Source organism: Burkholderia sp. BCC0322 (assembly GCF_902833045.1).
Classification (GTDB): domain Bacteria; phylum Pseudomonadota; class Gammaproteobacteria; order Burkholderiales; family Burkholderiaceae; genus Burkholderia.
On record NZ_CADFDU010000005.1, the window covers coordinates 401047 to 516389 of the forward strand.

Below are 115343 nucleotides of genomic sequence, written 5' to 3' on the forward strand. Positions count from 1 at the left end.
CGGATCAAGGTGCGCCAGCAGAAGATCTTCGAGGATTTCCCGGACGCCCTCGACCTGCTTACCGTGTGCGTCGAAGCGGGGTTGGGGCTCGACGCCGCGCTGATGAAGGTGAGCGAGGAACTGCGTTTCAGCAGCGAGGTGGTCTCGAGCGAATTCGACCTGATGCTGCTCGAGATGCGCTCCGGCTTCGCGAAGGAGGCGGCGCTGCGCAATCTCGCGCTGCGTACCGGCACGGAAGACATCGAGTCGTTCTGCACGATGCTGATCCAGGCCGACCGGTTCGGCACGAGCATCAGCGAATCGCTGCGCGTGCTGTCGGACTTGCTGCGCACGCGGCGCCGTATGCGCGCGGAGGAGCGGGCCGCGAAGATCGCGCTGAAGCTGCTGTTCCCGCTGATCTTCTGCATCTTCCCGTCGCTGATGCTGGTGCTGCTCGGGCCGGCGATGATTCACGTCTATCGCGTGCTGCTGCCGACCTTCGTCGGGATGTCGCCGTGAGCGGCGAGCCGGCGTCATGCCGGGATCGGCGGGATCGTCTGAATCGTCGATAAAGGTTCTGCGTGCCGGACGGCCGCTCCCGCCGGCCGGCACGGTAACGGGCTTCATGGAAGCGCCCTCGCCAGGCGGCGCCGCGAGACAGGTCGACCATAGCGGCGTCAAGGCATCCTGGACCCATGGTCGGCCATGGAACTAGCCGTAGTCCACCGCCTGATCGGCTGCCCCCTACTGCTAACCTGAATGCCGGCGACGTTTGCCGGCATCGCGTTGTGCGCGATGACCCGGCAGTCACGGGTCGCAATCGGCGCTCCAGCGCCTCCCGAACGCAAGCGTTGCGACGACGGGATCGGCGCCGCGCGATAACCTGAACGCTGCCGGCAACGGTCCCGACGCGCCGCGTCGGCGCTTCGGGATCGACAAGGCCGCCTCTGACCCGTTGTGCAACGGCGAGCGTATCCGCATCGCGTTCGTGCCGATCTCCGGCCGCGTGCTGGAGATCGGGCCGGCTACGTAACGGCATCTGATCTGAATCCGGGAGGATTCGCGGCGCGGGCGGTGGAAGGACGCATGGCCCGCCATGCGCCGGAAAAATCCGATCCGCACGATTGTTTCGCCGGTCACGTCAATTGCATCGATACCTTGAGTTTCATCATCCAGCGCGCTACATTGCCGCTCGCAGATTTCCGCATGGACTCCTGCTCATCTTGTAATGCGTACGTAAGGAACCCCGATGGGGCAACAGGCGGAAGGCAACGACGACATTCCCGGCAACCCGACCGGCCGCGACGCGCTCGCGCCGGTCGCAGGGGCCGCCGCATTGCTGGTCGTCGCGCTCGGCACGCTGGGCGCCGTCGACGTTCTGCCCGCGGATCTGCGCTGGTGCGCGCCGCTCGCCAGCGCATGGTGCAACGTGCTCGTCGTCGCGATCGGCGTGCTGCTCGCCCACCGTGCGCGCCGCCCTCTCCCGGAAGGGACGGCCATCACGCTGATCGGCGACTGGCTGCGTAGCGCGTTCAGCCGCAAGCAGGAGCCGGAGCACGACGACAACCCGTGGCCGGCGATCGTCGCCGCGATCGACTGGCGGCCATGGGCCGTCGCCGCCGGCGGCGTGCTCTCCGTCGCGCTGGCCGCGCTCGCGTGGCAGCCGCCGTCGCCCGCGATGCTGGTGCGCGCGATGGCGGCGCCCGAACCCACGCTCGCGGCCGGCGCGGCCTGCATCGTCCTCGCCTTTCTGACGCTCGTCGCCGAGCGCCATCATGCGGCGGCGGCCAGCGGTTCGGCGGTGTCCGCGTCACTCAAGCGGGTGCTGCGCGTCGCGCTCGCCACCGCGCTCGCGGGTGCGCTCGCCGCCGCCTGGTTCGCGTTCCGGCACCGCACCGCAGACTGGCTCGTGCATGCGGTCGCGCTGCTCAATGCAGCCGTCGCCGCGGAACTGGCGCTGCGCGGCGTGCTGACGTGGTTTGCGGTGCCGCGCGGCGCCGTCGTGCCGACCAGCGCGATCGCCGGGCTGCTGAGCCGGCGCCCGTCGCCGTTCGCGTCGCTCGGCGCGGAGCTGCGCCATCGTTATGGCATCGATCTGCGGCAGAGCTGGGGCTGGCGCAGCTTCGTGCGGCTGCTGCCTGCCGCGCTCGCCGCCACCGCCGCGTGTGCATGGCTGCTCACCGCCGTCGTCGTGCTGAACCCGGAGCAGCGCGCCGTCTATGAACGGTTCGGCGCGCCGGTCGCGGTCTGGCAGCCGGGCCTGCACGTCGGTCTGCCCTGGCCGTTCGGGCGCGCGCGCATCGTCGACAACGGCGCGGTGCACCAGGTCGCGATCGCGGGCAGCGCGAATGACGGCAGCGCCGATACGTCGCCCGTGCCGGCCGACGGCCCGACCCCCGAACGCCTCGACCGTCTGTGGGATGTGCCGCACCCGTGGGAAACCACGCAGGTGATCGCCGGCGCGAACGGCGACCGCCAGAACTTCCAGATCGTCAACGCCGACGTGCGGGTCGACTACCGTCTCGGCCTGACCGATGCCGATGCGCGCGCGGCGCTCTATCGGACGATCGACCCGGAAAGCACGGTGCGCACGAGCGCCAATCGCGAACTCGTGCACTACCTCGCATCGCATACGCTCGAATCGCTGCTGGAAACGAACCAGGCCGCGATGGCCGACCAGCTGAAGCGCGCGATCCAGCAGCAGCTCGACCGGCTGCAAAGCGGGGTCGACGTGATCGCGGTCGTGATCGAGAGCGTGCATCCGCCGACCGGTGCGGCCGCCGCCTTCCACGACGTGCAGGCCGCGCAGATCCGCGCGCAGGGCAGCGTCGCGCAGGCGCGCGGCTTCGCGGCCGGCCTGCTCGGCAACGCGCAGCAGCAGGCGCTCGAACGGGTCGCGCACGCCGAGGCGCAGGCCGGCGACACGGTGTCGTCGGCGCGCGTGCAGCAGATCGATTTCGACGCCGACCTGGTCGCGTACCGGCTCGGTGGCCCCGCGTTTCCGTTCGAGTACTACCTCGACCGGCTGCAGCGTGGGTTGAGTAACGCGCGCATGACGATCATCGACGACCGGCTTGCCGACGGCACGCGGGCGACCGTCGATCTTCGCAACACCCCTGCCGGCGATCTGGCCGGCATCCATTGACATGTCTCGGCGTTATCCGCGCGGGCGGCGCAGCACGGCGGCAGGCCGTGCCGCCGCCCCGCACGCGGGCGACGCCGCACCCGGGGCGACATCGTGAGTCTGTTTCATTCGCACGCGCATGATCATGCGCACCACGGCCATGGCCATGACCACCATCATCACGCGCATCACGGTGCACCGCAGCCGCCCGGCGCGTTTCGCCTGCGCGTCGCGATCGCGCTGCTGTGCGTGCTCGTCGCGCTCGCGGTCGCAAGCTTCGTGCAGGTACGCGCCGGCGAGGCCTCGGTCGTCACGCGGTTCGGGCGGCCCGTGCGCGTGCTGCTCGAACCCGGGCTCGCGTGGCGGCTGCCTGCGCCGATCGATGCGGTGACGCCCGTCGACCTGCGCCTGCACACCACGTCGAGCGGCCTGCAGGACGTCGGCACCCGCGACGGGCTGCGCATCATCGTCGAGGCTTACGTCGCGTGGCGCGTGCCGGCCGATGCGCGCGACATCGGGCGTTTCATGCGGGCGGTCGGCAACGAGCCGGACGAAGCGGCGCGGCAGATCCGCTCGCTCGTCGGCTCCGCCTTGCAGACGACGTCGGCCGGGTACGATCTCGCGTCGCTCGTGAACACCGATCCGGCCCAGGTGAAGATCGGCGAATTCGAGGACGCGCTGCGCCGGCAGATCGACGCGCAGCTCTATGCGGCATACGGCGTGCGGGTCGCCCAGGTCGGGCTCGAGCGGCTCACGCTGCCGGCCGTCACGCTTGCCGCGACGGTCGACCGGATGAGCGCCGAACGCGAGACCGTAGCCGCGCAGCGTACCGCGGACGGCAATCGCGAGGCCGCGCAGATCCGCTCGGACGCCGAGCGCGACGCGCGCATCGCACTGGCCGACGCGAACGTGAAAGCGGCCGGCATCGAAGCGCAATCGCGCAAGGACGCGGCCGACATCTACGGCAAGAGCTATGCGGGTAACCCGCACCTGTACACGATGCTGCGTTCGCTCGACACGCTGAACGCGGTGGTCGGCACCAATACGAACCTGATCCTGCGCACCGACGCCGCGCCGTTCCGCGTGCTCGTGCAGGGCCCGGGCGACGCGTCGGGGCAGGCAGCACCCGCGCCCAACGCGCACAAGGCCAGGCGATGAGCGAACCGTCCGCACCGCCGCTCGGGCCGGGCGCGCAGGCCGTGCGCCTGTCGTTCTGGTTCGTCGCCGCGCTCGCGGTGCTCGCCGCGTGCGCGTGGGCCGGCTCGAACATCCGGCGGATTCCGGCGGACAGCCGCGCGGTCGTGATGCGCTTCGGCGCGCTCGTGCGCACCCAGGACGCCGGGCTCGTGCTCGCCTGGCCGCAGCCGTTCGAATCGGTCCTGCTCGTGCCGGGCGCCGCGCGCGTGCTCGAACAGCGGATCCGCTCGCTCGATCGCGATCCGCGGGCGCTCGCGCCGTCCGCGCAGGGTGTCGCGCGGCTGCCCGACGCGCTGGCCGGTTCCGGCTACGTGCTGACCGGCGACGGCGGCGCGGTCGCGTTGAGCGCGGTGCTCTATTACCGGGTCAGCGATCCGTACGCGTACGTGCTGCAGCGGGACCGTCTCGACGCGGCGCTCGAGCGGATCGTCTCCGCGTCGGCCGTCGAGGTCGCGGCGAGCCGCGATCTCGACGCGATCCTGGTCGCGCGCCCCGAGCAACTGGCCGCCGACCGGCAGATGGCCGCGCGTCGCGAACGCTTGCGCGGCGATCTCGCCGATGCGATCGCGCGGCACCTGCGCGCACTCGACGCGGCGCACGCGGGGCTCGGCGTCGAAGTCGCGCGCGTCGACGTGCAGCCCGCGTTTCCCGGTGCGGCCGCCGATGCGTTCAACGCGGTGCTGACGTCACTGCAGGTCGCCGAGCGGACCATCGCCGAAGCGCGCACCGCCGCCGAACAGCGGCGGCAGGACGCCCAGCAGGATGCCGACCGGATCGTCCAGGACGCGCAGGCTCACGCGGCCGAACGCGTCGCCACCGCGCAGACCGACACGCTGGAAATCCGGCAACTCGATGCGACGCTGCGCGAGAACGGCGATCCGGGGCTGCTGGCGCGGCTGTATCGCGATCGCGTGCAGCGCGTGCTGTCGAAAGCCGGGCGCGTGACGACGATCGATCCGCACGACACCTCGAACCTGATCCTGCCCGGAACCGCCCGATGAATTCGTTCGCCGAACCGGCCGTGCAGCCGGACGCCGCTCCCGCCGGCAACGCGGTCTATGCGCTGTCCTCCGACGAGCGCCGCACGATCACGCGGCAGATTGCGCTGGCGCTGCTCGCGGGCGGCCTGCTCGTGCTGTCGTTCGCGTGGCGCATGCTGTCCGACGGCGGCGACACGCTTGCGCAACTGCTCGCCGCGCTCGCGTCGCTGATCGTCGCGGGGCCGGTGTTCGCGAGCGCGTGGCACAGCCTGCGCGCGCCGAGCCTGCACGGCGTGACCGATCGCCTGATCGCGCTCGCGATGCTGGCCGCGTGGGCGATCGGCGACATGACGACGGCCGCGCTGCTGCCGATCGTGATGACGTTCGGCCATGCGCTCGAAGAGCGCAGCGTGCTCGGTTCGCAGGAAGCGATCCGCGCGCTCGGCCAGTTGACGGCCGGCCGCGTGCGCCGCATCGACGCCGACGGCAGCGTCGCCGAAGTCGCGTATGACGCGCTGCGTGCGGGCGACCGCATCGAAGTGGTGGCCGGCGCGCGCATTCCGGTCGACGGCACCGTGGTGGCGGGCACGTCGAGCGTCGACAACGGGCCGATCACCGGAGAATCGGTGCCGCACGACGTTGATTCCGGTAGCACGGTGTATGGCGGCGCGCTGAATCTCGACGGCGTGCTGCGTATCGAGGTCACCCACACCGGCAAGGATTCGACGCTCGGCAAGATCATCGCGCTGATGCAGCACGCGGAGCAGGCGAAACCGCCCGTCACGCAGGTGCTCGAGCGGCACATGGGCGCGTATCTCGCGCTCGTCCTGCTGATCGCGGCGATCGTCTGGTTCACGTCCGCGAATGCGTCGGCGATGCTCGCGGTCATCGTGGCCGCGTGCCCGTGCGCGCTGGTGCTCGCCGCGCCGTCCACGGCCATTGCCGGGATCGCGGTCGGCGCGCGGCACGGCATCCTGTTTCGCAATGCCGCGTTCCTCGACAAGATCGCCGAGGTCGATTCGCTCGTGATCGACAAGACGGGCACGCTCACCCGCGGGGAATTGCAGGTCCGGCAGGTGTGGCTGCAGCCCGGTGTCGACGGCGCGCAGGCGCGTGCGCTGGCCGCGCGGCTGGGCGAAAGCAGCGCGCACCCGGCGAGCCGGGCGCTCGTTCGCGATGCCGCCGCGTTCGGTCTCACCGGCGGCGCCGTCGCGCCGTTCGAACGCACGCGGGAATTGCGCGGGCTCGGCGTCGTCGCCGACACGCCGGACGGCACGGCCGTGCTGGGTCGTCCGGCGCTGCTGGCCGACCACGTCGGAGGTTTGCCTGCCGCCCCGGAAGGATTCGACGGGCCGCTCGTCGGCCTCGCGCTCGGCGGGCGGCTGCTCGCATGGTTCGGGTTCGCCGACACGATGAGGCCCGACGCGCGCGAAGCGCTCGCCGAGTTGCGGACACTGGGCCTGGCGCGGCAGACGCTGCTGACGGGCGACCTCGAACGCGTCGCCGGCAAAGTCGCGGCCGAGACGGGCATCGATACGGTAGTCGCGCAGGCGCTGCCGCACGACAAGCTCGACTACGTGATGCGCGAGATCGGTGCGGGCCTGCATCCGCTCGTCGTCGGCGACGGGCTGAACGACGTGCTGGCGATCAAGGCCGGCTCGACGAGCATCGCGATGGGCGAGCGCGGCGTCGACATCGCGATTGCGTCGGCCGATGTCGTGCTGCTGGGCGACGACCTGAAGCGGATTCCGACCTGCATCCGCCTTGGCCGCCAATGCCGGCGCACCGCGACCACCAACGCGGCGATCGGCCTCGCGTGGACGCTCGCGGTGATCGCGCTCGCCGCGACCGGGATGCTCGGCGCGGTGTGGGCGGCGATCCTGCACAACGTCGGCACGTTCATCGTGATCGCGAATGCAGGGCGGCTGTTGCGGATCGACGAGGACGTTCGCGGCGCGTGAGCGGACGCCAGGGTCGAACGGCCGTCACTGAAAGTGATGCACATACCGCAGCACCAGCCGCGTGCCCTGCGGCCGGTTCCGCGCATAGGTCTCGAAATAGGCGTTGAACATCAGGTGATCGTGCGGCGAGACGCTGTACATGGCCCCCGGGCCGATCGCGAACACGGCCTCCCGCGTGCCCGGCACGTCCTGCCCGTTTTCCTTCATGTCGGTGGTCTGGCGCAGCCAGTAGCCGTTGAGCCCCAGCCGCAGGCCGGGGCGCACTTCATACTCGGTCGCGAAGTTCGCGTGGATAGCCTGGCCGGCCTGCGTCGACGTCACGTCCGGGCCGAGCGACGTGGCCGGCTGGTGGTTGGTCGCGTTCCACAAGTAATGCAGCCGCCACGACACGGTCCACTTGGGCGTGAGCCACAGCGTCGCCGCCCAGTACGGATCGAACGACCAGAAATGGCTGCCGGGATTGATCGCGCGCGACGGGTCGTACGCGCCGGTCGGCGCGATGAACTGGAATTCGACGCGCTGCGCGAAGCGCGGGCCTTGCGCGCCCATCACCGGGTCGAACTGGATGAACGGGCCGATCAGCAGGTCGCCGAAGCCCGCACGCGCATTCAGCGCGACATGGCCGATGCCGTCGTCGGTTCGCGCGGACGCGATCCACGGCAGGATCACGTCGAGTCCGGGATGCATGCCCGCGAATGTCAGCGGCGACTGATAGACGAGCTGGCTGAGCCCCGCGAACAGGTCGATGTCCTGCTTCGGCAGCCCGACCTTGTTGCCCGCGTTGTCGTTGACGCGGCTGGCCGTGTGGGCCTGCAGGTACTGCGTGCCGTACCAGCCGGAGCCGGCCGGCGGCATCCCGTCGAGGAAGCTGGTCATGCCGAGGTTGACCGCCGGCAGGTCGGCTGCGCCGGCAGGCGCGCCGGCGGACATGCCGGCGATCGTGAGGCCTGCGACGACGAGTACGCGAGAGCCGAATTTCATGTTCACCACCTCCTGGGTATTTATTTGTATAACTAATCAAACGGCGCGAAAAAGATCGGGGTGGTCGGCGATCGCGCGATACTGGCCCGCATGGAACACCAGCGGCGCACGGCCGAACGCGTCGAACTGCTCGATCTGGCCGATGAAGAGCAGGTGATCGCCGCCTTCGTAATGACCGACGTTGCGGCACACGAAGCGCGCGCTTGCGCCGTCGAGGCAGGGCACGCCGCCGGTTTCCGAATCCACGTGAAGCACGCCGTCGAACTTGTCGGCGCAGGGCGTCGCGAAACGGCGTGACAGGGCTATCTGGTCGTGCGCGAGGATGTTGATCGCGAAATGGGTGGCCGCGACGAAATCCGGGCGGCTCGGCGCGACCTTGCGCAGGCTCCACAGCACGAGCGGCGGATCGAGCGACAGCGACGAGAACGAATTGGCGGTGAGGCCCACCTTGCGTCCGTCGGCCGCGCACGTGGTGATCACGGTCACGCCGGTCGGGAATTGCCCGAACGCGGCGCGCAACTGCATCGGGTCGAGGGCCGGGCGATCGGTAGCGGTCGTTTCCATGCCGGTTACTCCACGCGTGCGCCGTGTTCGCGGATCATCGCCGCGCAGGCCGACGGCTCGAACCACCACGGCGAGAACCGGCGCGGATCGTCGAAGCCGTCGACGATCGCCGCAGCGAGCGAAGGAAGCTGGCCGGCCGCGCCGAGCAGTTCGAGGATGTGCGGCGGCGGCGGCGTGAGCAGCGAGTTGGTCCAGCGCACGACGTGCTGCGCATAGGCCCAGTAGCCTTCGAACGTCTGCTGCATCCAGTCTTCGCCGAACGGTGCGGCATCGCGCGCGACGATCGCGTCGAAATAGGCCTTCGCGCATTTCGCGGCGTTGTTCGATCCCTGGCCGGTGATCGGATCGTTGACGACCACCGCATCGGCCATCCCGAACACCGTCCGGCCCGACGGCAGACGGAAGAACGGCTTGCGCACCGTCGGCGCGAAGCGCCCGGCCAGCGTGCCGTTCGGATCGGTGAGCTCGACGTCGCGGCAGCGTTCGAATTCCCACGGCACGTACTGCTGCAGGAACGACAGGCTCCGGTCGAGATGCTGCTCGGGCGTCTTGACGTCGGCCCAGCAGTCGAGCGGGCCGCCCGGAATGCCTTCGAACACCATGATTTCGCACGGGCCCGTCGTGGTCAGCGCGGGGAACACGAAGTACTCGCCGATGCCGGGCAGCAGGTTGAAGCGCACGCGCGAATACGGCTGGCTCGGCGTCATCCCTTTCACGTAGGTGAGGGCCAGCGCGCGTTGCGGGCGGTCGAACGCGCTGCGCACGTCGTCGCGGCCGAGCAGGTTGACGATCTCGCCCTTGCCGGCCGCGAGCAGCACGAGGTCGTGGCTGCGCGCCAGTGCCTCGAGTTCGGGTACGCCGATGTCGTCAATGCGCACGTCCGCGCCGCGGCGCCGCACGCCGTCGAGCCAGTCGGCCATTTTCACGCGCTGGTCGACCGACTGCGCGTAGCGGGTCAGCCGCGATGACCAGTCGATCACCTTGCGGCCGTTGCCGTCCGGATGCGGCACCGCGACGCCGATCCCTTCGATGGACGGGCACGATTCCTCCCACGTGTTCAGGCCGAGGTCGCGCTCGATCTGCAATGACGTGTGGAACATGCACTGGCTCGACATGACCTTGCCGGTGCGGATCTGTTCGGCATCGCGGTTGGTCGCGAGCGTGACGTGGTAGCCCTGCTCGAGCAGGGCGAAGGCGAGTTGCAGGCCGGACTGGCCGGCGCCGACGATGGCGATGCGTCTCATGGATCTGTCCTCGGTTGGCCGGATGCCGGCCGGAATCGTGTTGATGAAGGGAAGCGGCGGTGAGGCGCGCTCACTCCGCCAGGCGCGGAATGGCCGGTACCGCCTGTTCGGGGCCCATCGCGGCATAGCCGCCGTCCACCGCGTAGTCGGCGCCCGTCACGAAGCTCGCTGCGTCACTGCACAGGAACGTCACGACCTGCGCGACCTCGGACGGATCGCCGACGCGGCCGAGCAGGTGGAACGGCGCGGCGACGCGATCGGTCTTTGCACGGTCGCCGTGCGTCAACTCGTCCATCACGCGCGACCACGTCCAGCCCGGCGACACGGAGTTGACGCGAATGCGGTCGGGTGCAAGATCCATCGCCATGCTGCGCGTGAGCTGGCGGATCGCCGCCTTGGACGTCGGGTACAGCCAGCGGCCGGTTTGCGCGCACTGGGCCGAGATCGAGCTGAAGTTCACGATCGCGCCGCCGCCGCGCCGGACCATGTGCGGATGCACGGCCTTGGCGAGCATCGCGGCCGATACGACGTTGACGTCCATCGCGGCGAGCCAGTCGTTGCGGGTCGCCTGGATGCCATTGTCGACGTAGCTGCACGCGAGGTTGACGAGCACGTCGATCGCACCGAACCGGTCGGCGATGGCCGATATCGCACGCTCGATCGCGCGATCGTCGGTGATGTCGAGCGCGACGAACATCGCCCGTTCGCCGAGCGAGGCGGCCGCGCGCGCGCCGTTCTCGGCATCGAGATCGAGGATCGCGACGCACGCACCGGCGCGGCTCAGGTCCTGCGCGACCGCGGCGCCGATCAGCGTGGCGCCGCCGGTGACGATCGCGACTTTGCCAGCAAGGGCAGTCATGGGGTGTCTCCGGAAATCGTTGAGTGAGGGAGGGGCCGCGTCAATGCGCGCCCGTCGACGGCCCGCTGTCCTGCCAGCGGCGCATCAGGCCGTTCGACGGCACGGTTTCGTCGAGCAGCTTGCGGGCCGTCTCGACGCCCGCGACCGGCAGGCCCGCCGGATCGAGCAGGCCGATCTGCACGAGCACGCTTGCCTGGTCCCAGTAGATATGCTCGTGATAAAGCTTGTCGCCGCGGAATTTGACGATCGCGACGAGCGGAATCTCGACGCGCTTGCCGGTCGGCGCGACGCCCGGCAACATCCAGTCGATCTCGGTGGTGTGCGTGAAGCAGAACAGCAGCTCGTCGACGATCTGGCTCGCGCCGATCGTGCGCGAGATCGGCGTGATCGTCGTGTCCGGCGGATTGGCATGCACGAAATGATGCGTGTAGAAGCGCTTGAGCTCGTCGTGGCCGACGCCGCCCGTCAGCGTGGGAATATGGTTGACGTACGGCTCGGCAACCATCGTCGCCATCGTTGCATCGACGTTGCGCGTGTCGAATTCGTGTTTGAGGTGCGCTTCCCACAGTGTGGACAGGTCGTAGCGCGGGCCGAGCGCGGCGCGGAACGCGGTGATCGCGCGCTGGTGGGCCATGACTGCGGCGGCCTTGTCGAAATGATCGCCGCCGACGCGCGCGAACGCGTGATCGACGCCCGGATACGCATGCACTTCGACGCCGTCGCGCCCGGCGAGCGCGTCGGCAATGCGCTGCTGCGCGTCGGGCGGGCAGAAGCGGTCCTGCCCGGCGATCTGCAGCACGAGCCGGCCGTGCAGGTGCGACGCCTCGTCGAGCGCCTGCTCGATGCCCACGCCGTAGTAGCTGACCGCCGCGGCCACGCCCGGCAGCCGGCACGCGGCGAGATACGCGAGCTTGCCGCCGAGGCAGTAGCCGAGCACGCCGGTTTCGCCCGTGCATTCCGGCAACTGCCTGAGCACCCCGAGCGCGGCGCCGACGTCCTCGACGCCCTTGTTCTCGTCGTATTCGCGGTACAGGGCCATCGCGCGTTCGACATCGGCCGCGGCATAACCGAGTTCGGTTCCCGGCGCCTGACGCCAGAACAGGTCGGGCACGAGCACCGTATAGCCTTCCTCCGCGTAGTAGTCGGCGGCTTCCCGCATCGTCGCGTTCGCGCCGAAGATCTCGTGGCACAGCACGATGCCGGGCCCCTTGCCGGCGGCCGGCGTGCTCAGGTACGCGCGAAACGTGCCGCCGTCCGGCGACGGAATCTCGATGTGACGTCCTTGCATGTGTCCCTCCATAGGGTTCATCTCGGTGACAAGCCCAGTATTGGCGGACGAAATGGGCGTTTCTATCCGCTTTCTTCGGCCGGTATCCGCGAATTCCGGAAACCTGTGGCACCGGCCGCCGCGCGTGGGCCGGCGCGCGGCTGACTGCGGGTATGTGCGGATGCGGAAGCCCCGCACAGTTTTCTACGATGCGCGAACGGTCCGCTTCTTGCGTTGTTTGCGCGGGACTTGCGTGCTTTGGCGACCGGACTGTCCGGATACTCCGGGCGCTATCCGGATCGTGCGGCGGATGCCCCCATATCGGGAACGCATGCACGACGCGAGTGCAATCGAGCATGACGGGAGAACATCGATGGCGCAATTTTCCGGAACAGGCTGGCTGGCCGACACCGCCTGTTTCAATCACGACAACCTGATGCTGCAGTCGAACGACGTGGACGAGGTTCGCACCCGCGTCGCCGACGTATTCAAGCCGCACCGGCTCACGCCGACCGGCGAATCGCGTGCGCTGCACAGCTGCATGCATCACGCGCGCTGGGGCAACCTGTCGTTGAACCTGCTCGATTATGGCGGTGGCGTGAGCATCGAGCCGGGGCCGCTCGAGCACTTCTTCCTGTTGCAGATCCCGCTGCGCGGCGACGCGGAAATCGAGTGCGGCTCGGCGCGTTTCGTGTCGTCGCCGGGCACCGCATCGCTGATCTCGCCGACGCTGTCGCTGAAGATGCGCTGGGGCGACGCGTGCCCGCAAGTGATCCTGCGCATCGAGCGCGAAGTGATGGAGCGCCACGCCCGGCGGCATTTCGGCGACGACCGCCACGCGCCGGTCGAATTCGAGCCGGAATTCAGCCTGTCATCGTCGCAGGGGACGTGTCTGACGCAGATGCTGCCGATCCTCGCGGGCGCGATCGCGACGGATGCGCATCCGCTGCGGCACCCGCTCGCCTTCGAGCAGCTCGAATCGACGCTGCTCAACCTGCTGCTGCACGGCCACCCGAACAGCGCGCGCAACGGCACGCGACACCTGCCGGTGGCGCTGGCACCGTTCTACGTGCGGCGCGTCGAGGACTACATCCGCGCCCATCTCGACGAGCCGCTGACGATCGAGCGGCTCGCCGAACTGGCCGGCGTCAGCCCGAGCACGCTGTTCGCCGGCTTTCGCCAACGCCACGGCATCACGCCGATGGGCTTCGTGCGGCAGATGCGGCTGCAACGTGTGCGCGAGGCGTTGCTGGCCGACGAGTCGCCGGGGCTCGCATCGGTGACGGACATCGCGCTGAAATGGGGCTTCGCGCACCTCGGGCGGTTCGCGATCGAGTACAAGCGCGCGTTCGGCGAGTCGCCGTCGGCGACGCTCAGGATGCGGCGCGTGCGCGCCTAGCGGCGCGCGCGGCAACCCACTCGCGGATCGTCTACGGCAGCGGCACGCCCCAGGCTGCCGTCACGTTTCCGCCGAGCCGCCATTCGGTGAACGGGCGGCGCGACGCGATGATCGCCGGCAGCCGCGCGTCGTGAAAACGCGCGTAGTACGGCTCGACCCAGCTCAGTTCATCGCGGAACGTCCACGGAAACAGGTCCTGTTTGACCGGCGTGATGGCCGTGAAGCTGGCGGGATCATCGACCGCATGGATGACGAGGTTCGCCAGGCGCCCGATCGCGCCGTCGTTTTCCCGATAGAGATCGATATGGCGCCGCTGCACGAGTTCCGCAGCGAACACGAGCGGGAGCAGCGCGAACGTGTGATAGTGCAGCGCGCGGTTGCCGCGTTTGACTTCGCGCGCGAGCGCCCCGTCGGGGCCGATGTCGCGGATGCCCTCGCGTACCCGCAGCAGCCCCGAGTCGACGAGGCTCGAGTTGCCGGTCACGGTGCCGATGGCGATCAGGTCGAGCCCGGCCCAGTACACGAGGTTGTTGTGCAAATGATTGATCGCCTCCGCATCGCGGGTGGCGATCGCGATGCGTTCGAGCCACGGATCGATCGCGTCGAACCGCGCGCGGTTCGCGTCGTGCACGTCGCGCGGCATGCGCAGGATCACCATCGCGAAGTCGGTGCCGGCCCACGAACGCTCGTAGTAGCCCTGATAACCGGTGATTCGGCCCATCAGGGCATCAGCGCGCGCCCAGCTTTCCAGCAGGCTGGCTGCGCACGACCAGTCCCCCTTGTCAGCCGACGCATTGAGCCGGGCAATGAAATCGCGCATCGGCTTCACGGCGCGCGCATAGCCGGCGGCGTCGTCATAGTAGCCGGGCGGATCGATCGTCGTGACGGCTGCCGGGATGTCGCAGGCGCGGGCCGGCGACACGGCGGCGAAGAGCAAGCCCACGACGAGCAACGCAGCGGACAGCGGTCGGGTCGGCATGCGGCGCATAGCGTCCTCGGTGATGACGGTGGTGTGACAAACAGGGAAGCCGCCCCTCGGCCTGACGACCCCGCGACGTCGGACGCGTGCGGCCGGCAAGATGCGGCGAAGCCCGGTGACGCGCGCAGGGCCGTGCAACCTGCAGTCACTCCGGCGGCGCACGTAGTCTAGCGTCCGCGTCTTTCATCCGGCTTGCCTGGCGAAAGCCGTACGGAACGATGCCGAACCGGCTCCGTTTTCCACGCACCGAACCCCGACGCACTTTTTTAAAGACTGCGTTATGTTCGCCCGGTATCATCGCTGCGCTCGCGACCGACGCCATGGGCCAGTGCATGCCGACTCGCGCGCAACCAGCATCGCAAAGAAGACAACACAGGGCGGACGCCGACGGTGCGTCGCGCCGCGATCAGGCCGAATCGGCCGCCAGCACGACGGAGCACGGAACGATGGTAACGGGGACGGGTGCGGCGCGACGCGCGAGAGCGATCGCTGCCGGGAGCGCGTTGTATGTGGCGGCAGCGGGCGGCGCACACGCGCAGGCATCGGGGGCGGCAGCCACGCCGCCGGCCGGCGCGGCTGCGGCCATGCTGCCGACAATCGACGTGACGGGAAAGGCTGGCGGCGCGTCGAGCGGGCTCGTCGGGCTGCGCACCACGACCGGCACGAAGACCGACACGCCGGTGGCCGAGATCCCGCAGACGATCAATCTCGTGACCGCGCAGCAGATCGAGATGACCGGCGCGACCGACCTGAACCAGGCGCTGCGCTACGTGCCGGGATTCGCGACCTTCGGCGCCGACAGCCGCACCGACTGGTATGCGGCGCTGCGCGGCTTCACGCCGACGCTGTATGTCGACGGCGTGGCCGCGCCGAATACGGCCATCATCGCGAACTGGCGTGTCGACCCCGACACGATCGATTCGATCGCCGTGCTGCGCGGGCCGACGTCGGTGCTGTACGGCGCAGGCGAGCCCGGCGCGATCGTCGACGTACACACGAAGCTCGCCGACGGCGAACGCGTCCGCGAAGCCGGCGTGCAGATCGGCAACGACGCGCGCAAGCAATTCGCGCTCGATGTCGGCGATGCGCTCGACCCGGACGGCCGCTATGCGTACCGCTTCGTCGGGGTGGCGCGCGACGGCAATGCGGTAACCGGCCCGAACGGCAACCGGCGCGTCGCGCTGGCGCCGTCGTTCCGCTGGCGGCCGAGCGCCGATACGTCGCTGACGCTCTCGGCGACGTTCCTGCAGGACAGCGGCGATATTTCGTCGAATTTCCTGCCCGCGTCGGGCACGGTGTTGCCGAACCCGAACGGCCGTCTGTCGCAGGACATCTACATGGGCGCCCCCGGGTTCAACGACTACCGGAAGAAGCAGGGGTCGCTCGGCTATGCGCTGGAGCACCGCGTGAATGCCATCTGGTCGCTGCATCAGGACGTGCGCTGGTTGCACCTGTCGCTCGACGACGCGACGGTGTTCGGCAACGGCTTCGTGCCCCGCAGCACTACCGACATGATGCGTTTCGCGGGGCTGTTCCAGCTCAACTACAGCCGGCTCGATCTCGACAACCACGCGCAGGCGCGCTTCGGCACGGGGCCGTTCGAACATACGCTGCTGCTCGGCGCGCAATATGACCGGCAGACGACGACCAACAGCGTGTGGCTCGCGCTCGCGCCGTCGCTCAACCTGTACCACCCCGTCTACCGGCCCGTCACGGACGCGATTTTCTCCGGCCCGACGTCGCTTGGCCACGTCGACCAGTACACGGCGATGAACGCGTTCGGTGTGTACGCGCAGGACCAGATCCGCTGGAAGCGCTGGACGTTGACGCTCGGCGGCCGCGAGGATTTCGTCAATGAGCGGTTCGACGACCGGACGACCGGCACTCAGGCGCAGCAGGACGTCAGTGCGTTCTCCGGGCGCGTCGGGCTCACCTATCAGGGTGACGCGGGGCTGTCGCCGTACGTGAGCTATTCGACGTCGTTCGATCCCGTCATCGGCGTGAGGATGTTTGGCGGCGGCTTGCCTAAGCCGACCCGCGGCAAGCAGACGGAAGCGGGGCTGCGCTGGCAGCCACCCGGCAGGAACCTGATGCTGAGCGCGGCCGTCTACCGGATCGACCAGACCAGCGTCGTGACGCCGACGCCGGCGAGTCTCGACCCGACCGGCACGACGTCGGTGCAGACCGGCAAGGTGCGCTCGCGCGGGATCGAGCTGAGCGCGCTCGGCAAGGTCACCCGCGAGTTGTCGGTGGTCGCGTCGTATGTGTATCAGGACGTCAAGAACGTGCAGGCGAACGACGCATCGCTGAACCACTGGCCGGTGGCCGTGCCGCTGCCGCGGCAGATGGCGTCGATGTGGGCCGACTGGACCTGGCGTACGGGTGCCCTGGCGGGCCTCGGGATCGGCGGCGGCGTGCGCTACCAGAGCGCATCGGCCGGCGCGCCCGACAATTCGTTGACCGTGCCGAGCGTGACGCTGGTGGACCTGGCCCTGCACTACGAGATGCCGCGCTGGCGGTTCGCGCTGAACGTCGCGAACCTGTTCGACCGGCGCTATGTCAGCGGCTGCCAGTCGTACGCCGTCTGCGTGTTCGGCAACGAGCGGACCGTGCTGGCCACCGCGAAAACCACCTGGTAATCGCGAACGCGCGGAACGGTCCTACGCGTCGCGTTGGGGCTCCCGACGCGCGGTGCGCTCGCCGGCATGACGCTGGCGTCGCCACTCGGTCGGCGTGAGGCCGAACCGTTCGCGGAATGCGGTCGCGAAATTCGCCGGCGTGGAAAAACCGATTTCCTTCGCGATGCTGGCAATGCTGAGCGACGTCGAGTCCAGCAGATCCTGCGCGATCCGCAGCCGCTCGTGCCGCAGATACTCGAACACCGTCTGGCCGAGATTGTCGCGAAACGCACGTGACAGCCGCTTTTCGTGGGTGCCGACCGCGCGTGCCAGTTGCTCCACCGTCGGCGGATCGTTCAGCGTCCGTGCCAGGTGGCGGATGGCCGCGCGCACGATGATGTCGTCGTCCTTGCCGGCCACGAACGGGCTTGCCGTGTCGACCGGCCGCTCGCGCTTCTCCCGTGCGAGCTGCACGCGAATCCGCGCGAGCACTTCGGCGGGCTCGAACGGCTTGACCACATAGTCGACGCAGCCGATTTCGAACCCTTCGAGGCGTTCGTGCAACGCGCCGGCCACGGTCAGGAAGATCACCGGAATCGCACACGTCAGCGGATCGGCGGCAAGCAGCCGGCAAGCGGTGAAACCGTCCATCCGCGGCATGCGGACATCCATCAGGATCAGGTCGGGCATGAGCGCCTGCGCACGCTGGCACGCTTGCAGCCCGTCGGATGCAATGCTGATCCGGCACCCCGTGCCGCGCAGGATGTCGATCAGCAAGCGAAGCTGGTCGGGCTGATCGTCGACGATCAGGAGATGGGCGTCGCCCAATGCGGAGATCGATGGATGCATCGTGCACCTGTTCTGGAATGGCTGCTGGCTGCGTTCCTGCGGGTGGCCGGCCCGGTTCGGATAGTCGTCGGAAGCCGCTCTATGGCGACGCACAAACGCATCGATATTCGGATTTCGCCCAGCTACGCGACAGACATCCGGTCGGCGTAATGCCCGGCATGGCTTGTTTTGATCACGGATCCGGGAAAGGCGCGGAGCGTTGCCGTCGTCGCGTGACGAATAGGGCGCGGCTGCCGGTACCGATGCGAGGCGAATTGTAGGGGCATATTTAGATTCCTGCCAGAAGCATTGACTCTATTCGCTTCATTCCGATTTTGGGAATCTTCAGCGTGTATTGTGGTTTGCATTCGCGGTTTGGCATGCGGAAGCCTGTCCATTTCCGCCATTTTCATTCCCGTCGTCGTGACCAGTCGCGCCGTGCGGTGGCTTTTCGGCGGAAATTTGCTGCCGGAAATTATCGTTAATCCGCTTCAGCAAAGTATTTATGCGCCAGAAAAAACATCCTGATTAATTTTGGCGGAGAGAAATCGTTTGCGAGATGAGCGTTTTTAACGTAACGCATTGAATATATTGAATTTTACAATCTATAAAGAATGTCACCTTCAATAATTTTAGATCGTGTCTCATAATTCGTCCGAACTTTGAAAGCAGGGTTGCACCGAGCAGCACGAGGCACGGTGGGTTGTGACGGATGTTGTGCGATTCGGGTCCGAGGCATCAATCGATGTGTATCCGGACGCAAGTCCGTCGCGCACAAGTGAAAATCCGGTTGCCGTAGATGAAATAAAAGAAGCGGGGTTGGTCGCGGTCGACGCGACATCAAATCAGGGGTGTTCATAACGACGGGTTGAATCTCCGGATTCAGTCGATGGACGAATTCGTCCATATAAAACGATATGCATTCCTAATGCATTGCCTGGATTAACGGAACGGGCCGTAACACGAACGGCGTGCCCGGGCTTTCGAACGTCCCGTCGCGACGGGCGGACGAGGCGTGTCGCCTTCGGCACGCCCGGGCCGGGCATGGGAGCCGGGTTCCGCACTGAAGTCGCAATCGTAACGCAGCTGAAGTCTTCAACAAAAAGTAAGTAGTCCGTATTCAAACCAAACGCTACAAAACGGAGCAGAAGACCATGAAGAGGAAGCAGATTTCGGCGCTGGCCGCCGCCATGTTCACGGGTGCAGGTGTCATGATCGCCGGCGCCGCGCACGCGGACAATTTCGTCGACCGCGGCAACCCGGACAACGCGCTGAGCGGCCAGTGCATCGACGGCACGAACCCGCTGTGCGTGTCGACCAAGAGCGGGACTTACGTGGCGGTGAGCACGGCAAACGTCACGATGGGAACGAATGCCAAGGCCGGCGCCAGCGGCATCGCGATCGGCGACCAGTCGAATGCGAGCAGCAAGGGCGGCACCAGCAGCGGCGGCGCGATTGCCGTCGGCGTCGGCGCGCAGGCGCTGGCGAACTCGGCCACGGCGATCGGCACGGTAGCCGTCGCGCAAGGCAACACGGCGCTCGCCATCGGTCGCCAGTCGGCCGCGGTCGGCGATTTCTCGATGGCGCTCGGCAACGTCGCGGATGCGCACGGTACGAGCTCGATCGCGCTTGGCCACTCGGCGCTCGCCAGCGGCGATCGCTCGGTTGCGATCGGCGGCGCCAACCCGACGTCGAGCGACGGCGTGTCCAGCGGCGCGGCGTACGACGCGGCGACGCAGACGCGCGCCGGCGGCACGCAATCCGTGGCGATCGGCGCAGGCGCGCAGACGAACGACAACAACCAGGTGGCGATCGGCTCGGGCAGCGTTGGCGCGAACAATGGCGGTACGCCGGTGTTCGGCGGCACGGCCGCGCCGGTTGGCGGCGCGGTGTCGTTCGGCGCGCTCGGCAAGGAGCGCCAGCTCAAGAACGTCGCGGCGGGCGCGGCCGATACGGACGCCGTCAATGTCCAGCAGCTGAAGAACGTGAACGGCGCGCTCAGCACGAGCATCGCCAACGTCGACGCACGCGTGACGTCGGTCGGCAATTCGCTGTCGACCACGATCTCGAACGTCGACCAGCGCGTGACCAGCGTGGGCAACAGCCTCAGCACCAGCATCGTGACGGCAACGAAGAACGTCGTGAAATACACCGACGATTCGCATGCGGCGATCGCACTCGACGGCAGCAACGGCACGACGATCAACGGCGTCGCGGCCGGCGTCGCCGATACCGATGCGGTCAACGTCGGCCAGCTGAAGGGCAGCGTCGCACCGCTGCAGACGTCGATCTCGACGGCGGCATCGAACATCACGAACCTACAGACCAGCGTCGCCGGCATCAACACGTCGCTGAGCACGGCGACCACCAATATCGGCAACCTGCAGGCAGCCGACGCACGCAACGTGAAGTACGACGGCCAGAGCGGATTCGACTCGGTGACGTTCGCCGGCACGAACGGCACGACGCTGCACAACGTCGCGGCCGGTGTCGCGAACACCGATGCGGTGAACGTCGGGCAATTGAACGGCGGCCTGTCGTCGCTCAGCACAAGCGTGACGAACAACATCAACACGACGCTCGGCAATCTGAGCACGTCGATCAACAATCAGATCGGCAACGCGACGAAGAATGCCGTGCAGTACGACGACGATGCGCACAGCGGCGTGACGCTCGGCGGCAAGGGGGCGCAGTCGCCGGTCGCGCTGCACAACGTGGCGGACGGCATTGCCGCGAGCGACGCGGTGAACGTCGGCCAGCTCGGCAAGGCCACCGACACGCTCAACCAGTCGATCACGAACGTCGGCAACAGCGTGACGACGCTCGGCAACCAGGTGACGACGAATACGGGCAACATCGCCGCGCTCCAGCAGGACGCGCTGCTGTGGAACGCGAACCTCGGTGCGTACGATGCGAGCCACGGCGGCAACGGCCCGCAACGCATCGGTAATGTCGCAGCCGGTGTCGCGAACACCGATGCGGTGAACGTCGGGCAATTGAACGGCGGCCTGTCGTCGCTCAGCACGAGCGTGACGAACAACATCAACACGACGCTCGGCAATCTGAGCACGTCGATCAACAACCAGATCGGTAACGCGACGAAGAACGCGGTGCAGTACGACGACGATGCGCACAGCGGCGTGACGCTCGGCGGCAAGGGGGCGCAGTCGCCGGTCGCGCTGCACAACGTGGCGGACGGCATTGCCGCGAGCGACGCGGTGAACGTCGGCCAGCTCGGCAAGGCCACCGACACGCTCAACCAGTCGATCACGAACGTCGGCAACAGCGTGACGACGCTCGGCAACCAGGTGACGACGAATACGGGCAACATCGCCGCGCTCCAGCAGGACGCGCTCCAGTGGAACGCGAACCTCGGCACCTACGACGCGAGCCACGGCGGCAACGGCCCGCAACGCATCGGCAATGTCGCGGCCGGCAAGAACGGAACGGACGCGGTCAACGTCGACCAGTTGAACGCGGCGGTTCAGAACGGCACGAGCCAGCTCGATGCGCTCGCCGTGAAGTACGACGACGCGAGCAAGAAGCAGGTTTCGCTCGGCGCAGGTAACGGCGGGAGCCCGGTGCGCCTGACCAACGTCGCGGAAGGCAACGTTGCAGCCGGCAGCACGGACGCGGTGAACGGCGCGCAACTGCGCCGCGCGACCGACGGCACGGCAGCCGCGCTGGGCGGCGGTGCGACGGCGAATCCGGATGGCTCGATCAGCGCGCCGGCCTATAAAGTCGGCGGCGGTTCGTTCAACAACGTCGGCGACGCGCTCACGAACCTCGACGGCCGCGTCGGCAGCAACACGACGACGCTCGAGAATCACGAAACGCGCATCGGCAACGCCGAAACGAACATCGCCGGCAACACGGCGGCGATCGCCGGACTGCAGCAGGACGCGCTCCAGTTCGACCCGAAGGCCGGCGCATACAATGCGGCGCGCGGCGGGGCGCCGACGAAGCTGACGAACGTGGCCGACGGCACCATCGCCGCGGGCAGCACGGACGCGGTGAACGGTGGCCAGTTGTCGGGCGTGAAGTCGTCGCTCGAACAGCAGATCACGCAAGTGTCCAACCAGGCGGGCGAGGCCGTGAAGAATGTCGTCAAGTACGATGTCGACACGAGCGGCAACCGGCTGAATTCGGTATCGCTCATCGGCGGCGACGCGAATGCGGCCGTCGTGCTGAAGAACGTCGCCGCAGGCACCGACGATACGGACGCGGTGAACGTGAAGCAGCTGAAGGGCGTCCAGTCGAGTCTCAACCAGCTCGGCGCGCTCGCGGTGCAGTACGACGACAGCTCAAAGAGCTCGATCACGCTCGGCGGCGCCGGCGGCACGCGCATCACCAACGTGCAGGCCGGGACGCTCAGCGCCACCAGCACGGACGCGGTGAACGGTTCGCAGCTCTACGCGACCAACCAGCAGGTCGCGAAGAACACGACCGATATCACGAACCTGCAGGGGAACGTGACCAATATCGCGAACGGCAAGGCCGGCCTCGTGCAGCAGCAGGATCCGAACGGCGCGGTCACGGTCGGGAAGGACACCGGCGGCACCAGCGTGAATTTCTCCGGTACCGCGGGCGACCGCGTGCTGACCGGTGTCGCGGCGGGCGTGAAGGACAACGACGCGGTCAACATGGGCCAGTTCAACACGGCGCTGAAGAACGTGGCGGCCAACGACCAGATCCGCGCAGCGGTGACCGATGCGAACACCACGTGGATCGCGCGTGCCGATGCGGGCGCCATCGGGTCGACGGCAACCGCAACCGGCAAGAACGCGGTGGCGGTCGGCCAGGGCTCCGTCGCCGATCGCGACAATTCGTTCTCGGTCGGCTCGAAGGGCGGCGAGCGCCAGGTCACGAACGTCGCGGCCGGCACGGCGCCGACCGATGCGGTGAACGTGCAGCAACTGAACGACAACCTGTCGGCCGCGTCGAATCAGGCGAAGGGCTACACCGACCAGCGCATCGGCCAGGTGTACAACTCGTTCAACGACCTGAAGAAGGACATGTACGGCGGCGTGGCATCGGCAATGGCCGTGGCCGGCCTGCCGCAACCGACGGGCGCGGGCCGCTCGATGGTCTCGGCGGCGACGTCGAACTATCACGGCCAGCAGGGTTTCGCCGCCGGGTATTCGTACGTGACGGAAAGTAACCGCTGGGTCGTCAAGGCTTCGGTGACGGGCAACACGCGTTCGGATTTCGGCGCGGTGGTGGGCGCGGGTTACCAGTTCTGACGTCGTTCTACGCCAGTGCCGGGCAGTGTTTGTGATGCCCGGCACCGGCGGGAAATCCGTGGCCCGGGGTGGACTTGTCTGCCTCGGGCCATCGGCGTCTGATGCGCCGCGACGATCGACAGGGTTGCGCCGAGCGCGTCCGGCAGGCCACGCCGCTTGCCCTGCGCGCGAGTCTCACACGGCACACACCGGAAAAATGGCGTCGGCAGGAGGCGTCGATCGAGGGTGTTCCGGCCAATCCCGACTGAATGCGAGTAGCACGATCCGCCGCGGTCGCAACGTCGCCTCAACCCTCGATTTCACGCGGGTTCGCGCGCGGTCGAAACATGCGTGCAATGCGAGTTGTCGAATGTGAGCGTCGGCCCGTATTCTGAATTCGTCGGGCGGAACGGCATGGGGCCTCCGCCGATCCACGCATGACAGGGACTCGCAATGACCGCCATGACGCAAACCATGAAGCTCAATCACCTGAGCTTCCCCTCGGTCGACACACGGGCCACGGCCCGATTCTTCGAGCGGCACCTCGGCTTCACGATCGCGGGAAGCTGGGAGAAATCCTGGATCCTCAAGCGCCCGGGCTTCGACGTGGTGATCGATCACGTCAGCGACGACGTCCCGGCATGGCCGACGAATTTCCACGTCGGGTTCGAACTGCCGAGCCTCGATGCCGTTCACACGTTGTTCGAACGCTTCAGGGATGAGGGCGTCGAGATGGTGACGGACATCTTCGACAACGGGCGCGGCTCGCGCTTCTTCTGTCGCGCACCGGGCGGCGTGATGTTCGAGCTGAACACGCGCGCGGATGCCGCGCCGGAATATCGCGGCACGTTCGACGACTGATGCAGGCAAGCGCCGCGCTCGACCGCTGGCGCGGATCAGCGTGTCGATGACTGCGCGGGTGCGAGAGCACCCGGTGATTTCTGTCCACGACCGATCGCGGCAGTACGCGACACGACCGATCCGCACCGTCCGCAACCCGACGGAGGGGCGCCGTTGCGCAGGACTTCAAAAGCAAGAAACGGAGTGTCTGCCGGCGTACAGTCATCTACATTGCCGTGACCAACTTCACTCACGGGATGTAAAAACCATGCTCTTGCTCGAAGGGAAAGTCGCCATCGTGACCGGAGCCTCGACCGGCATCGGCCGTGCGATCGCGCTGCTGTTCGCGGCGCACGGCGCGTCAATCGTATTGAGTGCGCGAAGCGAGACCTCGCTGAATCAGGTTGCCGACGAAATCCGTCGTCAGGGCGGGCAGGCGTGCGCATGCGCCGGCGACGTCGGTCACGTCGATACGCATCGAGGGCTCGTCGCGACGGCCCTTCGCGAGTTCGGTGGCCTCGACATCGCGATCAACAACGCGGGAACGGTCGGGCCGCTCAAGCCGCTCGCCGACATCTCGCTCGACGATTGGCAGCAAACGGTGTCGACCAACCTGACGGCGGCTTTCCTGGGGGCAAGCAACCAGATTCCAGCGATGCTCGAGCGCGGCGGCGGGACGATCGTCTTCACGTCCAGCTTTGTCGGAACCAGCGTCGGGCTTCCCGGCATGGCCGCGTATGGCGCTTCCAAGGCCGGCTTGATGGGATTGGTGAAGGGCATCACCGCGGACTATGCGGCACGCGGGATTCGCGCAAACGCACTGTTGCCGGGCGGTGTGGATACCGCGATGGGGGGAGACCGTGAGCAGAAGGCGTGGGCGGCCGGGCTCCACGCGATGAAGCGTATCGCCCGCCCCGACGAGATCGCATCGGCGGCGTTGTTCCTTGCGAGCCCGATGGCCAGTTTCGTGACCGGCTCGGCGCTGTTCGCCGACGGAGGCAATGCGGCCGTGAAGTGATGTCCCGTCGGTGCAACAGCGCATGCGCCGCGCTCAGCGGCTGGCGCGGATCAGCATGTCGATGACTGCGCGGGTGCGCGAAGGCTGGGTGATTTCCGTCCAGTGCAGATGCGCGTACTTCGGGTCGTCACGCAGGCCCGCGAACTTGACGCGATTCCTTGCGAACGTGGTGTAAGACCACAGCAGCACCGACTCCCGGGAGAATGCCATCCGCAGCGACTCACGGTTTCCGTGCGAAAGCTCGGTGCGCATCAGCCCGCGGCTCAACGTGCGCCAGAGCACCCGGGAGAATACCGTGCGCCGCCCGAAGTTCAGCCAGATCACGTGGGTGGCGCTCGACCAGAGCACGTCGCGCACGGCACTGTAGTTCCCGTCGGCGACCCATCGGTCGCCGGCCGTCGCGGCCCGCACGGCGTTCTCGAACTGCTCCGGCGGCACGGCTGTCCAGTCGGGGCCCCAGTAAAGTCGATCCAGCTCGATGTACGGGCAGCCTGCTGCTGCCGCCAGTGCGCTGGAAAACGTGGATTTTCCCGCTCCGCTGGTTCCAACGACGACGAAGCGCATGGTTTTGACCGTGGTGGAATTTGGAAACCCGCAATTGTGCCCGATGCACGCAGCGGCCGCTCGGCTGCAGCGGTTCGTCAATGAACATCGGCCATGACCCGGCTCGCCTCGCCAACCCGTCTGCAGTAGTGGGGCGAGCCCGTCGTTCGTCGCCGCGCAGGTCATCTCGAATCCAGCCCCTCTACGCCGGCAAACCGGATCAAAGACAATACCCCCCCGTTTGCGCGGACATGCCGATGCGAGAGGACACGAGGTGTACGCGTGCTATCGGCTGTACCACTCAAACCGAAGATTCGTAGAAAGCGCTTTCTCTTGCGTCGTCCGTCAGGTTTTCACTACGAATTCAAAGGCGCCATCAAAAGCCGGAATCGAATAGGCATTGAAGAGTCGCATCGCCAAACCCGAAAAGGCAACAATCAAAATCAGTATTTAATAGTGCAAATAGCAGCTCCGGCCATACTCCGGCCTCACATCGTCCGCCCCGCCCGACCCACGCCACACTCGGCCTAGCCCCGCCACACCAGGCTTGCCGGGCACATCCCGGCGACGCAACGGCGCCGATACCGCCATCGTGGCCGACGAGATCATTTCAAATTCCTCACCAAACCATGACTCGATTAACACCAGCGACAGAAACAATTAATCTGTCAGAAAATATCTTGTAATTATAAAAATGACCTTCTAGCATCCCTCTGCGGTTCGTGACATGTCTTACATCAAAGTTTGTCCTTGATGCATTCCTCGAACATCACCCATACATAACCGGGGGATTACATGAAGAAACTGTCTCGTCTGCTGTCCATCACCGCGATTACCGTCGCGAGTCTCAGTGCCTTTGCCCAGGCCGGCGACCAGTCGGCCACGGTCGACAAGGCGCTGCTACTGATCCAGCAGAACCCGTCCGCCTTTGGTCTCGCAGTCGGCGGCACACCACGCGCGCTGAAGTTCGCAGGGTCGCAAGCGAGCGCGCCGACGGATGGCGATCAGTTCCAGGTACGCGACGTGATCGTCGATCCCGATGGCACCGAGCACGTGCGCTTCGACCGCTTCTACGCGGGCCTGCCCGTGATCGGTGGTGACGTTGTCGTCCATTCGAGCAAGGGGCAGTTGAAGCAGGCGAGCGTGACCCAGCTCGCGCCGATCAGTCTCACCGGCACGATCGGCAAGATCGGAGACCGCTCCGTGATCCGCAACGCACCCGACATCGGCGCCGCCCGGGTCAAGCGCATCGCTGCCGCGCACTTCAACTCGGACGTGCGCCGCGTCAATGATGCGGAACTCGTCGTGTTCGCACGCGACGTGACGCCGACGCTGGCCTATGCGGTGCGCGTGTACGGCAAGGCGACCGATGCGCATGGCGAAGCCGTGCTGTACTACGTCGATGCGCGCACGGGCGCCGTGCTCGACGCACAGGACCTGATCAAGACCGCCGCCGCGACCGGCACCGGCCGCTCGTTGTACTACGGCAACCTGACGCTTACCACCGACCAGACGGGCACGAACGCGTACCGAATGCTCGATCCGAGCCGCGGCTCCGGCTCGGTCTACGACGGCCGCGGCCTGACCTCGGACGACGTCGAACAGGCGACCGACCTGCCGATCTTCACGAGCAGCACGAACGTGTGGGGCAACAACACGACCACCGACCGGCAGACCGTCGCCGCAGACATCGATTATGGTCTCGCACTCACTTGGGACTACTACAAGACTGCGCACAACCGCAATGGCATCTTCAACGACGGCCGCGGCGTGAAGAGCTATGCGCACGTCGTATTCGATACCGGCAGCGGCACGACCGGCGCGAATGCGGCATGGCTGTCCTCGCACGTGATGGTGTACGGTGACGGCCAGCCCGGCAGCAGTCTGCCGAAACCGGTCGTTTCGGTGGACGTCGCCGGTCACGAGATGAGCCACGGCGTGACCGAGGCCACGGCCAACCTGAACTATTCCGGCGACCCGGGCGGGCTGAACGAGTCGACGTCCGACATTTTCGGCACGCTCGTGAAGTACTACGCGAACAACCCGAACGATCCCGGCAACTACGTGATCGGTGCGCGCGTGGTGAGCGGCGGCCTGCGCAAGATGTACAAGCAGGATCTCGACGGACGGTCGTTCAGCTGCTACCCGTCCGGTGGATTCTCGTGGTCGAATCCGCGCCACAATCCGCATTACACGTCGGGTGTCGGCAATCGCCTGTTCTACCTGCTGGCCGAAGGCCCGACGGTGCCGTCGACCGATACCGGCCTGACGAAGGCGCAACTGGTGTGCAACGGCGACACGACCTTCAGCGGCCTGGGCCGCGAGAAGGCCGGCAAGATCTGGTACCGGACGCTGACCGTGTACCTGAACGCCAACTCCAGCTACCCGAACGCGCGACGTGCATCGATCCAGGCGGCGAACGACCTGTATGGCGTGAATTCGGCCGAAAGCGCAACGGTCGCTCGCGCGTGGAGTGCCGTCGGGGTGAATTGATCGAGCTTGCGTGAGTGCGCTGAAGCCCGGAGATCGCGTGGCGACATTGCGTGTCGCAGGAGGTGGCGCCGATCGATGCCACGCGATACTCGGGCGCATGACGGACCGTTGTTGATCGACCGCCTGCGACGGCAGGCGGTCGATCGTCGGAACCGGCCCGATACACAGACAGATGCCGCCTGTTTCGTTGATTTGCCGTCACGCCGCGTAGAAGGTCAGGCATCAAGCAGCAAGGCGCTGGTGCTGCGACGACGAATACTTCTTCCTCCCTCGAGATCCGCACCGCGTTCCCCGGCAGTTCTCGACATACCTTAAAAAAACCTGACGATGAACCGCGGCGGAACCCCGCTGCTTGACCATCGCTCACACCATCCGGTTGATCGGCAAACCATCGGCCGATCCTCCGCTTCCCCATCCCGCGTCGTTCCGGCAAGTTCCCCGGAAAAATATCTGCCGGGCAATCGTTTGCGCACAGCAGCGTGGCGTTCAGTTTATTCATCGCAAGCCGATATCTTGAAGGCGCGCCTGATCGAAGCGGCATTGCCCCCGCCGCGTCGATCAGGATCGGCATCAGCCCATGCGACGGATAGGGGAAGAAAGGTTTTGGTGACAGTTTTCGGGTGCATCGTTCATCGGCACAATCATTGGCTGGTGTTGCTTGCCGCACTGTTGTGCGGGAGCGGCTCATGGGTCACCGCGCGGCTGTTCCAGCGCGCGGTGAACACCTCCGGCACGCAGCGGCTCGGCTGGCACGTGCTGACCGCCATTTCGGCCGGCGTGGCGATCTGGTGCACGCACTTCATCGCGATGCTCGGCTTCGACGCCGGCGCGCCCGTGTACTTCAACATGCCGCTCACGCTCGTGTCACTGCTCATCGCGGTCGGCGGCAGCACGATCGGTTTCGCGCTGACGACCTGTCGCGTCGTCAAGGTTGCGCCCGCGCTCGGCGGCGCGGTCGTCGGCGTGGCGATCGTGCTGATGCACTACACCGGCATGCTCGCGTGGCGGGTCGAAGGTATCGTGTCGTGGGACGTCGGCTACCTGATCGCGTCGGTGCTGCTGGCCATGACCCTCGCCGCGCTTGCGCTGCACCTCGCGATGCGGCCGTCGCCGCATGCAGTCAACCAGATGGCCGGCGTGCTGTCGCTCGCGATCCTCGCCTTGCATTTCACCGGGATGTCCGCGCTGCGCATCACGCCGCTGATGCTCGACGGCGCATGGACCGAGGTGAGCGAGCTGCGTCCGCTGGCGCTGGCGGTCGCGGGCACGTCGCTCGTGATCGTCTGCACGGGGCTCGTGAGCTATGTGATCGACAGCAACGTGCGGGCCGAATCGCTCGAACACCTGCGCCAGCTGGCGTTGAGCGACATGCTGACCGGCCTGCCCAACCGGGCCGGCTTCAACGAGCGGCTGGACCTCGAAATCGCGCTTGCGCAAGAGCGCGGCACGAAGCTCGCGCTGATCGGCATCGACCTGAACCGTTTCAAGGAAATCAACGACCTGCGCGGTCACCACGCCGGCGACGAGGTGCTGCGCATCCTTGCGCGCCGCATGGCGAACCTGCTGCGCGAAGGCGAATTCGTCGCCCGCATCGGCGGCGACGAATTCGCGGCGCTCTGCCGGATGGACGGCGACACGTGCCCGACGAGCCTGCTCGAGCGGCTCGAGCAGGCGCTCTACAAGCCGGTCAGGCTGGACGACTACGAGGTCGTGCCGGGTGCGAGCTTCGGTGTCGCCATCTACCCGGACGACGCCACCACCAAGGCGATCCTCATCAACAACGCGGACCTCGCGATGTACCGCGCCAAGGGCAGCATCGCGCAATCGATCTGCTTCTACGAGCCGGCGATGGACCTGATCGTCCGCGCGCGCCGCAGCCTCGCGGCCGACCTGCGCCGCGCGGTGGCCGACAACCAGCTGAGCGTCCACTACCAGGTGCAGACTTCGCTCGCGACCGGCGAGATCCGCGGCTACGAGGCGCTTCTGCGCTGGCAGCATGCGACGCTCGGCACGATTCCGCCCGCCGAGTTCATTCCGCTCGCTGAGGAAAACGGCGTGATCCTGGACATCGGCGCGTGGGTGCTGCGCGAGGCATGCTCACGGGCCGCCACGTGGGAGCCGCCCTATGCGATCGCGGTGAACGTATCGGCCGTGCAGTTCATGCACGCGGACCTGACGGCGCTCGTGACGGACGTGCTCGAAGAAACCTGCCTGCCGGCGTCGCGCCTGCAGCTGGAGTTGACCGAATCGACGATCTTCGCCGGCCGCGAGCGCGCGCTGGACACGCTTCGGCAGATCAAGGCGCTGGGCGTGAGCATCGCGCTCGACGATTTCGGTACCGGCTATTCGTCGCTCGATACGCTGCGCTCGTTCCCGTTCGACCGCATCAAGCTCGACCAGTCGTTCGTCGAGGACGCGGAAGCGAAACCGCAGGATCGCGCGATCATCCGCGCCGTGCTCGCGCTCGGCAAGAGCCTGGGCATTCCGATCCTGGCCGAAGGCATCGAGACGCGCGACCAGCTTGCGCTGCTGGCCGACGAAGGCTGCGACGAAGCACAGGGCTTCCTGCTCGGCAGGCCGGCACCACTCAACGAAATCGTCGGCAGCGGGCAGATTGCGCTGACCGGCGGCAACCGCGTCCGCACGCCGGTTCCCGCGTCCGAATCGGCCGTCAGGGCCGATATCGACCCGGGCCCGCTCGGGTAACCCTCGACGCCGGACACGGCAACCCGACGCCGGGTTGCAGCCGGCAGGCTCACATGAAAATCCTCTACGCACGGATGGCAAGACTGGCAAGCATCGCGGCGCCGGCCCGGAACCCGGACCTGCTCGCGGCGCAGTACCGGGTATTCGCCGGCCAGATCCCGGTGTCGTACCTGATCCTCATCTCGAGCACCTGGAGTCTCGCCGTCACGCACCTGGGCAGCGCGCCGTGGTGGCTGTCGGTCGCGATGCCGGCCGCGATGACGCTCGCGGTGCTCGCGCGGCTGCTGCACTGGCGCCGCACCCGGCTGCTGGAGCCGACGCCGGACAACGTGATGCGCGCGCTCACGGTCACGAACTGGCTGGTGATCCCGGTCGTGGTGACGTTCACCACCTGGGCGCTGCTGCTGTTCCCGTACGGTGATGCGTGGCAAAAGGCCCAGGTCGCGTTCTACATGGCGATCACGGTGATCGGCTACATCTTGAGCCTGATGTACCTGCGCACGGCCGCGCTGATCGTGGCCGTGATCGCCAACGTCGCGTTCGTCGCGTTCTTTCTGTCGACGCGCCAGCCGACACTCATCGCCACCGCGGTCAACATGGTCTTCGTGTCGGCGGCGCTGATCGCCGTGATCTCGGTCAACTACCGGGGCTTCCTGCGCACCGTCGATGCGCAGGCCGAATCCCGCCTGCGCGAGCAGGCGCAGACGCGGCTGATGCGGATGATCGACGACATGCCGGTGGCCGTGATGACGGCCGACCTGGAGACGTTCCGCATCAACTACCTGAACGCGACATCGCGCAACCTGCTGCGCTCGATCGAGCACTTGCTGCCGATCCGCGCGGACGATGCGCTTGGCGCGTCGATCGACTTCTTCCACCCGCACCCGCAGCACCAGCGTCGCCTGCTCGCCGATCCGGCGAACCTGCCGCATCGCGCCCGCATTCCGCTCGGGCCGGAAGTGCTCGACATCCAGGTCTCGGCCGTGCGCGACGCCCAGGGGCGCTACATCGGCCCGATGCTGTCATGGTCGATCGTCACGCAGCAGGCCGAGGCGGAGGCGCGTATACACCAGCTCGCGCATCACGATTCGCTCACGGGTCTGCCGAACCGCGCAACCTTCCTGGCCGAATTCGACGCGAGCCTGCGCCGCTCGGACAAGGTGCTGTCGCTGCTCTTCATCGATCTCGACGGCTTCAAGCTGATCAACGACGCGTGCGGGCATTCGGCGGGCGACGAGGTGCTGCGCCAGGTCGCGGAACGCCTGCGCGGGCAGTGCCCCGAGCCGGGGATGATGCTCGGGCGCATCGGCGGCGACGAATTCGCGGTGCTGCTGCGCGACACCGATGCGAACGGTGCGATGGGCGCGGCCGCGCGGCTCGTCGACACGCTCGTCGCCCCCTATGCGCCGTCGCCCGACCGGCCGTTCCGCATCGGCGCGTCGATCGGCTGTGTGCTGGCGCCGCATCACGGCGACGACGCCGGCGTGCTGCTGTCGCGCGCGGACATGGCGCTCTATGCGGCCAAGAAAGCCGGGAAGGGCACATACCGAATGTTCTCGCCGGACATGGAAACGAGCGCGCAGGAGCGGGTCGCGCTCGAATCGAAGCTGCGCGTCGCGCTGGACGAGAACCAGGGGTTGTACGTGTTCTACCAGCCGATCGTCGATGTCCAGACCCGTCAGATCACGACGCGCGAGGCGCTGCTGCGCTGGCACCACCCGCGCTCCGGCTGGATTTCGCCCGGCCTCTTCATTCCGGTGGCCGAGCGCGGCGGCCTGATCGACCGGCTCGGCCGCTTCGTGCTCGTGCAGGCGTGCCGGGAGGCGGCGCGCTGGCCCGACGGCGCGCGCGTTGCCGTCAACGTGTCGGCGGGGCAGCTCGGCCACGGCACGATCGTGCCGACCTTCGCGGCGGCGCTGTCCGGCGCGGGCCTCGCGCCCGACCGGCTGGAAATCGAGGTAACGGAAACCGCGTTGCTGCACGACGAGGGCAAGGCCATCGCGGACCTGCGCGCCCTGCGTTCGATGGGCGTGCGCGTCGCCCTCGATGACTTCGGCACGGGCTTCTCGTCGCTCGCGCATCTGCGCGCGTTTCCGTTCGACAAGATCAAGATCGACGGCAGTTTCGTGCGCGATGCGGTCACGCGCCCGGACTGCGCGGCCGTCGTGCGCACGGTGGCCGATCTCGGCAAACGTCTCGGCGTGACGACCGTCGCGGAAGGCGTCGAGACGGAGGAGCAACTGGCGTGCATCACGGATGCCGGTTGCCGCGAGGTGCAGGGCTTTCTGATCGGCAGACCCGCGCCGGGCGAGCAGGATGCGCCGGCCGTTCGCTGGATCGAGCGGGCCGCGCTGGCGGCACAGGCCACGGCCAGGCAGGCGTGAGCACGAACGAATCGATCGGGTTCCTGAACGAGTGCGAGCGGGCGCGCCGTTTTATGCTGGGCCCGTGTCAATCACGCACGCTTGCGCGGCGGTGCGAGCACCGCATCGAGTCCGCCAGCGTCCCGCAGGGGCGTGGCCGGTTCGCTCGCACTCGGCCTCGGCACGCCGACGCGTGTGGCGTCGACTATCTGCGCCAGAACGACGTGAACACGCCCGATACCGGCGAGTCGTTGTTGCAGCATACCGGGGCGTATCACAACCTGTTGAGGATGTGGACGGATATTTGATGGGGGATTGAGCGATGAAATCGTGGAATGAACGGCACCAGGATGGATGAGACGGAAATCCACCGGGAACGGTAAAAGGTCGGAGGGGCAGAGAGCGATGACGCGTGGCCTTCGACGGTCGCCGAGCGCACTGAACTCGAAGCGTTGCTTCTTGTCCATCATGAGTTGCCTGCTGCCAGGCCGGTCCATCCGGATCTTGAGGCGCCGCGGCGGGTGGGAAGGGAGGGGGCTGATCGCTGACGCAGCGATGCAATGGCGGGGTGTCGCGCGCCGCGTCATCGCAGCGACATCTTTCTCGCGTAAATCTATGGTACTTCGCTAGTCGGCGAGGTACCGTTTTCTCAAGGAATACCGACCATGGCGGCAAAACGTCTTCGCATCAACATGATTACCCGTCGCCAATCGACGTTCGACGGCCGGAATCTCGACACCGAGGCGGCACGTCGCGTCGGCGCGCACGCACAGGACGCGATTCCCGCTCATCTGAAAGGCACGCAAGGCGCCGAGGCCGAATGGCTGCCGCGCATGAAGGTCAGCGAGCGGTAACCCGGTTCCGCCGGACGAGCCGTTGCGCGACAGCGCCGATCTCGCCGTCCGGCCGGCTCCCCGTTTCGATCCATGCGAAATGCGCCCGCCGGACGGCGAGCGCATGGCGCGCGTGGCGAACACGTCTCTTTGCCGGCAAATTACTTGCTGGCGGCCAGTTCCGCTGGGTCAACCTTCACGACGGGCCGCAAACCGGTCGCGAGCGGGCGCGCGGCGTCGGACAATGCGTTCACGTTGCCGCGATTGGCCCGCACGATCAGGCCCGCCACGGCATTCGGCGCACTCATGAACGCGCGTTCGAGCCAGCGGCCAAGATGACCGTAGCGGTCGCTGGCGATGAAGAAGCGGTTGTCGAGCGATGCGGCGAGCGCATGCGTGTGATACCCGAAGCACTGGTTGCTCCGGTTTCAGAATCACCGCGATCTTGGCCGGATCACGATTCCCGATCGGATAGGTCGCGACATCCTGGCCTTGCGGGTTGCCCGCCAGTCCGCCGGCAACGACGCCCGGCACCTTCAACGAAACGCCGGCAGCACGATGTGACGGGAATATCGCGGAACATTCGTCAACCGAACCTGACGCCGTTCCGGCTCGCGCCGTGCGACCGTCAGCGCGCGATGTCCATCCGGCCGATCTGCACGCGCAACACGCGCGCGAGGGGGTGGCCACCGACATTCAGACAATGGTCGATAGCGTGCGCGAGGCCATCGCAGTGCTGGAAAATCCAGTCGGCAAGCGAGGGCAAGCGGTTATGCGATACGAGGTGAGCGGCGGTGGGCCAACCAAGACGGCTTACCCTTTATGCGTCTTTCAGCCAGGGCATTTCCACGGGTGACACGACCAGTTGCCGGAATTCGCGTTTCAGATCGAAGATGAACCCGACCAGGATCATGGAGTCGGCGTAAGGAATCGGAAAGACATGCGGATTTTCCGGCGTACGCAGGGGGCGCTCGGGGCTGTCCGCCGTGGCCGCGGCGTTCTCGCGAACGCTTTCCAGTTCGTCGGCCATCGCCGGGCCACTGAGTTTCAGCACACGGCTACGCAGGTCGCTGAAGGGCTCGATGCGCGCAGCGTCTTCGTGGTATTCGGGCACTTCGTAAACGAACCAGGACATTTTCGTCTCCTATGAGAAGGGGCGCTATTCTAGCGCTACGCGAGGATCCACCGAGAATCGGCCATGTCGGGCGATGGCCGCAGTCGCCGCGAGGCAGTCCGGCAGGGGCGATTTCTGACGAGACGGGCCGCCGCCGCGGAGCCGGAAGCGCTACTTGCAGACGGTTGAGGATGGCCCACGATGCGCTCCAATCGTGCAAACGGCCGCCAACATGCCAGCAGTCAAAAACACGACATCTGTAGATAGGGCTGCTGCGTCAAAAAGGTGAGACCGCCAGCGGTATACGAATATTAATTCGCAATCCGATGCATGCGCCACAACGTTATTCAAGGCGATGGAAAAGTACGACCTGGTCGAAGAGGGTTTCGAGCGCGTCGCGTGCGATGCCGATGCCACGATCGGTCACGCGGATCGCGATACCGGCGATCATGCGCAGCGCCAGCACCGCATGGAACGCGGGGGCACGGAGCACCGGCTACCGGGGTAGCCGGACGCGGCGAACGGTCGTGCGAAGCCGGACGGGGAGGTTACACGGCGCTTGTAAAAAAAGGCCGCGGGGGTGTCGTGGCGCGGGCGTCAACTGCCGGTGCGCGCGGCGGCGCGTCGGGCTGACTTGCCCGCGACGACGGCCAGCCCGCCGGCGAGCGCAAGGAGCGCCGCGCTCATCGCGAAGGTCGCGCGGTAGCCGTGCAGGTCGAACAGCATGCCGCCGATCGTCGCGCCAAGCCCGATCGCGAGTTGCACGACCGCCACCATCAACCCGCCGCCGGCTTCCGCATCGTGCGGCAGCGTCCGTGCGAGCCACGTCCACCAGCCGACCGGCGCCGCGGTGCCGAGCAGGCCCCATGTGCCGAGCAGGCATGCGATTGCCGTCGTGGATCCGCCGAAGAACATCAGCGCCACCGCGATCGCGGCCATCAGCGCCGGCGTGACCACGAGTGTCCGGTAGAGCCCCCGTTCCAGCACGCCGCCGATCAGGACCGTTCCCGCGAAACCGGCGACGCCGATCACGAGCAGGATCAGCGACAGCGTGACGGTGCCCGCATGCGTGACGGTTTCGAGAAACGGACGCAGGTAGGTGAACAGCGTGAACTGGCCCATGAAGAACACGCTGACCGCTGCCATGCCGAGCGCGACCGGCGGCCGGGCCAGCAGCCTGAGCGCATGGGCGGACTTGGCGCGCGGCGCGGACTGCATCGATGGCAGGCTGATGAGCTTCCAGCCCAATGCGATCGCGGCGACCGGCACGACGCAGAAGAAGGCCCAGCGCCATCCGACGATTCCCCCCAGAAAGCTGCCGAGCGGGGCCGCGACGACAGTCGCCAGCGCATTGCCGCCATTCACGATCGCCAGCGCGCGCGACACGTGCCGCGCCGGCACGAGGCGCATCGCGGTGGCGGCCGACATCGACCAGAAGCCGCCGATCGCGACGCCGATCAGCGCGCGGCCGGCGATGAACGACGCGTAGTTCGGCGCGAACGCGACGAGCGTGCCCGACACGATAGTCAGCAGTGTCAGCAACAGCAGCAATGGCTTGCGATCGCGCCGGCCGGCGAGCGATGCGATGAACAGGCTCGTCACCAGCGCGAACGCGCCCGATACGGAGATGGCCTGGCCGGCCTGGCCTTCGCTGACGTGCAGGTCGGCGGCGATCGGCGTGAGCAGGCTGACCGGCATGAACTCGGACGCGACCAGCGCGAATGCGCCGAGCGACATCGCGAGGACGGCGCCCCACGCGGCCGCGCCGTCAGGTGCCGCGCCGCGATCGGGTGTGGAGAGGGTTTGCATGTCGGGAACGGGAACGGGATCGGAAAGGAGTGGCCGTCGCGCGCTCAATCGCAACGCGTCGCGATGCCGTGCCCGGCCAGTTGCGTGCGCGCGTCGTCATCGCGCCCGGCCTGCACCCTGGCCGCTGCGGCCTGCGCGTCTTCGACCCAGGTGCGCGGGTTAAGGCGCGCCGGATTGAAGCCGGCGGCCTCGTAACGCAGCATGTCCTGGCGGACCTGTTCGCGCGTCAGGCCCGGTGCGGATTGCGCGAATAGCGGAGCGGACGCGACAAGCGCGGCGAGGGTCGTGAGAAAGCGGGTAGGCATGAGGTTCGGCTCCGAAAGCGGGTAGCCGGTGCGTCCGGGCTCTGCCGCGACGCATCGGGTCGATGGCTTCGCAGTCTAGCGAGCCGCTCCGGATCGATTAAGTAGCGCGGCGCGCTTGGACTTATGAGCCAATCTGATCAATCGCCGCGGGCGGTGCTACGATTGGCGTCCGTCCCGACCGGAGCTTTTCGACATGGCGCGCGAAAATTTGAACGACCTGATCGTCTTTCTCGCGGTGGCCCGCGATCGCAGCTTCACGCGCGCAGCCACGCGGCTCGGCGTGTCGCAATCGGCGCTGAGCCATACGATTCGCGATCTCGAAGCGCGGGTCGGCGTGCGGCTGCTGACGCGTACGACGCGCAGCGTGTCGATGACCGACGCGGGCGAAGCGCTGTTCCAGGCGGTGGCCCCGCGCATCGACGAGATCACGGCGCAACTGGCCGCGCTGTCGGATTTCAGGGACAAGCCGGCCGGCGTGGTGCGCATTACGGCCACCGAGCATCCGATCGATACGATCATCTGGCCGAAACTCAGGCAGGTCCTGCCCGACTACCCGGATATTCGCGTCGAACTGTCGGTCGATTACGGGCTGTCGAACATCGTCGAGGAACGCTACGACATCGGCGTGCGCTACGGCGACCAGGTGGCGAAGGACATGATCGCCGTGCGGATCAGCCCCGATGTCCGGATGGCGATGGTCGCGGCGCCCGTGTATCTCGACGGCCGCAAGCCGCCGAAGAAGCCGCAGGATCTGCTCGATCACGATTGCGTCACGTTGCGGCTCGCCACGGCGAAGGGCATCTATGCGTGGGAGTTGAAGAAGGGCAAGAACGCCGTCCTGGCGCGCGTGAACGGCCGGATCACCTGTAACACCCAGCCGCACATGGTCCAGGCAGCGCTCGACGGCTTCGGCATTGCGTTCGTCACCGAGGACGTCGTGCTGGAGCATGTCCGCAACGGCAACCTGCGGATCGTGATGCCGGACTGGTGCCCGGTCTTTCCCGGCTACCACGCGTACTACCCGAGCCGTCGCCCGGCGTCGCGCGCGTTCACCGTCGTGATCGACGCGTTGCGGCATCGCGCATAGCGCGTCGTGCGTCGCGACCGACATCGCCGCGGCTTGCAGAATAATGCCCCGCGCGAGCGGGGCGTTCGAAGCGGCGGCGCCGGCGAACCGGCGCCGCGTCATCGCGATCAGTGACGGTCGCGTGCGCGCGGATCGTTCAGTTCCTCGGTCGGATCGGTCAGCCCGAGCTCGTCGCCGGCACGCCAGTACGGCGCGCTGCCGTAGAACGCGTGCAGCGGCCCGGCCCATTGCGGATCGGCCATCGCCGGCCAGTGGTCCTTGTCGAAGCCCGGCGCGTTGCGGATTTGCTCGGACGACACCGACAACAGGAAGCATTTGCGCTCGGTGTCGAGCGTGAGCGCGCTCCACGGGATCGCGTGCAACGTGTCGCCGATGCCGAGGATGCCGCCGCTCGACAGTACCGCATAGGCGACGCGGCCGGAGCGCACGTCGAGCATGATGTCCTTGATCTTGCCGACATCGTCGCCGTCGGTCGTATAGACCTTGTTGCCTTTCAGCGTATCGGCCGCCATCACGTCGGGGCCGGGGCCGGCCGCCGTTGCGGCGCCCTTGCCGATGATGCGGGTCTGACCTTGATCGGAAGTCTGCATGGTTTCCTCCAGGCTGCATGGGGCGCGACGGTGCCCGGGGAGGGCCCTGCGGGTCGCGCGGGGTTGTCGCGACGGGGCGAGGGGCGCTCCGTCACGTCTGCTTCGGTTGCGACATGCCTTCGAGCGTGTTCGCGATAGCGTCCTGCTCGGGGCCGGCCATGCGCGTCGCGATGCTCGCGAGCGACAGCAAGCCGATCGGCCCCTCGTGTTGATCGACGACCGGCAGGCGACGCAACTGTTCAGTCATGCGATGGATCGACACGTGCACCACGGGTGCAGCAAGCCGCGTGCCGTGGGCCGTCATGTGTCGCGGCGTTCGCGCTCGTCCTGCCGCGGCCTTTCGTCGTGCGTGCCGGGTGGCGTGCCCGGCTCGATGCGGGTGACGCCGCCGATCGCGGGTGGGTCGCTCGCGGGAAACGTGTCCTCGAGCTGCTTGTCGATATGACGTTCCGAATGGCGCGTATGCGCGCGGTCGCGATGCCTGAGCGGCGGCGACGGATCGGGTTGCCGCTCGTGTGCCGGCGCGTCGTGGCCTGACCGGGTCGAATCCTTCATCGCGAACCTCCGTGTCGATGGCGATGGCGTGTCCCGTTCGCAACGGCCGTGCCCGGTATGCGACGGGTTCGCGCCGGACATGAGCGGCACGCGATTTGCCACGAGGACGATGACAGCGGTGGGTGGTGCGGAAGGTGCCAGCCCCGCGTACTTCGAGCGGGAGGCACGATGAAGATTCCGAAACGACAACCGGGCGTGCGCTACGAGGTCAACGTAAGCGGCGGCGGATTCGATTCGCTGAAGCGCCGTTTCAACGAATGGAAGCATGAACCGCTGATTTACCGGCCCGAGCGCCGGATGTTCGAAGGCAAGGCCGACGTGCGGCCGCTCGGCGGCGACACGTTCGGCTCGACCGAACCCGCGCGGTTCGCGCTGCAACGTGCGTGCGAGCCCGCCGATCCGTATGCGCTCGCCGCGCATGTACGCGATGACGGCCGCGAGCTGTGGCTCGTGATGGCCGCGTACGACGCGTAGCGGCGCGCTTGCAAGATTTGCAGCGAACGGTGTAGCGAAGATACGGCACGTCGTGCAGTGCCGCCCGCATGGACGTGACAGCGGACATGCGGGCGGCGTGGATGTTCGACACGTTGACGCGTGATCCGTGGGAAGGCTTTGCGCAGGCGCGGCAGCGCATCACCGCGTCGATGCGCGCCCGGCGGGACAATGAAACGTGAATGCGTCATCGCCGATGCTGCGGACGGTGGTACCCGTTTATCGGCGGCGCCGCGGAATCTCCGCGTGCGCTCGCCGATGTCGACACGACAGCCGGCACGCACCGCGAGCGAGCGCACCGCGCCGGCCGGCCCGTGTTCGAGCGCGTCCCGTTAGCCGGACCGGCACGCCGCTTGCTGCGAGACCGGCGCGGCACGACCCGTGCCGCATCACGGACGGAGGGGTTTCATGAGCGGAAGGCTGGTTCATTGCAAGGTGGCAATCCTCGCGGTCGACGGCTTCGAGGAAGCCGAACTCGTCGAGCCGCAGCGCGCACTCGCAGCCGAAGGCGCGCAGGTCGACGTGATTTCGCAGAAGCGCGGCGAGATCCAGGGTTTCAGGCACGTCGACAAGGGCAAGCGCGTGAAGGTCGACCGCACGTTCGACGATGCGCGCGTGGGCGACTACGACGCGGTCGTGCTGCCCGGCGGCGTCGTGAACGGCGACGCGATCCGGATGGTGCCGGCCGCGCGCGAGTTCGTGACGGCGGCCGTCGGTGCCGGCAAGCCGGTCGCGGCGATCTGCCACGGCGGCTGGCTGCTCGTGTCCTCCGGTCTCGTGGAAGGCCGCACGATGACGAGCTGGCCGAGCCTTCAGGACGACATCCGTCATGCAGGCGGCAAGTGGGTCGACCGGGAAGTCGTCCGTGACGGCCCGTTCATCACCAGCCGCAAGCCCGACGACCTGCCTGCCTTCAACGGCGCGCTGATCGACTCCCTGGCGCCGCAGGGTGCGTGAACGCGTATCGCGCCGACGCCATCCGTCCGGTGGAATGCGACACGACTGCTTCCTTCGACCGGATGAAGGGGCATCAGTCGCGCGCGTCCAGCACAGGCTGAAGTGCGGGCTCGCCTGACGATGCCGCTTCATGGCCGCCGTGGCGGGCGGCGGCGGAATCGCCGGGCCGGATCCTGAACCAGATCGCATACATCGCCGGCAGGAACATCAGCGTGAGGATCGTCCCGGCGAACGTGCCGCCGATCAGCGTGTACGCGAGCGTTCCCCAGAACACCGAATGCGTGAGCGGAATGAACGCGAGCACGGCGGCCATGGCGGTCAGGATCACCGGGCGCGCCCGCTGCACGGTCGCTTCGACGACCGCGTTGAACGGATCCAGTCCCGCCTGTTCGTTCTGGTGAATCTGGCCGATCAGGATCAGCGTGTTGCGCATCAGGATCCCCGACAGCGCGATGAGGCCGACCAGCGCATTGATGCCGAACGGCTGCCGGAACAGGATCAGCGTGGGCACCACGCCGATCAGGCCGAGCGGGCTCGTCATGAACACCATCACCATCGCGGAGATCGAGCGCACCTGGAAGATGATGATGACGAGCGTGACCGCCAGCATGATCGGGAAGAGCGGCAACATCGCCTTCGTGGCCTTGCCGGATTCCTCGATGGAGCCGGCTTCCTCGATTCGATAGCCGCTCGGCAGCGCGGCGACGATCGGCTGAAGCCGTTTCGTGATCGCGGCCGACACGTCCGGCGGCTGCAAGCCTTCGGCGATGTCGCCGCGCACCGTGAGCGTCGGCACGCGATCGCGCCAGCGCATGATCGGCTCTTCCATCCGCACGTCGACCTTGCCGACCTGCGACAGCGGGATGCGCTGCCCGTTCGCGCCGGCGAGTGTGAAGTCGCCGAGCCGCGCCGGGTCGAGCCGCGCATCGCCGCCCGACCGCGCGATCACCTGTACGGTCCGGATATCCTCGCGCACCGCAGTGACGGGCACCCCGGTCAGCAGGAACTGCAGCTGCTGCGCGACCGCACTGGACGTCAACCCGACCGCCTGCAGGCGATCCTGCTGCAACGTGAAATGCAGCGTCGGCGCGCGCGTCCCCCAGTCTGCATTGACCGTGCGCATCATCGGGCTGCCGGTCATCACGCGTTCGACGTCGGCGGCGATGCCGCGCAGCTTGTCCGGATCGGGGCCCGTGACCCGATACGCGACCGGGAACGGCGAATACGGGCCGAACACGAGCTGCGTCACGCGCACGCGCGCTTCGGGCGCGAGGCCGTCGGCGACGGCCCGCCGCAGGCGCGCCTTCAACGCGTCGCGCTCGTCCTGGCTGTCGGTGCGCACCACGATCTTCGCGAACGACGGATCGGGCAGCTCCGGCCCCATCGCCAGATAAAAGCGCGGCGCGCCCTGGCCGACGTACGCGGTGACGATCCGCGCTTCCTTCTGCTTCGCGAGCCACGCTTCGATCTTCGACGTGGCGGTGCTCGTTTGCGAAATCGACGTGCCGTACGGCATCTGCACCTCGATCAGCACCTCGGGGCGATCGGAGATGGGGAAAAACTGTTTCTTGACGACCGCCATGCCGAGTATCGCGAGCACGAACAGCGCGACGACCGAACCGGCGACGAGCCATTTGCGGGCGATCACGCGCGTCAGCCATTGCCGGAAGCGGTTGTAGCGGGGCGTGTCGTAGATCGCATCGTGACCGCCTTCGAATTTCCTGAGGTTCGGCAGCATCTTCACGCCGAGGTAAGGCGTGAAGGCCACTGCAACGATCCACGATGCGATCAGCGCGATCCCGACGATCCAGAACATGTTGCTGGTGTATTCGCCCGCGGTGGAGCGCGCGAAGCCGTTCGGCATGAAGCCGACCGCGGTGACCAGCGTGCCGGCCAGCATCGGCGCGGCCGTATGGCTCCACGCATACGCCGACGCGGCCACGCGGTCGTAGCCTTCCTCCATCTTCACGACCATCATTTCGATCGCGATGATCGCGTCGTCGACCAGCAGCCCGAGCGCGAGGATCAGCGAGCCGAGCGTGATGCGGTCGAAGTTCTTGCCGGTGGCGGCCATGACGACGAACACCACGGCCAGCGTCAGCGGCACGGCCGCGGCGACGACGAGGCCCACGCGCCAGCCCATGCTGACGAAGCTCACCAGCATCACGACGAGCAGCGCGGCGAAGAACTTGACCATGAACTCGTCGACGGCGGAGCTGATGTTCACGGACTGGTCGGTGACCTTGGTCAGGCTCATGCCGAGCGGCATTTCCGCGTTGATGGCGCCGACTTCCCGGTCCAGCGCACGGCCGAGGTCGAGCCCGTTCCAGCCGTCGCGCATCACGACGCCGAGCAGCAGCGCGGGTTCGCCGTTGTTGCGGATCATGAACGTCGACGGGTCTTCGTAACCGCGCTCGACGGTCGCGATGTCCGACAGTTTCAGCGTGCGGCCCTGCGCGACGATCGGCGTGTCGCGAATCTTCTGCAACTGGTCGAATGCACCGTCCACGCGAATGAAGATCTCCGGCCCGCGCGTCTCGACGGAGCCGGCCGGCGTCAGCGCGTTCTGGCCGTTGAGCGCGGCGAACACCTCCTGCGGGCTCACGCCGAGCGTCGCGAGCCGGTCATGCGACAACTGCACGTAGATGCGCTCCGCCTGCTCGCCGATGATGTCGACCTTCTTCACGCCCGGCACATGGAGCAGCCGCTGGCGCTGTATCTCCGCATCGCGCACCAGCAGGCGCTGCGGTTCGCCCTTGGCCTTCAGCGCGAACAGCGCAAACGTGACGTCCGCGTATTCGTCGTTGACCATCGGGCCGATCACGCCGGCCGGCAGATCGTTCGCCACATCGCCGATCTTCTTGCGCGCCTGATAGAACTGCTCCTGCACCTCGGACGGCGGCGTGCTGTCGAGCAACGTCAGCGTCGTGAACGCGAGGCCGGGGCGCGTGTAGGTTTCGGTGCGGTCGTACCAGCGCAGTTCCTGCATGCGCTTTTCGATCTTCTCGGCCACCTGGTCGTGCATTTCCTGCGCGGTGGCGCCCGGCCACGCGGTGACGATGGTCATCACCTTGACGGTGAATGCCGGATCCTCCGCGCGGCCCAGCTTGAAGAACGACACGAGCCCGGCGATTGAAATCAGGCAGATCAGGAACAGCGTGATCGCGCGCTCGCGCACCGCGAGCGCCGACAGATTGAAGCGGCGCTCACTCACGGCCGTGCTCCTTCGCTTGCGACCGCGAACGCCTGCGGCGACACGCGGACCGTTTCGCCTTCGCGCAGCAAGTGGGCGCCGAGTGCGACGACGCGCTCACCCTGGTTCAGCGCGCCGGACACGCGGGCGCTGTCGTCGTCCAGATGCTCGAGCTTCACCGGCCGCCACGCCACCTTGGCCGGATCGCCGGCGACGACCCACACGCCGGGCCCTTTGCCCGTGTCCAGCAGCGCGCCGATCGGCACCTGCAGGCCGGCTTGCGGCGCCGCGCGGGCGTCGTCCGGTATCCGGATCGTGACGGTCGCGCCCAGCGGGGCGGCGGCCAGCGTGCCTTGCAGCACGTAGCGCGCTTCGAACGTGCGGGTTCGCGCATCCGCCGTATCGGAGAGCTGGCGCAGCGTCGCGGGGACACGCAAGCCCGGCTTGCCGAACAGCTCGGCCTGCGCGACCGAGCCGACCGCGGGGCGCAGCGTTTCCGGCAACTGGATCACGGCTTCACGGCTGCCGGCGTGCGCGAGCCGCACGACCGGCTGGCCGGCGTTGACGACCTGACCGGGCTCCGCGAGCGTGTCCATCACGACGCCGTCGCCGTCCGCCACGAGTTCCGCATAGCCGGTGGCATTGCGCGCGACGTCGGCGTCGGCTTCGGCGGCGCTCAGCTGGGCTTTCGCGGCATCGGCCGCCGCCTTGACCTGGTCATAGGCCGATGCCGATATCGCGCCGGTGCCGCGCAGGTCGCGGTAGCGCGCTTCGTCCTCGGCGGTCTGCCGCGCGCGCGCCCGTGCCGCGGCCACTGCTTCGTCGCGTGCGCGCGCCGCGAGCTTCAGGTCGACGGGATCGATCCGCATCAATGGCTGGCCGCGCCGGACGGTTTGTCCGGCATCGACGAGCCGCTCCAGCACCTTGCCGGACACCCGGAACCCGAGGTCGCTCTGCACGCGTGCAGCGACGGTTCCGGTAAACGAGCGGGACGCGGGCGCGGCGGCCTGCACGATGGCGGTACGCACCAGCGGCGCGTCCGTTCGCGGATCGGAAGGCGCTTTTCCGCTGCAGGCGGCTAGCGCGACGGGCAGTGCCGAGGCGACTGTGAGAAGAGCGAGGCGACGCCGGACCATGGAAGACCCACTGACGAAGTAATCGGGGCTTCCATTGTGTATCTAGTGACCAATTCAGTCAATGGTCACGATTGATGTCGATTCAGGGGGCGAGGCTGCGGAGCACCAGGCTCGACAACTGCGCCGGCGCGGCGTCGGTCGTGTCGAGGTTGTACTGCAGCAGCAGCGGATTCAGGTAGGGCCGCATCACGAGGTAGATCGCCGCCGCGGTTTCGTCCAGCGGCGTCTTGCGCTCGAACTCGCCGCTTTGCCGGCCCGCCTGCAGCACCTCCTGCAGCAGCTTCTGCACGCGTGCCTCGTAGGCCTGCACCGACGGCCAGTTGCCGGTGGCGGCCGACGCGGCGATGTCGTACAGCTTGCGGTCGCGGAAGAACAGCCGCAGGCTCGCTTCGGTAAAGACCCTGAACATGCGCCGCAGTTTCTCGGTGGGTCGTTCCGCATCCGCGACGGCGGCGCGCACGTCGGTTTCGATTTCGTGCAGGCAGTTCGCGCAGATCATCTCGCCGATCGCCTGTTTCGACTCGAAGAACTTGTAGATATAGGCCTTCGAGAAACCGATGGCCTTCGCGAGGTCGGATACCGTCGTCTTTTCATAGCCGTACCGGCTGAAGTGCTCGGTGGCGGCGGCCACGATCTGATCCCGCACGTCGTGGTCGGCCGGGCCGCGCGCGGGAGCCGGGGAAGGGGTGTTTTCTGTCATGGATTGCGGCTGGCTGGGATGGACAACGAGTGACTATTTGGTATTATAGTCACTACCTGATCTTTGCTGGAACCGTCATGCTACCGAAACCCATCGTTGCCGCGGTGCTTGCCGCGCTCCTGTCGGCGGGATGCGCCGTCGGTCCCGACTATGTGCGGCCGGACGTCGCCATGCCGCAGCGCTTCCCGGGCCAGAGCGCGGTGGAGCAGCGGCGCGCGGCGGCCGAAGCCGAGCTCGCGACATGGTGGACGGGTTTCGGCGATCCGAAGTTGACCCGGTTCGTCACGCTCGCGCTCGCGCAGAACCTCGATCTCGCGCAGGCCGCGGCGCGCGTCGCGCAAGCGCGCGCGGGGCTCGGTGCGGCCAATGCGGCGCTGTTGCCGTCGGGCAACGTGACCGGCCAAGCCGCGCGCGCCTATCAGTCGGTGGAGACGCCGTTGGGGCGTGTGCTGAATTCGACGCCCGGTTTCGACCGTCACGGCAACGACTACGAGACCGATTTCAACGCAAGCTGGGAACTGGATGTGTTCGGCGGGCTGCGCCGCGGGCGGGAGGCCGCGCTCGCCGACTATCAGGCCTCCGAAGCGGCGGCGGTCGCCACGCGCCTTGCCGTGGCCGCGCAGACGGCGGACGTCTACATCACGATTCGCGGGTTGCAGGGCCGGCTGAAGGTCGCGCGGCATCAGGTGCAGACCGAGCAGGATCTGTTGTCGACCATCAATCTGCTGTATGGAAAGGGGCTTGCCGCGGAGCTTCAGGTCAGGCAGGCCGAAGGCGCGCTCGCCCAGGTTCGCGCAACGGTGCCGGTGCTCGAAGCGGCGCTGGACGCGGCGATGAATGCGCTCGACGTGATGCTCGGCTCGCAACCCGGTACGTATCGAGCGGAATGGCTCGACGGCGGCGACGTGCCGGTTGCACCGCGGATCGCGGTGACGGGAACGCCTGGCGAACTCCTCAGGCGGCGGCCCGACCTGATCGTCGCCGAGCGGCGCCTGGCCGCGTCGAACGCGCGCATCGGCGTGGCCATTGCCGAGTATTACCCGAAGTTCTCGCTGAGCGGGCTGATCGGTAGCGCGACGACGATGGGCGCGGGCAACCTGTTCGCCGGCGGCGCGAACCAGGCTGCCGGCGTGCTCGGCCTGCGCTGGCGCTTGTTCGACTTCGGCCGCATCAATGCGCAGATCGCGCAGGCCAAAGGGCAGGATGCCGAAATGCTTGCTGCGTATCGGCTCGCGGCGCTGCACGCCACCGAGGACGTCGAGAATGCGTTCTCGGCACTCGTCAAACGCGACGAACAGGCGGCCGTTCTCGCCGACGGCGTGGATTCGCTCGGCCGCGCGAGGGCCGCGTCGTTCGCGGCGTACCAGAAAGGCGTGGTCAGCCTGATCGAAGTGTTGCAGGCCGACGAAAGCCTGCTGCGCGCGTCCGACGATCGCGTGCAGGCGCAGACCGAATCCGCACGCGCGGCGGTCGCCGCTTTCAAGGCATTAGGTGGCGGCTGGCAATCCGGCATGCCCGATGCGGTCGCCAGTCGATAGCGGCCGCCCGTACCGGGAGTTTGATCGTTGGCAAGCCCATTGATGGGTATGCGTTCTTGACGATGTCGTCGGTGTTCGAAGTTTCTGCTAATCGTGATCGCCGCACTGCTGACGCGGAAGCCCTCGGAAGCCCCGCCGGCAAAAGCCGAGCGGGATGTGTTCGCCGAATCCGCTGCGATGCTTGGGCGCAACCACAGAACGCCATTGGCAGAATCTCCGAACATCGACATCAGTCGAAGGGCACGGCAAGCCGGTCGATCACCGCGCTGGTCTTCGGGCGTACGCCGCGCCACCAGGCGAACGCTTCGGCCGCCTGCTCGACCAGCATCCCGACGCCGTCTGCGATCCCGTGAACACCGGCATTTTTCGCGAGCCGGAGAAACGGCGTGAGACGCTTGCCGTAGGCGAGTTCATAGGCGGTACCCTTCGGACTGAACACGCTCGGCGGGACAGGCGGCAGGTCGCCGGTCAGGCTGGCCGACGTCGCATTGACGACCAGGTCGAAACACCCCATCCGAGCGAGGTCCGCGTAGGAGCAGGCGACGGGCGAACCGCGTGCCGCGACCTGCGCGACCAGCGCGCGCGCCTTGTCGACGTCGCGATTGGCGATGACGAGTTCGGCCGGTCCGGCCTCGAGGAACGGCAACAGAGCACCGCGCGCGGCGCCGCCCGCACCGAGCACCAATACCCGCTTGCCGGCCATCGGAAGGTTGAGGTTCGCTTCGATATCGCGAACCAGCCCGATGCCGTCGAAGTTGTCCGCCAGGATGCGGCCGCCGTCGAACTTGAGCGCGTTGGCCGCGCCCGCGAGCCGCGCACGCTCGCTGCGTTCGTCCGACATCCCGAACGCATCGAGCTTGAACGGCGCGGTGACGTTGAGGCCCTTGCCGCCGCCGTCGAAAAACGCGCGTACCGCTGCAGCAAAGGCGCCTGCCGGCTCGACGGGCCCCTCGATCGCCGTATAGCGGATGTCCTGATGCGTTTCTTGTGCGAAGAGGCCGTGAATCAGCGGGGATTTCGTGTGACCGATCGGATTGCCGATCACCGCGTATTGGTCGGTCATCATTGGCTCACTTTTGAATAGAGAACGCCATCGGCCTGCATCGCGTCGATTTCGGCCGAATCGAATCCGAGGGAGCGCGCGACTTCGGCGTTGTGCTGCCCGAGATCGGGCGCGACCTCGCGTATGGTCGTATCGCAATCGGAAAACCGGAACGGCAGGTTGGGCAGGCGCAGCGTCCCGTAGCGCGGATGGTGCTGCTCGACGACCATGCCTCTCGCCTGGATCTGTGGATCGTCCAATACCTCGTCGATGCGTTGCACCTTCGCGCAGGGCACGTCGATGCCGTCCAGCAACTCCAGTACCGACGCGACGGAGCGCGCGGCGACCCACGGCTCGACGACCGACAGAATCTCCGCGCGATGCGCGTTGCGTCCGGTGCTGTCGTGAAACCGCGTGTCGGCGCCGAAGTCCGCCGGGCCGCCGTGCGCCGCGATCAGTTGGGCGAAGCGCTTCCACGCGTCGTCGACTTGCGCGGCGATCACGAGATCGCCATCCGCGGCTCGGAACACGCCATAGAGTGTCGAGGTGGGCATATCGTGCCCGGTCTGCTCGGGCAGCACGCCTTTCAGCGTATAGCACTGCACCGCGTACTCGTGCATCGACACGAGCGTGTCGTACAGCGCCATGTCGACATGCTGGCCGCGGCCGCTCTTCACTCGCCCCAGCAGCGCGGCGTTGATGGCCGCGACCGCATGAATGCCGGTGTACATGTCGCCGAGCGAAATGCGCAGCAGCGGCGGCCGGTCGCCGGGCGTGCCGACCATCTGCATGATCCCGCTCTTGGCTTCGGCGATCAGCCCGAAGCCTGCGCGATGCGCATCGGGACCGGTGTGACCGTACGCCGAAATCGAACAGTAGACGAGCCCGGGATTGCGCGCCGACAATTCGGCATAGCCGAGCCCGAGCTTGTCCAGCGCGCCCGGCCGGTAGTTCTCGATGAAGACGTCGGCGGAGTCGCACAGCCGCTGCATGAACGCCTTGCCGCGCGCGTCTTTCATGTTGACGCTCACGCCGCGCTTGCCCATGTTGAGCTGTAGAAAGTAGCCGCTTTGCTGGTCGTCGAGCACGGTAGCGTGCTGGCGTCCGGCGTCGCCCGTCCCGGGGCGCTCGACCTTGATGACTTCGGCGCCGAGCGCCGCGAGACAGCGCCCGACGTACGGGCCGGCAAGGAAGTGGCTGTAGTCGACGACGCGAATGCCTTCGAGTGGACGAGCCTGCATTACAGCACCTCCGGGCGGCGCGGCACCATCAGGCGATGCTCGCCGCGTTGAACCACCTGGCCGTCCTGGTTGATCAACTCCGACGGCAGCACGACGATGCCCCAGTCCGGGCGACTCTTGCTCGCCCGCATCGAACCGACGCGAAACGTCACGTGCAGCACGTCGCCGACCTTGATCGGCAGCAGGAAATCCCAGCTCCAGCCGAGCGACATGCCCGGCAGGAAGCGATAGTCGCTCTGTGTTTTCAGCCCGTCGGCGATGGACAAGCCGAACAGCCCGTGCGCGACGAGGCACCCGAAATGGCTCGCGTTTGCGTATTCCTCGTCCACGTGGACGGGCGTATGGTCGCCAGTGAGATCGGCGTACGCGAGAATGCGCTCACGCGTCACCGTGTAACTCGGGCTCGTGCACGCGTCACCCTCGCGGGCGTCGTCCCAGTATTTCTCGACGATCGTCATCATCACTCCCCCGCGCGCGGGTTGATGGCCAGCGCCTGCGCAACGCAGGAAGCCGGTCTGGCCTGGATCAGTTCGACGGCAAGCCCGTCGGGAAGGCGAAGCCAGTTCCGCCCTTGGGGCATCTCCGTCACGCCGAATCGTTGTGCGGCGGCCAGCGCGGCCTCCAGGTCTTCGCACATCACGCCGAGATGGGCGAGCCGGCCTTCAGGGCCTTCGTGTTCCGGCGCGTGGATGAACTGCAGGCCGCCGAGCGTCCAGTATTGGCGCGGTGCGTCGAGCGTGCCGTCCACTTCGCGCAGGGTCATGCCGAGCACTTCCTCGAAGAAACGGATGTGCCAGCGGATATCCTTCACCCAGATCGCAACGTGTTCGAGATAGGCTTTCGGGGCATTCATGCGGCAGCCTCCTTGCGTTGGCGATCGGCCATCGCGCGTTCGAGCCCCTTGATGCAGGCGACCAGCGTTGCATTGATCGGCGTCGGCACGCCGTAGCGCTGTCCCCAGCGCACGACCGAACCGTTAATGAAGTCGATTTCGGTGATCGAACCCTTCTCCAGGCTTTGCAGCATCGACGTCTTGAAGGTCGCCGGCAGCCCTTCGGCGGCGAGCGTCCAAGCCTGTTCGGGATCGGTCATCGACAGCTTGACGCCCGCCGCCTGCGCCGCCGCGATCGCCTCGGCCACGGCCGCGAGCGACGTCGCCTTCAGCAGCGGCTCGTCGTAAAGCTGCCCGTAGGTGAGGCCGGTCAGGCCCGTCAGCGCGCCCGTCGCGACGTTCACCAGCAGCTTGTCCCACATCGTGCCGACGATGTTGTCGCTGATCGTCGTGGCGAGGCCGGCGGCATTGAACGCGGCGGCAATCGCCTGCACGCGCGGCGTGATGCGGCCGTCGAGTTCGCCGATATGGGTGGTCTTGCCGATCACGCCGGATTCGATGTGTCCCGCGCCGCGAAGCACGCCGCCGACGTAAGTCTTGCCGGCGAGCACGCGCTCGCGGCCGACGACGTCGATCAGGATGTCCTCGTGCCCGAGCCCGTTTTGCAGCGACAGCACGACGGTTTCGGGCCCCACCAGCGATTGGGCGCCGCGGATCGCGGCGTCGGTGTGGAACGACTTCACCAGCACGATCACGAGGTCGGCCGCGCCGACATCGTCCGCGCGAGTCGTCGCACGCACGCGCACCTGCCGGGTGCCGCCCGCATCGTCGACCCGCAGCCCGTCGCGACGCATCGCATCGACGTGCGCGGGCGAGCGGTCGATCAACCAGGTCTCGTGACCGCCTTGGGTGAGGGTGGCGCCGATCGCACAGCCCAGTGCGCCGGCCCCCAGAATCGCGATTTTCAATGGCTTCTCCTTGACGTATGGCTTCACGATAGGAGTCGCCGCTCATATCGACAATGCAATGAATATAATGACGTCATTGCCTTGGACAATAGTGCGACGATGCCAGCCGACCTGCCCGACCTGAAGCTGCTTCAACTGTTCGATCTCCTGTACGACGTACGCAGCGTCACGCGCGTGGCCGAGCAACTCGGCCAGAGCCAGCCGACCATCAGCATCTGGCTCGGGCACTTGCGGGAATACCTGCACGATCCGCTTTTCATTCGCACGCCTGGCGGCATGGCGCCGACACCGCAAGCCGACGCGCTGATCGGGCCGTGCCGGGAAATTCTCGAATCCCTGCGGCGCTTCACTGCATGGGAGATTGCGTTCGATCCTGCGACGGCCCAGCGACGCTTTCGCATCTGCATGACCGACGCGAGCCACGTCACGCTGCTTCCGCGGCTGCTGGCCCATGTCCGGGCGCAGGCGCCCGGCGTCCGGCTGGAAGCCGCACGAATCGACGGCAATACGGAGCGGGCGCTCGAATCCGGCGAAGCCGATCTCGCGATCGGCTATGTGCCATGGCTGGGCGGCGGCATTTATCAGCAGAAGTTGTATGACCAGGACTGGGTGTGCCTCGCAAACCGGCATCATCCGAGAATTCGCGGGCGCCTCGGGGCAAAGCAGTATCGTTCCGAGGGGCATGTCGCCATCACGGCGGGAACCGGGGCGCAACTCCTCGAACAGGCGTTGAGACAGGCGCGCATCGAGCGAGACGTCGTGCTGGAGTTGCCCGGTTTTCTGGGGCTGGGGGCGATCGTCCAGACGACCGACCTGATCACGACGCTCCCTCGTCATATCGGCGAGACACTGGCTCACGCCAGCGACCTGGCGGTTCATGCATGCCCGATTCCGGTCGACGGTTTTGCGGTGCGGCAGCATTGGCACGCGCGCTATCACCATGAGGCCGGCAACCGCTGGCTGCGCGGCCTCGTGATTCGATTGTTCGGTGCAGCGCATCAATCGGCAGGCGACGCGCCGGAACCGCATTGAGGCTCGATTGAATTCCGTCGAAAGAACCGATGCTCGACGATCGGATGTTCGTTCGCGCACCGACATCCCGAGCGGCCCCGGCCAGCGCTTCCGCATGTGCTCCGGCGAGGGTGTATTCGTTGGGCGCTTCCTCTTCGCGCGACACTGCTGCCGCTAGCGTTGCCATCGCAGCAGCGACGAGAGCCGCCTGGTTGCCATGCAGTCGTTCCGTATCGCCATGGCGAAGGTCGTCGAATGCGTTGATCGCGGTACCGTCGAGCGCAGCGCATACCGTGCACCATGCGTCGGAAGGAAGTCCAGGGTCGATCCTCGTCGTCAATTGCGCATCGAGTGCCGAAGGTCGTCGGCAGCGTGGGTATGCACTAGTGCATTTGCAACTGTCGCGGAGCACGAAGGTTTGTGACCATGTCGAATCCACGGCGCACTGCGCCGGATGCCGACCACCCGGGAGCCCCGCATGTCCGAAACGATCTTCGATGCACTGCGCGAAAGCCACGAGATCCAGCGCACACTGATGCGCCGGCTGTTACGGTCAAGGCCAGGCCCGGATCGGAGTATCCTGTTCGAACAGCTGCGCATCGAGCTTGGCGCGCACGAGGCCGCCGAGGAGCGCTTTCTGTACGCTCCGATCCTGATGGACGACCGCGGGCTTCATCCGTCGCGCGATGCGCTTGCCGATCATCACCGGATGGACGAGATCGTCGACACCCTGCGCGGCCGCGACTCCAGCGCGCGCGGCTGGCTGGCGACTGCCAGGAAACTATCAGGAGAGCTGCACGATCATCTGAAAGAAGAAGAGAAGATCTTCTTCCAGATCTCCGGAAAGATCCTGCGCGATACAGAGAAGTCGGCGCTCGCGAAGCGATACCGGAACGACTATCGGCGCATGCACGCGCGGCTGGCGGACGAATAGCCGCCGGCGACGTCATCCTCTACCCGGACGGCACATCATGAAAACCTTCCACTGCGGCCAATGTTCGCAACTGGTGTTCTTCGAGAACGTGAAGTGCGAGCGCTGCGACGCACTGCTCGGCTATCTGCCGGACGTCGGCGAAGTCGGCGCGTTCGAGCCCGCGGGCGACGGAACATGGCGCAGCCTGCACGCGGCCGCGCCCGGGAAACGCTATCGGCAATGCGCCAACTACGCGATGGAGCATGTTTGCAACTGGATGATTCCGGCGGAAAGCGACGACGCGCTGTGCCGCGCATGCGTGCTCACCGAGACGATCCCGAACCTGTCGTCTCCCGACAACCGGCTGCTGTGGTTCCGGCTCGAGGCCGCGAAGCGACGGCTGCTCTATACGCTCCTCGTGCTGGGCTTGCCGGTGGAATCGCGCGCGCAGCAACCGGCGCGCGGGATGAGCTTCGCATTCAAGGCGTCGTCGGACACCGAGCGCGTCATGACCGGCCATGCGAACGGCCTCATCACGGTGAACCTCGACGAAGCAGACGACGCGAAGCGGGAGCGGATCCGCGCGGACATGCGCGAGCCCTATCGCACCTTGCTCGGCCACTTCCGGCATGAAATCGGCCACTACTACTTCGACCGCCTCGTGAGCGGCAGCCGCTGGATCGAACCGTTTCGCGCCTGTTTCGGCGACGAGCGCGCCGATTACCAGGCGGCGCTCGACGCACATTATGCCAACGGCGAACCCGCAGGCTGGGAGAACGCGTACGTCAGCGAGTACGCGACGATGCACCCGTGGGAAGACTGGGCCGAAACGTGGGCGCACTACCTGCATATCGTCGATACGCTCGATACCGCGACCGCGTGCGGGCTCGTGCTTGCCCCTGACGACGCGAGCCTGCCGACGCTGGCCGACCAGACGTCCGTCGACGAAGCGAGCTTCAGCAGCCTGATGCGGCGCTGGTTCCCGCTGACTTACGCGCTGAACAGCCTGAACCGCAGCATGGGGACGCCGGACGCCTATCCGTTCGTGCTGGCGCCTGCAGTCGTCGCGAAGCTGCGCTTCGTGCACGATGTCGTGACCGCGTCGGGCGACGCGACGGCGGCCCAGCCGTCGCTCGTCGCGTATGCGGCGGGGAGCGGGGCGGAGCCGGACAGCGTGCGGTAGACGTCCGGGCCTGGCGAGGCCCGACACGGTTCGCATACGGACAAGACACGCGGCATGCGAGCGTCGTGCATGTCGCAAATGTTTCGTGCCAACGGCGAGTGCGTTTCACGCAGGATGGGCCTGCGCGGGCGCCCCGCTTTTTTCAAGGAGAATTCCCGATGAAGTTCCTCTCGATCGCAGTGGCGTGCATCGCGTTGTCGGCCGCTTCCGTGTCGGCTCAGGCGGCCGGATGCCTGAAGGGCGCGGCGGTGGGCGGGGTGGCCGGGCACGTCGCCGGCCATCATGGCGTGGTCGGTGCGGCGGCGGGATGTGCGATCGGCCATCACCATGCGGCGAAGAAGGCGAAAGAGGCGAGTGCGGCGGCCGCCGCGTCGCAGTGACGCAGTGACGCGACGGGACGAGCGGCTGCAACCTGTTGCCGCTCGTCCGTTCCCGCCGGGTGGCCATGGCGGCAATCCGGATGGCGCTCCTGCGGCCCCTTCGTCGAACCGCGCAAGATCGGCGCCGAGGATGCGGCGTCAGGGGCTCGCGATCGCCGCGGCGTCGCGGCGGCGGTATCGGAAAAACGACCACATCATCGCGGTTGCGTCCGGCCCTTCCGCGGCATGAAACGGCACGCGAGCGTCGCCGCCGCTCCACGCGTGACCGAGCCTGCGGACGATGCAGACACGCACGATGCAGCGGCCGCCGCGCCGATGGTCGACGACCAGCCGGTCGCCTCGATCCGACACGGTGCGCGTCCCGCTGATGGGCTCGCCCTCCGCGTCGATGAAATGATTGACGCGCAACCATTGACGTGCCGCCTGTTCCGCGTTGATCTTCGCAACGACGCCGTCCCGTTCGCCGTGCACGATCAGCGCCGGCATGCCGGGGTAGTCACGCACGCAGACGGCCGCATCGACGAGCTGCACCGGATCGGCGCGGCTGCCGTACTGCATCACCTTCAACGCGTCGAGCGATGAGCGGGCGGCAGCGGAAACGGCGCCCGAATGAAGCGCCACGGCCGCGAACAGCGCAGGGTCGTGCAGTGCGAGTTGCGCGGCAAGCCCCGCGCCGGCGGACAATCCCGCGACGTAGACGCGGCCGGGATCGAACGCATGCTGCTTGACGATCGCCCGGATCAGCGACGCGATCGCATCCGCGTCCGAGCCGGCGGCCGGCTCGGGCGGGTCGAACCAGTTCCAGCAGCGATGGGGGTGCCTGCTTTTCGATTGTTCGGGCAGGAGTACGGAAAAGCCGAAGCGATTGGCGGCACGATCGATCCGCGTGCCGAGCGCGAACGACTCGGCCGTCTGCTTGCAGCCGTGCAGCATGACGACGAGCGGGCCATGGCGTGGCGCGCTGCGCGGGCGATACAGCGAGTAGGTGACGTGATTGACGAAACGGCCGGGCGCCGGCGGCGAAGAGAAGAACGAGCGGGCCCATACGCCGTCGGTGGACAGCGCGGGCTGCTTGCCGGAAGCAGGCTTCGCGCGCGGCGCGGCCGTGCGTCGCACGGCCTTTCTCCTGGGCGGCGAAGCGAACGGATTCAATCTCAGCCAGAGACTCACCGGTTTTCGCGGCATGATCAGTGAGCGGCATGCGGCGTCGCATGCCGGTTGGTGATGAAGGGCACGCGGTCGGCCGTCAGGCCGCGCGATTGAACAGACGGATCACGAACAGCAGGATCACGGCGCCGATGACGGCGATGATGATCGAGCCGAGAATGCCGCTGAAGCCGATGCCGAGCAACCCGGCGAGCCAGCCGCCGATCACTGCGCCGACGATGCCGACCACGATGTCGATCAGCAAGCCGAAGCCTCCGCCCTTGACAAGGACACCCGCGAGCCAGCCGGCGATTGCGCCGATGACCAGCCATACGATCAAGCCATGTACGTCCATGATGTTTCCATTTCCTTCGGATCGACGACAGATTCGTGAAACGGGATCTGTTCGGCGGTCCACGCAATATAGGACAGAACGCGGCGCGGAATCGCCTCTTTTTGCACTACACGGCGACGCCGTTCCGCACGATTGAAATGGCCCGAAGAAATCGGACCGGTCGGCCGGGCCTCCAGTAGAAGCGGCCGTTGCGGCACGCACCCCGGTCTGCGCCGATCTACTTCTGCATGATGTCCCGCGTCATTCGCCCGATCAACGTGACCAGCCCGGCGCGAACGGCTGTCGTCACGAGCCGCCGCGGTCCCAGGATGACGAAACCGGCCAGCGCCACCGCGACGGCTGCGCCGGTCGACCCGCCGAGGGTCGGCAGCTTCACCGCCGGATATTCGGCGATGTCGCCGGGACGGCCCCGCCGAGTCATTTCGGCGACGTGGTTCGACGCGGACAGTTCGGCCCGGGTCGCCGCCATGCGGGCCAGCAGGACACGCCGCATCGACTCCGGCGAACCGTCGGGGATTCGGCTTTTCATCACAGGCTCTCTTTGACGGTCTGGATGTCGCGCTGCAATTCCTCGGTCAGGACGGAAAACGTGCCGCGCTCGTCACGCATGCGCACCGCCGCGAAGGAGGCGACGGACACGCACACCCAGAACCCGGCGACGACCCAGGATGTTTCGATCAGGTACGGCGTTCGCGCGGCGCTGACGATCGCCGCCACGCACACGAAGGCCAGCCCGAACGTGACGCTCAGGCCGAGCAGCGCATACAGCATCAGATCGCGCAGGAAGTACTTCCTGGCGAGATCGAATTCGATCGCCGCGAGACTCGCGTAATCGGTCAGGCGCGCGACCGAGAATTGCGCGACATCCTGCCATTTCCTGATTCTTGAAAGCAAAACCATGACATGCTCCGATGATGACTTCAACGCATGCCGTCGGGCTCGCGACAGCCGATCAGCGCTTCGACCACATTGCGCCGATGATGAAACTCACCGCCGCGACGGTCGCCAATGCCGCAATCGGATTGCTTGCGGCAACGTCGCGCACCTGCTCGAGCGCCTCGCCATAGGATTGCTGAACCGCGCCGGCCACCTGACGCGCCTTTCCCTCGAACTGCATGTCGGTACTGCCCGTGGCGTCCCCCACCGCTTCCTGCGCCTTGCCCGCGAGCTTCTGTACCGTGCCTTCCGTCTTTTCGAACATGATCGACCTCGTCATTCAATCGGGTTGCCTGACTATCGGGACAACGCTGGATCACATCCGTGAAGCCATCCGATATCCCGTGGCTCAGTGTAGAGAGGCTGCGGCGTGCGGGTCATGTTCAAATGCACCGGGACGGGTAGTGCATTTGAGGGGGGCGGTGACGAATCGCGTCGCATTGACTGCCGACGGTTGGGGGCGAACGCGGCGCGCGCGGCCGGGGGCGGCTCAGGCGCGCCCCATGATCCGGGTGCCGAGCGAGATGCCGAGTTCGGACAGCGATGCGTTGGTCGTGAGCTGAAGCCCTTCCCAGCGCGACAGCGCGGCGTCGAACGCGGGGCCGCGCTCGACGCCGCGTAGCGCCTCGGCGAGACCGACGGCATTCTCCGCCGCTTTCGCGACGCCTGCGGCCGTGTGCGGCCGGACGAGGCAGGACGCATCGCCGAGCAACACCGCGCGGCTGAACACCATGCGGTCGACCGCGAGATCGAGGATCGACTGCGCGAACGGCGCGCGCGTTGCCCCGACGAGCGCGGCGAGCGTCGGCGCGAGCATCCGGCGGCCCGCGTCGACGAGTTCGAGCCGGTTGTCGTCCCCCATCGCGCCGGGCGGCAGCGAACCGTCGCGTTGCGTGCCGTCCTGCGCCAGGAACAGGGACGGCAGGCGATCCTGCGCGAGCCGCCGGTACCAGACCCAGTTGACGCGCCGTTTGCCCGGTTCGATTGCGCCGTCGCGGCCGGGCACCAGATAGGTCAGGAACAGATGCGCGTCGCCTTCCTGAAACGTGAAGCGCTCGCGCAGCACGTGCAGCACCGTGTCCGGAAGATCATGCTCGTCGACCAGCCCGCGCCAGGCGACATAACCCGCGTACGCGGGCCGCGCCTCGGGCAACAGTTGCGCGCGAACCTTCGAGCGGCCGCCGTCGGCGCCGACCAGCAGGTCGGCCTGCTCGACGCGGCCGTCCGCGAAATGCGCGATCACGCGATCGCCTTCCTGCTCGAACCGCTCGAACGATACGCCGGCGTGTACGACGCCCGCAGGCAGCGCGCGCTTCAGGGCCGTGTAGATCACGTTCCATGCGGTCTGCGTTTGCGGCATGTAGTAGCGTTGCACGATGCGGTCGTGCTCGTCGAGATAGATCCGGTCGACGGAATCGACGCCCCCATCGCGCGGCGCCGGTACGCCGCCGAACGCGAACGCGCGCTCGATCGGCGGTTGCAGCACGATGCCGCCGCCGCGGCTGTCGAGGTCGTTCGGCGATTGCTCGAATACCTTGACGCGCCATCCGGCCGCACGCAGTGCAGTCGCCGTGAAAAGCCCGCCCACCGATCCGCCGATGACGATCGCCAGCGGGCTCGAAACGTCGCTCATGATGCCTTCCTCCCGATGATCCGTGATGTGCACGGCGATTCAGCCTTCCCGGTGCTTCGGCAATTCGAGCAGCAACGCGTTCACGCGCTCCGGCTGCTCGTCCTGCGGCAAGTGCCCGCATTGCGCGATGGGCTCGGCATGCTGGTGTCGATATCGATGTAGTGCTGGCGGATACCATTCGCGGTGACGGTGTGATGGGCGATCGAAGGCGTGGCGGTGGTCATGTGACGGTCCCTGTTCGGTTCAGTCTGCGCACAGTTCGGGGGCGGGTGCCAATGTCTTTCGAGGATAGGCGAAGCGATCGGCGGGGCGGGTAAATTGTTCTGAATTCGTCTGGCTGCGCGTGCGGCCGACGAACTGCCGCGCGGCTGCAATGGGTTGCGAATCCAGACGCGCCTGACCGGCGCGGTCATGCACGAGGCGTCGACGTCGGACATGATTTTCGACGTCGAAACGCTGGTCGTGCTGCCGAGCGACGTGATGAGGCTGCTGGCCGGCAACGTGATCGTCACCGGCACGCCCGCCGGTATCGGGAGGGCGCGCAACCGCAGCTTTGGATGAAGGCCGGCGACATGTGCGAAGTCGAGATCGGGCTGCTTGGCGTGTTGCGCAATCCGGCCGCTGCCGGGCGGCGCGATACGTAGCGAACGCGTGGCGCGCCCGTCGGGCCGCCGCGTCAGGCGCGCCGGCGGCGGCGGGCGGCCGCGCCCGGCGCGAGTTGCTTCAGCGCGGCGGGCGTGCCGTGCAGGAACGCGTCGATCAGCCGTTCGATTTCGGTGTCGAGATCGTCGGGCACCGGCAGGCCGTAGACCCACTTGCGGACGCCTAGATAGAAGATGCTCGCGTGCAGGCTCCAGACCAGTTCGATTTCCGCATTGCGCTGGGTTTCGGTTGCCGGCGTGGCGAGGTCGTATTCGTGGCGCAGCTCGCGCAGCACCGGCAGGAACACGCGTTCGCGCAGCCGCGACAGGTAGCGCGTGTTGAACCCCTCGCGGCTGAGCCCCGCGAAGATGAAGGTGCGGATCCATTCGCGCCGCAGGATGGTTTGAGCGTACGCGCGGTAGAACGCGACAAGCCGCGCCTGCAGTGGCACCGCGCGATCGGCGATCAGCTTTTCCCAGTCGGAATTCCACGTGTAGATCTCGTCGTACACGCGATCGATCAGCGCCTCCTTGCTCGGGAAGTACCGGTACAGCAGCGGCTGGGTGACGCCGATCTGCCGCGCGAGCTCACGCGTGCTGCCGGAAAAGCCGTGTGTCGCGAAGTGCTCGATCGCTTTCTCGACGATCTGACGCTCGCGCGCTTCCGGCGCAAGCCGGCGGCCCGGCGCGACGGTGTTGCCGTCGGCGTTCGTCCCGCGGTCGCGGGCCGGCGTGCTGCGTTTCCTTTCGGTCATTCACCGGCTCCTGATGGCACGCTGCTTGACGATCGATCGAAAAATAACACGGCTGGGGCGTCGAATCCGGCGGAGGCGCGGCTTGTGTCGCGGAGCGGGGCACGTTGCGGGGGCGTCCCGCGACGAAGCGGGACGGCAGCGCCGTCCGGCGCTCGGGCGGCGAATTCAGAAAAATTCAGGCTGTCCGCCCATGACTTTAAGACGCGCCTTAACTAGTCTAGCTCCCGAACCGCCGCATGGGCCGGACGCCAGTCGGCGATCCGGGCCGGCCGGCGAAACCGGAGTGGAGCATGCGTTATCTCATCTCGCCGCGCGCAGGCACGACGTGCGCCGGCGCCGCCGACACCTTCCAGGAAGCCGCGTCATGCCGCCGCAGCCAGTAACCGCGGGCACCGCCGCGGCGCCCGATCGCGTGCGCGGCGAGGACGTGTTTCTCGCGTCGATCGCGGGTTATGTCGACACGCTCGGCTTCGTCGCGCTGTTCGGCCTGTTCACCGCGCACGTCACCGGCAACTTCATCCTGATCGGCTCGGGGCTGGCCGGCGTCGGCCAAGGGCTCGCGATCAAGTGGCTCGCGTTTCCGGCCTTCATCGCCGGCATCGTCGGCGCGCGCGTGCTCGACCACCGGATGCGGTCGCTGGGCCACGGCGTGCGCGCGCGTTCGCTGTATGCGCTGCAGGCCGTGCTGCTGGCCGGGTTCATGCTGGCCGGCGTGATGGCCTCGCCGATCGCCGACGCCGATGCGCCGAAAACGATTTTGTGCGGCCTGCTCGGCGCCGCGGCGATGGGCGTGCAGAACGCGCACGGCCGGCTGACGGCCCGCTCGGTCGTCGCCAATACGGTGATGACGGGCAATGTCACGCAGGCGGTGATCGATGCGTTCGACTGGCTCGTGCCGATCGCCGCGCCGGCCGAACGGGCCGCCGCGCGCGCGCGGCTGCGGCGCACGCTGCCGCCCGTCGCCGGCTTCGCGCTCGGGGCGGGCGCGGGGGCGACGGCCTATCTGTATGCCGCCTTCTGGGCGCTGGCGTTGCCGCTCGCGGCGCTGTGCTTCCTCGCTTATCAATCCGGCCGGCCCGACGAGGGGCCGGCGCCACGCTGAATGCGCGCGCGCCATACGGCCGCGCTTGCCCCTTTCCAGGAGAATTCGATGATTGCACTGAAGTTGCGACAAGTATTGCGGATGACGGCCGCGTCGACGGCCGTGCTCGGCGCATTGCTGGCGACCGCGCCGGCCCAGGCCGACGAAACGCGCCTGCTGGAGACCTCGTCCGCGAAGGTGCCGGCCGTCTCCGTCGGCCCGCAGTACGACACGACGCACGTGTGCGTCGCGCCGGAAGATTTCGACCGCTTCACCGACAGCTTCGTCGCGACGTTCGGCGGCAAGAAGTCGCAGCAGGGCGTGTTCCAGGTCACGCCGACGCCGAGCCAGACGATGTCGCAGCTCGTGTTCACGCCGGCCGGCACGATCTCGGTGTTCGGCTTCAAGACGCCGATCCCGTATCCGTTCTGCGCGGAGCGCACCGGCTATCTCGTCACTGACATGGACGTCGCGATGAAGTCGGCGCGCGCGCACGGCGCGGACGTGGTCGTCGACACGTTCCCCGACCCGATCGGCCGCGACGCGATCATCCGCTGGCCGGGCGGCGTGAACATGCAGCTGTACTGGCACACCCAGGCGCCGAAATACGACCCGCTGCAGACGGTGCCGGAAAACCGCGTGTACGTGTCGCCGGAAAGCGCGAGCAAGCTGGTGCACGACTTCGTCGCGTTCTCGCGCGGCAAGGTCGTGTCCGACGTGCGCAAGGCGCCGGGCGTCGAGATCGGCCGGCCGAACGATACATATCGCCGCATCCGCATCGAGTCGGGCTTCGGCAAGATGACCGTGCTGGCCACGGACGGCCATCTGCCTTATCCGTTCGGCCGCGAGATGACCGGCTACGAAGTGCCGGACCTGGCCGCCACGCTGGAGAAGGCCAAGGCGGCCGGCGTGACCGTGCTGGTGCCGACGTTCACGTCGGACGGGCGCGATGCCGCGCTCGTGCAGTTCCCGGGCGGCTACGTCGCCGAGATCCACGCGCGGTCGAAATAATGGATCGTCGGCCGATGCGACGGGCGTGGCGGCGCGTGCTGCCGGCTGCCGTGCTGGCGGGCGGCGTCGCGACGTGCGCCGGTACGGCGGCCGGTGCCGAGGAAGCCGCGGCGGCCGCTGCCGCGGCGCCGGTCTCGACCGCCGGCACGACGTGCACCGCCAAGCGTCCCACGGTGCTGTTCAACCGCTGGCAGGAAGACTGGTCGGTGCTCGCGAATCCGTGCGTGCCGCGCGCGCCGCTCGATTCGCTCAAGTACATCCCGCTGGGCGGCGACCCGTCGACCTACCTGTCGCTCGGCGCGAACCTGCGCGAGCGCTTCGAGCTGAACAACGCGCCGCTGTTCGGGCTCGGCGCCGCGCATGACGACAATTACGTGATCCAGCGCGCGACGGTGCATGCGGACCTGCGCTATGCCGGGCACTTCCAGGCGTTCGTCCAGTTCGTCGATGCCCGGCCGTTCGGCAAGGATACGGTGGGGTCCGTCGACAAGGATCAGCTCGATATCGAGCAGGCGTTCGTCGCGTATGTCGACCAGGTCGGCGGCGGCACGTTCAAGACCCGCATCGGCCGGCAGGAGATGGCCTTCGACTTGCAGCGTTTCGTGTCGGTGCGCGACGGCCCGAACGTGCGCCAGGCGTTCGACGCGCTGTGGGCGGATTACGAAATCGGCAAATGGCGGCTGATCGGTTATGTGACGCGCCCGGTGCAGTACCGCAACGACGCGGTGTTCGACGACGTGTCGAATCGGCACCTGAGATTCGACGGCGTGCGTATCGAGCGCAACGGCACGGGCCCCGGCGACCTGTCGGGCTACTGGTCGCGCTACACGCGCGACAACGCGCGCTATCTCGCCGGGGCAGGGACCGAGCGGCGCGACGTATTCGACATGCGCTACGCGGGCAAATCCGGCCGGCTCGACTGGGACGTCGAGGCGATGCTGCAGACCGGGCACATCGGGCAGGACACGATCGGTGCATGGGCGTTCGGCGCGCTGGGCGGCTACACGTTCACGAAGACGCCGGGCACGCCGCGCATCGGCATCCAGGTCGACGGCGCGTCGGGCGACAAGCACCCCGGCGACGGGCGCATGGGCACCTTCAACCCGCTGTTCCCGAACGGCTATTACTTCACGCTCGCCGGCTACACCGGCTACAGCAACCTGATTCACGTGAAGCCGTCGCTGACGTTCAAGCCCGCCAGCAACGTGACGGTGCTGACCGCGGTCGGTTTCCAGTGGCGCGAGACGACGGCCGACGCAATCTACGGGCAAGGGATGCAGGCGGTGCCGGGCACGGCCGGCAAGGGCGGTTCGTGGACGGGCATGTATGCGCAGGCCCGCGTGGACTGGCTCGTCAGTGCGAACGTGGCGCTGGCCGTCGAGGCCGTGCACTTCCAGGTCGCAGACTCGATTCGCGCGCTCGGTGCACGCAATGCCGACTATGTCGGCATGGAAGCGAAGTTCGGCTGGTAATGCGGCGCGGCGCGCGGCTCAGTGCTGCGCGCCTGCCAGTGCCTCGACGAAATCGATGAACGCCGTGACGCGCTTCGAGCCGCGCTGATTCGGCAGGTAGAGCGCAGTGACGACCGAGCGGGCCGCATCGGGCGTGACGTCGTACTGTTCGAAGAGCCTGCGCAAGCGGCCCGACTGGACGTCGGCATCGACCAGCCAGTCGGGCAGCAGCGCGATGCCGGCGCCGTCGAGTGCGGCATCGCGCAGCACTTCGCTGTGATTCGACTTCAGGCACCCGGCGACGAGCACTTTCGTCGTGCCGTGCGCATCGGCAAACGCCCAGGCCCGCTGGTCGCCGCCGAAGTGAAAGCGCAGGCAAGCATGGTCGACCAGCTCGCCTGGGGTCGATGGCGTGCCGTGCGCATCGAGGTAGTCGTGGCTCGCGACGACATAACGATGGAACGTGCCGAGCTGCCGCGCGACGACTTCCGCGGACGGCGCCGCTTCGCCGAGCCGGATCGCGACGTCGATCCGGCCGGCGACGAGATCGACGCGTTCGTCGGTGAGTTGCAGGTCGAGGTCGAGCTTCGGATAGCGCGCGAGGAAGGCCGCGACGTGCGGCGCGATGCGGCGCACGCCGTACGCGACCGGCACCGACACGCGCAGCGGCCCGGACGGCTCGTCGCCGCGATCGGCGACCAGTGCGTCGGCTTCCGCGAGTTCCTCGAGCAGCCGCTTCGCGCGTGCGTAGTACACGGAGCCGGCATCGGACAGCGTGACCTGTCGCGTCGTGCGGTTCAGCAGCACGGTGCCGAGCGACGCTTCGAGCGCATCCACCGCGCGCACCACCGACGACGCCGCGAGTTCGAGACGCCGTCCCGCGCTCGAGAAGCCGCCGGCTTCCGCTACTTCCACGAACGCGCGCAGCGCGGAGAATTTGTCCATGTGGTTGCCTTTGTCGCTTCGTGACTTCGTGCCTTTGTGCCTTTGTGCGTACCGCAACGATGCGTTGCGTGCCGTTCGCATTCCATCGCCGGCCCGCACGCGCTATCTTCAGGACTGGCAATGTACAGGAAGGAGCGTGCGATGAAACCCCTCGAAGTCACGGTGACCTACGATCTGATCTGCCCGTGGTGCTGGATCGCGGAGCACAGGCTCGCGGAAGCAATCGACGAAGCGGGCGTGGCCGGCAACGTGAGCGTCCGGTTCGTGCCGTTCGAACTGAACCCGACGATGCCGGCCGGCGGCATCGACCGCAAGGCGTACCGGAGCGCGAAGTTCGGCAGTTGGGCGCGCTCGCAGGCACTCGACGCGCATGTCGCCGAAGCCGGCCGCGCGGCGGGCCTCGTGTTCGATCATGCGCGGATCGCACGCACGCCGAACACGCGGCTTGCACACCGGCTCGTCTGGTTCGCGCAGCAACGCGGCAGCGCGGTCGCGCTCGTCGATGCGTTGTTTGCCGCGTATTTCCGCGACGGTCGCGATATCGGCGACGCGGACGTGCTGGTCGAGATAGCGGCGGGCGCCGGTTTGCCGGGCGACGCGGTGCGTGCGTTCCTCGCGTCCGGCGAAGGGCTCGACGCGGTGGTGGCGCTCGAAGCGGAGGCGGTGAGTGAAGGCATCGCTTCGGTGCCGTCGACGCGCATCGGTCGGTCGGTCGTCAGCGGCGCGCAGCCGGCTGCCGTCTTTCGCGATGCGTTGATCGACGCGCAGCGCGTGCTCGGCGAGATCGCCTGAATCCGGGCCGGCGCCGCCGAGGCACGGCTGGCAGAACGATTCATGTCCCGCTCGGGATGATGGCGAACCCGGCCGGCAAGCTCGGTGCCGCTCCCATCGCGTTCCCCGGGCTCGGGCGTTTGTGCAGGGACACGGAGGCCTACGACCGGGTGCCGGACAACTACGACACGACACCGTTTCGATGACGGGCAGGGCGCGCGCGTGGCGGTGGCGTCAGCGCGACCGTTCGCGCCGCCATGCGCCCGGCGGATGGCCGACGATGCGCGCGAACACGCGGTTCAGGTGGCTCTGGTCCGCGAAGCCGCAGGCGGCTGCGATCTCCGCGAGCGTCATGTCGGTCGTCTCGATCAGTTGCCGGGCGCGGATCACGCGCTGTTCGAGCAGCCATTGATGCGGCGTGCGCCCGGTCGTCCGCGAGAACGCACGGATGAAATAGCCGCGCGACAGATCGCATTCGCTCGCGACCTCCTCGATCGACACGCCGAGATCCGCCTTTTCCATCAGCAACTCCTTGGCGAGCGCGGCCTTGGCCGGCGACAGCAGGCCCTTGCGCTGCAGGTCGCGCGCGCGCGGATTGCCGTAGCGGCATGCGAGATGCGTGCCGATCGCGAGGCCCATCTGCTCGACGAACAGCGTATTCAGCGCGCCGGGCGCGTCGAGGCTGTCGGCGACGGCGTGTGCGAGATGGCCCAGCACCGCGTCCTGCACGTCGGGCGCGCAGGTCAGGCCGCCGATTTCCGTTCCGTCGTGCTCGCGGCCGAGGCGGTCGAGGTAGCCGTGCGACAGCTCGACGAGCACGAAGTCGAACTTGCCGTACAGGTCGGCACGGAAATTCCGGGAAAAATCGCGAATGTAGATCGAGTTGTGCTGAAACCGCCGCTCGGATTTGCCGGCCCCGCCGTAGATCGTGCGCCGGTGCCCGCTGTTGAGCGATACGCCGATCAGGAAGCCGCGATCGCTGGCCGCCATCTCGATGCGCTCGAATTGCTCGTCGCGCATGCATTTGCGATGGAGCTTCAGGCCGCCGACCGACCTTTCAATATCCTTGGACAGCAGGCTCGACAGACATCCGAGCGTGTCTTTCGGCGGCGCCGCCGGCGGCGCGACGTGGAGATCTGGCATGGCGGAACAATCCTTCGGTTGTGGGGCGGCGCGCGAGCATTTTTACGCGCAGTTTATACGGCGCGCCCGGCAGCCCCAAGATAACTTGAATAAATGTCCACTTGCTGACGAAATGCTTGCCGCGGACCGATCCGAGCCGCGCCAGGCCCGGCCGGCAAGCGAAGGCGCTATTCTGACTGATATCACCCCATTTATATTCGCGCGCCGTGCGTTCGGTGGCGTGCCGCCGCGGCAGGGGCCAGTGCATTTTCCTTCAAGATTTTTATTTATACGGCGTTTACACTCGGCCCACTTTTTTGAGATTAGCCCCCGGCCTGCAGGGCTGGCCGGGGGCGCACTCCCGCCCCGGTGAACTGACGTGTTCACATGGCGGTCATCGTGGGGAACCTGGAGGCGGCTATGATCCAGATCGGGACGTTGTCGGTGGATTTCGAGCAGCGAGACATTCGCTGCCACGGTGCGTCGTTGCGTATTGGCGCACGCGCGCTTGACATACTGGAAGTACTGCATCGCGCCAACGGTTCCGTCGTGTCGAAGGACGACATCATGGATGCCGTCTGGCCGGGCCTGATCGTCGAGGAGAACCGGCTGCAGGTGCATGTCGCGACGTTGCGCAAGGCGCTGGGCGCGAACCGCGACCTGATCAAGACGGTGCCGGGCCGCGGTTACCTGCTGATCGCGAATCCCGCCGCCGTACACGAGGCGGCGCCGCGCACGGCTGCGTTGCCGCACGACGCCGTCGTGGCTGCCCGTCCGGTTCCGCTGGTCGGACGTCAGGCCGAGATCGAGCAGATCGTCGACATGATCGAACGTGCGCCGGTCGTCACGCTGGTCGGTGCGGGCGGCATCGGCAAGACGAGCCTGGCCGAGCGGGTCGCGCACGAACGGCACAGCCGCTCCGGCGAGCGCGTCCTGTTCGTGGCGCTGGCGAGTGCCGCGACGCGCGACGACGTGTTGCTCGCGATCGCCGCGGAACTGGGACTCGAGACGGACGGCCTGCCGGGCATCGACCGGATCGGCGATGCGTTCGCCGCGTCGCCGGGCCTGCTCGTGCTCGACAACGCGGAGCACGTCGTCGATCTGGTTGCCGACCTCGTCGATACGCTGACGTCGCGCGCCGCATCGCAGCGCGTGCTCGTGACGAGTCGCGAACCGCTTCATATCTCGGCCGAAGCCGTGTTTCGCGTGAGCCCGCTGGCGGTGCCGGACGGCGCTGCATCCGTCGACGAGATCGAGCGCTCTTCGGCCGTCGAGCTGTTCCTGGCGCGAATCCGTGCCGCCACGCCCGACTGCGCGGTCGATCCGGCCGGCATCCGGCTGATCGGCGACATCTGCCGTCGCCTCGACGGGCTGCCGCTTGCCATCGAACTGGCTGCCGCGCGCGTCGCGACGCTCGGGCTCGAGATCGTCGCGTCGCGTCTCGACGACAGGCTGAACCTGCTGACGGGCGGGCTGCGCTCGGCGCTGCCGCGCCACCAGACGCTGCGGGCGACGTTCGACTGGAGCTATGTGCTGCTGGATGCGCCCGCGCGGTCGCTGTTTCGTCGGATGGCGTGCTTCATCGGCCCGTTTACGTTCGATGCCGCCCGCGAGGTTGCGATGGAGCCCGGCATGTCGGCCGCCGAAATGATCGCGGTGCTCGGCGAACTGGTCGCGAAGTCGCTGGTGACCGTCGAGTTCGACGGTGCGCAGGCGCGCTACCGGTTGACTGAATCGACGCGCGCGTATGCGCTCGAGAAGCTGCACAACGAGGGTGAATTCGACGCGATCGCCGAGCGTCATGCGCGCTACGAACGCGAGCAGGGGGAAGCGCGGATGCAGGCACAGGCCGCGGACCACGCGAGCCTGCGTCTCGCCGCCGATGCGCCGGCGTCGCGCGAGCCCGTGGCGGCCGAGCCGCAGGCGCTGGAGGCGGACGCGTTGGCGCGCGCGTTGCTGGAGCCGGCGCGGATGCGCGAATGTGCGACACCGGCGCGGCGAGCGCTCGACGCGATCGAGGCCGGGGAGGGCGCGTCCGTCGACGCGGCGCGCGAGATGCGCTTGCGCGCGGCCTATGCGTCGGCGCTGCTGCATACCGATGGCGATACGCATACGGCCGCCGCGATGTGGGACCGGACGCTCGCGCTCGCGGGCCGGATCGGCGACGAGGCATTCGACGCGCGTGCGCTGGTCGGGCTGTGGAACACGATGCTGACGCGCTCCGACATCCACGAATCGTTGCGCTACGCGACGCGCTTCGAGCGCGCCGCCGAGCGGCGGGGCGATCGGTCGCAGCGGCTGCTGGCGAATGCGATGGTCGCGACCTCGCTGCATTACTTCGGCGAGCACGCGCAGGCGCGCGAGCGGCTGGAAGCGGCGACGGCCGAGCTGGCCGAGGCCGGCGATCCGTCGTGCGCGGAGGCGGCGCTGGGGATCGACATCGCGACGCTCGGCCGGACGATGCTGACGCGGCTCGTGTGGATGCAGGGCGATCCGGAATATGCGATGCGACTGGCGGCGCAGGCAGTCGAATGCGCGCGCCGCGCCGGTTCGGGGCTGGCGTTGTGCGTCGTGATCGGTGCCGCGGCCGTACCGATTGCATTGCGCTATGGCGATCACGACGTGATTTCCGACTATCTCGGCACGCTGCGATCGACCGCCGAGGCGAACGGGTTCGATATCTGGCTCAGTCACGCGGAATGTCTGGCCGGGCAGTTCGACATCCAGGCCGGGCACCCCGGTGCCGGTCTCGCGCGGCTCGAGCCCGCGCTGCGGCGCATCGAAACCAGCGGGTTCCGGCGCGTGCTCGCACCGCTGACCGTCGCGTACGCGGAAGGATTGACGCGTACGGGCCGCGCGGCCGAGGCCTGCACGAAGCTCGACGCGACGCTCGCCCGCTGTCGCGCGCACGGCGAGCATTTGTTCGTGCCCGAGCTGTTGCGCGCCCGGGGGCTCGCGATGCTCGAACAGGCCCGCACCGCCGATGCGGACCTCGCGATTGCCTGCGAAGCCGACGGGCACCGTCATCTGCTGATGGGGATCCATACCGCGAACGGGCAAGGGGCAGCCATGTGGGCGCTGCGCGGCACGCTCGATCTCGCCGATCACCTGATCGAGCGTGGGCGTACCGCGCAGGCTGCGTCGCTGCTGGCCAGCCTGCCGGGGCATTTCGATCCGCAATCGCGTGCGTTCGATGTTCGCCGGCTGGCGCGCGTGCAGAACTTCGTTCGCCGGGAGACGACGCCGTCGACGGCCCGTCCGCGCATGCGGCACGAGGCGGCGGATGCGATGCAGCAGGTGGCGTAACGGCGCGCCGGACCCGTGCAAGACGCCGCCGCGCCATCGCGCCGCGGCCTGCCGGTCCGATCGTTCAATGTTCAAGGGGAAGTGGATGGTCCGTGTATCGTCAATCCGGGTGCATGCCGCGTGCGACCGTGTGCCGGCTTTCGGGGCAAGCAGGAGGCCGGACGGTGCTTAAGGCGACGGAACCCGCGGAATCGGCGGACCTCATCGTATACAACGGCAAGATCGCGACGCAGGACGACCGGCAGTCGTTCGTGACCGCGCTCGCGGTGAAGGACGGCCGGATCCTCGCGGCCGGCGGCGAGCCCGACGTGATGCGCCACGCGCGCGCCGACACGCTGCGCATCGACCTGAACGGCCGTACCGTGATCCCGGGGCTGAACGATTCGCACCTGCACGTGATCCGCGGCGGCCTCAATTTCAATCTGGAACTGCGCTGGGACGGCGTGCCGACGCTGGCCGATGCGCTCGCCATGCTGCACCGCCAAGTGCTGCGCACGCCTGCGCGGCAGTGGGTGCGCGTGGTCGGCGGCTGGACCGAATTCCAGTTCGCGGAGAAGCGCGGGCCGACGGTGGCCGAACTCAACGCGATCGCGCCCGACACGCCGGTCTTCATCATGCACCTGGGCGACAGCGCGCTGCTGAACGCGGCCGCGCTGCGCGCGATCGGTTATGGCCGCGACACGTCCGATCCGCCCGGCGGCGAAATCCAGCGGGATCGCCTCGGCAGGCCGACCGGCATGCTGATCGCGCGACCGGACATGGCCGTCCTGCACACCGCGCTCGAGAAGGGCCCGAAGCTCGGTCACGACGACCAGATGAATTCGATGCGGCACTTCATGCGCGAACTGAACCGCCTCGGCGTGACGAGCGCGATCGACGCCGGCGGCGATTTCCAGGCCTTTCCCGACGACTACGGCCCGATCCTGGCGCTCGCCAGGCGCGGCGAACTGACGGTGCGCATCGCATACAGCCTGTTCGTGCAGCATCCCGGACGGGAACTCGACGACTACGCGCGCTGGGTGACGCTGGCCAAGCCCGGCGACGGCGACGCGTTCCTGCGGATGAACGGCGCGGGCGAACTGCTGGTGTACTCCGCGGCCGACTTCGGGAATTTTCTCGAACCGCGCCCCGATCTGCCCGAAGCGCTCGAGGCCGAACTGGCCGCGGTGGTGCGGCTGCTGGTGCGGCACCGCTGGCCGTTCCGGCTGCACGCGACCTACGACGAATCGATCGGCCGCTTCCTGAACGTGCTCGAAGCCGTGAACCGCGACATGCCGTTCGACGGGCTGCGCTGGTTCTTCGACCACTGCGAGACCATTTCGGATGCGAACATCGCGCGCATCGCCGCGCTCGGCGGCGGCGTGACGGTCCAGCACCGGATGGCGTTCCAGGGCGAGTACTTCATTGCGCGCTACGGCGCGGAAGCGGCCACGCGCACGCCGCCGATCCGCGCGATGCTGGCGGCCGGGCTGCCGGTCGGCGCGGGCACCGACGCGACGCGCATCGCGAGCTACAACCCGTTCGTGTCGCTGTACTGGATGGTGTCCGGGCGCACCGTCGGCGGCACGGCGCTCTATCCCGAACGCAACCGGCTCAGCCGGATGGAAGCGCTGCGCCGCTACACGGTCGGCAGTGCATGGTTCTCGAGCGAGGACGACCGCAAGGGCGCGCTGGTGCCCGGCCAGTACGCGGATTTCGCGGTGCTGACGGACGACTACTTCACGGTCGACGAACCACTGATCAAATCCTTGTCGTCGGTGCTGACGGTCGTCGACGGCAAGGTCGTGCATGCGGACGACGAGTTCGCGCCGCTCGCGCCGCCGCCGCTGCCGGTCAGCCCCGCGTGGTCGCCGGTGGCCGAATTCGGCGGCGCCGGCGGAACCGGCCAACGTCGTCCGGCCGCTTCGGCGCAGCCGCGCGCGGCGGCCGGCGACGGCGCGGACGCCGGTTTCGCGCGCGGCCACGGGCGTCGTTTCGCGCAGCGCCTTCATGTGGCCGCGCGGGAGGCTGTCGAGCAGTGCGAAGCATTCGGTCAACCCGGTGTCGCGTTTTAGGATGGCGTCGGTCAACGGGCAGACCGGCCACCCCGGCACGTGTCGCGCGATGAATAGATGATGATTCGCCCCCTGCGCGGGGCAGAAGGAGACGAAATGAGTGCTGCGCACACCTGCGCACGGGCCGATGACGAAGTCGCCGGCGTCCGCATTCCCCGGACGCCGATGGCGATCGAGGCCGCCGAAGCGGCATGCGCGTCGCTACCGCGGGTGATCACCGATCACGCTTGCCGGGTGTTCGTCCTCGCGTCGCTGGCTGCGCGCCGGGCAGGCGAGACACTCGATGCGGATGCGCTGTACGTGGCCGCGATGTACGCGAACATGGGATTGAGCACCGCGTATGGCCGCTCGACCGAGCGCTACGAGCTCGACAGCGCCGATGCCGCGCAGGCGTTCCTGCTGCGCCATCAGACGTCGCAGCGCCTGCGCGACGACGTGTGGCGCGCGATCGCGCTGCATACGACGCCCGGCGTGGCCGCGCGTGTGTCGCCGCTCGCGCGTGCGCTGGCGTCCGCCGTATCGACCGACCTGATGGCAACCGGCTTCGACGCGTATTCGGCCGACGAGCGGCGGGCGCTGCTCGCCGCCTACCCGCGCGGCGACGGGTTCGGCGACGCGTTTCTCGACGCGATCGCACGCGGGGTCGCGCACCGGCCGGCGTCGACGTTCGGCACGTGGAGCGCGGATGTGCTCGAGCGCGCCGATCCGGATTTTCACCGGCCGAATTTCTGCGGACGCGTGCTGGGCGCGCGCTGGAAAGACGCCTGACGGGTTCGTTCCGGACGATCCGGCCGACTTCGCCGGTCGGCGGAGCGGCCCGGCGCTTGTCGCCCCGGGCTGCCGCCGGGGCGGGCTCAGGCGTTCCGGGCCGCCACGTCGTGACGCGCATAGTCGACGTATCCCGCGCGGTCGCCGCCATACCAGCCGGCCGTCTTCGGCGTGGCGAGCGGTGTATTCGCCGCGAGGCGTTCGACGAGATCGGGGTTGGCGATGTACGCGCGCGCGAACGCGACGAGATCGGCGTCGCCCGCATCGATCAGCGCATGCGCGGCATCCGGCGCGATGCCGCCGTTGACGATCAGCGTGCCGCCGAAGTGCTTGCGCGTGTGCTCGACGATGCGCGGCAGGTCGGGCTCGCCGCTCCAGCCGTTGGTATCCGCCGCGTGCAGATAGGCGACGCCGGCTTCGTCGAGCATGCGGCCGACGTAGGCGTACGTCGCATCCGGATCGGCGTCGCGCACGTTGTTGTACTGCGCGTACGGCGAGATGCGCACGCCCACGCGGTCGAGCGGCATCACGCCGCCGACCGCGTCGACGACTTCCTCGAGGAAGCGCGCGCGGTTCGCGACCGAGCCGCCGTAACGGTCGTCGCGGCGGTTCAGCGTCGACGACAGGAACTGGTGCGGCAGGTAGCCGTTGGCTGCATGGATCTCGACGCCGTCGAAGCCGGCCGCCTTCGCGCGGCCGGCCGCCTGGCGGAATTCGCCGACCGTCGCGGCGACTTCGTCCGTCGTCATCGCGCGCGACGGCGTCGCGTGAATCTTCGTGTAATAGCCGTTCTGCAATTGCGCCCACACCTGCAACTGCTCGAGATCGTCGTTGACGCCGGACGGCGACAGCGGCGCGTCGCCGCCGAGCAGCGTCAGCGAGCTCACGCGGCCGCCGTGCCACAGCTGCGCGAAGATGCGGCCGCCGTTCGCATGGACCGCGTCCGTGATCTGCTGCCAGCCGGCCGCTTGCTCGTCGGTGACGAGCCCCGGCGTCAGTTCGAACGACGCGGAGGCCGGGCTGACGTTGGTTGCCTCGGTCACGATCAGGCCGGCGGACGCGCGCTGTGCGTAGTATTCGGCCATGAGTGCGGTCGGCTGGCCGCGCGACGGCGCGCGCGAGCGCGTCATCGGCCCCATCACGACACGGTTGGGAAGCGGCAGGCCGCGCAGATCGTAGTGGCTGAGCAGGGAAGACATGACGGATTCCTTTTGCGTGGAGCAGGGCGGTGCCGCTCATCGTGCGGCGGGCCCTGCGGAAAGTTCGGTTGCGATGCGGGTGACGTGCCGGCAGCGTTCCGGCGCGCGAACGGCCCGGGCGGGAGTCGCGCGTGAACCGGTGCCGGCGCCGGTTCAGGCTTGTGCGTGGCGTTCGGCGTGCGGACGCCCGATCGCGAGGTAGTGCGCCAGCGCAACGATCGGGAACGCGCCGGCGACAGCGGCGACGAGCGGCCAGCCGCCATGCGCGTACAGCGGGCTCGCGAGCGCGGAGCCGAACGCGCCGCCGACGAAGATGCTCGTCATGTACAGCGCGTTCAGGCGGTTGCGGCTCGCCGCATGCAGCGCATAGATCTCGCGCTGGCCGAGCACCATGTTCATCTGCACCGCGAAATCGAGCACGATGCCCGTGATGACGAGCCCATACAGGCCGGCGCCGTGGATCAGCGCAACCGCATACGCCAGCGTGCCGGCGACCAGTGCGATCAGCGTCGCCCGCACGGTATGGCCGGCATCCGCGAGGCGGCCCGCGACCGGCGCCGATGTCGCGCCGATCGCACCGACGAGCGCGAACAGGCCGATGGCCGATTGCGACAGCCCGTAGTGACGCGTCAGCTCGACCGGCACGGCGGTCCAGAACAGGCTGAACGACGCGAACATCAGGCCCTGGTAGAACGCGCGATGGCGCAGCACCGGCATCGTGCGGACCAGATGCAGCAGCGAGCCGATCAGTTCGAAGTAGGTCGCGCGATGATCGGGCTGACGCGACGGGATCGTCAGCGCGAGCACGGCCGTCACGAGCGTCATCAGCACGGCGGCGGCCGCGAACACGACGCGCCAGCCGAACGCGTCGGCCACGACGCTCGACAGCGGGCGCGCGAGCAGGATGCCGAGCAGCAGCCCGCTCATGATCGTGCCGACTACCCGGCCGCGCGAATGATCCGGCGCGAGGTGCGCGGCGAGCGGCACCAGGATCTGGACGGCGACCGAGCTGAAACCGACCAGCAGCGAGATCGCGAGGAACAGCCCGGGCGTCTGGACGACCGCGGCCGCCGCGAGGCTCGCGATCGACACGACGGCCGTGACGATCATCAGCTTGCGGTTCTCGAGCAGGTCGCCGAGCGGCACGATGAAGAACAGGCCGAGCGCATAGCCGATCTGCGTCAGCGACACGATGAGGCTCGCGGTCTCGCCGGACATGTGCAGGCTCGGCGCGATGAGTTCGGTGATCGGCTGCGCGTAATACAGGTTCGCGACGATCGCGCCGCAACTGAACGCGAACAGCAGGATGAGGCCCTGCGTGAGCTTGACCGCGTGCCCGTGGGCCGCAACCGGGGTGGATTCTGCTGACATCGTCGACTCCTTGAAAAGAGGGGGCGGGTGCCCGTTCATCGAGCGGGCGTTCCGATTGCCGTCGCGGCGAAACGGAAGCCGCCGCATTGCCGTCAAGATTATTGATCGATCGATAACAAGAGAATGGGTCCGGGGCGCAATCGAGCATTGCGTGCCACGCAAAGGGGGCGGACCGTGTGCGGGTTCATGCGTGGGCGCCTGCGCCGGCCGACGCGATGCGGCCGCCGGCGAAGGCGGGACAGAGGACAGCGAAACCGGCCTGGACGGACGGCGCGGCGATCGCGACCTTCATGTTGCGCGTCTCGAAACGGGCCTCCGGCGCGGAGGTCGCGGATCGCGAAGCCCGATGAGCGCAGTCTGGATCGAGCGGACTGAATCGTCCTGAACCGCGTCTTGATTCAGTTGATCCATGCGGTGCGCGCGGCGGCGCGGACGATCGGTTTCAACGGCGGGTTTCGAGCGCCGGTGTCAAGCGCGCTTGCCCTGCAGCGTCGGAATCTGCGCGAACAGCCCCGCGAGCCAGTCGACGAAGACCTTGAGCTTGACGGGCGTATGCCGGTTGGGCGGATACAGGATCGAGATCGGCCGGGGCGGCGTGTTGAAATCGGTCAGCACCTCGCGCAGGCGCCCCGATTGCAGATACGGCTCGACCAGGTACAGCGAGGTCTTGATCAGGCCGATGCCCGCGACGCCGGCCGCGATGTAGGTGTCGGCGTCGTTGACCGCGACCGTGCCGCACATCTGGATGATCCGCGTTTCGCCGTCGACGACGTAGTCCCAGGACCGCGGGCGGCCCGTATCGGCCGAGATATGGCTGACTGCGATGTGCTGCGCGAGATCGTCCACCGTCTCGGGTGCGCCGCATCGTTCGAGATACGCGGGGGCCGCGCACGTGCAGGTGGTGAGGCTGCCGATCCGTTTCGCGACCAGCCCCGAATCGTCGAGTGAGCCGATCCGCACGACGCAATCGACACCCTCGCCGACGAGGTCGATCTGGCGATCGGTCACGCCGAGTTCGATCGAGATGCCCGGATGGGCGGCGAGAAACTCGGGCAGGGCGGGCACCATGATCTGCTTGGCCATGGCCGGCGGCAGGTTCACTTTCAGCCGGCCGCGCGGCACGTTGCGCGCCTGCGAGACGGCCGCTTCCATGTCGTCGATTTCGCGCAGCACGCCGACGCAGCGTTCGTAATAGGCCTGTCCGTCCTCGGTCAGCGAGATCCGGCGCGTCGTGCGGTTCAGCAGCCGGCAGCCGAGATGCTGTTCGAGCGTGCTCAGCAGCGCGGACACGCGCGGCGTCGTGAGTCCGGTCGTGTCCGACGCGCGCGTGAAGCTGCCCGTCTCGACGATGCGCGTAAACACGCGCATCGAAAGCAAGGTATCCATCGTTCAGAAATCTCCAACCTGTTTGTTGTCCGCGCCGGTTCGTGCCGGCGCGATTTGTCGTGGTCGTGCGATGCCGCTATGCGTCGATGCGTTTCCTGAGCCCTTCGCCGGCAAACGGCATTTCGCGCAGGCGCTGGCCGCTCGCGTCGAAGATCGCGTTGGCGAGCGCACCCGCGGTCGGCCCCATCGACGCCTCGGCCGCACCGAGGAACGGTGCGCCCGGGCGATTGATCAGGTGCACCTTGATGCTTTGCGGTGCGGCGCCGAAGCGGAGAATCGGATAGCTGCTCCAGTCGAAGCTGCGCACGCGTTGCGTATCGTATTTCAGTGCCTCGTACAGCGTCCAGCTCGCGGACTGGATGATGCCGCCCTCGATCTGGTTGCGAATGCCGTCGGGCGATACGACCTGGCCGGCGTCGACGGCCGCTTCCGCGCGTTCGAGCGTCACCTGGCCGGTTTCCGGAACGACCGACACCTCGACCGCGATCGCGACGTAGGCCATCAGGTTCTTGTATTTGCCGAAGGCGAAGCCGACGCCGCGGTTGCGTTCGCGCGGCGGCCGGGGCCAGCCGAATTTCGTCGCGGCGAGCTTGATCACCTGGCTCGCGCGGTGATCCTGCATGTGACGCAGCCGGAATTCGACCGGATCGACGCCGGCGGCGTGCGCCAGCTCGTCCATGAAGCTTTCGATCGCCCAGACGTTCGTGTGCGCGCCGAGCGAGCGCATCGCCGACGTCTGCAGCGGCATCGTCGGCGAGAAGTTGTTGACGATGTGCATGTTCGGCAGCGCGTACAGCGGGATCGCGTTGCGATCGCCGCCGCCCTCGGGCTGCAGCATCGGCGTGGACGGCGCGGAGACGAACGGCGGTTCGAGCATCCGCGCGGGCAGCAGCCGGCCGGCATTGACGATGCGCTCGTTGTGCGAGCTGCTCCACAGCGCGTAGTGCCAGTCGACGATGCGGCCGCCCGCGTCGAGCGACGCGCTGAGCTCGGTGACCATCGCCGGCGTGAAGTGGTCCCACGTATGTTCCTGCTCGCGCATCCACTGGACGCGAATCGGCTTGCCGGGCATCGCGGCCGCGATCAGCGCCGCATGCGCGGCCGCATCGTCCGCACCGTTGTGCCCGTAGCAGCCGGAGCCCTCCATGTGAATGCAGCGCACGCTCGCCTTCGGCATCGACAACATCTCGGCGAGTGCGTCGCGCAGCGGGTACACGCCCTGCGAGTGGGTCCACACGGTCAGCGTGCCGTTCTCGAGATGCGCGACCGAGCAGGACGGCCCGATCGAGCCGTGCAGCAGGTAGTTCTTCAGGAACGTGGCGCTCAGCGTTTTCGCTGCCGGCGCGGTTTGCGCATGCGTGTCGGCGATCTCGATGCGCTGCGTCGCGATCCGCTTCAGGTCCTGATGAACCGTCGCGCGATCGGGCAGCGCCCGGCCGGGCGACCAGCGGCAGCCGGCGGACAGCGCGCGCTGCGCGACGACCGCCTGCCATTCGCCCTGCGCGACGACGGCGAGCATGCTGCCGTTGCGCACGATCCGCACGACACCGGGCAGCTTCAGGATCGCGGCTTCGTCGAACGACAGCAGTTGCGCGTCGTACACCGGCGGCATCGCGACGCGCGCATGCAGCATGCCGGGCAGTTCCATGTCCTGCACGTAGCTGACGCCGCCCGTGACCTTGTTCGGGATGTCGACGCGCGGCAGCGACGTGCCGATCACGGCGAACGTGGCCGGACTCTTCAGCGGCGAGGTCGGCGTCGCGTTGCGATGCAGGTCGACGGTGCGCACCGCGTCGCCGTAGCGCATCGTGCGGCCGTCGGGCGCCTTGATGACCGCGTCGGCGACGGTGAGCAGGCGCGCATCGACGCCGAACTGCTTGGCCGCGCCGTCGACCAGCAGCCCGCGCACCTGCGCGGCGGCATTCAGCAACGCGGAGCCGCTGTCCGCCATCGTGTGGCTGCCGGCCGTCAATCCCTCGTCCGGCGACGCGCCGGTGTCGGCGGTCAGGAACGTGATCAGCGAGGGCTTCATGTCCAGCTCCTCGGCGGCCACCTGCAGCAACGCGGTGCGCACGCCGGTGCCGAGCTCGACCTTGCCCGTGAACACGGTGACCTTGCCGTCGGGCGTGATCTTGATCCACGCGTCCAGCAACGGATTGGTCTTCAGGCTGCCGGCCAGCGTTTCGGTGGCCTTGGCCACGTGGACGGCGGCGCCTTCGTCCGCGATCACGACCTCGGCGGCGGCGCGCGCGGCCGGTGCGAGGCTGAACGCGACGAACAGCGCGCCGGAAACCATGAAGTGCCGGCGGCCTTCGTCGATGTCGTCGGGTGGGTTCATCAGAGCCCCTTGCTGATCATGACCGGAGCGGCTGCAGGTTCCGGGTCCGGCAAGCCCGAGACCTGGCGCACGGCCGCCAGGATCCGCATGTGGGTGCCGCAACGGCACAGATTCGGTTCCATGTGCGTGCGCAGCTCGCGTTCGGTGGGTTTCGGGTTGCGTTCGAGCAGCGCCTGCGCGCGCATGATCATGCCGGCGATGCAATAACCGCACTGCGCCGCCTGATGATCGATGAACGCCTGCTGAAGCTTGCCCGGATGCTCGGCGGTGCCGAGGCTTTCGATGGTCCTGACGCGGCGTTCGCCGATCGCGGCCACCGGGATCAGGCACGCGAACATCGGCTTGTCGTCGACGATCACGGTGCACGCGCCGCATTGTCCGAGGCCGCAGCCGAACTTCGCGCCGTGCAGGTGCAGGTCGTTGCGCAGCGCGTAAAGGAGCGGCGTGGACGGATCGATGTCGAGCGTGTGCCGCACGCCATTCACGGTGAGGGTGATCATTGCGCGCTGTCCTCCTTTCTGAGCTTCGCGGCCAGGGTGTCGATGCCGCTCCACGCGGGGCGATCGGAGTACGTTTCGCGGAGGTAGGCGGCGAGGTCCGCGATCTGCGCGTCGTCGTACTGGTCGAGGTAGGACGGCATGTAGTTCAGCGTGTCCTCGCCATGCCAGCCGATCCCGTTGAACATCATCTGGATCGCGTTGCGCGGCGTGTCGGCGGCGATCGCCGTGCCGAACGCGAGCGTCGGCCGCTCGCCGATCGACTGCATCGGCGCTGCCGGCCCGTGGCACTGCGCGCACGACGCCTGGAACAGCACCGCACCGCGCTGGCCGGCAGGCGTCGTCGCGTGGCGTTCGGCGACGGCCGTCGCGGGCCGTGCGGCGGCCGGCTTCTGGATCGCCAGGATGTAGGCCGCGATGGCCTCGACATCCTCGACCGGCACCGTCGCGAGATCGCGCGTGACGGGCAGCATCGGTCCGGCGGCCGCGCCGTGCTCGCTCGCGCGGCCGGTGCGCAGGTACGTGACCAGTTGCGCTGGCGTCCACGGGTGGACCGCGTTGCCGAGCGCATTGAGCGGCGGGGCTTCCCAGCCGTCGACGATGCCGCCGTCGAACGCCTTGCCTGCTTGCTCGCCGCCGATCGCATTCAGCGGCGAATGGCAGGACGCGCAGTGTCCGAGGCCGTCGACCAGCAGCTTGCCGCGATTCCATTGCGCGGATTGCGACGGGTCCGGCTGGTACGCGCCTTCGCGCAGGAACAGCACGTTCCAGAACGCGACGAGCGGCCGGAAGTTGAGCGGGAAGATCAGGTCGTTCGCCGGCGTCTTCGCTTGCACCGGTTCGCGTGTCATCAGGTACGCGTATGCGGCCGCGATGTCCTGGTCGGACATCCGCGTGAAGTGAATGTACGGAAAGGCCGGGTAGAGCGGATGGCCGTCGCGGGCGATGCCGCTGCGCAGCGCACGCGCGAAGGCGGCCTGCGACCAGCGGCCGATGCCGGTGTCGGCATCCGGCGTGATGTTGGTCGCGTAGATCGTGCCGAACGGCGTCGCGAGCGGCAGCCCGCCGGCGAACGGCTTGCCGTCCTTCGCGGTGTGGCAGACGATGCAGTCGCCCAGCGCGACCACGCGTGCGCCGGCCTTGATCAGTTGCGGATCGAACGACGCGCGGGCCGGCGGATCGATCGGCGCGATCGACGGCCGGACCATGATGCCGATCGCGACCGCCAGGCCGATGATCGCGATGCCTGCCGCGCCGAACCAGAGTCGTTTGTGCTTCATGCGCGCTCCACGCGAACCGGTTCGTCCGGCGTCATCGGACAGGCGGGGCAATGGGCGGTGCGTCGGCCGCATGCGTTCGCGTGACGATTGCCCGCGGTTTCGCAGATCCGGTTGCCGAGGCGGGCAGGCCGACGTGTGCGGCCCGGCGTGCACGCGCTCGCGACGGTCGTTCCGGTCGGCGCCGCCGGATGGCGTGGCGGCATCGTCGATCGATGCGGCCATGACAGGCTTGCCCAGCGGCAGCGATTCGCGGCGGAGATCATGTCGTTACTCCAGGGTGGGGGCCGCACGCGGGCCGTGGCCGGCGCGCTCGTTGGTGGAGGCAGTCTACGCGGGCGCCGACGCCATTTCCTGAAGCTGCGCTGAAACGTTCTGAACGGGCGCACGCACCGATCCGGCGCTCGCGTTCCTGCGTCAGCGCGGCGTGCCGAGACCGAACGCCGCGGCAAGCTGCGGACCCTTGTCGAGCAACGAGGTCACTTCTTCGCGCCGCTGAGTCGACCATTGCGCGAGGCGCGCGACGACGTCGGTCGCGTCCGCCGGCAGCGCTTCGGCGAGCGACACGGCATCGCTCGCCGCCTTCGACGTACCGGATGCCGTATGGGGGCGCACGGTGCAGGCCGCGTCGCCGATCAGTGCGACACGACCGTCGACGAAGCCGGGGCTCAGTGCGTCGAAAATCGCCTGGTTGAAAGGTGCGCGCGTCGCGAGCACCAGTTGCGACAGGGTGGCCGGCAGCCGTTCGACGGCGAGCTGCCGCAGCGTCGCGACGGTGTCGTCGGCAAGCTGCCCCGGATGCACGGACGCGTGATGGATGTGGCCGGCGCGATCGGTCAGGTGGCGGCGCAGCGCGTCGGGATCGGCTTCGTTGCGATACCACAGCCAGTTGAAGCGGCGCGCGCCCGGCGCGAGCGAGCCGTCGAGCGCGGGAATCAGGAACGCCATGAACAGCTCGCCCGGCGCCTTGTGCAGCGTCATGTTCTCGACCAGCGACGCGATCGCGGCGGCGTCGAATTCGGCTTCGTCGACGATGCCGCGCCACGCGAGGTAACCGGCAAACGATGGCGTATAGCCGGGGAAGATGCGCGCGCGCAGGTTCGAACCGGAACCGTCGGCTGCAATCAGCACGTCCGCGCGGATGCGTTCGTCGTCCACGTGTACGTCGACGCCATCCGCGTCCTGCTCGAAGCCGGTCACCGTGCGGCCGTACCGGATGCGCCCGCGCGGCAGCGTCTCGCACAGCGAGCGATAGACGGCGTCCCACGACGAGAACGGCAGCATTTCCGGTTCGTCGCGCGTGACGATGCCGTCGCGATCGATCCAGCGCCGCCGATGCGTCGGCACGCTGATCGTCTGGCGGCAATGACGGCCATGCCGTTCGAGAAACGCCATCATGCGCCGCAGCACGGCCACCCCGCCGCCCTGGCCGCGCAGCGCGGACGGCGAGCGCTCCCAGACCGTGACGTCGTGCCCGACGCAATCGAGCGTCAGCGCGGCCGCGAGGCCGGCGATCGATCCGCCTGCAATGACGATCTTCATCGTGCGTGACTCCCGTGTTCGAAACGCGGCGTGCGTTGCCGGCCGAGTCGTGATGCGTGGCGTCGCACGCCAGTCCTCACGGTTCGCCGGATGATGTCTTGTCCGGCCGCGGGTTGCGCCGACCGTGCCGGTGTCGTCCGACGCCGACGCTACGCCGGTCGGAAGGTTCGCGCTGGATCCTCGGCAGCTTGCCGGGTGCAGGTCGTGGCCATCTTCCGCACCGATGCCGGCGCCGGCGTCGGCGATCACACGCAGCACGGCCGGCGCGAAGCGGTGAGCGGGGTTGGATACGGTTCATTGTGGCCGGTCGCGTCGCGAGCGCACCTTAATTCTTATTAAGGGTGCCGGCCCGGAGGGCACGGAGGACGTACAGTCACGCGTGCGGCCGGCGCGATTGCCGGCCGGGATCCGACATGACGGTCATCGGGAGGCACTTATGACGCAGTCGCAGAAAGTCAAGGTAATCGGCTTGCCGAACAGCAAGGAAGCCTATGCAATCCGCGACTTCCTGAAGCGCGGCGTGGTGGAGTACGAATGGTGCGAGTTGACGTCCGACACCGATTGCGCGCGCGAGCTGGGCATCGCGCCGCTGCGCGATATCCGGTTGCCGGCCGTCGTCTTTCCGGACGGCGCGCGCATGTTCCAGCCGACGCTGCCGGAGATTGCCGCCAAGCTCGGCTGGGTGGCCCGGCCGCGTTTCATCGAATACGACGTCTCGATTTACGGCGCCGGTCCGGCCGGCCTGTCGGCGGCTGTCTACGCGGCGTCGGAAGGGCTGCGGGCCGTCGTGATCGAACGCAATGCGATCGGCGGGCAGGCGGGCACGAGTTCGCTGATCGAGAATTACATGGGGTTCCCGGAGGGCATTCCGGGTGCCGAGCTGGCCGAGCGCGCGCGCCAGCAGGCGGTCAAGTTCGGCGTCGAGCTGCTGATGATGCGCGAAGGCGTGCACGCGACGTTCGTCGACGGAAAAATACGCGTCGACCTGGCCGATGGCTCGATCCTGACCGCGCGCTCGAACATCTGCGCGACGGGGATCGAATACCGCAGTCTCGGCCTGCCCGACGAACAGAAGTTTCTCAACGCCGGCCTGTTCTACGGCGCGGGGTCGAGCGAAGCGCCGATGTGCGAAGGCAAGCACGTGTTCATCGTCGGCGGCGGCAATTCGGCGGGGCAGGCCGCGATGAACTTCGCGCGGCACGCGCGCGAAGTCACGATGATCGTCAGGGGCGCGTCGCTGGCGGCGACGCTGTCGCGCTACCTGATCGACCGGATCGAGCGCACGCCGAACGTGACGGTGCGGTACGGTGCGACCGTCGACGCGCTGCACGGCGACGGCCGGCTCGAGGCGATCGTGATTCGTTCGGAAGACGGTGCGAGCGACAGGCTGCCGGCGACGCACCTGTTCGTCTGCATCGGCGGCGCGCCCAACACCGAATGGGCCCGCGATACGAACATCATCCGCAATCCGGGCGGTTATCTGGTGACCGGCAGCGACCTGGTCGACTGCCCGGCGTTCGAGCGCGTGTGGCCGCTCGAGCGCCGGCCCTACTATCTGGAAACGAGCGTGCCCGGTTCGTTCGCGGCGAGCGACGTGCGGTCGGGTTCGGTCAAGCGGGTGGCGGCGGCAGTCGGCGAAGGGGCGATGGCCGTGACGTTCGTGCACCGATTCCTCGGCGAAGACGCGCATCGGCCACGGGGCGCCTGAGCCCGAGCCCGGTCGCTCGACCCAACGGCGCAGGCTTCGCGCGGCGCACCGGCACCAGGCAACGCGAAAAACGTTAGGCAAGCGTAAGAGCGACATGAAAACGCGTGAGCCCGCTTGACCGGGGGCCGGAGGCGCGTTGGTGTTTTTTCAGAACCGGTCTTCGCGATTCGCGACGTTCGCCGGTTTCGCTGCAGGCGGCGTCCAGCCGCCGCCCAGCGCGCGTATGAGATTGACCGTCGCGATGGCGAGTGCCTGGCGGCTGTGAATCAGCTGGCGCTGCGCAGTCAGCGCGTCCCGGTCCGCATCGATGACCTCGAGGTAACTGACATAGCCGTGCCCGTAACGGCTCAGCGACAACCGCGCCGCTGCTTCGGTGGCGCGGGCCGCGCTGTCGTAGCGCACGATCCGCTCCTTCTGCGCGGCGATGTCGTTGAGCGCATCCTGGACCTCGCGCAGCGCGCCCAGCGCGGTCGCGCGATAGTTCGCGTCGGCGAGTGCCGCGCCGGCCGTCGCGGCGGCCACCGCGGCCTCGCGCTTGCCGCCGTCGAACACCGTTTCGGCCACGCTCGCGCCGAGGCCCCACAGCGAACTGTTGCGATCGAGAAACGTGCCGAGGTCGCGGCTGGCGAACCCGCCCTGGGCGGTCAGCGTCAAGGTCGGGAGCCACGCGGTGCGGGCGACGCCGATGTCGAGCGACGCGGCGTCGACGCGGCGCGCCGCCGCATAGACGTCCGGGCGTCGCGCGAGCAGCGCGGACGGCAGGCCGGGCGGCACCGCCGGCACGCGCAGGTCGGATGCGGTCGGCGCGACCGTGAAGGCGGTCGGCGAGACACCGGTCAGCACGGCGAGCGCGTCGACGAGGTTTTCGCGCAGCCGCCGGCTGTCCGCGAGATCGGCCCGAGCCGTATCGAGATCGGCCGCCGCACGCAGCGCGTCGAGATCGCTTGCCGCGCCGGCCCGCACGCGCGCGGCGATCACGTCGAGCGCGGTGCGCCGCAGTTCGATCGCGCGGGCGAGCGTCGCGAGATCCTGCTCGACGAAATGGAGCGTCAGGTAGTCGCTCGCGACATCGGTCGCGACGCGCAGGCGAACGGCCGCACGATCCGCGTCGGCCTGCAGCACGTTCTGCCTGCCGATCTCCGCATCGCCGCGCAGGCGCCCCCACAGATCGACTTCATAGCCGGCGTTGAACGGCACCGACCAGTTGTGCATCGTGCGCTTCGGCAATGCGTTGTCGACCGTGCCGGATACGCGCGAGCGGCTGAACGACGGATCGACGCCGACGGTCGGCGCCAGTGCGGCTTCGCGCACCCCGAGCAGCGCCTGCGCCTGGTCGACGCGCGCCGCGGCGGCGCGAATGTCGTGGTTGCCGGCGAGCGCGGCATCGACGAGCGCGACGAGTGGCGGATCGCCGAACGATGCGGGCCAGTCGACGAGCGACGGTGCGGCTTCGCCGGGCGCATCCGCATGGCGGAACCGGTCGGAACCGACCGCGACGGGCGCGAGCGGCTGCGGCGCGATCGTGCACGCGCTCAGCAGGGCGGCAGCGAGCAGGGCGGCGATGCGGGTCATGGCTGTGTGCGGCCGCGTTGCAGCGAGACGATCACCGACAGGCCGGGCCGAATGCGCGGTTCGGTCGACGCCGGGCCGTCCAGCAGGATCTTGACGGGCACCCGCTGCGTGACCTTCGTGAAATTGCCGGTCGCGTTGTCGGGCGGCAACAGCGCAAATTGCCCGCCCGTCGCGGGCGACAGGCTGTCGACGTGTCCGCTGAAAGTCCGGTTCGGCAGCGCGTCGAAGCGCAACTGCACGACGTCGCCGGTGCGCACATGCCGAAGCTGGGTTTCGCGGAAGTTCGCCACCACCCACGGGTGCGGTTCGACGACCGTGAGCAGCGCCTGACCGGGTGCGACATGCTCGCCGGTCTCGACCGTCTTCTTGCCAACGTAGCCGTCCGACGGCGCCACGACGGTGGTGTACTGAAGCTGCAGCTCTGCATCGCGCAACTCGGCGTCGTTCTGGTCCGACACCGCATCGGCAGCCTGCCGCGCGGCCTGCGCGCTGCGCTGCTGCGCCTCGGCCGCGTCGATGCGCGCGCGGGCGGACTTGCGTGCCGCGTTGGCGGCGTCGAACTCCTGCTGCGACAAGCCGCGCGGGGTTTCGCGGGTCAGTTCGCGTGCGCGTGCGTAGTCGAGCTCGGCCTTCTCGGCGTCCGCGCGTGCCGACACGAGCGCCGCGTCGGCTTGCTCGACCAGCGCCTTCGCGCGGCTCGCATCGGAATGCGCCTGCGCGACGCGGGCCCGCTGCAGCGCGACGCGCACGTCGAAATCGCGCGGATCGAGCCGCACGAGCGGGGCGCCCGCGTGCACGAACTGGTTGTCGTTCACCAGCACACGCTCGACCGTGCCGGCCACGCGCGGCGAGATCACGTGCAGGTGGCCCGTCACGTACGCGTCGTCGGTGCCGCGGTCATGCGCGTCGAATTCGTAGACCAGCAGCGCGACGAGCAACAGCGCGCATCCGGCGATCAATATGACCGGCCACTTGCGCGAGCGCGCGGGGGAAGTGGGCGGCACGTCCGGCGAGTTCGTGGTCACGATCGGGACACTCCATGGAACAGACGGGATTCGCTACATCGCGCTATGCTTGCGCGAGCCTTTTGTGCGGGAGCCGCTCGACGATGAACACCACGTTCGCCCCCGGTGGCGCGACACCGGGGCCGGCCGCAGCGCCGGCCTCCGATATACCGACGTTTCGGTCGATCGCCGCGATCGCGGCGGTGCTGCTCGGCGCGATCATTTCGACCTTGACGTCGCGCATCACGTCGCTCGGGCTCGCCGACGTGCGCGGCGCGCTCGGCGTCGGGTTCGACGAGGGCGCGTGGATCAACACCGCGTTCACCGCCGCGCAGATGTTCGTCGGGCCGCTCGCGATCGCGGCGGCCTTCGTGTTCGGCACGCGTCGCGTGCTGCTGGCGGGTGCCGCGGTATTCCTGGTCGTCGAAAGCGTGCTGCCGCTGTGTTCGAACTTCGGCACGTTCATCGTGTTCCAGAGCCTCGCCGGGTTCGCGTCCGGCGTGTTCGTGCCGCTGACCGTCGGGTTCGTCGTCCGCACGCTGCCGCCGCGGCTGATTCCATTCGGCATCGCCGCGTATGCGATGAACCTCGAGATGTCGCTCAACCTGTCGGCGACCCTCGAAGGGTGGTACAGCGAACACCTGAGCTGGCGCTGGCTGTTCTGGCAGAACGCCCTGCTGACCGTGCCGTTCATCGTCTGCCTGATGCTGTCGCTGTCGACCGAGCCGATCAAGCGCTTCGCGTCCGGCATCGACACGCGCGGCATGCTGCTCGGCGCCGGCGGGTTCGCGTGCCTGTGCGTCGCGCTCGATCAGGGCGAGCGGCTGTTCTGGTTCCAGTCGCCGCTGATCGTCGCGCTGCTGGGCATCGGCATCGTGATGGTGGCCGCGTTCCTGATCCACGAACTGGCGTCGCGACGGGCCGGGATCGATCTCGGCTACCTCGCGCTGCCCAACGTCGCGTTGCTGATCCTGCTCGTCGGCCTCGTGCGCTTTACCGTGCTCAACACGAGTTTCATTCCGTCGGCGTTTCTCGCGAGCACCTACGGGCTGCGCCCGCTGCAGATCGGCGATACGCTGCGCTGGATCGCGATGCCGCAACTGCTGTTCGCGCCGTGCGTCGCATGGCTGCTGCAGCGCGTCGATCCGCGCCGGCTGATCGTGGCCGGCTTCGCGATGGTGGCGGTCGCGTTCGCGCTCGGCGCGCAGCTCACGCCCGTCTGGGCCGAACCCGACTTCATCCCGTCGCAACTGCTCCAGGCACTGGGTCAGACGATGGCGCTCACGTCGGTCGTGTTCTTCTTCGGCAAGCACATGACGGCCGAGCATGCGCTGACGTTCGGCGCCGTCGTGCAGACGACGCGCCTGCTGAGCGGGCAGCTCGGCACGACGTCGATCGCGGTGGTCCAGCGCATCATGGAGGCTACCCATTCGAATCTCGTCGGTCTGCATGTCACGCTGTCGGATCCACAAACGCTGGAGCGCTTGCGGGCCGGCGCGGCGGCGCTCGTGTCGCACGGCGCGACCTTCGCGACGGGCGACCAGGCGGCCTATATGTTGCTCGATCGGGCCGTCCGCGTCCAGGCGACGACGCTTGCGCTCGCCGACAATTTCCGTGTCGCGATGGCGTTGGCGGTCGCGGGGGCGCTGATCGGCATGCTGCTCAGGCCGGCGCGTACGCCATGAGCGCGCGTCGCCGGAGCGGCGGCGATCCCGCGGCGACGATCCTGGCGATCGCGCACGCCGCAACGGAATCGCGACGACCTGAAAAATCCTGAAACGTGCCAAACGGCGCGCCGGCGCGCCGGCGTGACGGCCGGGCGCGCCGTACGGTGACGCTTGTACTTACGCCTTCAGAAATGCGAGCAGTTCGGCGTTGATCCGGTCGGCATTGACGACGCACATCCCGTGCGACCCGCCGGGGATCACCTTGAGCTCCGCGTGCTTCACGATCTTCGCGGACAGGCGGGCCGAATCGTCGATCGGCACGATCTGGTCGTCGTCGCCGTGCAGGATCAGCGTCGGGACGTCGATCTTCTTCAGGTCGTCGGTGTAGTCGACCTCGGAGAATTCCTTGACGCACAGATACTGGCCATGGATGCCGCCCATCATGCCCTGTGCCCAGAACGCATCGATCGTGCCCTGCGACACCTTGGCATTCGGACGGTTGAAGCCGAAGAACGGCACGGCGAGATCCTTGTAGAACTGCGAGCGGTTCTCGGCGACGTTCTTGCGGATTCCGTCGAACACGTCCATCGGCAGGCCGCCGGGATTGGACGCCGATTTCACCATCTGCGGCGGCACGGCGCCGATCAGCACGGCTTTCGACACGCGCTTCGTGCCGTGGCGCCCGATGTAGTGCGCGACTTCGCCGCCGCCGGTGGAGTGGCCGACGAGCGTGGCTTCGCGCAGGTCGAGCGCATTCATCAGCGCCGCGAGATCGTCGGCATACGTGTCCATGTCGTTGCCTTGCGACGGCTGGCTCGAGCGGCCGTGACCGCGACGGTCATGCGCGATCACGCGATAGCCGTGCTGCACGAGGAACAGCATCTGCGCGTCCCACGCGTCGGCGCACAGCGGCCAGCCGTGCGAGAAGACGACCGGGCGGCCGCTGCCCCAGTCCTTGAAGTAAATCTGCGTACCGTCTTGGGTGGTGATCGTGTTCATCGCATGGGCTCCATGATGGGCGGAAGTGGCGTGTTTGGGGGCAGCGGCGGCGGCTGCAGCCGGCAGCGCGGCGGCGGCAACGGCGGTCGCGCCGGCAAGCAGCATGTCTCGGCGACGCACCGAGGGAACGGCGTCGATGTCTGCTGGACGCATTGGAACTCCTTGAACGTGAGGTGGAACGATGCCGCGTTGGATGGATGGTTCGGATCTGCCCGCATGCGGCAATCGCGCCGGCAGCCGGCGTGCGTTCGCGGTCGCGGGCCGGCAGGCGCGCGAAGGCAGCGAACGAACGCCGACAGGAGCCTATCCCGCGGCCTTGCGGCCTGTACTGAAATCGCGCTGAATTGTCATGAAGCCGGTGGCGGCGCATGCCGCGCAAACCCGCCGGCCAGAAAAATTAAGCCCGGAATAAAGACTCTTCAGCGGCGGCTCGCTATCGTCAGCATCAGGTCATCCCGTCGCGGGTCGGTGCCGGTCCGCGTCGGCGGATGGCGCTCGCGACGCGGACGGGTGCGCAACATCCGGACCCCTCGCCACTTGCCTGGGTACGCCGCCATGGACGAATTCAATCGCTGGGAGCACGTGATGACGCTGCTCGACCCGTCGCCGGCCGCGAGCCGCTGCGCGCCGTCGCAGCTTCGCGACCCGGACCCCGTGCGCCGCCGCCATCGCGACGACGCGCCGCCCGCGTCGAGCGGCGGCGTGCGCCGCCGGTGCGCGATCGTCGCCGCCGAGCGGCAGACCGATTCGTCGGTGTTGATCTCATGGAGCGATCCGACGCGCTGCCGGTACGACGAGCAGCGCTGGATCAGCGCAAAGTCCCGCGCCCTCGGGCGCTGTGCGCTGACCGGCATCACGATTCATACCGGCGACGCGATCTACAAGCCGCAATGGCGCGGCGCGAAGCGCCCCGCGAACTACCGGGAGGTGATCCTCGCGTCCGAACTGGACCGGTTCATCGTCAGGCTGTCCCGTTCCTGACCTGAAGCGGCACGGCCTGTCCGTCGACCGTGGCTGACCGACGCACGCGCAGCGATTGAACGACGAACTGCTGGTTTTCGCCCGAGCATGGCTCGACGGCGGGTGCCGCCGTGACGTGGCATGGCCGAGCGGGCAGCCACCGGCCGCCTCACTCCGTCCATTTCGACCCGAGCACCAGGCCGCAGAAATTCGTCCGACGATAGTCCGGGTCGCACCGCTCGAGCACGTCGGCGCAGACGTTCCCGAACGCGGTCGCGGGGCGATGCGCGGTGCCCGCGGCGAACGCCTCGAGGAACAGTTCCTTGAAACACGGGCCGCGTGGCCACGCGTTGACGATCTCGTCACGTTCGGACCGGCTCACCTCGTCGAAATGACGTGCGAAGAGATCCGTCTCGATGCCTGCGCCGAGCAACGCCGTCAACGGCGTCATGTACGCGTGAATGCCGAAGGCCGTGTGCAGCGCGATCGCACGCCACACCTCCGCCGCATCGTCGGCGGCGACACCGTAGCCGCCGAGGAATGCGTGCGCGGCATTCGCGCCGTCGATTTCGAAGCGCTGGCGTGAATGCCGGTAGCGCTCCGTCAGTCCGAAGTCATGGAACAGCGCGGCGACGTACAGCAGCTCGGCGTCGAATGCGACGCCGCGACGCCGCCCGATGATCGACGCGAACGCGAACACGCGCATCGCGTGCCGGAACAGGAGTTCCGGTTCGCCGGCGCGCACGGCCGCGGCGGCCTCCCGTGCGATCGGGCCGTCGGGAATCCGGATGCCGGCGATAAGGTTGCCCATGCTCGTGTTCCTCGCGGCGTGACGGCAGTCGCTTGACGCTGGCGCCTTGGAACCATCGTCGCGCGCCGCGCCGCTGAATGTCCTGAGCGGCGCCTGAATCGTTCTGAACGGAAAATCCGACCGGCCGTCACGACCGGAATCGGTTTCGCCGCGCCGTGCACGTCGTTGTTACCGGCTTTTTTCTCGCAAGCCATCCGAACGTCATTTCAATTCACGAGACTACGAAATTGAATTCAGCGAATCAGCCGTTTTGTCCTACGAAACGCGTTCATGGGTAAACGGCCATTTCACGCATTGACAATGCAGGGCGCCGCGCTGGACCGTGCCGCGCCAGGCCGGGCGGCTCACGATGTCGCGGCGATCGTCGTTTTCATCGATTCAAAAAATTTGCTCCTTGAGTTCTGATTATTTGAATCATTCGACCGGACAAATGCCGTAGCATTGTCGTCAAACCGGTGTCATTTCTGACAGGGCATCGATGAATGCAATCGATTAAAAATTCCCATGATCCGGATCGGAACACTTCACGTTTTTCTCGACAGACGTGAAATTCGCTCGAATGGCAAGCTGCTGCGTATCGGCAGTCGCGCATTCGAAATTCTCGAACTCCTGATTCGTGCGAACGGCGCGTTGGTATCGAAAGACGAAATCATGCAGCGCGTGTGGCCGCACACGATCGTGGAGGAAAACAACCTGCAGGTGCATATCGCCGCGTTGCGCAAGGCGCTCGCCGACGACCGGAACCTGATCGTCACGGTGCCGGGGCGCGGTTATCGGCTGGTTGGCGGCCACGCCGAAGTCACGGTGCCCGCCCGTCCCGCGACGTCGCGGCTGACGGCCGCGCCGACCGCGCTCGTCGGCCGCGAGCAGACCGTCGCCGACGTCCTTGCCGCGCTCGACACCGCGCGCGTCGTGACGCTGGTCGGTGCGGGCGGCATCGGCAAGACGCGGGTCGCGCTCGAAGCGGCCATGCGCGCCGAAGCGAGCTTTCCGGATGGCGCCGCGTTCGTGTCGCTCGCCACGGTTGCGTGCCCGCGATTCGTGCCCGCTGCACTGGCGGGCGCGTTCGGCATCGTGGAGCCGACCGGATCGCCGACGCTCGAAGCGGTGCTGGCGAACGTGGCGGACCGCCGGATGTTGCTGGTGCTCGACAATTGCGAGCATCTGCTCGACGCCGCCGCGCAGATCGCGACCGCACTGACCGAGTCCGACGCCGGATTGCGCGTCCTCGCGACCAGCCGCGAGGCGCTGCGTATCCAGGGCGAGCGGCTGTGTCCGATTCCGCCGCTCGACGTCCCCGGCGAAGGGGCCGACGATGCCATGGCCCTGAGCGCCAGCGCGGTGCAACTGTTCTCGGCGCGCGCGCGGGCCGCCGATCCCCGCTTTCCGCTCGACGAACGCAGCGTGGCGCTGATGGCGTCGGTATGCCGGCGTCTCGACGGTCTCCCGCTCGCCATCGAACTGGCAGCGGCCCGCGCTGCCGTGCTCGGCATCGATGTGCTGGCCGCGCATCTCGACGACCATTTCAGGTTGCTGACCGGCGGTTTTCGTACGGCCTTGCCGCGTCATCAGACGCTGCAGGCGATGTACGACTGGAGCTACCGCTTGCTCGGGGACGCGGAGCGCCTGTTGTTGCGGTGGCTCGGCGTGTTCCGCGACAGCTTCTCGATCGACGCGGTGCGCGATATCGTCGGAACGAAGGGGTTGGCCGATGCGGACCTGCTCGACACGATCGCCGGCCTGGTCTCGAAGTCGCTGCTGGGCCTCGAGAGCGCGCACGGCACACCGCGCTACCGGCTGCTGACCACGACGCGCGCCTATGCGCTGCAGCAGCTCGAGAACAACGGCGAATGCGCGGCCGCGGCACGCGCACACGCGAACTATTTCCATACGTTGTTCAGGCTTGCGCCCGGCGGAGACGACGACGCCGAAGACGGGCCGCGGGCCGAATCGCGGCTCGACATGATCCGGCGCGAACTCGGCAATCTGCGCGCGGCGCTCGACTGGGCGTTTTCGCCGAATGGCGATGCCGAAGTCGGCATCGCGCTGGCGGCTGTCGCGGTACCGTGCCTGTTCGACCTGTCGCTGGTGGACGAATGTCGCGAAAGGGCGCGCGTAGCGCTCGATGCAATGCGCACGATGGACGAGACACGGGCGCGCGAAGATGCACGCGTGCGCCTGCTGGCCGCCTATGCCGCCGCGCTCGCCCATGCCTCGGGGCCGACGCACGTCGTACACGACGCGTGATCCCGCGTGCACGGGTTCGGATGCGACGCGGGCGGGGCCGGGTTGCGGCCGTGCGAAACGCAAGGGCACGCACCGCCGGCGAATTCAGAACGATTCAGCATGAACACAGGATCTGGGCGGTCGGTGCGTCTACATTGCATGCACGGAGACCGTCGGCGATTCGCAGGCGTGCGCGCAGCAGGCCGGCTCGCACCGTACCGCAACGCATCGATGTCGCCGCCACTGAATGCCAGCGCGGGGCGGTAGCGACACATGCGTTGCCGCCGCGACTTCGCGCGTCATCGAACGACTACCGCATGAAACCTGTCCAGTCCGACCTTTCTCGCCACGATTCGCTGCCGGCGGCCGCTCGCCGGATCGGGTAGCGCGTCATGCGATCGCGCCGACTCCCGGTCCGTCGCGCAGCGCACACGCGGCCCGTTCCGGCATGTTGAACCTGTCCGTCACGGTCGCTTACGGCGCGCCGATCGTCGCTGCCGACCTCGTTGCATGGCGGTTGCTCGGGCCAGGTCGTTCGACGACGAAAGCGGTCTGGCGCTGCGCGTCGTTCGCCGCGCTGACCTATGTGCTGTTCGCAACCGGCGTGAGCCCGCTCGCGGTGCCGGTGTCGCCCGACCGGATCGACCGGCTGGCGATCCAGGCGATCGGCGTCGCATGGTGGCTGCAGTGCGCGCTGGTGTTCAGCCTGATGCTCGACCATCTGCTGCTGCCGCGCGCGTGGCGCAACCAGCGACTGTTTCATGACATCGCCGCAGGCGCCGTGTTCGGCGCGGCCGCGGTGGCCGCGCTCGGCTACGTACTGGGCCTGCCGCTGAGCGGCCTGGTCGCGACCTCGGGCGCGGTGGCCGTGATCCTGGGCCTGGCCGTCCAGAACACGCTGAACGACGTGTTTTCCGGCCTCGTCCTGAATACCACCCAGCCGTTTCGCCTGGGCGATACGGTGGCGATCGGCGAGCTGGAAGGCCGGATTGTCGAAAGCAACTGGCGCGCGACCAAGATGATCAACAGCCTCGGCAACCTGGTCGTCGTGCCTAACAGCACGGCGGCGAAGGCGACGATCGTCAACCTGAGCGAACCCCCGAGCGTGCACGGCGTGACGCTGACGATCGAGATCGATCCGGGAGTGCGGCCGGCCGTCGTGGTCGATGCGCTCGACCGGGCGGCCGCCAGTTCGCTGGACGTGCTGGCCAGTCCGGCGCCGGTCTCGATCGTCAAGGCATTCAGAACCAACTCTGTCGAATACGAACTCGTCTGTTACGTCGACGCGCTGCAAAAAAAGGTGGCGGTGCGCAACCGGCTCTACGATCTGGCCCACCGGCACCTGGCCGCCGCGGACATCGCGCTGCGCCCGCTTGGCGGGACGGCCGCGGCGCACCGGCCGATGTCGCACGGTCAACGGCTGCTGCGCGCGGTCGAACTCTTCAGGCAACTCGATGACGAGGATCTGGCGGTGCTGGCCGAGGCGCTGGCGTCACGCGTATTCCACAAAGGGGAGGTGATCTACGCGTCGAATTCCGATACGCGCCTGCTGACGATCGTCGGGGCCGGTGTCGCGTCGGTGTTCGTGCCGGGCGCGACCGGCGACATCGAGGTCAGGAGGATGGCGCCCGGCGACGCGATCGGCCAGTCCGTCGTGCTGGCCGGCACGCAGCTTCACGCGAGTGTCTACGCGGTGACTGCCGTGACGGCCTATCAATTGAGCAGCCGCGACCTGACGCCGCTGATCGCGAGGAAACCGGAACTCGGACGGTTGATGTGCGAATCCCTGACCGAACACATCGCGACCGAGGAGAAGATGATGATCCCGCCGGCCGCAAAGGCGCACGCATCGTTCAAACTGATCGAGTGGCTCGAGAAGGAGATGAAGCGCCTGCACGATTCGTTCGCCTGATGCGGCCGGAGATCGCCGGGAAACGTTCGGTCGAGACGCGCGACCGACGAGCGGCGGAATCAGGCGAGCGCGGTGAACCGGTCGACGAGGTCGGGGCGGGCGAGCTGATCGACCCACCAGTGCAGCGCGCGTCCGGCCTCGTCGCCGCGCCACGCGATATAGCAATGCGTCGTGTCGCGCATGCCGGTCACCTTGCGGGCGACAAGCTTGCCCTGCGCGATCGCGCGCGCCGCGATGCAATCCGGCAGCGTGCCCACCGCGAGTCCTTCGCATTGCGCGGCCAGTTTTGCGGCAAGCGTGGGGACCGCGAGATACGGCTGCCCGGCGTCGACGGCGACCGAGCGCGGCTGCAGTTCGCGAGAAGTATCGCTGATGACGGCGCCGCGGTGCTCGACGACCGACGCCATCGACAGCGGCTCGGGCAGCGCCGCGAGCGGATGGGTCGGGGCGACGGCGAACACATGCCTGAGCGTGCCGATCGGCCGCGCGACGATGTCCGGCAGTTCCGGCGGCTCGCCCGCCGCGCCGACGACGAGATCCGCGCGGCGCGAAATCAGCGCATCCCAGGTGCCGCCGAGGACTTCGGTGGACAGGCGCAGCCGCGTGTTCATCTCGAGTCCGTAGAACGTATGCACGTAGGGCCACAGCGCCTCGAACGGCAGGATTTCGTCGATACAGATGCGAACCTCGGTTTCCCAGCCCTCCTGTGCACGCTGCGCCTTGCGTTCGAGCTGTTCGGCGGCATGCAGCAGCCGGCGGCCCTCTTCGACGACCACGCGCCCCGCGTGCGTGAGCTTCGCCCGGCGCCCGCTCCGGTCGAACAGTGCGACGTCGAGGTCGCTTTCGAGCTTTTGTACGAGATAAGTCAGCGCAGACGGTACGCGGTGCAGGAGCTCCGCGGCCTCGGCGAACGTGCCGGTGCGGTCGATCGCGTCCAGGGCCTCGAGCGCTTCGAATGACAGCTTCATGATGAATTCCACGGGGGCGTCGGGCTGTCATGTTATCGCCAAGCACCGCCGAGTCCAATACGATTCAGAACAATTCATCAAGGCGTCGCCGCCGGAGCGCTATCCTGGTCCGGGCAAGATTGCGTCGCGCGATTTCAGCGCCCGACCGGTATTGGCGACGTGCGCCATTTCCGGGGCGTCAGCGCACGGGGGAACCGTACCGGCCGGGCCCGGCTTTCGCGGGTGCCTCGCGTTCCGGCTTACCCGCGTGTCGTCCGCCGATCGGCCGCCCAGAATCCGGTCAATCACCGTGGGTCACGACGGTGTCGATTGACGTTTCTTCGCGGCGGCATCGGCCCCCTGGGCGCCGGGCAGGGAGCCGAACATGTGCTGGCTGCACTTCGCCTCGCTCCACGCGGTTCTCAAATGGATGCCTGCGAGCATCCTTCGTGCGACCGGCAGGATCTGTTCGCCGGCAAGGATGCCCAGCAGGCCAACCAGCGCGATGGTGGGCGGAGCGGGCGATTGCACGCCGATCAGGTAATAGACTGCGCCGGCGAGCATTCCGGCAAGCAGCGACGAAATATACGGCTTCATGATTCGGATATAAATGAATGACAACCGTGTGAAAAATACGGATGACTACCGATTTGCGCGGCAGCCCTGGATTCATTCGATAGCGTAGCAGGTCTTTTTTGATGCGATCATTCAATTCGAATTTTTTAAGATCTTTTAAGGGCTGAATTTAGGGATTTTATTAATTGAATTGATTAACTGGCGTTACCATGAATTCGCGTATTGAATGACAGCGGCTGGCAGGCGAACCTTCCGGCACAGCGCATTGGGCGCCTCCCGGCTTGCCGGCGAGACAGGCTAGTTTTTATCCGCGTCAAAGGACATGACCATCATGAGCAATCCGAAGCTTGAAGTACTCACCCCCCATAACAGCCAGCTGATCTTCATCGACCAGCAGCCGCAGATGGCGTTCGGCGTGCAGTCGATCGATCGCCAGGTGCTGAAGAACAACGTCGTCGGGCTCGCGAAGGCCGCGAAGGTATTCAACATCCCGACCACGATCACGACGGTCGAAAGCGACAGCTTCTCGGGTCACACCTATCCCGAGCTGCTCGACGTGTTTCCGAACCAGAAGACGCTCGAACGCACGTCGATGAACTCGTGGGACGACCAGAAGGTGCGCGATGCGCTGGCCGCGAACGGCCGCAAGAAGGTGGTCGTCTCCGGCCTGTGGACCGAAGTCTGCAATACGACGTTCGCGCTCTGCGCGATGCTCGAAGGCGACTACGAGATCTACATGGTCGCCGACGCTTCCGGCGGCACGTCGAAGGACGCGCACGACTTCGCGATGCAGCGGATGGTGCAGGCCGGCGTGGTGCCCGTCACGTGGCAGCAGGTCCTGCTCGAGTGGCAGCGCGACTGGGCACACCGCGAGACGTACGACGCCGTAATGGCGATCGCGAAGGAGCACTCGGGCGCGTACGGGATGGGTGTCGATTACGCGTACACGATGGTCCACAAGGCCGCGCCGCGTACCGCGACGCCGCACGAGTCGATCCCGCCCGTGCCGGCGAAGTGACCGAAGGCAGTCTCGACTGCCGATGCCGATGCGGCGTGTTCCGCGCGAACACGCCGCATCGGCAATCCGAAATCGCGGGCGGCGTCCGTGGTCAATGCACGGATGCCGCCCGCAGCGTGTTTGCCAGGACGTACGACCTGCATGCCAACCTGTCCGAGAAATTGATCGTATGGAACCTTACCTGGTTTCCCTGGGTGCGGGATTGCTGATCGGTGTCATTTACAGCGCAATCAAGGTCCGTTCTCCGGCGCCGCCGCTGATTGCCCTTGTCGGGTTGCTCGGCATGTTGATCGGCGTGCAGGCCATCCCCATCCTCAAACAGCTCTTTGGCTTCTGATCGAAGCGAGGTGACGCATATGACTGCAACCGAGACCCAACCGGATCTGATCCTCCGCAACGGAAGGTTCACGACCCTCGACCGCTCTAACCCCACCGCGACAGCGGTGGCAATAGCAGCAGGCCGCTTCGTCGCGGTTGGCCACGACGCGGACGTCATGCCGCTCGCCGGACGCGCGACGAAGGTCATCGACCTCGACGGCCGTGCCGTACTGCCGGGCCTGATCGACAACCACTGCCACGTGATTCGCGGCGGCCTGAACTACAACATGGAGCTGCGCTGGGATGGTGTGCCGTCGCTCGCGGTCGCGATGGAGATGCTTAAACGGCAGGTCGCTATCACGCCCGCGCCGCAGTGGGTGCGCGTGGTCGGCGGCTTTACCGAACACCAGTTCGTCGAGAAGCGCCTGCCGACGATCGACGAGCTCAATGCCGCAGCGCCCGATACGCCGGTGTTCATCCTGCACCTGTATGACCGCGCGCTGCTGAACGCGGCCGCGCTGCGCGTGGTCGGCTACACGAAAGACACGCCGGAGCCGCCGGGCGGCACGATCCTGCGCGACGCCGCGGGCAACCCGACCGGCCTGCTGCTCGCGAACCCGAACGCGACGATCCTCTATGCGACGCTCGCGAAAGGACCGAAGCTGCCGTTCGAATACCAGTACAACTCGACGCGCCACTTCATGCGCGAGCTGAACCGGCTCGGCGTGACGGGCGTGATCGACGCGGGCGGCGGCTCGCAGAATTATCCCGACGATTACGAAGTGATCCGCAAGCTGCACGACGCGGGCGAGATGACGATCCGGATCGCGTACAACCTGTTCACGCAGAAGCCGAACGCGGAGAAGGAAGACTTCGTGAACTGGACCAAGAGCGTCAAGTATCACGACGGCACCGACTATTTCCGCAACAACGGCGCCGGTGAAATGCTGGTGTTTTCCGCGGCCGATTTCGAGGATTTCCGCGTCGCGCGCCCCGATCTGCCCGCGCAGATGGAGGACGATCTCGAAGGCGTCGTGCGCGTGCTCGCGCAGAACCGCTGGCCGTGGCGCATGCATGCGACCTACGACGAAACGATCGACCGCGCGCTCGACGTATTCGAGAAGGTTAACAAGGACATCCCGCTGGCCGGGCTGAACTGGTTCTTCGATCACGCGGAAACGATCTCCGAAAAATCGATGGACCGTATCGCCGCCCTCGGCGGCGGCATTGCGGTGCAGCACCGGATGGCGTACCAGGGCGAGTATTTCGTCGAGCGCTACGGCGCGCAGGCGGCCGAAGCAACGCCGCCCGTCGCGAAGATGCTCGCCAAGGGGCTCAAGGTGTCGGCCGGCACCGACGCGACGCGGGTCGCTTCGTACAACCCGTGGGTGTCGCTCGCGTGGCTCGTCACGGGCAAGACGGTTGGCGGCTTGCGCATGTACCCGCAGCGTAACCTGCTCGATCGCGAGACCGCGCTGCGCATGTGGACCGAATACGTGACATGGTTCTCGAACGAAGAGGGCAAGAAAGGGCGCATCGCGGTTGGCCAGCTCGCCGACCTGGTGGTCCCGGATCGCGACTTCTTCGCGTGTGCGGAGGACGACATCGCGGACACGACCGCATTGCTGACGGTGGTCGGCGGGAAGATCGTATGGGGCACGGGGCCGTTCGCGTCGCATGATGCGCCGATTCCGCCCGCGATGCCGGACTGGTCGCCGGTGCGCGAGTACGGCGGCTACGGCGGTTGGGGCGCGACGCAGCGCAGCGGCGCGCCGTTGCAGCGCGCGGCAGCGGCCGCCGCCGCGTGCGGCTGTTCAAGTGCATGCAACGTGCACGCGCATGCGCATGCGAGCGCGTGGGGCCGCACGTTGCCGACGTCGGACGCGAAGGGCTTCTGGGGCGCGTTCGGCTGTTCGTGCTGGGCGGTCTGACATGTCGACGACAACCGGCCGGTATAGCCCAGGGTGGATTCGTGTGCTGCTGGCGCAGCCTTGGGTGCCGCCGCTCGCGCGGCTGGCGCTGGTGTCCGCCTTTCTGATCGGCGGCGTCAACAAGGCGATGCACTTCGGCGATGCGATCGCGGAGCAGGCGCACTTCGGCCTGCATCCGCCTGCGTTCTGGGCTGCACTGGCGGTTGTGGTCGAGATCGGCGGTTCGCTGTGCGTGGTGTTTCGCCGGTTCACGTGGATTGGCGCGGGTGGACTCGGCGTGTTGACCGTCGTCGCGATGGTGGTGGCGAACGACTTCTGGAACCACGAGGGCGTGGCGCGTTTCATGGCGCTCAACAGCTTTTTCGAGCACCTGGGGCTGATCGCCGCGCTCGTGCTAGTCACCCTGCTTGACGATGTTCAAGGCTGGAAACGGGACGGTCGCCCCTGATCGTTCGGATCGGAACGCAGGGGCTACCTTTCGGTCGATCGGGACACGGCGATCCCGTAGCGCGCGAGGCTGGCGCGTGGCCGGAATACTCGGGCAGCGGGGGCCGGAAATCCAAGCTGCGGGCCTTATGAATGTCATTGCCACGACGACGACGACGACGGCGAGGACGCCGCCGCGGAATGCCGAGTTGCAAGGCTCGCCACATTCGCCCGGTGCCAGCCATGCCGCCATCCGCCGGTAGCCGAAGCGCGGCACTGCCTGGGCGGCCGCTGTCAATGGCACGCCCAGGCTCCGATCTTCCTCCGGTTGCTTGAGCGAACAGGTTGCCACCCGGCGACTCGGCCCGAGATCGCAACATGTCTTGCGTTGCAAGCGCCCCTGCCGAGTCAGGACTTCCAGCGCTTCGCGTCGGCCCGTCGGAGTGCTCACTTTTTCGACTGAATTCCTTCAGGCCGTCGATTACCAGCATCTGCTCGGCGATCAGGCGCTTAAGCCGATCGTTTTCCGACTCCAGCGTCTTGAGCCGACGCACCTCGCTTGGGGATCAGGATGTGCGGCCGCGCCGGCGAAAAGTCGAGGTCGCTGGTTGCCGCCTGACGAATTTCCTGCGCGGTGATGCCTGTCGAAAGCAGCAGCGCGACGATCGCGCGATTGCCGACCGCACGCTCGTCGAGGCCGTCGAGCGAGGCAACCGAGTCCCGCAGCCTGCGATCGTCAGCTTCCAGCAAGTACACGGGGACGGGTTCGTCCTCTGGCCAGGTCTGGGCCAGGGCATAGGCGGCAGCGGGGTTGGTTTTCCGGACACCGACATCGACCAGATGCCCACCGAGCCGGTCGAGCAGCTTCTGGTAGCGCAGCCGGGTTGTGGTGCCAGGCTTGCATCGTCGATCGAGGCCAGCGAAGAACGGCTCGAGCTGGTCGGCGCCGAAGGTGGCCAGCGTCCGTTGCGCGGCGCCCAAGTGGCGCATGAAGCGCTCGAACATGGCTTCGTGCTGGACGATCGACCGCGGAGAGAATGCGCGCCGGTCGGCTCCGGTGCGTTGCCACTGCTGGTATGCGTCGGTCGGTGCCGACAGCCCTGAAGAACGGGAGGGCGGCGCGATCTCGAAATGTACGCGGTCCTTGCCGTCGATCCAGGCCGGCGCGCGGTCACGGCCGCTCCACGTCGCACCGGTTTCGGGATCGCGATACCGTGCTCGAGAGGATTGGTGTTTGCGTGCTTTGCTGCCACCGAAAATCTCGCGGGCGGAAAGATCAAATTCCACACCGTGCGCTTCACTTCGGCCAGCACGGTCTCGCGAGCTGCGGCCTTGGCATTCTCGATCTCGGTCTCGAGGACGGCGCGTTGTGCAAGCAGCGTTTGGTAAGTCGACGTCATTTCTCCTGTCGGGGTTAGGGAATCGATATCAACCAGCGTACCGGCTCATGTGGAAAGTCAAGTTCCGTTCGTTGGAGCGCAACAACCGGATCAACTCCATCGACGTTCGCGGCGCGGGTGCTTGTCCACTCAATCGCTTTCAATCAAGAAGAAACAGTGTCGATTATTTTCGGTCAGTTTCTGATCGGAATGACCAACAACGCTATCAGTCATACTATTTAACATTTGCTACATCGGCGACGCGCCGCGGTCATGGCTATGCCGCGTCCGATCTCACCGGTAAAGACGTCGATGTCGTTTGATAATCGGACAAGAATCTCGATAACACGATTTTAAAGATTGATATTTGATTGAGCTGCTTATTGATATTGGTAAGCGAATAACATATTAAAAAAATTCCTCGCATGCTATCCGTAAGATAGTGGAAAGCGATTATTTGCATGCCTGACAATTGTTGACCATCTTTCAGTTTTGGCTGTGCGACTATCTGCGGAAAATTCAAAGCGAGACCAGCTATGCGCCGCAGCACGCGCGATATTGAGATTCGGCACGTTCAACGGGAAACGGCCAAACAGGGGATTATCCTCGACCATGCTCCGCTGAAAAGCGAAGGGCGTGCGCTATGGGTCAAGGCGACTGCGTGGGTCATGACGGCGGTGATGTATTTCGCGCCGGCTGTGTTTCTCGCGGATCAAACGGCGCAAGCCGCACCGATTGTCGATCCGCGCGCACCCATCCCGTTCCAGCCGTCTGTCACCCAGACGAGCACGGGCGTGCCCGCCATCAACATACCCGGCGCCAACGCAAACGGAATCAGCGTTGGGCAATACCAGTCATTTGACATCGATTCGAGAGGCCTGGTGCTCAATAACAGCACCGTGGCGGGGACCCCTTTGCTCGGCGGTACGCTCGGCGCCAACCCAAACCTGAACGGCCGGCCTGCGACGACCATCATCAACCAGGTCACGTCCAACAACATCGCGACGCTGAATGGGCCGCTCGAGGTATTCGGCTCGCCGGCGGCCGTTATCGTGGCGGCGCCAGGCGGAATTTCCGTGAACGGCATGGCGTTGACGAACGTACCCGGCCTCACGCTGACGACCGGTACACCACAGTTTCTCGCCGGTGTCGGCGGAGCCGCGACCGATTTCGCGCACGCCAGCGCAGTGGCGTTCGACGTTCGCTCGGGCAACATCTCGATCGACGGTCCGTCCGGCGTGAATGGGCCCGGGGCTGGTATCGAAGGCACTGTCGGGAATATCGATCTCATCGGCCAAAGCATCAACATCACCGCGCCGCTGCGCGCAGATCAGCGCGTCAACGTGGTGACGGGTAACCAGCTCGTCACGCCGACGTCCGGCGCGAGCGGTATCGCTTACGATACAGCCGCAAACGGCGCGGCCAACACGGCCGCGGCGATTGGCAAGAGCGTCGCGGTCGATGCGAGCCATTATGGTTCGGTCACGTCGGGCACCGTCTATATCGTGTCCACGGCGGCCGGTATGGGCGTGAACACCCAAGGCCCGCTGTCAGCAACGGCGGGCAACGTAGTCGTCAATGCAAACGGCGACGTGTCGGTCGGTCAAACGTTTGCCAATCAGAACGTCAGTCTGACGAGCACGGGCAATACGGCCATCAGCGGTACCGGGCTCGCCAACCAGAACTACACGGTCAATGCGAACGGCGATATCAATGCGTCGGGCCCCGTATCGGCCGGGCAGAACGTCACGATGACGGCGGGCGGCAATCTGATTGCCGCATCTGTCGCAGCAAATGGGGTGGCCAGTCTTACGGCCAGCCAGTCAATGACCATCGGCTCGCTTTCCGCGCACGATATTGCGTTGCAGGCGACCAATGGGGACCTGACGGTGGGTGGGCTGAGCGCACCCGGCACGGTGGCGGCCAAAGCCGGACGCGATCTGACCGTCAACGGAGCTGTGCAGGGCGGCAGTACGGTGGCGCTGACAGGTGGTCGAAATGCGACTGTGAACGGATCCGTTTCGGGCGTGAACAACACGACGATTGCAGCACAAGCCGGCTCGGCCCAAATCAATGGTGACGCGATCAGTAATGCCGCGTTGTCGATCGCGGCTGGACAAAGTACCACCGTCGGCGGCAACGTATCGGCCCAAGGGCCACTGACGATCACGTCGAGCGCAGGCGACACGACGATTTCAGGCACGGCCGTCACGCCCGGCGCGCTGACGGTGCAATCCGGCGGCATGACGACGCTCGGCGGCCAGACGCAGGCAGCGACGGCGAACGTATCAGGCGGCAGCGTGGCGGTCAATGGTGCGCTGACCACGTCGGGAGACGCGACGCTTGCGGCTTCCAATGGCAACCTGACGGGCACGGGTGCGATTGGCACGACGCAGGGTAACGTGAACCTGTCCGCGAGCCAGAACATCGACTACCACGGTGCAGTGCAAAGCGGCGGAGCAGTCTCGGCGACGGCGGGGCAGGACGCGACGTTGGCGAACGTGTCGGCACCAGGCGCGATCACGATTCAGGCAGGCCGCGATGCAACCGAAACTGGCAATCTGGTCGGCGGCAGCACAGTGCAAATGACGGCCGGGCGCGATGCAGGTGTCGATGGCTCGGTCGCCTCGGTCGGCAATACGACGATCACGGCTCAGAGCGGTTCGGCGACCGTGAACGGCAACGCACAATCAAACTCGGCGCTGACGATTTCCGCCGCGCAGAATGCGGCGATCGGTGGCACTGCGCAAGCACAGGGGCCCGTGACGATTGCTGCGCAAGGCGGATCGATCACCGGGCAGGGGAACGTAACGTCCTCGCAAGGCGCGGTGAACTTGAACGCCGGGCAAGCCATTGGTCTGAATGGCGCGGTGCAAAGTGGCAGCACGATCGATGCGACGGCTGGCACGAACGCAAGTTTCGACGGGACGGTGAGCGCGCCTGGCGCGGTGACGATTCACGCGGGGCAGAACTCGACCTTGGGCGGCAACATCACGAGCGGCGGTAACCTGAGCGTGACCTCGGGCGGCAGCACGCAGGTGAACGGCAGCGCGGCGTCGGTCGGCAGCATGGTGCTCGCGGCCAATGGTGGCGCCCTAAGCACGACAGGCAACGTGGTGTCGATGGGCGACTTGAGCGCGACGGGGCAGCAGGGCGTGAACCTGGGCGGTACCGCATACGGTGGTGGCAATACGTCGATCGGATCGAGCGCAGGCAGTGTCTCGGTCGCTGGTACGGTTTCGACACCCGGCGCGCTGAACATCAATGCCGGACAGGACGCGACCGTTGCCGGTGCGGTGCAGAGCGGCCGGAGCACAACGGTAGCGGTGGGCCGCGATGCGAATCTGAATGGCGGCCTGTCGGTCAGCAATGCCGGTAACGCAAGTGTGACGGCGGGCCGAGACGTGAACGGCACCGGTTCGATCAGCGTCGCGAACGACACGACATTGAAGGCCGGTAACAACATCAATGTCTCAGGGGCCATTCAGACCGGCAACAACCTGTCGGCGACGGCGAGCAACAACCTGTCGGTCGGGGCGACGACTGCCGTGGGTAGCAGTACGTTGAGCGCCACGAACGGTAGCGCGACACTGACCGGTGATGCGCTTTCTGGCGGGGCGACGACGATCGCGGCCGGTACGGACGTCAATTCGCAAGGCGGCGTCAAGAGTCTTGGCGATCTGAGCTTCAGCGCAAAGTCCGGCAACCTGACCGCGAACGGTCCGGTATCCACGGCGGGTAACGCGACCTTGAACGCAGGGCAGAACCTGACGCTGAACGGTCAGACCACGGCGTCGAAGGACGCGACGCTGGTCGGAAACAACATCACGACGCAGGGCATGGCGGTGGGCGGCAACCTGACGGCCACGGCAACGAACAACCTCGATACCTCTGCCGGCCGGCTCAACGCACAGTTCGACGCGAGCGCGCCGGCGCTGTCGGTGAATGGCAACGCCACGCTGAAAGGGACAAATGTCACGACCGCGAACGCAGTGGTCGGTGGCACGACGCAAATCACGGCATCGCAGAACCTGACCACGGGCGGCACCGCAGCGTTCAAGGGCGACGCGAGCTTGAGCGGCAACTTGATTTCGAACGTCGGCACGCAGATGGCGGGCGGTAATCTGAACGTCTCAGGTTTGAACGTCACGAACACGGGAAGCCTGTCGTCGCTGCAAACCGCCACCGTCAACGCAACGAATCTGGACAACAGCGGTTCGATCTATGGCCCGGCCGCGAATTTCAACGTCAGCGACACGACGACCAACTCGGGTTCGTTGCTCGCGACGAACGCACTGAATCTGACAACCGGCAGTTTGAGCAACTCCGGGCTGATCTTCGCCGGGGATGTTCAAAACTCAGCGGCCGCCACCGGCAACACCACAGTCACGGTCACTGGCGGTAACGGCTCTTTCAACAATGCAAACGGCAAAATTCTCGCGCAGAACATCGCGGCGCTGAATCTGCCGAACCAGACGCTTGATCCGTCCGCCGGAGCCCTGGGCACGATCGACGGTACCAACGGCGTCAATCTTTCTGCGTTGTCGGTGAACAACTCGGGTACTTGGACGCTCCCGGCAAGAGCCGTGACGGTCACAGCCGCACAAGGCATCACGAACGCAGGAACGATCAATCAAGGTACGGGTTCGCTGACGCTGAACAGCGCCGTCGGCAACACCGGCACGATCAACGGCAACGACCTGACGATCAACGGCTCACTCGCAAACCAGTCGAGCGGTACGGTTTCGGCCAATGCCTTGACGCTGAACGGGTCGGGGACGAACGCTGGCACGGTGGAGGCTGCCAATAAGCTGGCCATCTCGGGTACGAGTTATGACAATTCGGGTGGTATCACGAAAGCTGGAAACAGCAACAGCCCGGCAGGTAGCGGCAACGCGACGATCAACCTGAGCGGTGATCTCGGCAATGCTGGCGGCACGCTGACGGCAACGAACGATCTGTCTATCACGGCCAACAACGTCAACAATTCCGCCGCCGCGACGGTCACGACAACTACGACCACGAAGACGGTCGACAACGCGGGGCTGTTGATGGCCACGCCGGTTGGCACTGAACTGGTCCATGCAATCTATAACGTGGGCAAGGACGGCGGCACGCTGACGCTTGGGCAAGCGACGTTGCCGGCAACGCTTGGTGGGCTTTTGTCGGTCGGTGGCGAGCAGCCGACCAATTCAACCGTCTGGTCGATCCACAGTGCCCGGCTGATCTATCAGGGATGGGGCAATCCGTCATCGCCGGTTGCAACCTCGGGTTCTGTCCAGTTCGCATTGGTCCCCACCAGCAATGTCCCTCACGGTGCCATCTGGGTAGTCGTACCGCCCTCGACGCCGGTTTCAGGCGCAACGACGGTTCAAACCCTGACCTTGCCCACGGTTACCGAGACCACCACCACGACCGGTGCAACCGTTACCTCCTCGGTTATTGCGGCCGGCCACGACCTCAACCTGACCGCCAACACGCTCAATAACCAGAGCGGCATCGTAAGCGCAGGTCACGATGCCAACGTGAACGTGCAGCAGCTCCAGAATGGCGGCTCGAGTTTCACGTCGTCGGTGACGGATACGGTCGACGCCGCGTCGCTGAATGCGTTTCTGACGTCGCTGCAGGCGTTGCAGAAGTCCGGCCCGATTGGGGTGGCCGGGACGGCTAATCCGGGCGGCACTTACCAGTGCGAGGGCGGGTACTGCCTGGTGGGCACACCGACTCCGCCTGCCACCTACACAATCAGCGCGCCGGGTACGGTGCAGCTGGAGACAGTTACCCGAACCGCCACGACGCAAGGTGCCGTCGGGCAGATTCTGGCCGGCAACAACCTGAATCTGTCGGGCGGCAATCTGACCAATACCGGCACGCTTTCCGCTGGCAACAACGTCACGATTCAGGCGGCAAGCTTTACGAATCAGGGTTCGAATGTTGGGTCGAAGGCCGTGACGGCCGGCTGTGCGTCGGGGGTATCCAATGCCGGCTGCTCGAACTTGAAAACGACCAATCCGAACTCGGAGGCATACAGCTACCAGCAGACCAACAGCAACGTCACGGCGGGTCATGACATCGTCATCGCTGCCAACCAGGTCAACAATACCTACGGCAATCTGGTTGCGAAGAACGATGTTGTGATCGGTGGCGCCGGCACGACCGCGACGACCCCAACGCAAGCTGCCAGCGTCACGAACACATCGGCAGCGATCGAGGCGGGCAACAACGTGCAAATCAACGCGGCGAGCGTGACGAACACGATTGCCGCCGCGGCGACGGTTCACCAGAACTATGGATCGGCGTCGCCCTTTACGGGTTGCGGTCAGAACTGTGAAGCGTATATCGAGGTGCAGTCGGCCCAGCCGTCGACGATTACGGCGAACAACAACCTGTCGATCACGGCGGGTGTGTTCAGCAACACCGGGAGCCTCGTCACGGCACTGAACACCGCGGCGATCAATGCGACCCAAAGCGCGTCGAGTGACAACCAGTACCTGCACGCATACTGGACCGGTAATCCGGTCGGCACGCGGACGTGGGGTTGCCTGGGCATGGCGTCGACCTGCGAAAACCTGTATGGCGGGGCGTTCAACCTTGGAGATGCTCAAGCGGTATCGGGTCTGCCGTCGAATGTCGGAATGTCCGATTTCGTGCCGGGCACGATTCAGGCCGGCAATCTGAGCGTCCATTCGCCGACGCTGAACAACACCGGTAAAGTGGTCGGTCAATCGATCACGCTGACCGGCTCGCAGCTTGTCAACGGGATCACGAACCCGAACGTATTCACTCCGCCTCCGGTCCTCTCCGGGCAGGTCATTTCTCTGGCACCGCCGACGCTGCCGGGCTCCGTCGCCGATGCGGTGAACAACGCCGGACTGGTCACGGATCAAAACGGTCGTCCGACGTCGGTCACGGGCATGACGGGCCTGCCGGCCAATACCCCTATCGGTGCACAGACGGTCGGCCAGCCGGTCGCACCGGTGGTCACGGTCACGACTCGTCCGGTGGGTGCGTCGCCCGGGTCGGCGTCGGCGCCCATCGCTGGTACGCCGCTTAGCGTCACGGTGAAGACGATTGCGGGAGAAACGACCACGGTCAGCTACCTGATCAACAATCCGGCCGCACAGGTGATCGATTCGCTCTCGTCGGCCTCGCTGATCGCGAATTTGCCCGCGAGCCTGCAGCCGGGCAGCGTGCCGTTCTACTACGACCCGTACACCGAGAACCAGCTGATCGAGCAGGCCGCGTTGCAATCGATCGGCAAGAGCAGCTTCTACAGCACGACGAGCGCGACCGACAGTACGGGCCAGGTATCGATCAACAATCAGGACAAGGCGGCACTGTACGGCGCCGCGCTTGAGTATGCGAAGCAGAACAATGTCGCGCTCGGCACGAAACTGAGCGATGCGCAGCTCGCGCAGATCAACGCGCCGATGCTCTGGTATGTCGAGCAGTCCGTGCCGGAGCCGGGATGCAGCACGACCGGTGGTGCAGCGTGCCCGACGGTGCAGGCGTTGATGCCCGAGGTGCTGCTGCCGAAGAACTTTGCGGTGGTGAACGCTGATGGCGAAATCACGGGCACCAACGTCACGCTTAACTACGCCAACAGCATCCTGAACACCGGCACCGTCACGGCGCAGAACCTGACGGTCAACACGAATTCGCTGACCAACGAACAACGCTCGACGGATGTCGGGACGATTTATCAGAAAGGTCCGGAGGGCGTGACGCTCGAGACCACGGGCACCGTGGCGCAGCAAGGCGGCTTCATGTCCGCCGCCAACTACGATCTGCAAGTACAGGGCTTGAACCAGATCGGCGGAGCACTCCAGAAAGTCGGGGCTGATGGCAGTGTCGACACGGCCGGTACGCAGGCGATGCTGGCGAATCTGAAGGGGCAGCTCGGCGGCAACTTCACACAACAGACCGTCACCGACCATCTCGATACCAAGGCTCTCGACGCAGACTCGTGGTTCGACCAGCTCTTCATGACGGGCGTGTTTGTCGGGCTGTCGATCATGTCGGGGATGGCGGCCTCAGGAGCGATCGGTGCGGCAGCAGGGGCGTCGGCTGGCTCCGGTTCGGCTTTCGCGGCGGCGGGCACGGGCGCAGGTGCGTTGGGTGCAGGCACCGCGAACGCAGCGCTGGCGGCAGGCTTTGCCGGCATGATGAACAGCACGATGAGCCAGTTGAACAGCGGGGGCGCGTTCAACGTGGGCACCATGCTCACGACGGCCGGCGCCGCAGCACTGACCGCAGGCTTGACGAACGGCATCACATTTAGCAACGGCGCGGCAGGATGGTCGTGGACTGCATCGAAAGACAGCCTTGCTGCGTTGGCTGGTGTGCAAACCGTCGGGAATACGCTCGTCCCGCAAGCTGGCGCGGCAACGGGTTCGTTGCCGACGACGATTACCGCAATCGCAGCCGAATCGGTGCTCCAAGCGACGATTCAAACGACCTTGCAGGGCGGAAGCTTCCTGACGAATCTGCGCAACAGCGCGGCGACGAATGCGGCGGCATCGATTGCCTACACGATCGGCAACCTGAATCAGGACGGCACGCTGACCGGCGCGGCGTACGTGGCAGCCCACGCTGCACTTGGCTGTGCGGCAGGTGCGGCGACGGGCCAGGGATGTGGTGGCGGGGCGATTGGTGGGGCCGTGTCGGCCGCGTTGACACCCGATGTGTTAAGGGTGATTGACCCGAGCGGTGCGGCGCTTGATCAAGGCCAGATGGCTATGCTGGCGGCGATTTCAACATGGGCCGGTGGCGGCATCGCGGGCCTTGCAGGTCAAAACCCGACGGCTGGCGCTACGGCAGCTCAAAACGAGGCGCTGAACAACGATGGAGGAAGTCCCGATCATACCGCTGCAGCCGTGAAGAACGGCGGGGCGCTGAGTGCGGCCGCAGACATGATCCTGACGGCAATGATGCCGTGGAGAAGTCAGACGGGGCAAACCTACATGCAGCCCGTGACGTCGACGGTCAAAGGTATCGGTTCGCTGGCTCAGGCCAACTACGGGAACAAATCCCAACCCCCCGCTGATGCGAGTAATCAGCTTTCGGGGAACGATAACAATACGAGCGGGACCGCTGGCGCTGTAGTGACCCCGCCGACGATGATTTGCGCACCTGGTGGCGGTTGCGTAATGATGGTGCCGATCGTATCGTCGGGGTCTATTGTAGCCTCGGGTCATGCACCGCTACTAAGCGATTCCAATAGCACGAATGGCACGGGCACATCCGGAAATAGCGGAATTTCGCCAGACTCGGGTAAGACAGCGGTTTATGTCTCAGTTGCGCCGGACGGTACAGTTCAATACGTTGGAATGACGGATCACATTGATGCCAGAGCTGCAGCGCATATGTCTCAAAAGGGAATTTCTATTGATGCAATACCGGGGCTGGAAAATATATCTCGCGCAGATGCGCGTGCGGTAGAGCAAGTTTTGATTGAATACAATGGCCTTGGTAAGAATGGAGGCGCACTGCTGAACAAGATAAATAGCATTTCAACTTCCAACCCGATATATGCAAGCTCGCTATCTCGTGGAATGGGAATATTGAAATATATCGGATATAAAGGATTTTGAATTATGATTAAATCTGGTGATGTATTTCGCATAGAAACTTCAAAAGGGGGAGGGTATTTCCAATATGTGAAGAAAGTATCCCCGATGGGGACGTTGATTCGTGTTCTCCCGGGAATCTATAGGAATCCGCCAGATAATCTTGCGGAAATGGTGGAGATAGAAACAAATTTCTGGATATTTTTTCCGGTTGGTGTTGCGGAAAAAAGAGGGATAGTAAAGAAAATTGGAAATTTTGAAGTTCCTGAGCATGCGCGAGCCACGCCATTGTTTCGGACTGGAATTCCGGATCAGGAAACTCGGAAAGTTGAGAACTGGTGGTTGTGGGATGGGGAGAAATCATGGCCTGTAGGCGCAATATCTGAAGAGCAACGGCGATTGCCAATACGTGGGGCATGGAATGATACGCTGCTCATTGAAAGAATTGAGCAAGGGTGGCTTCCCGAAAAAGACCCGTTTTGAGTTTGTCGAGGTTATTGGAGAGCTTTGAGGGGGAAATGCAATGCATGTAAATCGGCTGTCGATAGCCTCGCTACTTGTGGCAGTGAGTTTTTCTGTTCAAGTATCTGCGGCCGGCATCACCCCCGACGGCGGCACTGCGACGTCCGTATCGACTGGCGCTGGCGGACGCCAGACAGTCAACATCGCCCCCGCAATCGGCGGCGTCTCAAATAACACCTACTCGTCCTTCAACGTCTCGAAGGCCGGTGCCGACCTCAACAACGTCAGCATCAACGCGCGCACGATCGTCAACCAGGTCACGAGCACAAATCCGTCGCTGATCCAGGGCAATATCAATGTCCTCGGTCCGCGCGCGAACGTGATCCTCGCGAATCCTAACGGCGTCACGGTCGACGGCGGGAGCTTCACCAACACGGGGCACGTCGTGCTCTCGACGGGGCAGGTGAGTTTCAACGATGTCACACTCGCGCCCGGCGTCGCTCAACGCAACGTCGTGCTGACGACCAACCGCGGTGGAATCGCGATCGGCCCCGGCGGTCTGTCCGGCACGCTGGTCAATCTCGACCTGATCGCGAAGCAACTGAGCATCAACGGCCCGGTGACCAACGATTTCACCAGTTCGACGAGCGGCATCCGCGCGATCGTCGGCGACAGCACGGCCACCTACGACACCAGCTTTTCTCCATCCGACAACGGCCATGACTGGCTGATCGGCACGGCGTCTCCTGGCACAAAAAGCAATGCCGTCGCAGTCGACATCACGGCCGCCGGCGGCCTCACGGCAGGCCGCGTCCAACTGATCGTCACCGACCAGGGCGCGGGCGTCCGCAGCCTCGGCAAGCTCTACGCGAACGCCGGCGACGTCGTGGTCACGACGAGTGGTGATATCGCGGTCGCAGACGGATCCGTGAAGTCGGAGCGCGACATCGCGCTCACCACGCCTGGTACCGTGTCGTTGCAGGGTGCGCAGGTAACCGCCGCAAACAATGTGAACGTTCAAGCCGGCAATATCGCGCTGTCCGACGACGCCACCGGCCCCACGACCCTGAGCGCAGGCAGCATGGTCAACCTGACGAGCAGCGGCGCGATCAGCAACACTGGCAGCCTGATTCAGGCAGGCGCGACGGCGAGCGACGGCACCACGACCGGCGGCGACGTGATCCTGACCGCAGCCGGCGACATCACGAACCGCTCGAGCGCGAACAACCTCGGGATCGTCTTTGCCGCCAACGGCCAGACGAAGCTGACGGCCGGTGGCAACATCGTCAACGACAACGCCCGCGTCCTGTCGAATGATGCAGTGAGCCTCACTGCGGCCGGTGACGTGCAGAACATCATCGACCATACGGGCGGCACGAACGGCGGCCAGCCGACCGCGTATTCCGATCGCGGCGGCAGCTTCCTGTTCTTCACGCACACGACGAGCGGCTTCAACGTCGACTACGGCACCGTCAGCAATCCCGACCAGCTCGCGTATATCGCCGCGGTTCACGGTCCGGTGACGATCAGCGCACGCAATTTCAGCAATTCGGGCGGCATCGTTCAATCGAACGATGGCGACGTCAACATCACCGCGCAGAACGCCTTCACCAATGCCGCCGTCTTCACCGGCCAGGCGAGCTATACGCGCAGCTGCTGGATCTTCTGCCACGCCGATGCGTCGAGCAACGTCACGCCATACGGCGGCACGATCCAGGCGGGCGGCAACATCGGCATCAAGGCGGGTACGGTCGCCCGCAACGTCGGCGGCAACGTGTTCGCGACGGGCGACATCAAGGTCGACGCCCCCGTCACGTACGCGCAAGGCGTCACGGGCTATTCGGCGATCAACCAGCACCGCGGCTTCAAGGCATTCTTCGGCAGCACGTGGGCACAGATCATCGCGATGGATATCGGTGGCGGCTTCACCGCGAACGGCAGCGTGACGTTGACCGGCGACGGCGTGATCGACGGCGGTTCATTCAGCGGCGGAAAAGGCGTGACGGCGGCCGGCGGGATCACGACCGTGCGTGCGCCGTCGCGCACGCCGGTGCAGATCGATCAACACCTGGGCCTGACGACGTGGTGGTGGCGATGATGAACCGAACCGTGCTCGGCGTGCTGCTGTTGATGGCCGCCGCGATGCTGGCCACCCTCGTGATCGTGCTGGTTACGGCCCCATCCCCGGTCGTCAAGACTGTCGCACACGCTGGTGCGGCGCATCTGGCCCATCAGGAGTGACGATGCGGATTTCGTTCAAACAGTGGCTGGGCGCGATCCCGGCCATCGCGGCGATGCACGCCCCCGTGTTTGCGCAGACATCGCCTGCGCCGGCGCCTCGTCCGGTTCAGGATCCCGCACAGCTGATCATCGAGCAGCAGCGCGAACAGGCGCGGCAGCGCCAGCTTGAGCAGCCGCCCGCGTCGATCACGATTGCGCCGACGTCCGAGACGACGCTCGACATTCCGCCCGGCACGCCGGTCGATTCCATCGTCGAAACCGGCCCGACCTTTCCGGTGCAACGGATCGTGCTGCAAAGCGCCGACGGCAAACCGTTCGAGCCGCCCGGCGGCATCACGGCCCAGCAGCTCGACGCGGTCGTGGCGCCGTTCGTCGGCCACGATCTCGGTTCGCACCGTATCAACGTGATGCTGAAGCGGATCACGGACGTGTTCGTCGAACATGGCCTCGTGACGACGCGCGCACTGCTCGGCCCGCAGAATCTCGCGAGCGGCACGCTCAAGATCACAATTCAGGTCGGCGTGATCGAAGCATTCACGATCAACGGCAAACCGGTTCACCGGCTCAAGCCGAGCGAGTCGTCGTCTGGCGGCGGCTGGTTCACGGACGCCGGCTACGAAAACGCATTCCCGACGGCGTCCGGCGATCCGCTGCGCCTGTCAGACATCGATCAGGGCGTGGCGCAGATCAACCGCCTGCGCCGCAATCAGGCAACGGTCCAGATCCTGCCGGGTCAGAATCCGGGCGAATCGATTGTCGATATCGGCAACAAGCCGGGCGATCGCCTGTACTACACGTTGGGTGTCGACAACTACGGCAGTTCGGCCACGGGCGTGACACGCTACCGTGCGGGCGTCGAGGCCGACAACCTGCTCGGCCTGCAGGAATCGCTGAGCGTGAATTTTCTCGACAGCCTCGACAGCAACGCGATCGTCGGCTCGTTCGCCGTGCCGTTCGGCCGCCATACGTTCAGCTACACGATCTCCGA

General features: G+C 66.8%; 92 protein-coding genes and 5 pseudogenes (2 of these 97 only partly in view). 46 read left to right on the top strand and 51 right to left on the bottom strand.

From position 1 onward, the window contains the following. The 5 genes from HWX39_RS17735 to HWX39_RS17755 all read left to right on the top strand — a co-directional run. Positions 1 to 498, top strand: partial view of a type II secretion system F family protein gene (locus tag HWX39_RS17735; RefSeq protein ID WP_175969284.1) — the 3' portion only. Its footprint begins 465 nt before the window's first position; 498 of the gene's 963 nt are visible here — the last part of the coding sequence; its start codon lies beyond the left edge, outside the window; it ends in the stop codon at positions 496 to 498. 730 nt (positions 499 to 1228) lie between these two features. Then, on the top strand, positions 1229 to 3124 hold the full coding sequence (locus tag HWX39_RS17740) for a protease modulator HflK (RefSeq protein WP_175969285.1): 1896 nt from the start codon (positions 1229 to 1231) through the stop codon (positions 3122 to 3124). Positions 3125 to 3217: 93 nt separating this feature from the next. After that, complete coding sequence (locus tag HWX39_RS17745) at positions 3218 to 4261, top strand: protease modulator HflC (protein ID WP_175969286.1); 1044 nt, start codon at positions 3218 to 3220, stop codon at positions 4259 to 4261. Next, positions 4258 to 5301 carry a protease modulator HflK gene (locus tag HWX39_RS17750; protein ID WP_175969287.1) on the top strand — a complete coding sequence of 348 codons (1044 nt, stop codon included), beginning with the start codon at positions 4258 to 4260 and terminating at the stop codon, positions 5299 to 5301. Before HWX39_RS17745 ends, HWX39_RS17750 begins: the two co-directional genes overlap by 4 nt. After that, positions 5298 to 7241 (top strand): cation-translocating P-type ATPase, encoded by a 1944-nt coding sequence (locus HWX39_RS17755; protein ID WP_175969288.1) that lies wholly within the window; start codon positions 5298 to 5300, stop codon positions 7239 to 7241. Before HWX39_RS17750 ends, HWX39_RS17755 begins: the two co-directional genes overlap by 4 nt. Positions 7242 to 7265: 24 nt before the next feature. Here HWX39_RS17755 and HWX39_RS17760 read toward each other — a convergent pair whose 3' ends face one another. From HWX39_RS17760 to HWX39_RS17780, 5 genes are all read right to left on the bottom strand, one after another. Then, complete coding sequence (locus HWX39_RS17760; protein WP_175969289.1) at positions 7266 to 8222, bottom strand: transporter; 957 nt, start codon at positions 8220 to 8222, stop codon at positions 7266 to 7268. A 36-nt stretch (positions 8223 to 8258) separates the two neighbouring features. Beyond that, complete coding sequence (locus HWX39_RS17765) at positions 8259 to 8786, bottom strand: flavin reductase family protein (RefSeq protein WP_175969290.1); 528 nt, start codon at positions 8784 to 8786, stop codon at positions 8259 to 8261. A gap of 5 nt (positions 8787 to 8791) precedes the next feature. After that, on the bottom strand, positions 8792 to 10030 hold the full coding sequence (locus HWX39_RS17770; RefSeq protein ID WP_175969291.1) for a styrene monooxygenase/indole monooxygenase family protein: 1239 nt from the start codon (positions 10028 to 10030) through the stop codon (positions 8792 to 8794). 70 nt (positions 10031 to 10100) lie between these two features. Continuing rightward, positions 10101 to 10889 (bottom strand): SDR family oxidoreductase, encoded by a 789-nt coding sequence (locus HWX39_RS17775; RefSeq protein WP_175969292.1) that lies wholly within the window; start codon positions 10887 to 10889, stop codon positions 10101 to 10103. 40 nt (positions 10890 to 10929) lie between these two features. Then, on the bottom strand, positions 10930 to 12177 hold the full coding sequence (locus tag HWX39_RS17780) for a dienelactone hydrolase family protein (RefSeq protein ID WP_175969293.1): 1248 nt from the start codon (positions 12175 to 12177) through the stop codon (positions 10930 to 10932). A 352-nt stretch (positions 12178 to 12529) separates the two neighbouring features. On the opposite strand from HWX39_RS17780, the gene HWX39_RS17785 reads away from it, so the two are divergent. After that, the gene (locus tag HWX39_RS17785) at positions 12530 to 13555 is read left to right on the top strand and encodes an AraC family transcriptional regulator (protein ID WP_175969294.1); all 1026 of its coding nucleotides are present in this window, start codon (positions 12530 to 12532) and stop codon (positions 13553 to 13555) included. Positions 13556 to 13586: 31 nt separating this feature from the next. Here HWX39_RS17785 and HWX39_RS17790 read toward each other — a convergent pair whose 3' ends face one another. Continuing rightward, positions 13587 to 14534, bottom strand: coding sequence for a mannuronate-specific alginate lyase (locus HWX39_RS17790; RefSeq protein ID WP_244135041.1), 948 nt, complete (start codon positions 14532 to 14534; stop codon positions 13587 to 13589). Between the two features lie 446 nt (positions 14535 to 14980). Between HWX39_RS17790 and HWX39_RS17795 the strand changes: the two genes are divergently transcribed. Next, positions 14981 to 17173 (top strand): TonB-dependent siderophore receptor, encoded by a 2193-nt coding sequence (locus HWX39_RS17795; protein WP_175969296.1) that lies wholly within the window; start codon positions 14981 to 14983, stop codon positions 17171 to 17173. Positions 17174 to 17194: 21 nt separating this feature from the next. Here HWX39_RS17795 and HWX39_RS17800 read toward each other — a convergent pair whose 3' ends face one another. After that, a complete protein-coding gene (locus HWX39_RS17800; protein WP_175969297.1) occupies positions 17195 to 18001 on the bottom strand; it encodes a response regulator in 807 nt (268 codons plus the stop codon). Positions 18002 to 19134: 1133 nt separating this feature from the next. Here HWX39_RS17800 and HWX39_RS17805 point away from each other — a divergent pair. From HWX39_RS17805 to HWX39_RS17815, 3 genes are all read left to right on the top strand, one after another. After that, positions 19135 to 23223 (top strand): YadA-like family protein, encoded by a 4089-nt coding sequence (locus HWX39_RS17805; protein ID WP_175969298.1) that lies wholly within the window; start codon positions 19135 to 19137, stop codon positions 23221 to 23223. A gap of 432 nt (positions 23224 to 23655) precedes the next feature. After that, positions 23656 to 24063, top strand: a complete 408-nt coding sequence (locus tag HWX39_RS17810) for a VOC family protein (protein ID WP_175969299.1) — start codon at positions 23656 to 23658, stop codon at positions 24061 to 24063. 247 nt (positions 24064 to 24310) lie between these two features. After that, a complete protein-coding gene (locus HWX39_RS17815; protein WP_175969398.1) occupies positions 24311 to 25060 on the top strand; it encodes an SDR family oxidoreductase in 750 nt (249 codons plus the stop codon). A gap of 33 nt (positions 25061 to 25093) precedes the next feature. Here the strand turns inward: HWX39_RS17815 and HWX39_RS17820 are convergent, their stop codons facing one another. Next, complete coding sequence (locus tag HWX39_RS17820) at positions 25094 to 25624, bottom strand: toxin (protein WP_175969300.1); 531 nt, start codon at positions 25622 to 25624, stop codon at positions 25094 to 25096. A 774-nt stretch (positions 25625 to 26398) separates the two neighbouring features. Between HWX39_RS17820 and HWX39_RS17825 the strand changes: the two genes are divergently transcribed. From HWX39_RS17825 to HWX39_RS17835, 3 genes are all read left to right on the top strand, one after another. Continuing rightward, positions 26399 to 28096, top strand: a complete 1698-nt coding sequence (locus HWX39_RS17825; protein ID WP_175969301.1) for a M4 family metallopeptidase — start codon at positions 26399 to 26401, stop codon at positions 28094 to 28096. A 651-nt stretch (positions 28097 to 28747) separates the two neighbouring features. Further along, positions 28748 to 30802: an EAL domain-containing protein gene (locus HWX39_RS17830; RefSeq protein ID WP_244135042.1), complete on the top strand. Its 2055-nt coding sequence runs from the start codon at positions 28748 to 28750 to the stop codon at positions 30800 to 30802. A 53-nt stretch (positions 30803 to 30855) separates the two neighbouring features. Then, complete coding sequence (locus tag HWX39_RS17835) at positions 30856 to 33186, top strand: EAL domain-containing protein (protein WP_175969303.1); 2331 nt, start codon at positions 30856 to 30858, stop codon at positions 33184 to 33186. A gap of 71 nt (positions 33187 to 33257) precedes the next feature. Here HWX39_RS17835 and HWX39_RS36315 read toward each other — a convergent pair whose 3' ends face one another. Continuing rightward, positions 33258 to 33635: a hypothetical protein gene (locus HWX39_RS36315; protein ID WP_244135043.1), complete on the bottom strand. Its 378-nt coding sequence runs from the start codon at positions 33633 to 33635 to the stop codon at positions 33258 to 33260. A 222-nt stretch (positions 33636 to 33857) separates the two neighbouring features. On the opposite strand from HWX39_RS36315, the gene HWX39_RS17845 reads away from it, so the two are divergent. Continuing rightward, positions 33858 to 34019 carry a hypothetical protein gene (locus HWX39_RS17845; protein ID WP_244135044.1) on the top strand — a complete coding sequence of 54 codons (162 nt, stop codon included), beginning with the start codon at positions 33858 to 33860 and terminating at the stop codon, positions 34017 to 34019. Between the two features lie 140 nt (positions 34020 to 34159). Here HWX39_RS17845 and HWX39_RS17850 read toward each other — a convergent pair whose 3' ends face one another. From HWX39_RS17850 to HWX39_RS17875, 6 genes are all read right to left on the bottom strand, one after another. Beyond that, a complete protein-coding gene (locus HWX39_RS17850; protein WP_175969306.1) occupies positions 34160 to 34306 on the bottom strand; it encodes a hypothetical protein in 147 nt (48 codons plus the stop codon). 320 nt (positions 34307 to 34626) lie between these two features. Further along, the gene (locus HWX39_RS17855; protein ID WP_175969307.1) at positions 34627 to 34764 is read right to left on the bottom strand and encodes a hypothetical protein; all 138 of its coding nucleotides are present in this window, start codon (positions 34762 to 34764) and stop codon (positions 34627 to 34629) included. A 54-nt stretch (positions 34765 to 34818) separates the two neighbouring features. Further along, positions 34819 to 35133: a helicase gene (locus HWX39_RS17860; protein WP_175969308.1), complete on the bottom strand. Its 315-nt coding sequence runs from the start codon at positions 35131 to 35133 to the stop codon at positions 34819 to 34821. 322 nt (positions 35134 to 35455) lie between these two features. Further along, positions 35456 to 35605, bottom strand: coding sequence for a hypothetical protein (locus HWX39_RS17865; protein WP_175969309.1), 150 nt, complete (start codon positions 35603 to 35605; stop codon positions 35456 to 35458). A 104-nt stretch (positions 35606 to 35709) separates the two neighbouring features. Continuing rightward, entirely contained in the window at positions 35710 to 36921 is a 1212-nt protein-coding gene (locus HWX39_RS17870; protein ID WP_175969310.1) for an MFS transporter, read from the bottom strand. Positions 36922 to 36965: 44 nt separating this feature from the next. Next, positions 36966 to 37226, bottom strand: coding sequence for a DUF4148 domain-containing protein (locus tag HWX39_RS17875; protein ID WP_175969311.1), 261 nt, complete (start codon positions 37224 to 37226; stop codon positions 36966 to 36968). Between the two features lie 193 nt (positions 37227 to 37419). Here HWX39_RS17875 and HWX39_RS17880 point away from each other — a divergent pair, with 193 nt between their 5' ends. Then, on the top strand, positions 37420 to 38313 hold the full coding sequence (locus HWX39_RS17880; protein ID WP_175969312.1) for a LysR family transcriptional regulator: 894 nt from the start codon (positions 37420 to 37422) through the stop codon (positions 38311 to 38313). Positions 38314 to 38420: 107 nt separating this feature from the next. On the opposite strand, the gene HWX39_RS17885 is transcribed toward HWX39_RS17880, so the two are convergent. The 3 genes and pseudogenes from HWX39_RS17885 to HWX39_RS17895 all read right to left on the bottom strand — a co-directional run bounded on the left by HWX39_RS17885 (position 38421) and on the right by HWX39_RS17895 (position 39458). Then, entirely contained in the window at positions 38421 to 38903 is a 483-nt protein-coding gene (locus HWX39_RS17885; RefSeq protein WP_175969313.1) for a PRC-barrel domain-containing protein, read from the bottom strand. Between the two features lie 91 nt (positions 38904 to 38994). Further along, positions 38995 to 39141, bottom strand: a pseudogene (locus HWX39_RS17890) (CBS domain-containing protein); the annotation flags it as partial. Positions 39142 to 39203: 62 nt separating this feature from the next. Further along, a complete protein-coding gene (locus HWX39_RS17895) occupies positions 39204 to 39458 on the bottom strand; it encodes a hypothetical protein (protein WP_175969314.1) in 255 nt (84 codons plus the stop codon). Between the two features lie 168 nt (positions 39459 to 39626). Here HWX39_RS17895 and HWX39_RS17900 point away from each other — a divergent pair, with 168 nt between their 5' ends. Together HWX39_RS17900 and HWX39_RS17905 are read left to right on the top strand one after the other, a co-directional pair. After that, the gene (locus HWX39_RS17900; protein ID WP_175969315.1) at positions 39627 to 39932 is read left to right on the top strand and encodes a hypothetical protein; all 306 of its coding nucleotides are present in this window, start codon (positions 39627 to 39629) and stop codon (positions 39930 to 39932) included. Positions 39933 to 40358: 426 nt separating this feature from the next. Further along, positions 40359 to 40907 carry a type 1 glutamine amidotransferase domain-containing protein gene (locus HWX39_RS17905; RefSeq protein WP_175969316.1) on the top strand — a complete coding sequence of 183 codons (549 nt, stop codon included), beginning with the start codon at positions 40359 to 40361 and terminating at the stop codon, positions 40905 to 40907. A 73-nt stretch (positions 40908 to 40980) separates the two neighbouring features. Here the strand turns inward: HWX39_RS17905 and HWX39_RS17910 are convergent, their stop codons facing one another. The 3 genes from HWX39_RS17910 to HWX39_RS17920 all read right to left on the bottom strand — a co-directional run bounded on the left by HWX39_RS17910 (position 40981) and on the right by HWX39_RS17920 (position 45936). After that, complete coding sequence (locus HWX39_RS17910; RefSeq protein WP_175969317.1) at positions 40981 to 44121, bottom strand: efflux RND transporter permease subunit; 3141 nt, start codon at positions 44119 to 44121, stop codon at positions 40981 to 40983. After that, complete coding sequence (locus HWX39_RS17915) at positions 44118 to 45236, bottom strand: efflux RND transporter periplasmic adaptor subunit (protein WP_175969318.1); 1119 nt, start codon at positions 45234 to 45236, stop codon at positions 44118 to 44120. The genes HWX39_RS17910 and HWX39_RS17915 overlap by 4 nt, the downstream gene beginning before the upstream one ends. 82 nt (positions 45237 to 45318) lie before the next feature. Further along, complete coding sequence (locus HWX39_RS17920; RefSeq protein WP_175969319.1) at positions 45319 to 45936, bottom strand: TetR/AcrR family transcriptional regulator; 618 nt, start codon at positions 45934 to 45936, stop codon at positions 45319 to 45321. A 77-nt stretch (positions 45937 to 46013) separates the two neighbouring features. On the opposite strand from HWX39_RS17920, the gene HWX39_RS17925 reads away from it, so the two are divergent. Beyond that, complete coding sequence (locus HWX39_RS17925) at positions 46014 to 47474, top strand: TolC family protein (protein WP_175969320.1); 1461 nt, start codon at positions 46014 to 46016, stop codon at positions 47472 to 47474. 229 nt (positions 47475 to 47703) lie between these two features. Here the strand turns inward: HWX39_RS17925 and aroE are convergent, their stop codons facing one another. From aroE to HWX39_RS17950, 5 genes are read right to left on the bottom strand one after another with little or no spacing between them, the layout of a single operon-like run. Further along, a complete protein-coding gene (aroE, locus tag HWX39_RS17930) occupies positions 47704 to 48537 on the bottom strand; it encodes a shikimate dehydrogenase (RefSeq protein ID WP_175969399.1) in 834 nt (277 codons plus the stop codon). Further along, a complete protein-coding gene (locus tag HWX39_RS17935; RefSeq protein ID WP_175969321.1) occupies positions 48537 to 49757 on the bottom strand; it encodes a CoA transferase in 1221 nt (406 codons plus the stop codon). Before HWX39_RS17935 ends, aroE begins: the two co-directional genes overlap by 1 nt. Further along, on the bottom strand, positions 49757 to 50215 hold the full coding sequence (locus tag HWX39_RS17940) for a MaoC family dehydratase (RefSeq protein ID WP_175969400.1): 459 nt from the start codon (positions 50213 to 50215) through the stop codon (positions 49757 to 49759). Before HWX39_RS17940 ends, HWX39_RS17935 begins: the two co-directional genes overlap by 1 nt. A gap of 2 nt (positions 50216 to 50217) precedes the next feature. Beyond that, positions 50218 to 50610: a VOC family protein gene (locus HWX39_RS17945; RefSeq protein ID WP_175969322.1), complete on the bottom strand. Its 393-nt coding sequence runs from the start codon at positions 50608 to 50610 to the stop codon at positions 50218 to 50220. Further along, a complete protein-coding gene (locus HWX39_RS17950; RefSeq protein WP_175969323.1) occupies positions 50607 to 51557 on the bottom strand; it encodes a 2-dehydropantoate 2-reductase in 951 nt (316 codons plus the stop codon). The genes HWX39_RS17945 and HWX39_RS17950 overlap by 4 nt, the downstream gene beginning before the upstream one ends. 81 nt (positions 51558 to 51638) lie before the next feature. Here HWX39_RS17950 and HWX39_RS17955 point away from each other — a divergent pair, with 81 nt between their 5' ends. From HWX39_RS17955 to HWX39_RS17970, 4 genes are all read left to right on the top strand, one after another. Beyond that, complete coding sequence (locus tag HWX39_RS17955; protein ID WP_175969401.1) at positions 51639 to 52589, top strand: LysR family transcriptional regulator; 951 nt, start codon at positions 51639 to 51641, stop codon at positions 52587 to 52589. A gap of 457 nt (positions 52590 to 53046) precedes the next feature. Then, positions 53047 to 53502 (top strand): hemerythrin domain-containing protein, encoded by a 456-nt coding sequence (locus HWX39_RS17960; RefSeq protein ID WP_175969324.1) that lies wholly within the window; start codon positions 53047 to 53049, stop codon positions 53500 to 53502. Between the two features lie 37 nt (positions 53503 to 53539). Beyond that, positions 53540 to 54664 carry a putative zinc-binding metallopeptidase gene (locus HWX39_RS17965; RefSeq protein ID WP_175969325.1) on the top strand — a complete coding sequence of 375 codons (1125 nt, stop codon included), beginning with the start codon at positions 53540 to 53542 and terminating at the stop codon, positions 54662 to 54664. A 158-nt stretch (positions 54665 to 54822) separates the two neighbouring features. After that, positions 54823 to 55044: a hypothetical protein gene (locus HWX39_RS17970; protein WP_175969326.1), complete on the top strand. Its 222-nt coding sequence runs from the start codon at positions 54823 to 54825 to the stop codon at positions 55042 to 55044. A 138-nt stretch (positions 55045 to 55182) separates the two neighbouring features. Here HWX39_RS17970 and HWX39_RS17975 read toward each other — a convergent pair whose 3' ends face one another. The 7 genes and pseudogenes from HWX39_RS17975 to HWX39_RS36830 form a co-directional block, all read right to left on the bottom strand. Further along, the gene (locus HWX39_RS17975; RefSeq protein ID WP_244135046.1) at positions 55183 to 56160 is read right to left on the bottom strand and encodes a PHB depolymerase family esterase; all 978 of its coding nucleotides are present in this window, start codon (positions 56158 to 56160) and stop codon (positions 55183 to 55185) included. Positions 56161 to 56290: 130 nt separating this feature from the next. Continuing rightward, positions 56291 to 56545, bottom strand: a complete 255-nt coding sequence (locus HWX39_RS17980) for a GlsB/YeaQ/YmgE family stress response membrane protein (RefSeq protein WP_175969328.1) — start codon at positions 56543 to 56545, stop codon at positions 56291 to 56293. A 217-nt stretch (positions 56546 to 56762) separates the two neighbouring features. Then, positions 56763 to 57074 carry a hypothetical protein gene (locus tag HWX39_RS17985; protein ID WP_175969329.1) on the bottom strand — a complete coding sequence of 104 codons (312 nt, stop codon included), beginning with the start codon at positions 57072 to 57074 and terminating at the stop codon, positions 56763 to 56765. Continuing rightward, positions 57074 to 57445 (bottom strand): hypothetical protein, encoded by a 372-nt coding sequence (locus HWX39_RS17990; protein WP_175969330.1) that lies wholly within the window; start codon positions 57443 to 57445, stop codon positions 57074 to 57076. Before HWX39_RS17990 ends, HWX39_RS17985 begins: the two co-directional genes overlap by 1 nt. 52 nt (positions 57446 to 57497) lie before the next feature. Continuing rightward, complete coding sequence (locus HWX39_RS17995; RefSeq protein ID WP_175969331.1) at positions 57498 to 57746, bottom strand: CsbD family protein; 249 nt, start codon at positions 57744 to 57746, stop codon at positions 57498 to 57500. A gap of 225 nt (positions 57747 to 57971) precedes the next feature. Then, on the bottom strand, positions 57972 to 59114 hold the full coding sequence (locus tag HWX39_RS18000; protein WP_175969332.1) for an FAD binding domain-containing protein: 1143 nt from the start codon (positions 59112 to 59114) through the stop codon (positions 57972 to 57974). Between the two features lie 39 nt (positions 59115 to 59153). Next, a pseudogene (locus HWX39_RS36830) lies at positions 59154 to 59252 on the bottom strand (alpha/beta hydrolase); the annotation flags it as partial. A gap of 210 nt (positions 59253 to 59462) precedes the next feature. On the opposite strand from HWX39_RS36830, the pseudogene HWX39_RS18010 reads away from it, so the two are divergent. Beyond that, positions 59463 to 59758, top strand: a pseudogene (locus HWX39_RS18010) (fumarylacetoacetate hydrolase family protein); the annotation flags it as partial. Between the two features lie 32 nt (positions 59759 to 59790). Here the strand turns inward: HWX39_RS18010 and HWX39_RS18015 are convergent. Continuing rightward, positions 59791 to 60510 carry a TetR/AcrR family transcriptional regulator gene (locus HWX39_RS18015; protein WP_175969334.1) on the bottom strand — a complete coding sequence of 240 codons (720 nt, stop codon included), beginning with the start codon at positions 60508 to 60510 and terminating at the stop codon, positions 59791 to 59793. A 364-nt stretch (positions 60511 to 60874) separates the two neighbouring features. On the opposite strand from HWX39_RS18015, the gene HWX39_RS18020 reads away from it, so the two are divergent. Genes HWX39_RS18020 through HWX39_RS18030 form a run of 3 tightly spaced genes read left to right on the top strand, consistent with a single transcriptional unit; the run spans position 60875 to position 64074 of the window. Next, the gene (locus HWX39_RS18020) at positions 60875 to 61612 is read left to right on the top strand and encodes a YoaK family protein (protein ID WP_175969335.1); all 738 of its coding nucleotides are present in this window, start codon (positions 60875 to 60877) and stop codon (positions 61610 to 61612) included. Positions 61613 to 61660: 48 nt separating this feature from the next. Beyond that, positions 61661 to 62602: a glyoxalase gene (locus HWX39_RS18025; protein ID WP_175969336.1), complete on the top strand. Its 942-nt coding sequence runs from the start codon at positions 61661 to 61663 to the stop codon at positions 62600 to 62602. 14 nt (positions 62603 to 62616) lie between these two features. Continuing rightward, positions 62617 to 64074 carry an alginate export family protein gene (locus HWX39_RS18030; RefSeq protein WP_175969337.1) on the top strand — a complete coding sequence of 486 codons (1458 nt, stop codon included), beginning with the start codon at positions 62617 to 62619 and terminating at the stop codon, positions 64072 to 64074. 18 nt (positions 64075 to 64092) lie between these two features. Here HWX39_RS18030 and HWX39_RS18035 read toward each other — a convergent pair whose 3' ends face one another. Further along, positions 64093 to 64998, bottom strand: a complete 906-nt coding sequence (locus tag HWX39_RS18035) for a LysR family transcriptional regulator (RefSeq protein ID WP_175969338.1) — start codon at positions 64996 to 64998, stop codon at positions 64093 to 64095. 141 nt (positions 64999 to 65139) lie between these two features. Here HWX39_RS18035 and HWX39_RS18040 point away from each other — a divergent pair, with 141 nt between their 5' ends. Both HWX39_RS18040 and HWX39_RS36320 read left to right on the top strand, forming a co-directional pair. Beyond that, positions 65140 to 65790, top strand: coding sequence for a DsbA family oxidoreductase (locus HWX39_RS18040; RefSeq protein WP_175969339.1), 651 nt, complete (start codon positions 65140 to 65142; stop codon positions 65788 to 65790). Between the two features lie 80 nt (positions 65791 to 65870). Beyond that, positions 65871 to 65975 (top strand): annotated as a pseudogene (locus HWX39_RS36320) (MBL fold metallo-hydrolase); the annotation flags it as partial. 28 nt (positions 65976 to 66003) lie between these two features. Here the strand turns inward: HWX39_RS36320 and HWX39_RS18045 are convergent. Continuing rightward, complete coding sequence (locus tag HWX39_RS18045) at positions 66004 to 66912, bottom strand: AraC family transcriptional regulator (RefSeq protein WP_175969340.1); 909 nt, start codon at positions 66910 to 66912, stop codon at positions 66004 to 66006. A gap of 399 nt (positions 66913 to 67311) precedes the next feature. Between HWX39_RS18045 and HWX39_RS18050 the strand changes: the two genes are divergently transcribed. From HWX39_RS18050 to HWX39_RS18060, 3 genes are all read left to right on the top strand, one after another. Next, a complete protein-coding gene (locus HWX39_RS18050; RefSeq protein WP_175969341.1) occupies positions 67312 to 70197 on the top strand; it encodes a winged helix-turn-helix domain-containing protein in 2886 nt (961 codons plus the stop codon). 164 nt (positions 70198 to 70361) lie between these two features. Further along, positions 70362 to 72251: an amidohydrolase gene (locus HWX39_RS18055; RefSeq protein ID WP_244135047.1), complete on the top strand. Its 1890-nt coding sequence runs from the start codon at positions 70362 to 70364 to the stop codon at positions 72249 to 72251. A gap of 96 nt (positions 72252 to 72347) precedes the next feature. Then, a complete protein-coding gene (locus HWX39_RS18060) occupies positions 72348 to 73019 on the top strand; it encodes a phosphohydrolase (protein ID WP_175969342.1) in 672 nt (223 codons plus the stop codon). A gap of 86 nt (positions 73020 to 73105) precedes the next feature. Here HWX39_RS18060 and HWX39_RS18065 read toward each other — a convergent pair whose 3' ends face one another. From HWX39_RS18065 to HWX39_RS18095, 7 genes are all read right to left on the bottom strand, one after another. Beyond that, complete coding sequence (locus HWX39_RS18065) at positions 73106 to 74218, bottom strand: alkene reductase (protein ID WP_175969343.1); 1113 nt, start codon at positions 74216 to 74218, stop codon at positions 73106 to 73108. A gap of 153 nt (positions 74219 to 74371) precedes the next feature. Then, positions 74372 to 75589, bottom strand: a complete 1218-nt coding sequence (locus HWX39_RS18070; protein WP_175969344.1) for an MFS transporter — start codon at positions 75587 to 75589, stop codon at positions 74372 to 74374. Between the two features lie 468 nt (positions 75590 to 76057). Continuing rightward, complete coding sequence (locus HWX39_RS18075; protein WP_175969345.1) at positions 76058 to 76975, bottom strand: LysR family transcriptional regulator; 918 nt, start codon at positions 76973 to 76975, stop codon at positions 76058 to 76060. Between the two features lie 76 nt (positions 76976 to 77051). Continuing rightward, the gene (locus HWX39_RS18080; protein ID WP_175969346.1) at positions 77052 to 79313 is read right to left on the bottom strand and encodes a molybdopterin cofactor-binding domain-containing protein; all 2262 of its coding nucleotides are present in this window, start codon (positions 79311 to 79313) and stop codon (positions 77052 to 77054) included. Further along, positions 79313 to 79813 carry a (2Fe-2S)-binding protein gene (locus HWX39_RS18085; protein WP_175969347.1) on the bottom strand — a complete coding sequence of 167 codons (501 nt, stop codon included), beginning with the start codon at positions 79811 to 79813 and terminating at the stop codon, positions 79313 to 79315. Before HWX39_RS18085 ends, HWX39_RS18080 begins: the two co-directional genes overlap by 1 nt. Then, positions 79810 to 81090, bottom strand: a complete 1281-nt coding sequence (locus HWX39_RS18090; protein ID WP_175969348.1) for a c-type cytochrome — start codon at positions 81088 to 81090, stop codon at positions 79810 to 79812. The genes HWX39_RS18085 and HWX39_RS18090 overlap by 4 nt, the downstream gene beginning before the upstream one ends. A gap of 414 nt (positions 81091 to 81504) precedes the next feature. Beyond that, entirely contained in the window at positions 81505 to 82629 is a 1125-nt protein-coding gene (locus HWX39_RS18095; protein WP_175969349.1) for an FAD-dependent monooxygenase, read from the bottom strand. A gap of 436 nt (positions 82630 to 83065) precedes the next feature. Between HWX39_RS18095 and HWX39_RS18100 the strand changes: the two genes are divergently transcribed. Then, on the top strand, positions 83066 to 84337 hold the full coding sequence (locus HWX39_RS18100) for an FAD-dependent oxidoreductase (protein WP_175969403.1): 1272 nt from the start codon (positions 83066 to 83068) through the stop codon (positions 84335 to 84337). Positions 84338 to 84484: 147 nt separating this feature from the next. On the opposite strand, the gene HWX39_RS18105 is transcribed toward HWX39_RS18100, so the two are convergent. Continuing rightward, positions 84485 to 85909, bottom strand: coding sequence for an efflux transporter outer membrane subunit (locus tag HWX39_RS18105; RefSeq protein WP_175969350.1), 1425 nt, complete (start codon positions 85907 to 85909; stop codon positions 84485 to 84487). Continuing rightward, complete coding sequence (locus tag HWX39_RS18110) at positions 85906 to 86934, bottom strand: HlyD family secretion protein (protein ID WP_175969351.1); 1029 nt, start codon at positions 86932 to 86934, stop codon at positions 85906 to 85908. The genes HWX39_RS18105 and HWX39_RS18110 overlap by 4 nt, the downstream gene beginning before the upstream one ends. 83 nt (positions 86935 to 87017) lie before the next feature. Between HWX39_RS18110 and HWX39_RS18115 the strand changes: the two genes are divergently transcribed. Then, positions 87018 to 88598 carry an MFS transporter gene (locus HWX39_RS18115; RefSeq protein WP_175969352.1) on the top strand — a complete coding sequence of 527 codons (1581 nt, stop codon included), beginning with the start codon at positions 87018 to 87020 and terminating at the stop codon, positions 88596 to 88598. A 159-nt stretch (positions 88599 to 88757) separates the two neighbouring features. Here the strand turns inward: HWX39_RS18115 and HWX39_RS18120 are convergent, their stop codons facing one another. Beyond that, a complete protein-coding gene (locus HWX39_RS18120; protein WP_175969353.1) occupies positions 88758 to 89579 on the bottom strand; it encodes an alpha/beta hydrolase in 822 nt (273 codons plus the stop codon). Between the two features lie 555 nt (positions 89580 to 90134). Between HWX39_RS18120 and HWX39_RS18125 the strand changes: the two genes are divergently transcribed. Continuing rightward, a complete protein-coding gene (locus tag HWX39_RS18125) occupies positions 90135 to 90560 on the top strand; it encodes a DUF3331 domain-containing protein (RefSeq protein WP_175969354.1) in 426 nt (141 codons plus the stop codon). A 148-nt stretch (positions 90561 to 90708) separates the two neighbouring features. Here HWX39_RS18125 and HWX39_RS18130 read toward each other — a convergent pair whose 3' ends face one another. Beyond that, on the bottom strand, positions 90709 to 91350 hold the full coding sequence (locus HWX39_RS18130; protein ID WP_175969355.1) for an HD domain-containing protein: 642 nt from the start codon (positions 91348 to 91350) through the stop codon (positions 90709 to 90711). Positions 91351 to 91854: 504 nt separating this feature from the next. Here HWX39_RS18130 and HWX39_RS18135 point away from each other — a divergent pair. Both HWX39_RS18135 and HWX39_RS18140 read left to right on the top strand, forming a co-directional pair. Continuing rightward, on the top strand, positions 91855 to 93597 hold the full coding sequence (locus HWX39_RS18135) for a winged helix-turn-helix domain-containing protein (RefSeq protein ID WP_175969356.1): 1743 nt from the start codon (positions 91855 to 91857) through the stop codon (positions 93595 to 93597). 427 nt (positions 93598 to 94024) lie between these two features. Further along, positions 94025 to 95488, top strand: a complete 1464-nt coding sequence (locus tag HWX39_RS18140) for a mechanosensitive ion channel family protein (RefSeq protein WP_175969357.1) — start codon at positions 94025 to 94027, stop codon at positions 95486 to 95488. A gap of 59 nt (positions 95489 to 95547) precedes the next feature. On the opposite strand, the gene HWX39_RS18145 is transcribed toward HWX39_RS18140, so the two are convergent. Then, positions 95548 to 96456, bottom strand: a complete 909-nt coding sequence (locus HWX39_RS18145; protein ID WP_175969358.1) for a LysR family transcriptional regulator — start codon at positions 96454 to 96456, stop codon at positions 95548 to 95550. A gap of 294 nt (positions 96457 to 96750) precedes the next feature. Next, a complete protein-coding gene (locus HWX39_RS18150; RefSeq protein ID WP_175969359.1) occupies positions 96751 to 97032 on the bottom strand; it encodes a XapX domain-containing protein in 282 nt (93 codons plus the stop codon). A 310-nt stretch (positions 97033 to 97342) separates the two neighbouring features. On the opposite strand from HWX39_RS18150, the gene HWX39_RS18155 reads away from it, so the two are divergent. The 4 genes from HWX39_RS18155 (at position 97343) to HWX39_RS18170 (ending at position 100726) form a co-directional block, all read left to right on the top strand. Beyond that, positions 97343 to 98029, top strand: a complete 687-nt coding sequence (locus HWX39_RS18155; RefSeq protein ID WP_175969360.1) for a hydrolase — start codon at positions 97343 to 97345, stop codon at positions 98027 to 98029. A 169-nt stretch (positions 98030 to 98198) separates the two neighbouring features. Next, positions 98199 to 98366, top strand: coding sequence for a DUF1427 family protein (locus tag HWX39_RS18160; protein ID WP_175969361.1), 168 nt, complete (start codon positions 98199 to 98201; stop codon positions 98364 to 98366). A 19-nt stretch (positions 98367 to 98385) separates the two neighbouring features. After that, on the top strand, positions 98386 to 100278 hold the full coding sequence (locus HWX39_RS18165) for an amidohydrolase (protein WP_175969362.1): 1893 nt from the start codon (positions 98386 to 98388) through the stop codon (positions 100276 to 100278). Position 100279: 1 nt separating this feature from the next. Continuing rightward, on the top strand, positions 100280 to 100726 hold the full coding sequence (locus tag HWX39_RS18170; protein WP_175969363.1) for a DoxX family protein: 447 nt from the start codon (positions 100280 to 100282) through the stop codon (positions 100724 to 100726). 130 nt (positions 100727 to 100856) lie between these two features. Here HWX39_RS18170 and HWX39_RS18175 read toward each other — a convergent pair. Together HWX39_RS18175 and HWX39_RS18180 are read right to left on the bottom strand one after the other, a co-directional pair. Then, positions 100857 to 101264 (bottom strand): annotated as a pseudogene (locus HWX39_RS18175) (IS3 family transposase); the annotation flags it as partial. Next, positions 101215 to 101991, bottom strand: a complete 777-nt coding sequence (locus tag HWX39_RS18180; protein ID WP_244135048.1) for an H-NS histone family protein — start codon at positions 101989 to 101991, stop codon at positions 101215 to 101217. The gene HWX39_RS18180 and the pseudogene HWX39_RS18175, both read right to left, overlap by 50 nt. A gap of 160 nt (positions 101992 to 102151) precedes the next feature. Here HWX39_RS18180 and HWX39_RS18190 point away from each other — a divergent pair, with 160 nt between their 5' ends. The 6 genes from HWX39_RS18190 to HWX39_RS18215 form a co-directional block, all read left to right on the top strand. Further along, on the top strand, positions 102152 to 102406 hold the full coding sequence (locus HWX39_RS18190) for a hypothetical protein (protein WP_175969364.1): 255 nt from the start codon (positions 102152 to 102154) through the stop codon (positions 102404 to 102406). Between the two features lie 213 nt (positions 102407 to 102619). Continuing rightward, positions 102620 to 111676, top strand: coding sequence for a filamentous hemagglutinin N-terminal domain-containing protein (locus HWX39_RS18195; protein WP_244135049.1), 9057 nt, complete (start codon positions 102620 to 102622; stop codon positions 111674 to 111676). 3 nt (positions 111677 to 111679) lie between these two features. Continuing rightward, on the top strand, positions 111680 to 112135 hold the full coding sequence (locus HWX39_RS18200) for a hypothetical protein (RefSeq protein WP_175969365.1): 456 nt from the start codon (positions 111680 to 111682) through the stop codon (positions 112133 to 112135). Between the two features lie 40 nt (positions 112136 to 112175). Then, entirely contained in the window at positions 112176 to 114212 is a 2037-nt protein-coding gene (locus tag HWX39_RS18205; protein WP_175969366.1) for a filamentous hemagglutinin N-terminal domain-containing protein, read from the top strand. After that, on the top strand, positions 114209 to 114355 hold the full coding sequence (locus tag HWX39_RS18210; protein WP_175969367.1) for a hypothetical protein: 147 nt from the start codon (positions 114209 to 114211) through the stop codon (positions 114353 to 114355). Before HWX39_RS18205 ends, HWX39_RS18210 begins: the two co-directional genes overlap by 4 nt. Positions 114356 to 114357: 2 nt before the next feature. After that, positions 114358 to 115343, top strand: partial view of a ShlB/FhaC/HecB family hemolysin secretion/activation protein gene (locus HWX39_RS18215; protein WP_244135050.1) — the 5' portion only. The gene runs 808 nt beyond the window's last position; only the first 986 of its 1794 coding nucleotides appear in the window; it begins with the start codon at positions 114358 to 114360; its stop codon lies beyond the right edge, outside the window.

What these genes read in the sequence shown, in the direction of transcription:
- HWX39_RS17740 (WP_175969285.1), top strand. Translation starts at nt 1,229, where the DNA reads ATGGGGCAACAGGCGGAAGGCAACGACGACATTCCCGGCAACCCGACC.
- HWX39_RS17750 (WP_175969287.1), top strand. Translation starts at nt 4,258, where the DNA reads ATGAGCGAACCGTCCGCACCGCCGCTCGGGCCGGGCGCGCAGGCCGTG.
- HWX39_RS17755 (WP_175969288.1), top strand. Translation starts at nt 5,298, where the DNA reads ATGAATTCGTTCGCCGAACCGGCCGTGCAGCCGGACGCCGCTCCCGCC.
- HWX39_RS17760 (WP_175969289.1), bottom strand. Translation starts at nt 8,222, where the DNA reads ATGAAATTCGGCTCTCGCGTACTCGTCGTCGCAGGCCTCACGATCGCC.
- HWX39_RS17765 (WP_175969290.1), bottom strand. Translation starts at nt 8,786, where the DNA reads ATGGAAACGACCGCTACCGATCGCCCGGCCCTCGACCCGATGCAGTTG.
- HWX39_RS17770 (WP_175969291.1), bottom strand. Translation starts at nt 10,030, where the DNA reads ATGAGACGCATCGCCATCGTCGGCGCCGGCCAGTCCGGCCTGCAACTC.
- HWX39_RS17775 (WP_175969292.1), bottom strand. Translation starts at nt 10,889, where the DNA reads ATGACTGCCCTTGCTGGCAAAGTCGCGATCGTCACCGGCGGCGCCACG.
- HWX39_RS17780 (WP_175969293.1), bottom strand. Translation starts at nt 12,177, where the DNA reads ATGCAAGGACGTCACATCGAGATTCCGTCGCCGGACGGCGGCACGTTT.
- HWX39_RS17785 (WP_175969294.1), top strand. Translation starts at nt 12,530, where the DNA reads ATGGCGCAATTTTCCGGAACAGGCTGGCTGGCCGACACCGCCTGTTTC.
- HWX39_RS17790 (WP_244135041.1), bottom strand. Translation starts at nt 14,534, where the DNA reads ATGCCGACCCGACCGCTGTCCGCTGCGTTGCTCGTCGTGGGCTTGCTC.
- HWX39_RS17795 (WP_175969296.1), top strand. Translation starts at nt 14,981, where the DNA reads ATGGTAACGGGGACGGGTGCGGCGCGACGCGCGAGAGCGATCGCTGCC.
- HWX39_RS17800 (WP_175969297.1), bottom strand. Translation starts at nt 18,001, where the DNA reads ATGCATCCATCGATCTCCGCATTGGGCGACGCCCATCTCCTGATCGTC.
- HWX39_RS17805 (WP_175969298.1), top strand. Translation starts at nt 19,135, where the DNA reads ATGAAGAGGAAGCAGATTTCGGCGCTGGCCGCCGCCATGTTCACGGGT.
- HWX39_RS17810 (WP_175969299.1), top strand. Translation starts at nt 23,656, where the DNA reads ATGACCGCCATGACGCAAACCATGAAGCTCAATCACCTGAGCTTCCCC.
- HWX39_RS17815 (WP_175969398.1), top strand. Translation starts at nt 24,311, where the DNA reads ATGCTCTTGCTCGAAGGGAAAGTCGCCATCGTGACCGGAGCCTCGACC.
- HWX39_RS17820 (WP_175969300.1), bottom strand. Translation starts at nt 25,624, where the DNA reads ATGCGCTTCGTCGTCGTTGGAACCAGCGGAGCGGGAAAATCCACGTTT.
- HWX39_RS17825 (WP_175969301.1), top strand. Translation starts at nt 26,399, where the DNA reads ATGAAGAAACTGTCTCGTCTGCTGTCCATCACCGCGATTACCGTCGCG.
- HWX39_RS17835 (WP_175969303.1), top strand. Translation starts at nt 30,856, where the DNA reads ATGAAAATCCTCTACGCACGGATGGCAAGACTGGCAAGCATCGCGGCG.
- HWX39_RS36315 (WP_244135043.1), bottom strand. Translation starts at nt 33,635, where the DNA reads ATGATGGACAAGAAGCAACGCTTCGAGTTCAGTGCGCTCGGCGACCGT.
- HWX39_RS17845 (WP_244135044.1), top strand. Translation starts at nt 33,858, where the DNA reads ATGATTACCCGTCGCCAATCGACGTTCGACGGCCGGAATCTCGACACC.
- HWX39_RS17850 (WP_175969306.1), bottom strand. Translation starts at nt 34,306, where the DNA reads ATGAGTGCGCCGAATGCCGTGGCGGGCCTGATCGTGCGGGCCAATCGC.
- HWX39_RS17860 (WP_175969308.1), bottom strand. Translation starts at nt 35,133, where the DNA reads ATGTCCTGGTTCGTTTACGAAGTGCCCGAATACCACGAAGACGCTGCG.
- HWX39_RS17870 (WP_175969310.1), bottom strand. Translation starts at nt 36,921, where the DNA reads ATGCAAACCCTCTCCACACCCGATCGCGGCGCGGCACCTGACGGCGCG.
- HWX39_RS17875 (WP_175969311.1), bottom strand. Translation starts at nt 37,226, where the DNA reads ATGCCTACCCGCTTTCTCACGACCCTCGCCGCGCTTGTCGCGTCCGCT.
- HWX39_RS17880 (WP_175969312.1), top strand. Translation starts at nt 37,420, where the DNA reads ATGGCGCGCGAAAATTTGAACGACCTGATCGTCTTTCTCGCGGTGGCC.
- HWX39_RS17885 (WP_175969313.1), bottom strand. Translation starts at nt 38,903, where the DNA reads ATGCAGACTTCCGATCAAGGTCAGACCCGCATCATCGGCAAGGGCGCC.
- HWX39_RS17895 (WP_175969314.1), bottom strand. Translation starts at nt 39,458, where the DNA reads ATGAAGGATTCGACCCGGTCAGGCCACGACGCGCCGGCACACGAGCGG.
- HWX39_RS17900 (WP_175969315.1), top strand. Translation starts at nt 39,627, where the DNA reads ATGAAGATTCCGAAACGACAACCGGGCGTGCGCTACGAGGTCAACGTA.
- HWX39_RS17905 (WP_175969316.1), top strand. Translation starts at nt 40,359, where the DNA reads ATGAGCGGAAGGCTGGTTCATTGCAAGGTGGCAATCCTCGCGGTCGAC.
- HWX39_RS17915 (WP_175969318.1), bottom strand. Translation starts at nt 45,236, where the DNA reads ATGGTCCGGCGTCGCCTCGCTCTTCTCACAGTCGCCTCGGCACTGCCC.
- HWX39_RS17920 (WP_175969319.1), bottom strand. Translation starts at nt 45,936, where the DNA reads ATGACAGAAAACACCCCTTCCCCGGCTCCCGCGCGCGGCCCGGCCGAC.
- HWX39_RS17925 (WP_175969320.1), top strand. Translation starts at nt 46,014, where the DNA reads ATGCTACCGAAACCCATCGTTGCCGCGGTGCTTGCCGCGCTCCTGTCG.
- aroE (WP_175969399.1), bottom strand. Translation starts at nt 48,537, where the DNA reads ATGACCGACCAATACGCGGTGATCGGCAATCCGATCGGTCACACGAAA.
- HWX39_RS17935 (WP_175969321.1), bottom strand. Translation starts at nt 49,757, where the DNA reads ATGCAGGCTCGTCCACTCGAAGGCATTCGCGTCGTCGACTACAGCCAC.
- HWX39_RS17940 (WP_175969400.1), bottom strand. Translation starts at nt 50,215, where the DNA reads ATGACGATCGTCGAGAAATACTGGGACGACGCCCGCGAGGGTGACGCG.
- HWX39_RS17945 (WP_175969322.1), bottom strand. Translation starts at nt 50,610, where the DNA reads ATGAATGCCCCGAAAGCCTATCTCGAACACGTTGCGATCTGGGTGAAG.
- HWX39_RS17960 (WP_175969324.1), top strand. Translation starts at nt 53,047, where the DNA reads ATGTCCGAAACGATCTTCGATGCACTGCGCGAAAGCCACGAGATCCAG.
- HWX39_RS17965 (WP_175969325.1), top strand. Translation starts at nt 53,540, where the DNA reads ATGAAAACCTTCCACTGCGGCCAATGTTCGCAACTGGTGTTCTTCGAG.
- HWX39_RS17970 (WP_175969326.1), top strand. Translation starts at nt 54,823, where the DNA reads ATGAAGTTCCTCTCGATCGCAGTGGCGTGCATCGCGTTGTCGGCCGCT.
- HWX39_RS17980 (WP_175969328.1), bottom strand. Translation starts at nt 56,545, where the DNA reads ATGGACGTACATGGCTTGATCGTATGGCTGGTCATCGGCGCAATCGCC.
- HWX39_RS17985 (WP_175969329.1), bottom strand. Translation starts at nt 57,074, where the DNA reads ATGAAAAGCCGAATCCCCGACGGTTCGCCGGAGTCGATGCGGCGTGTC.
- HWX39_RS17990 (WP_175969330.1), bottom strand. Translation starts at nt 57,445, where the DNA reads ATGGTTTTGCTTTCAAGAATCAGGAAATGGCAGGATGTCGCGCAATTC.
- HWX39_RS17995 (WP_175969331.1), bottom strand. Translation starts at nt 57,746, where the DNA reads ATGTTCGAAAAGACGGAAGGCACGGTACAGAAGCTCGCGGGCAAGGCG.
- HWX39_RS18000 (WP_175969332.1), bottom strand. Translation starts at nt 59,114, where the DNA reads ATGAGCGACGTTTCGAGCCCGCTGGCGATCGTCATCGGCGGATCGGTG.
- HWX39_RS18015 (WP_175969334.1), bottom strand. Translation starts at nt 60,510, where the DNA reads ATGACCGAAAGGAAACGCAGCACGCCGGCCCGCGACCGCGGGACGAAC.
- HWX39_RS18020 (WP_175969335.1), top strand. Translation starts at nt 60,875, where the DNA reads ATGCCGCCGCAGCCAGTAACCGCGGGCACCGCCGCGGCGCCCGATCGC.
- HWX39_RS18025 (WP_175969336.1), top strand. Translation starts at nt 61,661, where the DNA reads ATGATTGCACTGAAGTTGCGACAAGTATTGCGGATGACGGCCGCGTCG.
- HWX39_RS18030 (WP_175969337.1), top strand. Translation starts at nt 62,617, where the DNA reads ATGCGACGGGCGTGGCGGCGCGTGCTGCCGGCTGCCGTGCTGGCGGGC.
- HWX39_RS18035 (WP_175969338.1), bottom strand. Translation starts at nt 64,998, where the DNA reads ATGGACAAATTCTCCGCGCTGCGCGCGTTCGTGGAAGTAGCGGAAGCC.
- HWX39_RS18040 (WP_175969339.1), top strand. Translation starts at nt 65,140, where the DNA reads ATGAAACCCCTCGAAGTCACGGTGACCTACGATCTGATCTGCCCGTGG.
- HWX39_RS18045 (WP_175969340.1), bottom strand. Translation starts at nt 66,912, where the DNA reads ATGCCAGATCTCCACGTCGCGCCGCCGGCGGCGCCGCCGAAAGACACG.
- HWX39_RS18050 (WP_175969341.1), top strand. Translation starts at nt 67,312, where the DNA reads ATGATCCAGATCGGGACGTTGTCGGTGGATTTCGAGCAGCGAGACATT.
- HWX39_RS18060 (WP_175969342.1), top strand. Translation starts at nt 72,348, where the DNA reads ATGAGTGCTGCGCACACCTGCGCACGGGCCGATGACGAAGTCGCCGGC.
- HWX39_RS18065 (WP_175969343.1), bottom strand. Translation starts at nt 74,218, where the DNA reads ATGTCTTCCCTGCTCAGCCACTACGATCTGCGCGGCCTGCCGCTTCCC.
- HWX39_RS18070 (WP_175969344.1), bottom strand. Translation starts at nt 75,589, where the DNA reads ATGTCAGCAGAATCCACCCCGGTTGCGGCCCACGGGCACGCGGTCAAG.
- HWX39_RS18075 (WP_175969345.1), bottom strand. Translation starts at nt 76,975, where the DNA reads ATGGATACCTTGCTTTCGATGCGCGTGTTTACGCGCATCGTCGAGACG.
- HWX39_RS18080 (WP_175969346.1), bottom strand. Translation starts at nt 79,313, where the DNA reads ATGAACCCACCCGACGACATCGACGAAGGCCGCCGGCACTTCATGGTT.
- HWX39_RS18085 (WP_175969347.1), bottom strand. Translation starts at nt 79,813, where the DNA reads ATGATCACCCTCACCGTGAATGGCGTGCGGCACACGCTCGACATCGAT.
- HWX39_RS18090 (WP_175969348.1), bottom strand. Translation starts at nt 81,090, where the DNA reads ATGAAGCACAAACGACTCTGGTTCGGCGCGGCAGGCATCGCGATCATC.
- HWX39_RS18095 (WP_175969349.1), bottom strand. Translation starts at nt 82,629, where the DNA reads ATGAAGATCGTCATTGCAGGCGGATCGATCGCCGGCCTCGCGGCCGCG.
- HWX39_RS18100 (WP_175969403.1), top strand. Translation starts at nt 83,066, where the DNA reads ATGACGCAGTCGCAGAAAGTCAAGGTAATCGGCTTGCCGAACAGCAAG.
- HWX39_RS18105 (WP_175969350.1), bottom strand. Translation starts at nt 85,909, where the DNA reads ATGACCCGCATCGCCGCCCTGCTCGCTGCCGCCCTGCTGAGCGCGTGC.
- HWX39_RS18115 (WP_175969352.1), top strand. Translation starts at nt 87,018, where the DNA reads ATGAACACCACGTTCGCCCCCGGTGGCGCGACACCGGGGCCGGCCGCA.
- HWX39_RS18120 (WP_175969353.1), bottom strand. Translation starts at nt 89,579, where the DNA reads ATGAACACGATCACCACCCAAGACGGTACGCAGATTTACTTCAAGGAC.
- HWX39_RS18125 (WP_175969354.1), top strand. Translation starts at nt 90,135, where the DNA reads ATGGACGAATTCAATCGCTGGGAGCACGTGATGACGCTGCTCGACCCG.
- HWX39_RS18130 (WP_175969355.1), bottom strand. Translation starts at nt 91,350, where the DNA reads ATGGGCAACCTTATCGCCGGCATCCGGATTCCCGACGGCCCGATCGCA.
- HWX39_RS18135 (WP_175969356.1), top strand. Translation starts at nt 91,855, where the DNA reads ATGATCCGGATCGGAACACTTCACGTTTTTCTCGACAGACGTGAAATT.
- HWX39_RS18140 (WP_175969357.1), top strand. Translation starts at nt 94,025, where the DNA reads ATGTTGAACCTGTCCGTCACGGTCGCTTACGGCGCGCCGATCGTCGCT.
- HWX39_RS18145 (WP_175969358.1), bottom strand. Translation starts at nt 96,456, where the DNA reads ATGAAGCTGTCATTCGAAGCGCTCGAGGCCCTGGACGCGATCGACCGC.
- HWX39_RS18150 (WP_175969359.1), bottom strand. Translation starts at nt 97,032, where the DNA reads ATGAAGCCGTATATTTCGTCGCTGCTTGCCGGAATGCTCGCCGGCGCA.
- HWX39_RS18155 (WP_175969360.1), top strand. Translation starts at nt 97,343, where the DNA reads ATGAGCAATCCGAAGCTTGAAGTACTCACCCCCCATAACAGCCAGCTG.
- HWX39_RS18160 (WP_175969361.1), top strand. Translation starts at nt 98,199, where the DNA reads ATGGAACCTTACCTGGTTTCCCTGGGTGCGGGATTGCTGATCGGTGTC.
- HWX39_RS18165 (WP_175969362.1), top strand. Translation starts at nt 98,386, where the DNA reads ATGACTGCAACCGAGACCCAACCGGATCTGATCCTCCGCAACGGAAGG.
- HWX39_RS18170 (WP_175969363.1), top strand. Translation starts at nt 100,280, where the DNA reads ATGTCGACGACAACCGGCCGGTATAGCCCAGGGTGGATTCGTGTGCTG.
- HWX39_RS18190 (WP_175969364.1), top strand. Translation starts at nt 102,152, where the DNA reads ATGTGGAAAGTCAAGTTCCGTTCGTTGGAGCGCAACAACCGGATCAAC.
- HWX39_RS18195 (WP_244135049.1), top strand. Translation starts at nt 102,620, where the DNA reads ATGCGCCGCAGCACGCGCGATATTGAGATTCGGCACGTTCAACGGGAA.
- HWX39_RS18200 (WP_175969365.1), top strand. Translation starts at nt 111,680, where the DNA reads ATGATTAAATCTGGTGATGTATTTCGCATAGAAACTTCAAAAGGGGGA.
- HWX39_RS18205 (WP_175969366.1), top strand. Translation starts at nt 112,176, where the DNA reads ATGCATGTAAATCGGCTGTCGATAGCCTCGCTACTTGTGGCAGTGAGT.
- HWX39_RS18210 (WP_175969367.1), top strand. Translation starts at nt 114,209, where the DNA reads ATGATGAACCGAACCGTGCTCGGCGTGCTGCTGTTGATGGCCGCCGCG.